Origin of the sequence: Corynebacterium sp. CNJ-954 (genome assembly GCF_001942345.1) — a bacterium.
GTDB lineage: Bacteria > Actinomycetota > Actinomycetes > Mycobacteriales > Mycobacteriaceae > Corynebacterium.
On sequence record NZ_MKKI01000044.1, the window covers coordinates 1 to 115,343 of the forward strand.

96 protein-coding genes and 8 pseudogenes (1 of these 104 running past the window's edge) are annotated in these 115,343 nt (G+C 67.4%); 81 read left to right on the top strand and 23 right to left on the bottom strand.

Going from position 1 to position 115,343, the window contains the following annotated elements:
* The 4 genes from BJF89_RS15130 to BJF89_RS15150 form a co-directional block, all read right to left on the bottom strand.
* A partial coding sequence (locus tag BJF89_RS15130) for a hypothetical protein (protein WP_075815926.1) occupies positions 1-1,099 on the bottom strand: 1,099 nt, incomplete at its 3' end.
* Positions 1,096-1,590: a hypothetical protein gene (locus BJF89_RS15135; RefSeq protein WP_139312117.1), complete on the bottom strand. Its 495-nt coding sequence runs from the start codon at positions 1,588-1,590 to the stop codon at positions 1,096-1,098. The genes BJF89_RS15135 and BJF89_RS15130, both read right to left, overlap by 4 nt.
* Before the next feature lie 135 nt (positions 1,591-1,725).
* Entirely contained in the window at positions 1,726-2,076 is a 351-nt protein-coding gene (locus BJF89_RS20075) for a helix-turn-helix domain-containing protein (RefSeq protein WP_369803745.1), read from the bottom strand.
* A gap of 623 nt (positions 2,077-2,699) precedes the next feature.
* Entirely contained in the window at positions 2,700-3,608 is a 909-nt protein-coding gene (locus BJF89_RS15150; RefSeq protein ID WP_158026088.1) for a site-specific integrase, read from the bottom strand.
* 709 nt (positions 3,609-4,317) lie between these two features.
* Between BJF89_RS15150 and BJF89_RS15155 the strand changes: the two genes are divergently transcribed.
* From BJF89_RS15155 to BJF89_RS15205, 11 genes are all read left to right on the top strand, one after another.
* Positions 4,318-4,983: a copper resistance CopC family protein gene (locus BJF89_RS15155; RefSeq protein ID WP_083650910.1), complete on the top strand. Its 666-nt coding sequence runs from the start codon at positions 4,318-4,320 to the stop codon at positions 4,981-4,983.
* Positions 4,984-5,100: 117 nt separating this feature from the next.
* A complete protein-coding gene (gene thrS / locus BJF89_RS15160; RefSeq protein WP_075815931.1) occupies positions 5,101-7,179 on the top strand; it encodes a threonine--tRNA ligase in 2,079 nt (692 codons plus the stop codon).
* On the top strand, positions 7,139-7,711 hold the full coding sequence (locus BJF89_RS15165; protein WP_075815932.1) for an HIT domain-containing protein: 573 nt from the start codon (positions 7,139-7,141) through the stop codon (positions 7,709-7,711). Before thrS ends, BJF89_RS15165 begins: the two co-directional genes overlap by 41 nt.
* A gap of 62 nt (positions 7,712-7,773) precedes the next feature.
* Entirely contained in the window at positions 7,774-8,496 is a 723-nt protein-coding gene (gene pgsA, locus BJF89_RS15170) for a phosphatidylinositol phosphate synthase (protein WP_075815933.1), read from the top strand.
* A complete protein-coding gene (locus BJF89_RS15175) occupies positions 8,489-9,445 on the top strand; it encodes a phosphatidylinositol mannoside acyltransferase (protein WP_075815934.1) in 957 nt (318 codons plus the stop codon). The genes pgsA and BJF89_RS15175 overlap by 8 nt, the downstream gene beginning before the upstream one ends.
* Positions 9,445-10,599 carry a glycosyltransferase family 4 protein gene (locus BJF89_RS15180; protein ID WP_075815935.1) on the top strand — a complete coding sequence of 385 codons (1,155 nt, stop codon included), beginning with the start codon at positions 9,445-9,447 and terminating at the stop codon, positions 10,597-10,599. Before BJF89_RS15175 ends, BJF89_RS15180 begins: the two co-directional genes overlap by 1 nt.
* The gene (locus tag BJF89_RS15185) at positions 10,596-11,072 is read left to right on the top strand and encodes a hypothetical protein (RefSeq protein WP_075815936.1); all 477 of its coding nucleotides are present in this window, start codon (positions 10,596-10,598) and stop codon (positions 11,070-11,072) included. The genes BJF89_RS15180 and BJF89_RS15185 overlap by 4 nt, the downstream gene beginning before the upstream one ends.
* 102 nt (positions 11,073-11,174) lie before the next feature.
* Positions 11,175-12,083: a pyridoxal 5'-phosphate synthase lyase subunit PdxS gene (gene pdxS / locus BJF89_RS15190; RefSeq protein ID WP_075816095.1), complete on the top strand. Its 909-nt coding sequence runs from the start codon at positions 11,175-11,177 to the stop codon at positions 12,081-12,083.
* Complete coding sequence (locus tag BJF89_RS15195; protein WP_083650913.1) at positions 12,084-12,986, top strand: acyl-CoA thioesterase II; 903 nt, start codon at positions 12,084-12,086, stop codon at positions 12,984-12,986.
* Entirely contained in the window at positions 12,987-13,643 is a 657-nt protein-coding gene (gene pdxT / locus BJF89_RS15200; protein WP_139312119.1) for a pyridoxal 5'-phosphate synthase glutaminase subunit PdxT, read from the top strand. It abuts the gene before it with no gap.
* An 82-nt stretch (positions 13,644-13,725) separates the two neighbouring features.
* Positions 13,726-14,478, top strand: a complete 753-nt coding sequence (locus BJF89_RS15205; protein WP_075815937.1) for a YebC/PmpR family DNA-binding transcriptional regulator — start codon at positions 13,726-13,728, stop codon at positions 14,476-14,478.
* Positions 14,479-14,499: 21 nt separating this feature from the next.
* Here BJF89_RS15205 and BJF89_RS15210 read toward each other — a convergent pair whose 3' ends face one another.
* The gene (locus tag BJF89_RS15210; protein WP_075815938.1) at positions 14,500-14,943 is read right to left on the bottom strand and encodes a DUF3817 domain-containing protein; all 444 of its coding nucleotides are present in this window, start codon (positions 14,941-14,943) and stop codon (positions 14,500-14,502) included.
* 197 nt (positions 14,944-15,140) lie between these two features.
* Between BJF89_RS15210 and ruvC the strand changes: the two genes are divergently transcribed.
* The 9 genes from ruvC (at position 15,141) to BJF89_RS15255 (ending at position 25,691) form a co-directional block, all read left to right on the top strand.
* Positions 15,141-15,641 (top strand): crossover junction endodeoxyribonuclease RuvC, encoded by a 501-nt coding sequence (ruvC, locus tag BJF89_RS15215; RefSeq protein ID WP_075816098.1) that lies wholly within the window; start codon positions 15,141-15,143, stop codon positions 15,639-15,641.
* Entirely contained in the window at positions 15,638-16,255 is a 618-nt protein-coding gene (ruvA, locus tag BJF89_RS15220; protein ID WP_075815939.1) for a Holliday junction branch migration protein RuvA, read from the top strand. Before ruvC ends, ruvA begins: the two co-directional genes overlap by 4 nt.
* A gap of 21 nt (positions 16,256-16,276) precedes the next feature.
* Positions 16,277-17,344 (top strand): Holliday junction branch migration DNA helicase RuvB, encoded by a 1,068-nt coding sequence (gene ruvB, locus BJF89_RS15225; protein WP_075815940.1) that lies wholly within the window; start codon positions 16,277-16,279, stop codon positions 17,342-17,344.
* Positions 17,345-17,372: 28 nt separating this feature from the next.
* On the top strand, positions 17,373-17,816 hold the full coding sequence (yajC, locus tag BJF89_RS15230; RefSeq protein ID WP_075815941.1) for a preprotein translocase subunit YajC: 444 nt from the start codon (positions 17,373-17,375) through the stop codon (positions 17,814-17,816).
* A 157-nt stretch (positions 17,817-17,973) separates the two neighbouring features.
* A complete protein-coding gene (gene secD, locus BJF89_RS15235; protein WP_075815942.1) occupies positions 17,974-19,803 on the top strand; it encodes a protein translocase subunit SecD in 1,830 nt (609 codons plus the stop codon).
* A 2-nt stretch (positions 19,804-19,805) separates the two neighbouring features.
* A complete protein-coding gene (gene secF / locus BJF89_RS15240) occupies positions 19,806-21,020 on the top strand; it encodes a protein translocase subunit SecF (protein ID WP_075815943.1) in 1,215 nt (404 codons plus the stop codon).
* A gap of 15 nt (positions 21,021-21,035) precedes the next feature.
* Complete coding sequence (locus tag BJF89_RS15245; RefSeq protein WP_075815944.1) at positions 21,036-22,838, top strand: hypothetical protein; 1,803 nt, start codon at positions 21,036-21,038, stop codon at positions 22,836-22,838.
* Positions 22,835-23,377 carry an adenine phosphoribosyltransferase gene (locus tag BJF89_RS15250; RefSeq protein ID WP_075815945.1) on the top strand — a complete coding sequence of 181 codons (543 nt, stop codon included), beginning with the start codon at positions 22,835-22,837 and terminating at the stop codon, positions 23,375-23,377. Before BJF89_RS15245 ends, BJF89_RS15250 begins: the two co-directional genes overlap by 4 nt.
* A gap of 43 nt (positions 23,378-23,420) precedes the next feature.
* On the top strand, positions 23,421-25,691 hold the full coding sequence (locus BJF89_RS15255) for a bifunctional (p)ppGpp synthetase/guanosine-3',5'-bis(diphosphate) 3'-pyrophosphohydrolase (RefSeq protein ID WP_075815946.1): 2,271 nt from the start codon (positions 23,421-23,423) through the stop codon (positions 25,689-25,691).
* A 90-nt stretch (positions 25,692-25,781) separates the two neighbouring features.
* Here BJF89_RS15255 and BJF89_RS15260 read toward each other — a convergent pair whose 3' ends face one another.
* Complete coding sequence (locus BJF89_RS15260; RefSeq protein ID WP_255372691.1) at positions 25,782-26,618, bottom strand: peptidylprolyl isomerase; 837 nt, start codon at positions 26,616-26,618, stop codon at positions 25,782-25,784.
* A gap of 146 nt (positions 26,619-26,764) precedes the next feature.
* Between BJF89_RS15260 and BJF89_RS15265 the strand changes: the two genes are divergently transcribed.
* From BJF89_RS15265 to BJF89_RS15285, 5 genes are all read left to right on the top strand, one after another.
* A complete protein-coding gene (locus BJF89_RS15265) occupies positions 26,765-27,427 on the top strand; it encodes an MBL fold metallo-hydrolase (protein WP_075815948.1) in 663 nt (220 codons plus the stop codon).
* Positions 27,428-27,458: 31 nt separating this feature from the next.
* Positions 27,459-28,760, top strand: coding sequence for a histidine--tRNA ligase (gene hisS / locus BJF89_RS15270; protein ID WP_075815949.1), 1,302 nt, complete (start codon positions 27,459-27,461; stop codon positions 28,758-28,760).
* A gap of 108 nt (positions 28,761-28,868) precedes the next feature.
* On the top strand, positions 28,869-31,013 hold the full coding sequence (betT, locus tag BJF89_RS15275) for a choline BCCT transporter BetT (protein ID WP_075815950.1): 2,145 nt from the start codon (positions 28,869-28,871) through the stop codon (positions 31,011-31,013).
* Complete coding sequence (locus BJF89_RS15280) at positions 31,010-32,491, top strand: aldehyde dehydrogenase family protein (protein ID WP_075815951.1); 1,482 nt, start codon at positions 31,010-31,012, stop codon at positions 32,489-32,491. The genes betT and BJF89_RS15280 overlap by 4 nt, the downstream gene beginning before the upstream one ends.
* Before the next feature lie 27 nt (positions 32,492-32,518).
* The gene (locus BJF89_RS15285) at positions 32,519-34,093 is read left to right on the top strand and encodes a GMC family oxidoreductase (protein WP_075815952.1); all 1,575 of its coding nucleotides are present in this window, start codon (positions 32,519-32,521) and stop codon (positions 34,091-34,093) included.
* A 16-nt stretch (positions 34,094-34,109) separates the two neighbouring features.
* On the opposite strand, the gene BJF89_RS15290 is transcribed toward BJF89_RS15285, so the two are convergent.
* Positions 34,110-35,060 carry a neutral zinc metallopeptidase gene (locus BJF89_RS15290; protein WP_075815953.1) on the bottom strand — a complete coding sequence of 317 codons (951 nt, stop codon included), beginning with the start codon at positions 35,058-35,060 and terminating at the stop codon, positions 34,110-34,112.
* 178 nt (positions 35,061-35,238) lie between these two features.
* Between BJF89_RS15290 and BJF89_RS19755 the strand changes: the two genes are divergently transcribed.
* Positions 35,239-35,370, top strand: a complete 132-nt coding sequence (locus BJF89_RS19755; protein ID WP_255372692.1) for a hypothetical protein — start codon at positions 35,239-35,241, stop codon at positions 35,368-35,370.
* Positions 35,371-35,404: 34 nt separating this feature from the next.
* On the opposite strand, the gene BJF89_RS15295 is transcribed toward BJF89_RS19755, so the two are convergent.
* Positions 35,405-35,746 (bottom strand): hypothetical protein, encoded by a 342-nt coding sequence (locus BJF89_RS15295; RefSeq protein WP_075815954.1) that lies wholly within the window; start codon positions 35,744-35,746, stop codon positions 35,405-35,407.
* Between the two features lie 167 nt (positions 35,747-35,913).
* Between BJF89_RS15295 and aspS the strand changes: the two genes are divergently transcribed.
* The 45 genes and pseudogenes from aspS to secG all read left to right on the top strand — a co-directional run bounded on the left by aspS (position 35,914) and on the right by secG (position 86,795).
* Positions 35,914-37,698, top strand: coding sequence for an aspartate--tRNA ligase (aspS, locus tag BJF89_RS15300; protein ID WP_075815955.1), 1,785 nt, complete (start codon positions 35,914-35,916; stop codon positions 37,696-37,698).
* 41 nt (positions 37,699-37,739) lie between these two features.
* Entirely contained in the window at positions 37,740-38,948 is a 1,209-nt protein-coding gene (locus BJF89_RS15305) for a phosphotransferase (protein WP_075816099.1), read from the top strand.
* A 14-nt stretch (positions 38,949-38,962) separates the two neighbouring features.
* Positions 38,963-40,333, top strand: coding sequence for a replication-associated recombination protein A (locus BJF89_RS15310; protein ID WP_075815956.1), 1,371 nt, complete (start codon positions 38,963-38,965; stop codon positions 40,331-40,333).
* Between the two features lie 58 nt (positions 40,334-40,391).
* A complete protein-coding gene (gene alaS / locus BJF89_RS15315; protein ID WP_075815957.1) occupies positions 40,392-43,079 on the top strand; it encodes an alanine--tRNA ligase in 2,688 nt (895 codons plus the stop codon).
* Positions 43,079-43,573 carry a Holliday junction resolvase RuvX gene (gene ruvX, locus BJF89_RS15320; RefSeq protein WP_075815958.1) on the top strand — a complete coding sequence of 165 codons (495 nt, stop codon included), beginning with the start codon at positions 43,079-43,081 and terminating at the stop codon, positions 43,571-43,573. Before alaS ends, ruvX begins: the two co-directional genes overlap by 1 nt.
* 91 nt (positions 43,574-43,664) lie before the next feature.
* Entirely contained in the window at positions 43,665-44,849 is a 1,185-nt protein-coding gene (gene mltG / locus BJF89_RS15325; protein ID WP_075815959.1) for an endolytic transglycosylase MltG, read from the top strand.
* A 20-nt stretch (positions 44,850-44,869) separates the two neighbouring features.
* Positions 44,870-45,865: a shikimate dehydrogenase gene (locus tag BJF89_RS15330; RefSeq protein ID WP_075815960.1), complete on the top strand. Its 996-nt coding sequence runs from the start codon at positions 44,870-44,872 to the stop codon at positions 45,863-45,865.
* Between the two features lie 6 nt (positions 45,866-45,871).
* The gene (locus BJF89_RS15335; RefSeq protein WP_255372693.1) at positions 45,872-46,306 is read left to right on the top strand and encodes a prepilin peptidase; all 435 of its coding nucleotides are present in this window, start codon (positions 45,872-45,874) and stop codon (positions 46,304-46,306) included.
* A gap of 33 nt (positions 46,307-46,339) precedes the next feature.
* Complete coding sequence (gene aroC, locus BJF89_RS15340; protein WP_075815961.1) at positions 46,340-47,566, top strand: chorismate synthase; 1,227 nt, start codon at positions 46,340-46,342, stop codon at positions 47,564-47,566.
* Positions 47,567-48,187, top strand: a complete 621-nt coding sequence (locus BJF89_RS15345; protein WP_075815962.1) for a shikimate kinase — start codon at positions 47,567-47,569, stop codon at positions 48,185-48,187.
* Positions 48,184-49,283 (top strand): annotated as a pseudogene (gene aroB, locus BJF89_RS15350) (3-dehydroquinate synthase). The gene BJF89_RS15345 and the pseudogene aroB overlap by 4 nt, the downstream one beginning before the upstream one ends.
* Before the next feature lie 15 nt (positions 49,284-49,298).
* Positions 49,299-49,744 (top strand): annotated as a pseudogene (aroQ, locus tag BJF89_RS15355) (type II 3-dehydroquinate dehydratase).
* Positions 49,745-49,753: 9 nt separating this feature from the next.
* Positions 49,754-50,836: a Xaa-Pro peptidase family protein gene (locus BJF89_RS15360; RefSeq protein ID WP_075815963.1), complete on the top strand. Its 1,083-nt coding sequence runs from the start codon at positions 49,754-49,756 to the stop codon at positions 50,834-50,836.
* 59 nt (positions 50,837-50,895) lie between these two features.
* A pseudogene (gene efp / locus BJF89_RS15365) lies at positions 50,896-51,458 on the top strand (elongation factor P).
* A gap of 5 nt (positions 51,459-51,463) precedes the next feature.
* Positions 51,464-52,078, top strand: a complete 615-nt coding sequence (gene nusB / locus BJF89_RS15370) for a transcription antitermination factor NusB (RefSeq protein WP_075815964.1) — start codon at positions 51,464-51,466, stop codon at positions 52,076-52,078.
* A gap of 103 nt (positions 52,079-52,181) precedes the next feature.
* A complete protein-coding gene (gene pyrR / locus BJF89_RS15375; protein WP_075815965.1) occupies positions 52,182-52,778 on the top strand; it encodes a bifunctional pyr operon transcriptional regulator/uracil phosphoribosyltransferase PyrR in 597 nt (198 codons plus the stop codon).
* The gene (locus BJF89_RS15380) at positions 52,775-53,785 is read left to right on the top strand and encodes an aspartate carbamoyltransferase catalytic subunit (RefSeq protein ID WP_075815966.1); all 1,011 of its coding nucleotides are present in this window, start codon (positions 52,775-52,777) and stop codon (positions 53,783-53,785) included. The genes pyrR and BJF89_RS15380 overlap by 4 nt, the downstream gene beginning before the upstream one ends.
* Positions 53,782-55,185: a dihydroorotase gene (locus BJF89_RS15385; RefSeq protein ID WP_075815967.1), complete on the top strand. Its 1,404-nt coding sequence runs from the start codon at positions 53,782-53,784 to the stop codon at positions 55,183-55,185. The genes BJF89_RS15380 and BJF89_RS15385 overlap by 4 nt, the downstream gene beginning before the upstream one ends.
* Positions 55,182-56,357, top strand: coding sequence for a glutamine-hydrolyzing carbamoyl-phosphate synthase small subunit (gene carA / locus BJF89_RS15390; protein ID WP_075815968.1), 1,176 nt, complete (start codon positions 55,182-55,184; stop codon positions 56,355-56,357). The genes BJF89_RS15385 and carA overlap by 4 nt, the downstream gene beginning before the upstream one ends.
* A complete protein-coding gene (carB, locus tag BJF89_RS15395; RefSeq protein WP_075815969.1) occupies positions 56,358-59,708 on the top strand; it encodes a carbamoyl-phosphate synthase large subunit in 3,351 nt (1,116 codons plus the stop codon).
* Positions 59,695-60,542: pseudogene (pyrF, locus tag BJF89_RS15400) on the top strand (orotidine-5'-phosphate decarboxylase). The gene carB and the pseudogene pyrF overlap by 14 nt, the downstream one beginning before the upstream one ends.
* Positions 60,543-60,853: 311 nt before the next feature.
* Positions 60,854-61,174, top strand: a complete 321-nt coding sequence (gene mihF / locus BJF89_RS15405; protein ID WP_038548495.1) for an integration host factor, actinobacterial type — start codon at positions 60,854-60,856, stop codon at positions 61,172-61,174.
* A gap of 44 nt (positions 61,175-61,218) precedes the next feature.
* A complete protein-coding gene (gmk, locus tag BJF89_RS15410) occupies positions 61,219-61,785 on the top strand; it encodes a guanylate kinase (protein WP_075816101.1) in 567 nt (188 codons plus the stop codon).
* A 26-nt stretch (positions 61,786-61,811) separates the two neighbouring features.
* Entirely contained in the window at positions 61,812-62,084 is a 273-nt protein-coding gene (gene rpoZ / locus BJF89_RS15415) for a DNA-directed RNA polymerase subunit omega (RefSeq protein ID WP_038548496.1), read from the top strand.
* A 134-nt stretch (positions 62,085-62,218) separates the two neighbouring features.
* A pseudogene (coaBC, locus tag BJF89_RS15420) lies at positions 62,219-63,474 on the top strand (bifunctional phosphopantothenoylcysteine decarboxylase/phosphopantothenate--cysteine ligase CoaBC).
* Between the two features lie 141 nt (positions 63,475-63,615).
* Entirely contained in the window at positions 63,616-64,875 is a 1,260-nt protein-coding gene (gene metK / locus BJF89_RS15425; RefSeq protein WP_075815970.1) for a methionine adenosyltransferase, read from the top strand.
* Positions 64,876-64,965: 90 nt separating this feature from the next.
* Positions 64,966-66,987 (top strand): primosomal protein N', encoded by a 2,022-nt coding sequence (locus BJF89_RS15430; RefSeq protein WP_075816102.1) that lies wholly within the window; start codon positions 64,966-64,968, stop codon positions 66,985-66,987.
* A 236-nt stretch (positions 66,988-67,223) separates the two neighbouring features.
* Entirely contained in the window at positions 67,224-67,727 is a 504-nt protein-coding gene (gene def / locus BJF89_RS15435) for a peptide deformylase (RefSeq protein ID WP_075815971.1), read from the top strand.
* The gene (fmt, locus tag BJF89_RS15440; protein WP_075815972.1) at positions 67,724-68,728 is read left to right on the top strand and encodes a methionyl-tRNA formyltransferase; all 1,005 of its coding nucleotides are present in this window, start codon (positions 67,724-67,726) and stop codon (positions 68,726-68,728) included. The genes def and fmt overlap by 4 nt, the downstream gene beginning before the upstream one ends.
* A complete protein-coding gene (locus tag BJF89_RS15445; RefSeq protein ID WP_075815973.1) occupies positions 68,728-70,224 on the top strand; it encodes an RsmB/NOP family class I SAM-dependent RNA methyltransferase in 1,497 nt (498 codons plus the stop codon). The genes fmt and BJF89_RS15445 overlap by 1 nt, the downstream gene beginning before the upstream one ends.
* Positions 70,225-70,260: 36 nt before the next feature.
* Positions 70,261-70,938: a ribulose-phosphate 3-epimerase gene (gene rpe / locus BJF89_RS15450; protein ID WP_075816103.1), complete on the top strand. Its 678-nt coding sequence runs from the start codon at positions 70,261-70,263 to the stop codon at positions 70,936-70,938.
* Complete coding sequence (gene ribD, locus BJF89_RS15455; RefSeq protein WP_075815974.1) at positions 70,935-72,002, top strand: bifunctional diaminohydroxyphosphoribosylaminopyrimidine deaminase/5-amino-6-(5-phosphoribosylamino)uracil reductase RibD; 1,068 nt, start codon at positions 70,935-70,937, stop codon at positions 72,000-72,002. Before rpe ends, ribD begins: the two co-directional genes overlap by 4 nt.
* A gap of 49 nt (positions 72,003-72,051) precedes the next feature.
* Positions 72,052-72,720, top strand: coding sequence for a riboflavin synthase (locus tag BJF89_RS15460; RefSeq protein ID WP_075815975.1), 669 nt, complete (start codon positions 72,052-72,054; stop codon positions 72,718-72,720).
* Entirely contained in the window at positions 72,717-74,000 is a 1,284-nt protein-coding gene (locus BJF89_RS15465) for a bifunctional 3,4-dihydroxy-2-butanone-4-phosphate synthase/GTP cyclohydrolase II (protein ID WP_075815976.1), read from the top strand. The genes BJF89_RS15460 and BJF89_RS15465 overlap by 4 nt, the downstream gene beginning before the upstream one ends.
* Before the next feature lie 39 nt (positions 74,001-74,039).
* Positions 74,040-74,522, top strand: a complete 483-nt coding sequence (gene ribH / locus BJF89_RS15470) for a 6,7-dimethyl-8-ribityllumazine synthase (protein WP_075815977.1) — start codon at positions 74,040-74,042, stop codon at positions 74,520-74,522.
* Positions 74,523-74,582: 60 nt separating this feature from the next.
* Positions 74,583-75,125 (top strand): PH domain-containing protein, encoded by a 543-nt coding sequence (locus BJF89_RS15475; protein ID WP_369803750.1) that lies wholly within the window; start codon positions 74,583-74,585, stop codon positions 75,123-75,125.
* Positions 75,126-75,144: 19 nt separating this feature from the next.
* Complete coding sequence (uvrC, locus tag BJF89_RS15480) at positions 75,145-77,226, top strand: excinuclease ABC subunit UvrC (protein WP_075815978.1); 2,082 nt, start codon at positions 75,145-75,147, stop codon at positions 77,224-77,226.
* Between the two features lie 9 nt (positions 77,227-77,235).
* Positions 77,236-78,180 (top strand): RNase adapter RapZ, encoded by a 945-nt coding sequence (gene rapZ, locus BJF89_RS15485; RefSeq protein WP_075815979.1) that lies wholly within the window; start codon positions 77,236-77,238, stop codon positions 78,178-78,180.
* Complete coding sequence (gene yvcK, locus BJF89_RS15490; protein WP_083650920.1) at positions 78,177-79,280, top strand: uridine diphosphate-N-acetylglucosamine-binding protein YvcK; 1,104 nt, start codon at positions 78,177-78,179, stop codon at positions 79,278-79,280. The genes rapZ and yvcK overlap by 4 nt, the downstream gene beginning before the upstream one ends.
* Positions 79,264-80,337 (top strand): DNA-binding protein WhiA, encoded by a 1,074-nt coding sequence (whiA, locus tag BJF89_RS15495; RefSeq protein WP_083650921.1) that lies wholly within the window; start codon positions 79,264-79,266, stop codon positions 80,335-80,337. Before yvcK ends, whiA begins: the two co-directional genes overlap by 17 nt.
* Positions 80,338-80,414: 77 nt before the next feature.
* The gene (gene gap, locus BJF89_RS15500; protein WP_075815980.1) at positions 80,415-81,422 is read left to right on the top strand and encodes a type I glyceraldehyde-3-phosphate dehydrogenase; all 1,008 of its coding nucleotides are present in this window, start codon (positions 80,415-80,417) and stop codon (positions 81,420-81,422) included.
* A 141-nt stretch (positions 81,423-81,563) separates the two neighbouring features.
* Positions 81,564-82,775: a phosphoglycerate kinase gene (gene pgk, locus BJF89_RS15505; protein ID WP_075815981.1), complete on the top strand. Its 1,212-nt coding sequence runs from the start codon at positions 81,564-81,566 to the stop codon at positions 82,773-82,775.
* 12 nt (positions 82,776-82,787) lie between these two features.
* Positions 82,788-83,570 carry a triose-phosphate isomerase gene (tpiA, locus tag BJF89_RS15510; RefSeq protein WP_075815982.1) on the top strand — a complete coding sequence of 261 codons (783 nt, stop codon included), beginning with the start codon at positions 82,788-82,790 and terminating at the stop codon, positions 83,568-83,570.
* Between the two features lie 99 nt (positions 83,571-83,669).
* Positions 83,670-86,474, top strand: a complete 2,805-nt coding sequence (gene ppc, locus BJF89_RS15515; protein WP_187344729.1) for a phosphoenolpyruvate carboxylase — start codon at positions 83,670-83,672, stop codon at positions 86,472-86,474.
* Between the two features lie 81 nt (positions 86,475-86,555).
* Positions 86,556-86,795, top strand: coding sequence for a preprotein translocase subunit SecG (gene secG / locus BJF89_RS15520; protein ID WP_075815984.1), 240 nt, complete (start codon positions 86,556-86,558; stop codon positions 86,793-86,795).
* Between the two features lie 73 nt (positions 86,796-86,868).
* On the opposite strand, the gene pgl is transcribed toward secG, so the two are convergent.
* The 5 genes from pgl to tkt all read right to left on the bottom strand — a co-directional run bounded on the left by pgl (position 86,869) and on the right by tkt (position 93,507).
* A complete protein-coding gene (gene pgl / locus BJF89_RS15525) occupies positions 86,869-87,672 on the bottom strand; it encodes a 6-phosphogluconolactonase (RefSeq protein WP_075815985.1) in 804 nt (267 codons plus the stop codon).
* A gap of 37 nt (positions 87,673-87,709) precedes the next feature.
* Positions 87,710-88,720, bottom strand: coding sequence for a glucose-6-phosphate dehydrogenase assembly protein OpcA (locus BJF89_RS15530; protein WP_075816106.1), 1,011 nt, complete (start codon positions 88,718-88,720; stop codon positions 87,710-87,712).
* A complete protein-coding gene (gene zwf, locus BJF89_RS15535; protein WP_038548553.1) occupies positions 88,720-90,255 on the bottom strand; it encodes a glucose-6-phosphate dehydrogenase in 1,536 nt (511 codons plus the stop codon). The genes BJF89_RS15530 and zwf overlap by 1 nt, the downstream gene beginning before the upstream one ends.
* Positions 90,252-91,346, bottom strand: coding sequence for a transaldolase (gene tal / locus BJF89_RS15540; protein ID WP_075815986.1), 1,095 nt, complete (start codon positions 91,344-91,346; stop codon positions 90,252-90,254). Before tal ends, zwf begins: the two co-directional genes overlap by 4 nt.
* A 79-nt stretch (positions 91,347-91,425) precedes the next feature.
* On the bottom strand, positions 91,426-93,507 hold the full coding sequence (gene tkt / locus BJF89_RS15545) for a transketolase (RefSeq protein ID WP_075815987.1): 2,082 nt from the start codon (positions 93,505-93,507) through the stop codon (positions 91,426-91,428).
* 278 nt (positions 93,508-93,785) lie between these two features.
* On the opposite strand from tkt, the pseudogene BJF89_RS15550 reads away from it, so the two are divergent.
* Positions 93,786-94,711 (top strand): annotated as a pseudogene (locus BJF89_RS15550) (heme o synthase).
* A 263-nt stretch (positions 94,712-94,974) separates the two neighbouring features.
* Here BJF89_RS15550 and BJF89_RS15555 read toward each other — a convergent pair.
* From BJF89_RS15555 to mptB, 4 genes are all read right to left on the bottom strand, one after another.
* The gene (locus BJF89_RS15555; protein WP_075816107.1) at positions 94,975-96,018 is read right to left on the bottom strand and encodes a heme A synthase; all 1,044 of its coding nucleotides are present in this window, start codon (positions 96,016-96,018) and stop codon (positions 94,975-94,977) included.
* 139 nt (positions 96,019-96,157) lie between these two features.
* Complete coding sequence (locus BJF89_RS15560) at positions 96,158-96,958, bottom strand: ABC transporter permease (protein ID WP_075815988.1); 801 nt, start codon at positions 96,956-96,958, stop codon at positions 96,158-96,160.
* A complete protein-coding gene (locus BJF89_RS15565) occupies positions 96,955-97,887 on the bottom strand; it encodes an ABC transporter ATP-binding protein (protein ID WP_075815989.1) in 933 nt (310 codons plus the stop codon). Before BJF89_RS15565 ends, BJF89_RS15560 begins: the two co-directional genes overlap by 4 nt.
* A 26-nt stretch (positions 97,888-97,913) precedes the next feature.
* Positions 97,914-99,581 carry a polyprenol phosphomannose-dependent alpha 1,6 mannosyltransferase MptB gene (mptB, locus tag BJF89_RS15570; RefSeq protein WP_369803752.1) on the bottom strand — a complete coding sequence of 556 codons (1,668 nt, stop codon included), beginning with the start codon at positions 99,579-99,581 and terminating at the stop codon, positions 97,914-97,916.
* A gap of 190 nt (positions 99,582-99,771) precedes the next feature.
* Between mptB and BJF89_RS15575 the strand changes: the two genes are divergently transcribed.
* The 7 genes and pseudogenes from BJF89_RS15575 (at position 99,772) to BJF89_RS15605 (ending at position 106,081) form a co-directional block, all read left to right on the top strand.
* A complete protein-coding gene (locus BJF89_RS15575) occupies positions 99,772-100,431 on the top strand; it encodes a metalloregulator ArsR/SmtB family transcription factor (protein ID WP_075815991.1) in 660 nt (219 codons plus the stop codon).
* Position 100,432: 1 nt separating this feature from the next.
* Complete coding sequence (gene sufB / locus BJF89_RS15580; protein ID WP_075815992.1) at positions 100,433-101,887, top strand: Fe-S cluster assembly protein SufB; 1,455 nt, start codon at positions 100,433-100,435, stop codon at positions 101,885-101,887.
* A 3-nt stretch (positions 101,888-101,890) separates the two neighbouring features.
* Positions 101,891-103,084, top strand: coding sequence for a Fe-S cluster assembly protein SufD (gene sufD / locus BJF89_RS15585; RefSeq protein ID WP_075815993.1), 1,194 nt, complete (start codon positions 101,891-101,893; stop codon positions 103,082-103,084).
* Between the two features lie 47 nt (positions 103,085-103,131).
* Positions 103,132-103,896, top strand: coding sequence for a Fe-S cluster assembly ATPase SufC (gene sufC / locus BJF89_RS15590; protein ID WP_038548577.1), 765 nt, complete (start codon positions 103,132-103,134; stop codon positions 103,894-103,896).
* 6 nt (positions 103,897-103,902) lie between these two features.
* Positions 103,903-105,179, top strand: a pseudogene (locus BJF89_RS15595) (cysteine desulfurase).
* Positions 105,176-105,622, top strand: a complete 447-nt coding sequence (gene sufU, locus BJF89_RS15600) for a Fe-S cluster assembly sulfur transfer protein SufU (protein ID WP_075815994.1) — start codon at positions 105,176-105,178, stop codon at positions 105,620-105,622. Before BJF89_RS15595 ends, sufU begins: the two are co-directional and overlap by 4 nt.
* Positions 105,623-105,631: 9 nt before the next feature.
* Positions 105,632-106,081 carry a metal-sulfur cluster assembly factor gene (locus BJF89_RS15605; RefSeq protein WP_075815995.1) on the top strand — a complete coding sequence of 150 codons (450 nt, stop codon included), beginning with the start codon at positions 105,632-105,634 and terminating at the stop codon, positions 106,079-106,081.
* Positions 106,082-106,180: 99 nt separating this feature from the next.
* Here BJF89_RS15605 and BJF89_RS15610 read toward each other — a convergent pair whose 3' ends face one another.
* On the bottom strand, positions 106,181-107,344 hold the full coding sequence (locus BJF89_RS15610) for a lycopene cyclase family protein (RefSeq protein ID WP_075815996.1): 1,164 nt from the start codon (positions 107,342-107,344) through the stop codon (positions 106,181-106,183).
* A 468-nt stretch (positions 107,345-107,812) separates the two neighbouring features.
* Here BJF89_RS15610 and BJF89_RS15615 point away from each other — a divergent pair, with 468 nt between their 5' ends.
* Together BJF89_RS15615 and BJF89_RS15620 are read left to right on the top strand one after the other, a co-directional pair.
* Positions 107,813-109,441 carry an ABC-F family ATP-binding cassette domain-containing protein gene (locus BJF89_RS15615; protein ID WP_075815997.1) on the top strand — a complete coding sequence of 543 codons (1,629 nt, stop codon included), beginning with the start codon at positions 107,813-107,815 and terminating at the stop codon, positions 109,439-109,441.
* A gap of 30 nt (positions 109,442-109,471) precedes the next feature.
* Positions 109,472-110,845 carry an alpha-hydroxy-acid oxidizing protein gene (locus tag BJF89_RS15620; protein ID WP_075815998.1) on the top strand — a complete coding sequence of 458 codons (1,374 nt, stop codon included), beginning with the start codon at positions 109,472-109,474 and terminating at the stop codon, positions 110,843-110,845.
* Here BJF89_RS15620 and BJF89_RS15625 read toward each other — a convergent pair.
* The 5 genes and pseudogenes from BJF89_RS15625 to BJF89_RS15645 all read right to left on the bottom strand — a co-directional run.
* Entirely contained in the window at positions 110,823-111,599 is a 777-nt protein-coding gene (locus tag BJF89_RS15625; protein ID WP_075815999.1) for a hypothetical protein, read from the bottom strand. The two genes, BJF89_RS15620 and BJF89_RS15625, sit on opposite strands and share 23 nt — an antisense overlap.
* Positions 111,600-111,612: 13 nt before the next feature.
* Positions 111,613-112,983 carry a PFL family protein gene (locus tag BJF89_RS15630; RefSeq protein WP_075816000.1) on the bottom strand — a complete coding sequence of 457 codons (1,371 nt, stop codon included), beginning with the start codon at positions 112,981-112,983 and terminating at the stop codon, positions 111,613-111,615.
* A 13-nt stretch (positions 112,984-112,996) separates the two neighbouring features.
* Positions 112,997-113,263: an ACT domain-containing protein gene (locus tag BJF89_RS15635; RefSeq protein WP_075816001.1), complete on the bottom strand. Its 267-nt coding sequence runs from the start codon at positions 113,261-113,263 to the stop codon at positions 112,997-112,999.
* Between the two features lie 100 nt (positions 113,264-113,363).
* Positions 113,364-113,939, bottom strand: coding sequence for a TetR/AcrR family transcriptional regulator (locus BJF89_RS15640; RefSeq protein ID WP_075816002.1), 576 nt, complete (start codon positions 113,937-113,939; stop codon positions 113,364-113,366).
* A 75-nt stretch (positions 113,940-114,014) separates the two neighbouring features.
* Positions 114,015-115,343 (bottom strand): annotated as a pseudogene (locus BJF89_RS15645) (aconitate hydratase) (it continues 1,471 nt past the right edge of the window).

Here is a 115,343-nt window from a genome sequence, read left to right on the forward strand (position 1 = left end):
CCGAGATAGCCGCTCTGGAGTCCATGAGCGCCAATGCTGCTGCGACCTTCTCACGGGTCAACAACAGGTGCCCGTCCAACCCCACGACAGCATCACCTCTCAGCCTCCGTAGCCGGTTGGACTGCACTTGCAGTGCAACCTCCGGGGGAAGGGTCATCACCAGCGGGGCAACCCCATTGTGTGCCCTGGCACCAAGGGGCAAGCGGATAGCGGTCTGTCCGGGGCCACCGGGTGGGGTGTCAGGCGCGCCGGGGTCACTCACCGGCAACCACAACACCCGCTGTGGGGTGCCTCCGTCTGCATCCCTGAGCAATCCACCGGCCCGCCGAGGCTGTATCCCCATCACGACACATAACCGGTAGGTGTGAGCCGCAACGTTACGTGTCGTCGCCGAGGTCGCGCCGGTATGGCCTAACGGCTCGCCCATGAACGCCTGTCTCAGCGTGGGCAGAATCGTGGCCTCTCGCCGTGACGCTGACGCGCTCAGCGAGTCAATCTCAGGCACCCGGAACAACACCCGGTCTGGAGTAAGGGATACCGGCTCTCCGTCGCCGGGGAAGTCGCGCCGGGTGAACAGTTCGGCGATACCTTCACCGGAACCGAGGGGAAGTTCGGGAACCTCCACGGGGTTGCCCCGGTCGTCCTCGACGGTGAACAGGCTGTCAGCAATTGCCTCCGCCGTGCCCTTGCCGCCACCGGGGTCACCCACCAGCCCCACCAGAAGATTCAACGACATGTGCCCACCGACCAGTGGGGGAAGTTGGACATGGGGACCTGTTGCCGCGACGGTGCGGGCGATAACGCAACCGAGGACGGCCCACGGTGAACCGAGTCTCGACCTCGCCGCCTGCCAGACCTTCCGGGTGGTTTGGGAGTGAGTGAACACGATCTTCTCCGGCCCGTTCGGTAGGTCGTCCGGGATGCTTGCCCGGCGCGCTGCCGCTACCGCTTCGGCAACCGGGGTGTCCGGCCCGTGGGATGCTCTGACGCTCTCACGGGTGCCACGGGGTGCCGGGGTATTGTTCAACGGCTCTGATGCGCGCCCAGGGCCGAGGGCTTCGGGGGTGCCCATGAACTCCAGTTGATCTAGGTTGTTCATGCCGTCCTCCGTTCATCGTCGCCGTCATCACCGATGCCTGTCGCCGCTGCCAACCTGGGGAGGTATTCCAACCGGCGTAGCGTCTCCGCGAACCGGGATGGGTCCCGCGTCTCCGCCGTGCCGATCAGGTCACGGCCTGCCGAGTCCAGCGCCCGGAACAGTCGGGCACGTTTCACCGCCTGCCACAAGTCAGGGATGGTCCATGTGTTCGCTCCGTAGGGTGTCGTCCGGCGAATCTCCGCTAGAGCCTCCAGCGTCTCCGGCCCGTCGTAGTCCATGACTTCCGCGTTCACCGAGTGGTGAACAACGGTAGCGTCTCCGTGCCCGTCCTCAACTTCTCGCCGTGCAACGGTCACCAGTGCTCGCAGTGCCACCCGACGTGGTTCTGCGTACAGCGCGCGGGGGTCCTGGTCCTCGCAAAAGTGGAGTACATCGGCGTACCTGCAGTGCATGAGGCACCACAGCAACGCTCTCTCATTGTGAGCGTCCATCTGTGACCACTGCTCAGCAGTGGGAACGTCCGTTGTGGGGGTGATATAGTCAGGTTCAGACGATCTCCCCGTCTGCCCTGTTAGCCCCCCACTCGCTGCCCTGCCGGTGGGGGTTTCGTCCTGTTCGGGGAACATTCACGCCACCCCCGACCACTTTGTCGTAGGAGTGAATAGCGCGTCTACTTCATCGGGGTCAAGGCGGATAGTCCGCTGTCCGACTCTGTAACCAGTCAACTTTCCTTCGGCGATGTAACGCCGGATACTGCGCACGGACAACTGCGTCCGCTCTGCAGCCTGAGTCATCGTCTCGTATCGACGGCGTTCAACCTGAGCCTTTAGCGCCTCTCTGCGCTTGCCCATTGTGTTTGCCATGGTGGTAGTCCATTCCCGGCACAAGATATGCCGAACAGCCTGCGGGCTACTGCAGGCGATTAGGCTACCGACGGGGAAAGGTCCTACACGGTGATCGGTCGAAGGTCCGATCATCTGGAGGCCAGTATAGGCCAGAACTCGCCCTACGTGTCTACTCTCGCCCCATATGCTGCACGGCACCTTGCACTAGCAGCACCGAAACTCGCTGATGCCCTGCAGACCTGAGACGGAACAACGCCGGTGCCAACAATGACCACCGAACCTTGAACTCGCCGTTCGCCCCAGGGAATCGCCACCGGTGATCGCCGTCGCCGGACGGCACAAACTCAACCCCAGGCCGTCGCCTGCCAGTCCGTAGAACCTCACCACCCCACCCGCCACCTGAAAACAACTCCGACGGTGGCGTTGACCCCTGGGTACGACCGTCGGCCCACCAGTCCGTTGATTCGTACATCGTCCGCTCAAACGGGATAGAAGGCTTGCCCTTCAATGGGTAGACCACCCCGGCACGAAAGGGCTTTCCACCTTTCCAGAACAACACGAACGTCCCCACCACCCGCTGCCGCTCCGGGTCCCGACACACTCGTATGAACTGCACGCTCGCACCACCGAGTTCCCCCCAATCCTCTGGACACTCGCCGTCACCATCGGGGAAGTGCTCACGCCAATATCGGGCACGCTCATTGTCCACCCCCATATCATCCAGAAAGGGAATCGACACTCTGCGTTTGTCGTCGTCATTCATCGTCGCCGTCCTGGTCGTCCTGGTCGTCCTGGTCCCCGGTCGCGCTGGGTGCAACCGAGTTCATCACCCGCGAAAGCACCTCCGCCGCGTCCTTCTCGTATCCCGATGCAGACCGCATGTACTCCATCACTTGATCTACAGTTTCGTGACCCATGAGCCGCCGCACATCCTCAACATTCACCCCATTGGACACCATCGTCGTGGCGTAGAACCGTCGGCAATCATGCGGGGTGACGTCTTCACGACCGGCTACCCGAGTCCCTCGCTTCAGCGCCGACCGGAAAGTAGTGTCCATTATCCGCTTGCCCTTCTCCGTCGTCACGATCAGCGACTCAGCACCCGGCGCGACGTGCTTACGGCAATGTTCTCGTAGGTTCGCCGCCACCGCCGACGGCACCACAACATCCCGGTTCGCCGCGTCCGTCTTAGGGGTGCCGAACGGGACCATCACCTGCTTGCCCGTCTCCATGTCCTTCATCCGCTGCACATTGCGACGGATACGCAACGTCAACGTCCCGTCCTCCGAAAGCCCACGAACATCCTTCCGCCGCAACTCCAGCAACTCGCCGATACGTAAACCGCACCACAGCAGGACCTCCACGGGTGCCTTGAACCGCTCATTGACCCCGTCCGCCATGGCACGGGCTTGCTGAAGGGTGATGAGGTCGTGGTCCCGCGTCTTAGGCCGTGGTGGTACCCCGGCACCTTTCACGTTGACTGGGTTCACGCCGATTATCTCCGCGTCTACCGCGAACTGGAAGCAGGTTCGCAACCGCTTGTAGGCGTAGGAGTTAGTGGGGGCGGTATCCGGCCACCGTTCCTGCACCTCTGCCCACCACTCAGTGATACGGGAGCGGGAAACCTGCACCACGGGTTCATCGGCAAGGGACGTGGACAGCACCCGCCAATCCATCATCCTGCCGTGACTCTGAGCCGTGGACTCCTTCAAGTGTCCATTGCTCAACCATCGGTCGGACAGGTCACGCACCGTCAACCCAGCGCGCTCCGTTGCCGCTTGGGCTTCCGCCTCCCGCTCAGCCGGGGGAGTCCAGTCACCCCGATCAATCAGCCTGCGCTCACTGGATAGCCACCCGTCTGCATCCAGTTCCGTGGGGAACGTCTCCGGTGCCGCGTGCAACGCAGAATCCGGGCCGATGTACGACGCTTGGAACCGCTTAACCTGTCCTCGCCCCGACTTACGAACTCGCCCCCATGCTCGCCGCGTCCTCTTGACTGGTCTGCCCATCTGGCCCCTGTTCTCTGTGCCCTGCTACCTGCTGACTGAGTGATGCAACAACGGTGCAATACTGATGTAATTAACTGTCCCATTGTGGCCTCTCTTGACACTACGGTAGCATGAGTATCAGCAGTACAAACAGGGTGTTAGCCGAGGTCAAGATGGGTAATCGGAACCGTCGAAAATTAGCCCCAGCTGGGACCACATTCAAGGCCCCTGTCAGGCAGTGTCACGCACTGTCGGTCGGGGGCTTTTGACGTGTCCGGGGTAGTGCGTCACACCAGGGGTCTTTCACGTGGAAGTGCAGTTAGGATGGGTGCTCTACACCTGTGGACATATCTTCCCCGGTGTCAGTCGAAGGAAAGGACCGTCAATGTTCCGTCTGCCGTCCCACCGTCCGTCCCGACAATCCTCACTACCGGGTACGCGCGGCGTCGGTCTGATTGCCGCACCAGCAGTCGCCCTTGCCCTGGCGGCCGCGCCGGTCGTTGTCGGGGCGGGACCTACTCCCGGCCTCCCGGAAGCCGCCGCCCACGACGCGATGGTCGGATCGACTCCCGAACAGGACACCACCGTCAGTGAGGCCCCCGGCTCCGTTGAACTCGAGTTCTCCGGTATTCCACGGGACGACTTCAACACCGTCGCCCTCTCACGTGACGGTGAGGTGCTGGTGACCGGCGAACCCACGATCGACGGGCGCACCCTCACATTGGACATCCCCGGAGACGTGGAGATGTCCGACGGTGAATACACCGTCGGCTACCAGATCACCTCGTCTGACGGTCACGCCACCCGTGGCAGCTACGTCTTCACTCTCGACTCAGACGGTGGCGCCTCCGGGTCCGGGTCATCTCAGGGGACAGCCGAAACCGACGATGACACCGGTATGCCGTCCTGGGCAGGGCCCGCACTCGGCATTGCCGGCGTGATCGTCGTCCTGGGAGCCCTCGTCGTGGCGATCGCCCGTTTCCGGTCGATGTCTTCGGGGTCGTCCGGCGAATCGGGCGAGCCGGGGGACGACGAGCCCCGGAACTCCTGAACCTGGTCCGGACCGGGTGGCCGCAAGACCTGTGGCGGCAGGTAAGGTAGTGCTCGACTTCTGACTGTCACCAGGTATGTGACCGTCATCATCTGCCGTGTAAGGAGCACACCACCCGTGAGTGAATCAGCACTGGACGCCGCACAGGAATCCGCCGTGAAGGCGTCTGTGACGTTCACCGTCCCCGCCGGAGAATCGGCGGGGGCCGCCATGCGTCCGTTGGAACTGCCGAACAAGGGGACCGACGCCATCGTCTGCGTCAAGGACACCGGCGGGGTCCTGAGGGACCTGGCTTTCGTTCCGGAGACCGATACCGAGGTCACTGCTGTCGCCGCAAACACCGCGGATGGTCGCGCCGTGATCCGGCACTCCTGTGCCCATGTCCTGGCACAGGCGGTCCAGAAGGAGTTCCCCGGGACGAAGCTCGGCATCGGCCCCGCGATCGAGAACGGGTTCTACTACGACTTCCAGGTCGATGAGCCGTTCACCCCGGAGGACCTCAAGACGCTCGAGAAGCGTATGAAGAAGATCATCAAGTCAGGGCAGCGTTTCGAGCGCCGTGTCTATGAATCGGCCGATGTCGCGGCTGAGGAGCTTGCCGCCGAGCCGTTCAAACTCGAGCTCATCCAGGACAAGGGCAACGTCGACCCGGATTCGGACGAAGCCACCGAGGTCGGGGCAGGTGAGCTCACCGCCTACGACAACGTCAACCCGCGTACCAGCGAGGTGGAGTGGTCTGACCTGTGCCGTGGCCCGCACATCCCGACGACGCGCTACATCCCCGCCTTCGCGCTCACGCGGTCGTCAGCGGCGTACTGGCGTGGCGACCAGTCCCGCGAGGACCTGCAACGGATCTACGGGACGGCCTGGGAGTCCAAGGAGGCCCTCGAGGAGTACCAGCACATGCTGGCGGAGGCAGAGAAGCGTGACCACCGCCGTCTCGGCCAGGAGCTCGACTTGTTCAGTTTCCCGGACGACCTCGGTTCGGGTCTCCCCGTCTTCCACCCGGACGGAGGCATCGTCCGTCTGGAGATGGAGGAGCATTCGCGCCGCAGGCACATCGAGGCCGGGTACTCGTTCGTCAACACTCCGCACATCACGAAGGGTGACCTGTACGAACGGTCGGGCCACCTGGGCTTCTACAAGGACGCGATGTTCCCGCCGATGCAGGCCGACGGTGAATGGGACGAGGACGGCAACTGCACCAAGCAGCCGCAGGACTACTACCTCAAACCCATGAACTGCCCGATGCACAACCTGGTCTTCGACTCACGCGGCAGGTCCTACCGCGAGCTGCCGCTGCGGTTGTTCGAGTTCGGCACCGTGTACCGCTACGAGAAGTCCGGGGTGATCCAGGGGCTGACGCGGGCCCGTGGTTTCACCCAGGATGACGCGCACATCTACTGCACGGAGGACCAGCTCGAGGAGGAGCTGACCACCGTGCTCGAGTTCGTGATCTCCCTGCTGCGGGACTACGGTCTGGACGACTTCTACCTCGAACTCTCGACCCGGGACCCGAAGAAGTCCGTGGGGTCGGACGAGATCTGGGAACGCTCCACCGAGACGCTGCGTCGGGTGGCCACCCAGTCCGGCCTCGAGCTGGTCCCGGATCCGGAAGGTGCAGCATTCTACGGTCCGAAGATCTCGGTGCAGGCGCGGGACGCCATCGGACGGACCTGGCAGATGTCCACCGTGCAGCTGGACTTCAACATGCCGGAACGGTTCAACCTCGAGTACACCGCCTCCGACGGCACCAAGAAGCAGCCGATCATGGTGCACCGCGCCCTCTTCGGCTCGATCGAGCGGTTCTTCGGTGTCCTGCTCGAGCACTATGCCGGTGCGTTCCCCGCCTGGTTGGCTCCGCACCAGGTCACCGGAATCCCTGTCGCCGACGAGTTCGTCAGCTATCTGGAGGACATCACGGCCGACCTGCGGAGCCAGGGTATCCGAGCTGCCGTGGACACCTCTGATGACCGTATGCAGAAGAAGATCCGGAACCACACCACCGGCAAGGTTCCCTTCATGCTGCTGGCCGGCGGACGTGATGTCGAGGCAGGTGCCGTCAGCTTCCGGTTCCTGGACGGTAGCCAGGTCAACGGCGTGCCGCGTGCGGAGGCGGTCCGTATCATCACCGACTGGGTCCGTGGTCGGCGCAATGAGCAGCCGAGTGGAGAGAACATTGGCGAGCTCAGCTGACGGCGCACCGGACGGTTTAGCCCGACTGTGGGCACCGTACCGGTCCGCGTATCTCGGGGAGCAGGGCGCAGGTGGTGACGACGGGGACCGTGAGTCCGCGGATCCTGACGACCCGTTCTCCTCGCTGCCCGGGAAGTCGGACGAGGACGCCCTGATCGTCGCCCGCGGGGACGAGGTGTTCTGCATACTGAACCTCTACCCCTACAACCCTGGGCACATGATGGTGCTGCCGTACCGCAAGGTGGCGTCGTACGAGGACCTCACGGACACGGAGACCCGGGAGCTGGCGGACTTCACGAAGAAGGCCATCCGTGTCCTGCGTACTGTCTCCGGGCCGGACGCCCTGAATGTCGGGATGAATCTCGGACGGGCGTCCGGAGGGTCGGTACCGGGCCACCTTCACCAGCACATCGTGCCCCGGTGGCAGGGCGACACCAGTTTCATGACGGTTCTGTCGGGCTCCAAGGTGCTCATTCAGCTCCTCGGGGAGACCCGCGAGCTCCTCGCCACGGCGTGGCAACAGCTCGACTGACACGGAACTGAGAGAATATCGGCGAAGATGAAGTCAGAAAGCACGGCAAGGAGACCTGTGACATGTTGAGCGTTCGTGGACGCCGGCCGGCGGCGGTCGTCATCGAGCCGATCGCCCGACGGTTGGTTAACTGGGGCGTCACCCCCAACGCTGTGACGGTCACCTCCACCGCGGTTGCTGTGGTTCTGGCCGTGACGCTGATTCCGACGGGACATCATTTCCTCGCCGGAATTCTGTTGGGCATCACTGTGGCGACCGACATGATCGACGGCACGATGGCGCGGATGCTCGGTGGTGGCACGAGGTTCGGCGCCACCCTCGACGCCACGTGTGACCGGATCACCGACGGTGTGCTTTTCGGGGCGATTGCCTGGTGGATGGCTTTCCAGCATTCCCATGAACCGTACAAGGGGCTTTTCGCGGCAGCGTTGGTGATCATGATCGCCAGCCAGGTCACCTCCTACGTCAAGGCACGCGCCGAGGCCTCGCAGATCAAGGTCGACGGTGGACTGATCGAACGTCCTGAGAGACTGATCATCGGTCTGGTCTCCCTCGGACTGTCCGGGCTCGGCGTGCCCTACATTCTGGGCGCCGGGCTCATCCTCCTCGCCGCAGGATCGGTCTACACCGTGTTCGAACGTCTCGTGATCGTCTCCCGCTCGGATGCCGCGTCAGAACGTATCGCTCCGCCCACGGGGGCCAAGAGCTTCGGCGACGATGACGACGATGACGACGACGACAGCACCGCTGACACCGACAGTGAGGAAAGCAGGACCCATGAATGATTCGAGCACTCTTGCCGAACGACTGAGTTCCTTCGGTTACCGGGCTGGGTGGGCGCTGACACGACGCCTTCCGACGCCGGTCGCGGACCGGCTGTTCACCTGGGTGGCGGACAAGGTCTCGGACGATGGCCGTGGTCTGGAGCAGCTGCGTGCGAACCTCGGTCGGGTCGTCGGTGACGCGAACGTCACCCGCGAGCTTGTCCGTGACTCGATGCGTTCGTACATGCGGTACTGGCGGGAAGCTTTTCAGTTGCCGAGTATCGCAGGACCGGAGCTGGCGGCACAGGTCCACTCCGGCTTCGGGGCCCCCGATGTCCGGCGCCTCGATGACGCCATCGGCCGCGGCAGGGGAGTCGTCCTGAGCCTGCCGCATTCGGGCAACTGGGACATGGCGGGTGTGTGGCTCGTCGACTACTTCGGTCAGTTCGCGACGGTGGCTGAACGGCTCAAACCAGAGAGCCTGTTCGAGGCGTTCGTCGAGTACCGTGAATCACTCGGATTCGAGGTGCTGGCACTGTCCGGCGGTGAGGCACCGCCCTTCGCACGTCTCCGGGAGGTACTCGACGACGGTGGGATCGTGTGCCTGCTCGGCGAGCGCGACCTGTCTGGTCGGGGGGTCGAGGTGTCGTTCTTCGGGGAGCGCACATCGATGCCCGCCGGGGCGGCACGCCTGGCACAGGAGACCGGGGCGGCCCTGATGGTCTACCACTCGTCGTACGTGGACGGCGGGTGGGTGTCGAGTATCAGTGAGGAGCTGGACACCAGCGTGCCGTTGGCGGACATCGTCCAGCAGCAGGCTGATGTCTTCGCACGCAACATCGCCGCTGCACCGGCCGACTGGCACATGCTCCAGCCCCTGTGGTTCTCCGACCTGTCGGCGTCACGGCGTCAACGTCTGGGACTGGACTCTCCAGGCGCTGACGATGTGCGGCCCGAGGCGGACGCCTGATGAAGATCGGTATGGTCTGCCCGTACTCGTTCGATGAGCCCGGGGGCGTGCAGATCCACGCACTCGACCTGTGCACGGAACTGATCCGTCGGGGACACGAGGTGAGCCTGATCGGGCCCGGGGGTGAGGATGCCGACGTCCCGGATTTCGTGGAACTGGGCGGTGGCGCGATTCCGATTCCCTACAACGGTTCTGTCGCGCGGCTCGCCTTCGGCCCGTCGACATGGCGTCATCTCGGCGACTGGATCGACCGCCATGATTTTGACGTGGTCCACATCCACGAGCCGAACTCCCCGAGTTACTCGATGATCACCCTGGCCAAGGCTGACGGACCCATCGTGGCGACCTACCACGCGTCAGCGAGTGAGTCGCTGATCCTGCGGATCTTCCTTCCGGTGCTCCGGCCCTTCCTGGAACGTATCCAGGGAGGGATCGCGGTGTCGGAGGAGGCACGGCGGTGGCAGGTCGAGATGCTGTCGGGGGACCCGGTGCTGATTCCCAACGGCGTCGACACGGCGACCTACCGTGAGGCGGACCCGATGCCGGCGCTTGACCCCACGCGGCCCCGGATCATGTTCCTCGGCAGGTTCACGGAGTCACGGAAGGGGTTCCCGCTGCTCATGCGAGCGCTGCCCGCGATTGTCCGGGACATCCCTGATGTCGAGGTGGTCGTCGTCGGTGGCGGCGACACCGGGGAACTCATCCAGTCTCTGCGGAAAGCCGGAGTGAGCTACGTGGAGGGCGTCGGGGAGTCGGACGCCACCGTCCGACTCCTGGGACGACTCAGCGAGGCCGACAAGGCTGCGGCCCTGGCCGCGTCGGACGTCTACGTCGCACCGAACACCGGCGGTGAGAGTTTCGGGATCGTGCTGGTGGAAGCAATGGCTGCGGGGACGGCTGTCGTCGCTAGCGACATCCCCGCCTTCGCGGCGGTGACAGATCACGGCTACGCGGGCCGCCTGTTCTCCAACGGCTCCCGGCGGGAACTGGCGCGGGCGGTGACCACCGTGCTCACGGACAGCGATGCCCGTGAGCTGCTCGTGAAGCGAGGCCACGAGCGCAGCCGCGACTTCGACTGGGACCGCGTGACCACTCAGGTGGAGCGTGTCTACGAGGCCGTGGCCACCGACGGACGAAAGGTACGGCGATCATGATTCCCCTGTGGGCGCTGCTTCTGGTCATTGTCGTGGCGGTCGCCGCGTTGCTGGGACTGTGGCTGTCGTTGACGGCGTCCCGTCTCAACCGGCTGCATATCCGCACCGATGCGGCGCGGCTCAGTCTGGAGGGGGCGCTTCAGGCCCGTTCTGCAGTCGTGTCCGCGATCCATCCGGACCTCGTCCGTGCGGCGGGGCGTACCACCGCCGTCGCGCTGAAGGCATCGGACATGGACGCCCGCTCCGACGCTGAGAACCTCCTCCTGCGTCAGCTGCGCGACGAGGACGTGACCAATCCGGCGTTCGTCGAGGCGTCGGTCAAGGTGGACATCGCGGCACGCTTCTACAACGATGCCGTGGGCGACACGCGCGACCTGCGAAAACGCCCGGTGGTCCGGGCGTTCCGCCTGGCCGGTTCCGCCCCGTTACCGGCCTTCTATGAGGCGATGTCGGTAGGCGACGGCACGGTCTGACCGGCAGCGCCGACCCTGTGGACCGCATGGTCTGTCATCACCGGTAGAATGCGCGTTGATCACCATTAGGCTACCGAGGTCACTCGAGAATCAGAGGTCATGATGACGCAGAACAGTGCCGACGCCGTCGGCGCCAGGGGAACCGGTCGCGTGAAGCGCGGTCTCGCGGACATGCTCAAGGGGGGAGTGATCATGGACGTGGTCACTCCTGAGCAGGCGAAGATCGCCGAGGACGCTGGCGCGACCGCCGTGATGGCTCTCGAACGTGTGCCTGCCGACATCCGTGCCGAAGGCGGCGTGTCCCGTATGTCCGACCCTGACATGATCGAGGGCATCATCGAGGCCGTGACCATTCCGGTCATGGCGAAGGCCCGCATCGGCCACTTCGTCGAGGCACAGGTGCTGGAGAGCCTCGGTGTCGACTTCATCGACGAGTCGGAGGTCCTCACTCCTGCGGACTACTCGAACCACATCGACAAGTTCGACTTCACCGTGCCTTTCGTCTGCGGCGCGACGAACCTGGGCGAGGCGCTCCGACGCATCAACGAGGGTGCTGCGATGATCAGGTCCAAGGGCGAGGCCGGCACCGGTGACGTCTCCAATGCGGTGACCCACATGCGCACGATCCGTGCCGAGATCAACCGCCTGACCTCCATGGCACCCGACGAACTCTACGTCGCGGCCAAGGAACTCCAGGCCCCCTACGAGCTGGTCCGTGAGGTTGCCGAGAACGGCAAGCTCCCGGTGGTTCTGTTCACCGCGGGCGGAATCGCCACGCCGGCTGATGCCGCGATGATGATGCAGCTGGGCGCGGAGGGCGTCTTCGTGGGCTCGGGGATCTTCAAGTCCGGCGACCCGGAGAAGCGTGCACGCGCCATCGTCCAGGCGACACTGAACTACGAGGACGCCGCCACGGTCGCTTCGGTGTCCCGGGGCCTCGGTGAGGCCATGGTGGGGCTCAACGTCGACGAGATCCCCGAGCCGCACCGTCTGGCAGAGCGGGGCTGGTAGATGTCCTCCGGTCTCGAGGGGCAGGCGACCCACGGTCGTCGACCCCGCATCACCGACGTTCTTGACCTGGAGCAGATTGAACCGGGGATCTTCCGTGGTCAGGTGATTCCGTCGGCGCTGTCCCGGACATTCGGCGGACAGGTCGCAGCCCAGTCCCTGGTCGCGGCGACCAGGACCGTGGGGACGGAGTACCGGGTGCATTCCCTGCACGGTTACTTCGTCGGCCCGGGGAACTCGGACCGCCCGACGGTGTACCTCGTTGACGAGGTCCGCAACGGGCGCTCGTTCCGCGTGCGGTCGGTGCGTGCCGTGCAGGACGGTCGGACGCTGTTCATCATGCAGGCGAGTTTCCACATCCGGGACGACGAAGGCCCGGAGCACTCCGACATGGTCCGTCGCGTCCCGGCGCCCGACGAGATCGATCCGGAAGGTGGCCGGGGCCGTCCGCTCGGACGCGCTTTCGCGAAGGACTGGGAGGACTGGGACATCCGGATCGTCCCGCCGGACATGTGGGAGCAGAGTCCCGGAGCGGCGTCACAGCAGGTGGTGTGGTTCAAGTCCAAGGTCCCGTTGCCTGATGACGAGAAGTTCCATATCTGCACGCTGGCCTACATGTCGGACATGACCCTCCTGGGTTCGGCGCTGGTCCCGCACAAGGACGAGCCGGTGCAGGAGGCGTCGCTCGACCACGCCATGTGGTTCATGCGTCCGTTCCGGGCAGATGAATGGCTGCTCTACGACCAGTCGTCACCGTCCGCCCACGGGGGCCGCGCGCTGACGACGGGCAGGATCTTCAACCAGAGTGGAGACCTGGTCGCATCGGTGACCCAGGAGGGGTTGACCAGGACGTTGGCGGAGGGGAAGCAGTCGGTCCCCATCAAGACGGATCTGCAGGGGCAGTAGGTGGACGCCGGCCCGTTGATCGGAGTCCTCGCCCTGCAGGGAGGCGTCGTCGAACACGTCAGGATGCTCGAGCGGTGTGGTGCGCAGACCCGGCTGGTGCGCAGACCGGAGCACCTGGAGGGACTGGACGGTCTCGTCTTCCCCGGCGGTGAGTCCACCACGATGTCCAAGCTCCTCGAACTCGGGGGCATGCTGGAGCCGCTCCGCACCCTCATCGACGCCGGTCTGCCGTGCTACGGAACCTGTGCCGGGCTGATTCTGCTTGCCACCACGGTCCTCGACACCAGGTCGGACGCACACAGTCTGGGAGCGCTCGACGTCACCGTGCGTCGCAACGCTTTCGGACGACAGGTCGACTCCTTCGAGGCCGACCTCAGTGTCGACGGTGTCACAGGCTCCCCGGACGAGGGGACACGGACCGGGGAGGACGCTCCTGTTCATGCGGTGTTCATCCGTGCCCCCTGGGTCGAAGAGGTCGGTCCGGGGGTACAGGTCCTGTCACGTGTCAGCGACGGTGGTCCGGCGCACGGCGCGGTGGTGGCCGTGAGACAGGGCGCGGTGATGGGGTTGTCCTTCCATCCGGAGCTCACCGGCGATGACCGGCTGCACCGTTACTTCCTCCGCATGGTCGCGGAACAGCGTGTAAATCCGGGCTGATGCGGTGCGGTGGCGCGGCGCATCGTCCCGGTGCACTATCATGGGTTCGTCAAGCACCCGACCAAGGGAGATCAGGTAGACGATGAGCGGCCACTCGAAATGGGCGACAACCAAGCACAAGAAAGCTGCGAATGACGCCAAGCGCGGCAAGGAATTCGCCAAGCTGATCAAGTACATTGAGGTGGCGGCCCGGACCGGTGGCGGGGATCCCTCCGCCAACCCGACCCTCGACGACATGATCAAGAAGGCCAAGAAGGCCTCGGTGCCCAACGACAACATCGAACGCGCCCGTAAGCGCGGTTCCGGTGAGGAGGCCGGTGGCGCCGACTGGGAGACCATCGTCTACGAGGGCTACGGGCCTAACGGTGTCGCGGTCCTCATCGAGTGTCTCACCGACAACCGTAACCGGGCGACGACGGATGTCCGCACCGCGATGAACAAGAACGGCGGCAACATGGCGGATGCGGGTTCGGTGTCCTACCTGTTCAACCGTAAGGGTGTGGTCATCCTGGACAAGGGTGGCAACACCGAGGATGACCTTCTCATGGCGGTACTGGACGCCGGAGCCGAGGAAGTCAACGACCTCGGGGAGAAGTTTGAGGTTGTCTGCGAGCTCTCTGACCTGACCAAGGTGCGCGAGGCGTTGGACGAGAACGGTATCGAGTACGATTCCGCCGACCCCGACTACCGTGCCGATGTCGAAGTTCCCCTGGACGCGGACGGCGCCAAGAAGATCTTCCGTCTCATCGACGCCCTCGAGGAATCGGACGATGTCCAGGACGTCTTCACCAACATGGATGTGTCAGACGAGGTGCTGGCGGAGCTCGACGCCTGACCGGATGCCCCCGGTGAAGGCTCAGCCGAACGGCGGGCCGACAATCAGGAGGGCGCCGAAGACAACGAGGACCACGACGGCGAGCGCCCCGGCTGACGCATAAGGACGGCCGACGAGTACCGCGAGGATCCGGTCGCTCACCGGTGCGTCGGTACCGGCGTCGGTGCGCCAGGCACCGTCCAGGCCACCGCGCCGTGCGACGGCCTGCTCGAAGGGGACGGTGGCGAAGGGGATCACCGCGGAGAACAGTCCGAGCAGTCCCTGTCCCACACTCCACCGGTTGTTCATCCACACCAGGATCGTCACGACGACGAAGGCCAGGAATGCGAGGCCGTGGACTGGGCCGGCGGCGGAGACGCCCGCCTCGGTGACCCCGGTGTACTTGAGAACCATTCCGAGGATGAGAAGTCCCCAGGTCACGGCTTCGATGATTGCGGTGGTCCGGTATATTTTCAGAGGTGTCATCGAGAGATGACGATACCCGAACCGGATACATAAGTGCTAAGTCCCGGAGATCCACGACCGGTGGGGCACGCCTCATCTTTCGCACATGTGTGCTATGTTCATGCTCTGCGGATATGCGTGCGACACACGCAGGGGACGACAGTGCGAGGAGGCACCGGAGAGTGACAGGACGATTTCAGGCCGACAACTCCCTGGTGATGGGCATCGATCCGGGCCTCACCCGGTGCGGCCTGTCTGTGGTGCGTTCCGGCCAGGGACGTTCGGTCGTTCCGGTGGCGGTGGGGGTCGTGCGGACTCCGGCCGAGGAGCCTCTTCCGTTGCGCCTGCGCCGCCTGTCGGATGCCGTGGAGACCTGGATGGACGACTACCGCCCGGATGTCGTCGCCATTGAACGGGTCTTCGAACGTGGCAATGTGTCCACCGTGATGAACACCGCACATGCGGTCGGGGTGCTGATGCTCAGTGCGGCGCGTCGCGACCTTCCCGTGCACCAGTACACCCCCAGTGAAGTGAAGAAGGCCGTGTCCGGGAACGGCCGGGCAGACAAGCGCCAGATGACGAACATGATCACCCGTATCCTCGGGTTGTCGGAACCGCCGAAACCGGCGGACGCGGCGGACGCGTTGGCCCTGGCGGTGTGTCACTGCTGGCGCTCCCCGTTTTCTACGCTGGTCTCAGAGAGGAAAGGTTCACTGTGATTGCTTCGTTGAGAGGCACCGTCATCGACAAGGGACTGGATTCTGTCGTGATCGAGTGCGCCGGTGTCGGCTACCTGTGCCAGGCGACCGCTCCGACCTTGGCCACACTCCCGCGCGGCGAGGAGGTGTTCGTGCTCACCACGATGGTGGTGCGCGAGGATTCCCAGACACTGTTCGCTTTCCCGGACGCCGCCTCACGCGAGGTGTTCGGACTGCTCCAGTCGGTGTCCGGCGTCGGTGCCCGGCTGGCGATGGGCGTGATGTCCGTGCTGAGCCCCGCGGACCTGTCCCGTGCTGTGGCGGACGGGGACGTCAAAGCCCTTCAGCGTGCGCCCGGCGTCGGTAAGAGGCTCGCCGAGAGAATGGCTGTCGACCTCAAGGGTAAGCTCGACGGATTCGCTGACGCCCTGGTGGGCGGGGGCACCACGCAGGAGGACGGACAGGCGACTCCTGCCCACAGCGAATCGACCCGGCAGGTCGTCGAAGCCCTGACGGGACTCGGCTTTCCTGAGCGTGACGCGGACAAGGTCCTGCTTGAGCTGGGGGATACCGCTGGTCTCGACACGGCCTCGGTGCTGCGCCAGGCGCTGGCGCGACTCGGTGGGCGACGGTAGCGGCGGGAAAGGCACGACACCATGAGTGATATCGAGCGCACTGAATTCGATACCGGTCCCACGCCGCCAGCGCCGTCGCAGGGCCTCCCCGGAGGTGACCTCTCGCCGTCGCCGCAGCCAGGGGAGGGCGACGCGGAGTTGTCGCTCCGGCCCCGGTCGCTCCGGGAGTTCATCGGCCAACCCAAGGTCCGCAGTCAGCTTGATCTCGTTCTCGGAGGTGCCAAGGCACGCGGCGTCGCACCGGACCACGTCCTGCTGGCAGGCCCCCCGGGGCTCGGCAAGACGACCATGGCCATGATCATCGCCCAGGAGCTCGGTTCTTCGGTCAGGATGACCTCGGGGCCTGCCCTGGAACGTGCCGGCGACCTGGCGGCGATGCTGTCCAACCTCATCGAGGGTGACGTCCTGTTCATCGACGAGATCCACCGGATGGCCCGCCCGGCCGAGGAGATGCTCTACATGGCGATGGAGGACTTCCGTATCGACGTCATTGTCGGTAAGGGTCCCGGAGCCACGTCGATCCCCATCGAACTGCCGCAGTTCACGCTTGTCGGCGCGACCACGAGGGCAGGGATGCTCACGGGGCCGCTGCGCGACCGGTTCGGGTTCACCGCACAGATGGAGTTCTACGACACTCCTGACCTCACCCGGGTTGTGACGCGTGCCGCCGGGATCCTCGGGGTGACGGTCACCGATGATGCAGCGGTTGAGATCGCGTCCCGTTCCCGGGGGACACCGCGTATCGCCAACCGGCTGCTCAGGCGCGTCCGGGACTACGCGGAGGTCGAGGGCGACGGCATCATCACGGTGGAGGTCGCGCGATCGGCGCTGGAGATCTTCGACGTGGACGAACTCGGTCTTGACCGCCTCGACCGTGCTGTCCTCGACGCCCTGGTCCGGGGTCACAACGGAGGTCCGGTGGGCGTCAACACTCTGGCAGTCGCGGTGGGGGAGGAACCTTCCACCGTCGAGGAAGTGTGCGAACCCTACCTCGTGAGGGCGGGAATGGTGTCCAGGACGCCACGTGGACGGACCGCGACACCTGCGGCCTGGCGGCATCTCGGCCTCGAGCAACCGGCTGATAGGTGACAAAACCCCAGTATGGCAGACTGGCGACATGGAAATTTTCCTTCTCATTCTCATCGTCGTGGTCTTCCTGGGTCTGCCGGTCATGTCGATGCGTAAGCAGTCCAAGCAGATCAACGAGATCAAGTCGTTCCAGTCGCAACTTGAGCCGGGGATGATCGTCCAGATGACCTCCGGTATCCACGCACGTATCGCCGAGGTGGGTACCACCACGGTCGATGTGGAGCTGGCGCCCGGTGTCACGACGACCTGGGACCGCAGCGCCGTCATGAAGCTCGTGGAAACCCCTGACGAGGCAGGGGACGACGGCCAGGCGAGCGGCGACACCGCAGATCAGGTCGACAGCTCCACTTTCGAGGACTTCGACACCGTCGCACCGTTCGAGGACAAGACAGGAGAGCCTCGTGACGAGCGGGACAGCGAAGACCGCGGAGAAACAGGCCGTCCTGACTCCGGGGACACGCCGAAGTCCTGACGCCGCGGCGTCCCCGTCCCCAGCATTTTCATCCCCACAGGGCACCGCCGGGACCCTCGTTGCCAGACAGAGGGTCTAGACTCATTCGTCGACACGGCGGTGGTTCTTTTCTCATGCCTACATCGCCGACATCCCCGAGACTTCAGGAGTAACTCGAGTGAGTTCACAGGGCTCAACGGCCGCGCGGGCCAGAACGTGGCCGAAGAAGGCGCTTCTGCTCTTCATCGCCGTCGTGGTCATCATCTACGGCCTCGTTTTCCTCACCGGAGACAAGAGTCCCACGCCGAAGCTGGGCATCGACCTCCAGGGAGGCACGCGCGTCACGCTGGTTCCCCAGGGAGAGCAACCCACCAGCGACCAGCTCAACCAGGCCCGCCGGATTCTGGAGAACCGCGTCAACGGTATGGGTGTCAGCGGTGCACAGGTCGTCTCCGACGGCGACACGCTTGTCATCAGCGTCCCCGGCGAGGATTCCTCAGAAGCCCGGACGCTGGGCCAGACCTCGCAGCTGCTGTTCCGCCCGGTCATGGAGGGCGGGATGCCGGAGGACGGTCTTGAGGACGTCCTGACGAAGATGGCCGACCGGTGGGTGAGCACAGGCATCCTCACCGCCGACGAGGCCAACGGGAAGCTGGAGGACGCCGCCGCCACGCTGGAACAGATGGGTATGGAGACCTCCGGCGACGGCCTCAGTGTCAGCGCGAAGGAACCCGCGGAGCCGGCCAACTCGATCGAGGAGGCCGACCGTCGCCAGGAGACCACCGACGTGCTCCGCGACGACCGGCAGTCCGAGGACACCAACACCCAGATCGCGGCGTCGTTCCTGATGACCTGTTCCGACGGTGTCGACCCGCTCGCAGGTGCGGATGATCCGGCCCGTCCCCTGGTCAGTTGCAGCGAAGGGCAGCCGATCCTTCTGGAACCGGCGCCGCTGCTGAACGGCCAGGAGGATGAGGAGAACGGTACGCGCCTGACCGGCGACATGATCGACACCGACTCCCAGATCTTCGGCGGCCTCGATTCCGAGTCCGGCCAGATCAAGATCACCTTCCGCTTCAAGACGGGGGAGGCGACTCCCGGCGGCGAGACCTGGCAGCGTATCGGCCAGGAGTACGCACAGAAGCAGGTGGCGATCACCCTGGACAGCCAGGTGCTCTCCGCTCCGGTGATGCAGTCGCCGACGCCTCCCGGACGCGATTCCGAGATCACCGGCGACTTCACCGAGAGTGAAGCCTCCGATCTCGCCAACAACCTGCGCTACGGTGCCCTGCCGTTGAGTTTCACCGGTGAAAACGGTGAACAGGGCGGTACGGCCGAAACCATCTCGCCGACGATGGGTAGCGCCTCGCTCCAGGCCGGGCTGATCGCCGGTCTCGTCGGTCTGATTCTCGTGGCGATCTGGTCACTGATCTACTACCGGGGCTTCGGCGTGGTCGCGGTGTTCTCACTGGTGGCTTCGGGGCTGCTGATCTACGGGGCGTTGATCCTGCTCGGCCGGTGGATCGACTACAGCCTGGATCTGGCCGGTATCGCCGGACTGATCATCGGCATCGGTACCACCGCGGACTCGTTCGTCGTCTACTTCGAACGAATAAAGGACGTCATCCAGCAGGGACACAGTTTCCGGTCCGCGGTTCCGCGCGCGTGGAAGCGGGCCCGTACGACGATCATCACCGGTAACGTCGTGTCGATCGTCGCTTCGCTGGTGCTGTACTTCGTGGCCGTGGGCGACGTCAAGGGCTTCGCCTTCACGCTGGGCCTGTCCACCGTCTTCGACGTGGTCATCGCCTTCCTGGTCACGGCGCCGTTGGTGATCCTGATGTCCCGTTCGGAGAAGTTCGCCTCCCCCAGACTCAACGGCCTGCGCTCGGCCTTCCGCTCCGCGGAGCGTCGTCGTGCCGACGAACATGCGACGGCAGGTTCTTTGCCGGAGAGCGACCCCCAGGGCGGCATCTCGTCCACCACTGACACCGGAAAGGACCAGTGAGCATGAACGCGACGACCGAATCCAAGCCCGCCGGCTTCTTCGAGAAGATGTACAACGGCGAAAGCAACTTCGCCTTCGTGGCCAAACGCCGCCGTTGGTACTGGATCTACGCGCTGTTGACCCTGCTGTGTTTCCTGGTCATCGCGCTGAAGGGATTCACCCTGGGAATCGACCTCGAGGGTGGCACCAAACTGACGATGCCTCCGGCGGAGGGAGCGACCGAGACATCGGTCACCCAGGTGATCGAGGACGCTACGGGGGTCACCCCGCAGTCGGTGCAGACGGTGGGAACCGGCAACAGCCAGAACATCGAGGTCGCCTCGGAGCGTTTGTCGGACGACCAGATCCGGGAAGCCCGTGTGGCCCTCTACGACGAATTCCAGCCGGCCGATCAGACGGGGAAACCCAGCCCCGACGCCATCAGTGACTCGACCGTCTCCGAGTCCTGGGGTCAGTCCGTCACCCAACGCATGGTGATCGGCATGCTGGTGTTCCTGGCGGTCGTGTTCGTGTACATCACGATCCGTATGGAGCGGGACATGGCGATCTCCGCGATCGTCACCCTGTTGTTGGACGGCATCTTCGTCGCCGGAATCTACTCACTGATCGGTTTCGAGGTGTCGCCGGCCACGATCATCGGTCTGTTGACGATCCTGGCGTACTCCCTGTACGACACGGTGATCGTGTTCGACAAGGTCCACGAGAACACCCAGGACGTGTTGAGTTCGACACGGTCGACCTACGGTGAACAGGTCAATCTCGCGATCAACCAGACCGTGATGAGATCCCTGAACACGTCACTGTTCTCGGTGGTCCCCATCGCGTCGCTGCTCGTCGTGGCTGTCTGGCTGATGGGTGTCGGCACCCTCAAGGACCTGGCGCTGGTGCAGTTCGTCGGCGTGATCGCCGGAACGTTCAGTTCGATCTACTTCTCCGCGCCACTGCTCGTCACCCTGAAGAGCCGACAGAAGAAGATGGTCGAGCACGACCGGAAGGTGGCCCGTGCCCGCGAACTCGCCACCGACAGAGGGCACGTGCCGGCGGCTGCCGAGGAGCAGGAGGCCCCGGCGGAGAACGGTGCGACGGAGTCCGGGAACGACACCGACGCTGCTCAGCGACGGACCGTGACACTGCCTCCGCGCACCCGGGGTTCTGACAATGAGAACAGCGGCGTAAACGGCGAGGACAGGGGCCGCACCTGGCGGCCCGGCATGTAGAGGAAGTCAGGAACGATGACGCTTCGATTCCGCCGTCCGGCGGTCTTGCTCACAGCGGCGGCACTCATTTTCGGGGTTGCCGCCTGCACTTCTGACGACGGCGTGGAGGACGCGGCCGACCCCCTGTTCGGGTACGCCCTCCCACGCCCGATCGTCACCCTGAACGCCGCGAGTACGCTCGGAGCGGCGACCGATGCGGCGAAGGTGTCCGCACGCCTCTACCCGGGCGCCTACCTGACCGGTCCCGACGGCCGGCTGCTGCCGAACACCGACCTGGTCACCGCGACGCCGTCGCCGGACAACGGTGACATCGTCGACTACCGCATCAGCGAGTCGGCCACGTACTCGGACGGTGCCCCGGTGGTGTGTGACGATTTTCTGTTGACCTGGGTCGCCGCCAAGTACCCCGATCTGTTCTCGTCGGACCTCGGTCTGACCGAACGGGTGAAGGACATCAACTGTGACGCCGGTGACCGTGACTTCAGTATCGAGTTCGACCGGGGGATGGGGAGCCGCTACCGGGAGCTCTTCAGCGTGGGTGAAGTTCTTCCCTCACACACGGTCGGCCAACGTGCCGGGGTGGACAATGTCGTGGAGGCGATCGACTCGGGTAACTCCGAGCAGCTGGCCGCTCTCGGGCAGGCATGGTCGTCCACGTTCACCGTGGCTGAGACAGACCCCGCGGAGGTACCCACCTACGGACCGTTCCGGGTGTCCTCGCGTGGGGAGGACGGATCGCTGGTCCTGACCGTCAACCCGGAGTGGGCGGGCGTGCGTCCCGGTCTGGACGAGGTCGTGATGTGGTCGGGTCCGGGCGCCGGGATCGACGGACCGGACTTCGAACAACTCGCCGCCGACTACCAGTTGTACGTCGCCGACGTGCCGCCGGAGACCGATCCGGTCTCAGCCGGACTCGCCGTCCCGTCCGACACCTCTGCAGCGGGCGACACCTCGAGCTCATCGGGAACCCCGTCGGACACCGGGACGACGGAGCCGTCCGACAGCCCGTCCGACGGAGACGACGAGGGGATCCGGGCGGGAGCCGATGAAACTGCCCCCGACCTGTCTGACGCCGACGATGTCTCGGGACGTTTCGCCGTCACCCGGGACTCCGGGACGCGCGTGGACAGCCTGACCCTCGCTGACTCCGGGATCTTCGAGACACGTGAGAACCGGCAGGCCTTCGCGAGGTGCGTCGACCGCCGTGCGATGGCGCAGGCCGTCGAGTCGGAGTCAGGTATCGCCGTCGACGAGGCCCCGTTCCGCACGATCGCCCCCGGGGCACAGGCAGGCGAGAACCTCGGGGACGTGGCGGCACGCAACAACAACACCGACACCGCACCGACCTCGGACAGGCTCGGCGGATCGACGATCCGTGTCGGATACTTCGCCGACGTTGCCCGGTACGCCGCGATGGTGGACACGCTGGTCGACTCATGCGCCGCCGCCGACGTGACCGTGGAGCCGGTGCCGTTGAGCGTCGACGACTTCGGAGAACTCGGCTCCGACTACGACGTCCGCCTGGAGACCCGGTCCGGTTTCGGGCAGAACCCCGAGGTGTCGTTCCCCGCGTCGTCCGGAGCGTCCGGGACAGCGACGGTCAGGCAGCTCCGTGACGCGGAGAACGCCCTGGCAGACGCCACCTCCACCGTGCCGCTGACTGCTGAGCCGCGGTCCGTCGCCGTGGACCGCGGGCTGTCCAACGTCGTCGACAACCCGGGGGAGACCGGCATGAGCTGGAACATGGACCGGTGGGTCTCCCCGGACTTCCCGACATCCACCGCACCGTCCGCGACTACTGCAGAGGACACACCATGAGCACGTACCCCGACGCCAGGTCGGCGCTGGCGGCAAGAACCCGGTTCGTGCCGGATTTCCCGAGTGACGGCATCATGTTCCAGGACCTCACACCGGTGCTGGCGGACGGTGAGGCGTTCCGGACGATCGTGACCGAGATGGCGGAGGTCTGTCGCGCCCTCGACGTCGACGTCGTCGCAGGTCTGGACGCCCGGGGGTTTCTCCTGGGATCCGCTGTGGCACTGGAGCTCGGGGTCGGTGTCCTGGCGCTCCGCAAGGCGGGGAAGTTGCCGCCGCCGGTGATCCGGCAGGAGTACGACCTGGAGTACGGCACCGCCGCTCTGGAGATCCCCTCCGAGGGGCTTGATCTCCATGAGCGTCGGGTCCTGCTCGTCGACGACGTGCTGGCCACCGGCGGTACCCTGGTGGCCGCACGGGCTCTCCTGGAGACTGCGGGAGCGCATGTCGTCGGTGTCGCCGTCGCCCTGGAAGTGCAGGAACTTGAGGGAGCGAAACGTTTGGGGGACCTTCCGTTGTACGTGGTTTCCCGCGGACAGTAGGCTTGTCGTTCACACGCTGCACACAGTAGGGAAACGGTGAGGCATGACGAACGAGAAGAACTCGCTGTGGATGGCCGCGCGTATTGCGCGCAGCCTCACCGGCAAGAGCAAGATCAATCCGGTCCTCGGCCCATTGATCGCCGTGCACCGGCGTTACCACCCGAAGGCGGACGTCGAGATCCTGAATCAGGCGTACACGACGGCTGAGCGGCTGCATGCCGGCGTCCAACGCAAGTCCGGGGAACCGTACATCACCCACCCGTTGGCGGTCGCGACCATCGCGGCGGAGATCGGCATGGACACCACCACACTGGTGGCGGCACTCCTGCACGACACGGTGGAGGACACCGACTACTCACTGGATGACCTCACCCGGGACTTCGGCGCCGAGGTCACTCTGCTGGTCGACGGGGTCACCAAACTGGACAAGGTCGCCCTCGGTTCGGCGGCCGAGGCGGAGACCATCCGCAAGATGATCGTCGCCATGGCCCATGACCCCCGTGTCCTGGTGATCAAGGTCGCCGACCGTCTGCACAACATGCGCACGATGCGTTTCCTGCCGCCCGAGAAGCAGGCGAAGAAGGCCCGGCAGACCCTGGAGGTCATCGCCCCGCTCGCTCACCGTCTGGGTATGGCGACGATCAAGTGGGAGCTCGAGGACCTGTCCTTCGCGATCCTGTACCCGAAGAAGTACGAGGAGATCGTCCGTCTCGTCGCCGACCGTGCCCCGAAGCGCGACCAGTACCTTGCCAAGGTCATCAACGAGATCCAGTCCACGCTGCGTGAATCGCACATCACCGCCGAGGTCGTGGGGCGTCCGAAGCACTACTGGTCGATCTACCAGAAGATGATCGTCCGCGGCCGCGACTTCGACGAGATCTTCGACCTGGTGGGTATCCGGATCCTCGTCGACGAGATCCGGGACTGCTATGCGGCGGTCGGTGCCGTGCATTCCCAGTACCAGCCGATGCCCGGCCGATTCAAGGACTACATCTCCCAGCCCCGTTTCGACGTCTACCGGTCGCTGCACACCACGGTGATCGGTCCGGACGCGAAGGTACTCGAGGTGCAGATCCGCACCCATGAGATGCACTACCAGGCCGAGTACGGCATCGCGGCGCACTGGCGCTACAAGGAGACCAAGGGCTCCCACAAGGGCGATGCCGCCGAGGTCGACCAGATGGCCTGGATGCGGCAGCTGCTGGACTGGCAGAAGGAGGCCGCCGACCCCAACGAGTTCCTGGATTCCCTGCGCTACGACCTGTCGACCAACCAGATCTTCGTCTTCACCCCCCGTGGCGACGCGGTGACGCTCCCCACCGACGCCACGCCGGTGGACTTCGCCTATGCGGTGCACACGGAGGTCGGGCACCGCTGCATCGGTGCGAAAGTCAACGGCAAGCTGGTCGCACTGGAGTCCCCGTTGAAGACGGGGGACAAGGTCGAGATCTTCACCTCGAAGGACGCGACCGCCGGTCCCTCGAAGGACTGGGAGAAGTTCGTGGTGTCGCCCCGGGCACGCAACAGGATCCGCACGTGGTTCAACAAGGAGCGTCGCGAGGAGACCCTGGAGAAAGGGAAGGACGCGCTGGCCGCGGAGGCGCAACGAACCGGCATCCCGTTGCAGCGGCTCGTGACGGCATCGGCCCTGCGGACGGTGGCGACGCAGTTGTCACGCGATTCGGTGGACGACCTCTACGACGCGATCGGCAAGGGGGGCGTCACCGCCGGGCATGTCGTACACATGCTGCAGGACATCTACCAGGGGGACGCGGACGAGGACGATTCGCCGGTCGCCCCCGCGCCCACGGTGCGCCGCACCACCCCCCAGCAGTCGGTGCAGTCCGGGCGGGGCGACGGATCGGGCGTGCTGGTGCAGGGCAACTCGGATTTCTCGGCGAAACTGGCCAAGTGCTGTACACCGGTGCCCGGCGACGAGATCTTCGGCTTCATCACCAAGGGGGGCGGGGTGTCGGTGCACCGCACCGACTGCACCAACGCCGAGAAGCTGCATTCAGAGCCCGACAGACTCATCGACGTGTCCTGGGCCTCGGACGTACGCGACGCGGTGTTCGTGGTCACCCTGCAGATCGAGGGTCTGGACCGCACCGGCCTGCTCAGCGAGGTCACCCGGGTGGTCAGCGAGCAGAAGGTACCGATCATCGCGACGAGTACCCACGTCGCCGAGGACCGGGTGGCGATGTGCCGGTTCACTTTCGAGGTCTCCGACACCAAGCAGCTGGGCTACCTGATGAACCAGCTGCGCAATGTGGAGGGCGTCTACGACGTCTACCGCGTCACGACGGGCGGCTGAGACCCCAACTCCAGGTCGGTCCGGACTCCCGGCGACCGACACAGACCGGGGGTCTCACGGAGTCCCGGGGCCCCGGGCAGATGTGACGGGTCAGGCGTCGACCGTGGCGGTCTCAATCCGGACCTCGTCGACCGGTGCGCCGTCGCCGTTGTTGTCCTGGTTCTCGCCCTCGTTCTCCTCGATGATGGAGTCCAGGGTGGACAGACCGTCCTCGGAGATCGTTCCGAAGATCGTGTAGTCGTTGGGCAGCTGGGTCTCGTCGTCGACGAGGAAGAACTGCGACCCGTTGGTGTTCTCGCCGCCGTTGGCCATGGCCAGCACGCCGCGCTTGTAGAGGCCCTCGTCCTCGACCTTCTCACCGTCCTCGTTCCAGACGGGGTACTCGTCGGGGAAGGTGTAGCCTGGTCCGCCGGCACCGTCGCCGGAAGGGTCACCGCACTGCAGGATCTTCATGCCGTCATTGACGACCACGCGGTGGCAGACGGTGTCGTTGAAGTAGTCCTGTGAGGCGAGGTTCTCGAAGTTGTTGGCGGCACACGGAGCCTGGGCGTAGTCCACCGTGACGCCGATGTCGCCCTTGTTCGTCGCCAGGGTGACGTCCGAGGTGCCGTCCTCACGGAGGTTGTCGGCGTCGGGGGCCGAGGCCTGTTTGGCGGCCTCACCGGACTCGGTGTAGGCGCAGTCCTGGGGGCCCTGGGGCTCCTCGGCAGCCGTGGTCTCCCCGTTGGGAGCGTCGTCCGCGAGATTCTCGGAGTCGTCGCTGCCACGGGTGGCTGCGAACCAGATTCCACCGACCAGGCCGACGAGGACGACCAGGGTGGCCAGTGTGACGCCGAGGGGCCGCATCTTCTCGCGGCGGGACCGCGACTTCAGTTCCTTGTCGAGATTCTTGAGTGCCGCATCGCGGCGGGAGGAGTTGTCGGACAAAGCTCCGTGGCCTTTCCCTCGGGGGTGGTCGTAGATCAACGGCCCCATTGTTCCACCCCGGCCCCTCCGACTCCACTACCGAGGCCTCCTGGTTGCTGTGTGTTCCCCGTGGGAACGCCGACCGGTTTCTCGGTAGGGTGGCTGCCATGGCGAACCTGACTGTGGAAGTACTGCCCACCGGCCCCTTCGAGATGAACTGCCTGCTGCTGCATGACGGGACGGACGCGACCGTCGTCGACCCCGGAATGGGGGCCGAGGGGCTCATTGCCCAGGCAGTGGAGCAGAAGGGACTGCGGATCACCGGGATCGTGCTCACCCACGGTCACATCGACCATGTCCGCGACCTGCCTGCGGTCCAGGCCACCTACGGTGTCAGCGCCCACATGCACCCGGCCGACAACGTCTTCCTGCAGCGTGAGGTGCTCGACGGGATGGGGCCGTCGGGGGAGGCCCATGACGTCTCCACGATGGACACCCCCGAGGTGCCCACCCCGGTGGCGGACGGGGACGTCCTGACGGTCTGCGGGGTCGAGTTCGTCGCCCACCACATGCCGGGCCACTCTCCGGGGTCCGTCATGTTCCGGGGTGTCGTGGACGGTCAGGGGTTGATTCTCGGAGGAGACGTCCTGTTCCGCGGCGGTGTCGGACGGACCGACCTGCCGTTCTCGGAACCCGCCGCGATGGTGGAGAGCCTGCGGCGCCTGGTGACGACCTTCGAGGACGACGACACCGTGGTCCCCGGTCACGGGCCCGCGACGACCATCGGTGCTGAGAAGGAGCAGAACGGGTTCCTGCAGGGGGTGGTGTGAGGCCGTCGGCAGGTCGCTATAGTTGGTCCCCGTGAGTGACACCAGCAGCACCGGTTCCACCGGACAGGTCCAGACGTTCGCCGGCCCCAAGGGGGTGCCGGACTACGTACCACCGGCATCTGCGGCGTTCCATGCTGTGCGCAGCACCTTCGAGGACGTCATCCACAAGTCCGGGTACGGTCACATCGAGCTGCCGGTGTTCGAGGACACCGCCTTGTTCGCCCGGGGGGTCGGGGAGTCCACCGACGTGGTCTCCAAGGAGATGTACACCTTCGAGGACCGGGGCGGCCGCTCGGTCACACTGCGTCCGGAGGGCACCGCCGGAGTGATGCGTTCCGTCATCGAGCACAACCTTGACCGCGGGCAGTTGCCGGTGAAGCTGACCTACTCCGGACCGTTCTTCCGGTACGAGCGCCCCCAGGCCGGGCGGTACCGTCAGCTGCAGCAGGTCGGCGTCGAGGCGATCGGTGTGGACGACCCCACCCTGGACGCCGAGGTCGTCGCGATGGCTGACCGCTGCTACCGGGCGTTGGGCCTGTCGGGGTTCCGGCTCGAGCTCTCCACCCTCGGTGACGAGACCTGTCGACCGCAGTACCGGGCGAAGCTCCAGGAGTTCCTGTTCGCGTTGCCCCTGGACGATGAGACGCGTCGCCGGGCGGAGATCAACCCGCTGCGCGTGCTCGACGACAAGCGCCCGGACGTCCGGGAGATGATGGCTGACGCCCCGCTGATGCCGGACAACCTCTCCACCTCGGCACGTGAGCATTTCGAGACGGTCACCGGCACCCTGGATGACATGGGCGTGGACTACACCCTCAACCCGCGGCTGGTCCGAGGACTCGACTACTACACCAAGACCTGTTTCGAGTTCGTCCACGACGGCCTCGGGGCGCAGTCGGGGATCGGTGGCGGCGGACGCTACGACGGGTTGATGGCCCAGCTCGGCGGTCAGGACCTCTCCGGCATCGGCTTCGGCCTCGGTGTCGACCGGACCGTACTCGCGTTGGAGGCCGAGGGGGTGTCTCCCACGACAGGTCGGCGCGTCGACGTCTACGGCGTCCCGATGGGTGTCGACGCGAAGCGTCGCATGGCGGTGATCGTGGACCGTCTGCGTCGGGCCGGGGTCAGCGTGGACATGTCCTACGGCGACCGGGGCCTCAAGGGGGCGATGAAGGGTGCCGACCGTGCCGGAGCCCTCTTCGCCCTGGTCCTCGGCGAGAGTGAGCTGGACAACGGTACCGTCGTGGTCCGCGACCTGTCGACCCGTCAGCAGGAGGAGGTCACCGTCGAAGACGTGGAGCTCGTGGTGAAGAAGGCCCTGGGCGAGGGCTGACCCCGCCCCGGGGAGAGTTTTCTGCTCCTGTGCGCTAGCCTGGTTTTCTGAATCCTGAAAGTTCTATTCATGACAGAGATCTGAAACTGAGCTCATAGGAGTAATTTTATGGATGAATCTTATTCTTCCGAGAATGAGGAGTCTTCACACACAGGGAAGAGTTCCGCCGTCAACTGGCCCGTGTTCGCGGTGTCCGCCGGGCTGATGACGGCGTTCGTCATCTGGGCGTGGCTGGCACCCGACCAGGCGGACACCGTGATCAACTCGGTGAAGGACTGGGTGTCCACCAACCTCGGCTGGTACTACATACTCACCGCCGGTGTCGTCGTGGTGTTCGTCCTGATCATCGCCTTCCGACGGGTCGGGAACACCAAAATCGGCCCCGACCACTCCCAACCCCGTTTCCGGTTGTTCACCTGGGGCGCCATGCTCTTCGCCGCGGGCATCGGGGTCGACCTGATGTTCTTCGGGGTGTCCGGTCCGGCGACGAACTTCCTCACCCCGCCGGAGACGGCCGAACTCTCCGATGAGGCGGCACGCATGGCGCCGTTGTGGACCATGTTCCACTACGGAGTTCCGGGGTGGGCCATGTACGCCCTGATGGGGATGGCCTTCGGCCTCTTCGCCTACCGCTACCACATGCCCTTGAGCATCCGTTCCGCCCTCGCACCGGTGTTCGGCAGGCGGATCCACGGCGCTGTCGGGCACAGCGTCGACATTGCCGCGGCCATCGGAACCGCCTTCGGCATCGCCGTGTCCCTGGGTATCGGGGTGGTGTTCCTCAACTACGGACTGGCCGAGATCTTCGGGATCCCGACGAACACCGGTGTACAGATCGCACTGATCGGACTGTCCGTCCTGATCACCGTGATTTCCACGGTGTCGGGTGTCGACAAGGGGATCCGTCGGCTCTCCGAGCTCAACGTCTGGCTCGCCCTGGTCCTGATGGCGTGGATCGTGGTGATGGGGAAGACCGCCGACCTGCTCAACGCACTGGTCCAGAACATCGGTGACTTCGTCTCCAGGTTCCCCTCGATGATCCTGAACACCTTCGCCTACAGCGACGGTGCCGCCGACTATCCGGCCGACCAGTGGCAGTCGGACTGGACGCTGTTCTTCTGGGCGTGGTGGATCGCCTGGGCGCCGTTCGTCGGTCTGTTCCTGGCCAGGATCTCCCGCGGCCGCACGCTGCGTCAGTTCATCCTGGGTGTGCTGGTCATCCCGTTCACGTTCATCGCGGTCTGGATCTCGATCTTCGGCAACGCGGCGCTCGGATTCTTCCGGGACGGCGACGAGGAGTTCCTCGAGACTGCGGTGAACACACCCGAATCCGGGTTCTTCCTCCTGCTGCAGCAGTATCCCGGGGCAACCTTCGCCGTCGCACTCGCCGTGGTCACCGGCCTGCTCTTCTACGTCACCTCCGCGGACTCCGGGTCGTTGGTGATGGCCAACATCACCTCGAAGCCGAATGTGGAGGACTCCGACGGCCCGCCGTGGCTCCGCATCGTGTGGGCCGTGTTGACCGGCGCACTCACCCTGGTCATGCTGCTCATCGGCGGCGTGTACACCCTGCAGGCTGCGACGGTGCTCATCGGACTGCCCTTCTCGGTGATCATGTATCTGCTGATGTTCAGTATCTGGCGTGTGCTGGGGGCCGAGGCACACTGGCTGCAGTCCCGCTCGTTGTCGTTGCCCGGGGCCCTGTCGGACCGGACAGGAACCCCACAGCCACGGTTGGCCTGGAGAAACCGGCTCAAACGCAGGATGAGTTTCCCGTCGGCAGCCGAGACCCAGGCCTATGTCGAGAACACCGCGGCCCCCGCGATCGGTGAGGTCGCCGATGAACTTCGCGAGCTCGGCCTGGATGTCACCCTCACCCGGGAATCACATCCCGAGTACCCGATCGACTTCGTCGACCTCCTGGTGAAGTTCCCGGGGCAGGACGACTTCAAGTACCAGGCGTACCCGGTGCCCGGGCAGGTCCCGAACTTCGCGGTAAACCTCAACGTGGACCACGACGTGTACTTCACGCTGGAGATCTTCTCTGCCACGGGCTCCCGGGGCCACAACATCCTCGGGTACTCCAAGGAGCAGGTGATCGCCGACGTCCTGGACGCCTACGATATGCATGTGGAGTACATGTCCCTGACCGGCGACAGAGGTACTCCGACCGCCGATGTCCACGGCACGGCACCGGCACTCTGGACAGACGACGACAACGACTCTGAAAAGACAGGAAGCGAGCACACATGACTGACACACCACAGACGCTCTACATCGACGGACAGTGGGTGGGCGCGACCGACGGCGGCACACGCACGGTCACCTGCCCGGCCGACGGCACGGTCGTCGCCGAGGTATCCGAGGCGACCGCAGCTGACACGGAGAAGGCCATCGCGGCCGCCCGACGGGCCTTCGACGCGGGGGAGTGGTCGGCCACCTCGGCGGCCTACCGCGGAGATCTGCTCCTGAAGGTCGCCGACGCCATGGCGGAGCGCAAAGACGAATTCGCCCGCGCCGAGGCCCTCGACACCGGCAAGCGTCTGGTTGAGGCGGAGGGCGACATGGACGACATCATGAACTGCTTCCGGTTCTTCGGCAAGATCGCCGACCAGCATCCGGGCCGCCTCGTCGATGCGGGCGACTCCTCGGTGCTCTCGCGGGTGGTCTACGAGCCGGTCGGTGTCTGCGGCATGATCACCCCGTGGAACTTCCCGCTGCTGCAGGCCAGCTGGAAGATCGCCCCGGCGATCGCCGCCGGCAACACCTTCGTCCTCAAGCCTGCTGAACTGACACCGCACACCGCGATCCTGATCATCGACGTGCTCGACAAGCTCGGTGTGCCGGCCGGTGTCGCCAACCTGGTGCTGGGCGCCGGAGCCGAGGCGGGCGCGCCACTGTCGTCACACCCGGACGTGGACATGGTCTCGTTCACCGGCGGACTGGTCACCGGTCGCCGGATTGCGGCGGCAGCGGCGCCGACGGTCAAGAAGGTCGCGCTCGAGCTCGGCGGAAAGAACCCGAACGTGGTCTTCGCCGACGCCGACTTCGACGCGGCGGTGGACAACGCTCTCAACGCCGGATTCCTCGACTCCGGCCTGGTGTGCTCGGCAGGGACCCGTCTCATCGTCGAGGAGAGCATCAAGGAGAGGTTCGTCGACGAGTTGGTCCGCCGTGCCGAGGGGATCGTCATGGGAGGTCCCTTCGACGAGAAGGCCGAGACCGGCCCGCTGATCTCCGCGGAGCACCGCGACAAGGTCACCGACTACGTCCAGCGCGGTATCGAGGCTGGAGCGACACTGCGCTGTGGCGGCCACTGGGGTGGCCCCGAGCATGAGAACGGCTGCTTCTACGCGCCGACGGTGCTGGACAACTGCACGTCGGACAACCCTGCGGTCGTCGAGGAAGGGTTCGGCCCGGTCATCACCGTGGAGACCTTCACGACGGAGGCGGAGGCGATCACCACCGCCAACGACACCGAGTACGGTCTGGCCGGTGCGGTGTGGACCTCTGACCGCGGAGTGGCCAACCGGGTGTCGCGGGCACTGCGCCACGGCACCGTGTGGATCAACGACTACCACCCCTACGTCCCCCAGGCCGAGTGGGGCGGATTCAAGGCCTCGGGTACCGGACGTGAGCTCGGACTGGCCGGCCTGGAGGAGTACCGCGAGGCCAAGCACATCTACGAGAACACCGAACCCGCCGCGAGTGGCTGGTTCCCCCAGAAGTAGCACCCGGACACACGAGAAGGAGAAGATATGCGAGACAACTACGACTACATCGTCGTCGGAGCCGGTTCCTCCGGAGCCGTGGTCGCGTCCCGTCTGAGCGAAGACCCGGCCGTGACCGTCGCGTTGATCGAGGCGGGCCCCACCGACGTGGACAAGCCGGAGATCCTCAACCTCGCGGAATGGCCCGGTCTGCTGGAGTCCGGGTACGACTGGGACTACCCCATCGAGCCCCAGGAGAACGGGAACTCCCACATGCGACACGCCCGGGCGAAGGTCCTCGGCGGCTGCTCGTCGCACAACTCCTGCATCGCCTTCCATACCCCGGCGCAGGATCTCGACCACTGGGTCTCCCTGGGCGCCTCCGGTTGGGACTCGGAGACCGTGCTCCCGCTGATCAAACGCCTGGAGAACAATGACCGTGAGGGCGGGCACCACGGGCATGACGGTCCCGTCAGGTTGCGCTCGGTCCCGCACAAGGATCCTGTGGGTGCGGCGATCATCGAGGCCTGCGAACAGCAGGGACTCCCCAACACTCCGTTCAACGAGGGTGCCACAGTGAACCACGGTGCCGACTGGTTCCAGATCAACGCCACGGACGAGAATGTCCGGTCGTCCTCCTCGGTGTCCTACCTGCACCCTGTCCTCGACCGGGAGAACCTCGACATCCTCACCGACCGCCAGGTCTCACGGGTGATCTTCTCCGAGGGGAATGACGGCACCCCGCGGGCGGCCGGCATCGAGTACCTGGACAATCCTTTCGGCCGGCTCAAGACGGTGACCGCTGCGCGCGAGGTCATCATCTCCGCCGGCGCAATCGACAGCCCGAAGCTCCTGATGCTGTCCGGCATCGGTCCCGCCGCGCATCTCGCCGAGGTCGGCGTGGAGACTATCGTGGACGCACCCGGCGTCGGTGAGCACCTCCAGGACCACCCTGAAGCGGTGATCTCCTGGGAGTCGAAGGTGCCGATGACCCGCGACGCCACCCAGTGGTGGGAGATCGGCATCTTCGACATGGTGGACGACGGTGGTGCCGACGGTCTGGACCTGCCCGACCTGATGATGCACTACGGGTCGATGCCTTTCGACATGCATACCCGGCGGCAGGGGTACCCCACCGCCGACGAGTCGTTCTGCCTGACCCCGAACATCACCCACGCCAAGGGGCGGGGCACGGTCCGGCTACGTTCCTGCGACTTCCGGGACAAGCCGAAGGTCGATCCGCGCTACTTCACCGACGAGGACGGTTACGACATGCGGATCGCGGTGGAAGGCATCAAGCTCGCCCGGAAGATCGTCGCGCAGCCCGCCATGGCGGAGTACGCGGGACGGGAACTGTTCCCCGGGACCGACGTCCAGTCCGACGAGGACATCGCCGACTACGTGTCCAGGACGCACAACACCGTCTACCACCCGGCCGGCACAGTGCGTATGGGTGCCACCGATGATGCGATGGCCCCCTTGGACCCGGAGCTGCGCGTCAAGGGTGTGACGGGCCTGCGGGTCGTCGATGCCTCGGTGATGCCGCAGCTGGTGGCGGTCAACCCGAACATCACCTGCATGCTGATCGGTGAGCGCGCGGCCGACCTGATCCGCGACGCCTAGGTGTACTTCCCCGGCGTCAACGGAAGTCCTGTCGGCAGGATGCCATGGTTCCGTTGTCGTACCCGGTGGTGAACCAGTACTGGCGTTGCTCGGAGGAACCGTGGGTCCAGGCGTCGGGGTTGACCTGCCCGCCGCCGGCACTCTGGATCGCGTCGTCACCGATGGCCTGGGCTGAGGTGATGGCCTGGTTGACCTGCTCGGGGGTCACCGGATCCAGGACGGCGTCCTCGCCCTTGTCGGCGTGGGACGCCCAGACGCCGGCATAGCAGTCGGCCTGCAGTTCCATTTTCACGGCGTTGGAGTCTTCGCCCGGGTCGTCGTAGTCGGACAGCCCCAGGTTGCCCTCGAGATTCTGGATGTGGTGACCGAACTCGTGCGCGACGACGTACATCTGTGCGAAGGGACCGTCCGATCCGCCCATGGACGACAGCTGCGAGAAGAAGTCGTCGCCGATGTAGACGGTCTCGTCGCCCGGGCAGTAGAACGGTCCGGTCTGAGCCGTCGACGCGGTGCCGCATCCGGTGTTGACCTGGCCGTCACCGATGACCAGGCCAGGCTCCGAGTAGTTGATCCCGGACTGTTCGGGCAGCAGGGACGACCACACGGTGTCCAGCGAGATGGCGGTGCCTTCGATCCTGCAGTCGTCGTAGGTGTTGGCGTCCTCGACGGTGGCGCAGTGCTCCAGGTTCCCGCCTGCCCCGTCCGCACCCTGTTCGCTGACGCGTGAGCTGTCCGTGCCGAACATGCCCAGCCCCCCGTTGGCGACGAAGATCACGGCGGCCACGACAAGGATCCCGGGGATACCGAAGCGTCGGCCGATCCTGCTCATCAGGAGCATCCCCAGGATCCCACCGCCGCGGTTACCGCCCGGGCGCCCACCGCCACCGATGCCGAGACCGCCGCCGCCTGAGCTCCCACCGGAGCGGGCCCGTCCACCCATGCCGGACAGGTTGTTGTTGAAGGACATGGTGGCAGTGTAGCGGGCAGGCGGGGGCCGTAGGGGCTCATGGGACGTATGGGACGCATGTGGCACGACACAACTGCAGTTTGTGACGCGGAAGACTATACTTCAATTCACATCTGCCGTGATTCACGGCAACGATGACTAATAGAGACCCTCAACGACCCGCAGGAGTACCGGAACAATGGACATCATCGCCCTCGCACAGCAGGCCCTCGACGCAGGGGACTGGGCGGCCTACAGCAACTGGGACATCGCCCAGCAGATCTACGACGCCACCCTGGGCCGGATCAACTGGGACGGCATCGGTGCCTGACACGCGGTCCCGGTGACCGCCGACCTGACGGCGGTCAGATGACCCCTGCCGATTTCAGGTCGCTCCCCAACCTCGCCAGCAGGAGGCCGATCACCGACAGCATGCTGATCCCGAGGCAGGCCATCCCGCTGATCCACGAGCTCTCCGTCCCGGTCGCGATGCCGTAGATCAGAGCGACGGCGGCGACCAGCGTGGAGACGAACAGGACGATCTGGCTGGTCAGCCAGAACAGTCGGTACGGGTCCCGCGAATCCAGCGGGGTGACCACCGTGTCCTCGACGGTGACCTGGTCGGCGATACCGTCGGAGTCGGGGTGGCGTTGCCGCCCCTGGGCCTGTGCGCCGTCGTCCGGTGTCGGGGAAGCATTCTCTGCCATGATGACCGTCCTTTCATCTCGGTCGACTTTCGACCTCACCCTCCAGCATGCCACCGTTGTTCCCCGTGCGGCGACGGGGTAGTACACTGGGCCGCTGATATCGAGCCACGGGCGGCATCACCGTGCCAGCCGGGGTTATTCCGAACTATCCGAAAGGACAACGCGACGTGCTGCGGACCCATCTTTGTGGTGACCTTCGCTCCGACCACATCGGCGAGGAGGTAACCCTCACCGGATGGGTCTCCCGTCGACGGGACCACGGTGGAGTGATCTTCATCGACCTGCGTGACCGCTCCGGACTCGCCCAGGTGGTGTTCCGCGAGAACGAGGTCGCCGAACGGGCGCATGCACTGCGCAGCGAGTACTGCCTGCGTGTCACCGGAATTGTGGAGGCCCGCCCGGAGGGTTCCGAGAACCCGAACCTGGCGTCGGGTGACATCGAGCTCAACGTCTCCGGCCTCGAGATTCTCAACGAGTCCGCGGCGCTGCCGTTCCAGATCGACGATTCCGCCAGCGGGGGAGAGGTCGGCGAGGAGACCCGTCTGAAGTACCGTTACCTGGACCTGCGCCGGGACAGCCAGGCGCGCGCACTGCGCCTGCGCTCCAAGGTGAATGCCGCGGCCCGCAGCGTCCTGATCGACCAGGACTTCACCGAGATCGAGACGCCGACCCTCACCCGCTCCACCCCCGAGGGTGCCCGCGACTTCCTGGTGCCGGCCCGTCTGCGCCCGGGTAGCTTCTACGCCCTGCCGCAGTCGCCCCAGCTGTTCAAGCAGTTGCTCATGGTCTCGGGTATGGAGCGTTACTTCCAGATCGCGCGCTGCTACCGCGACGAGGACTTCCGTGCCGACCGTCAGCCGGAGTTCACCCAGCTGGACGTGGAGATGAGCTTCGTCGACCAGGAGGACGTCATCGCGCTGGCAGAGGAGATCCTGGCCGCTGTGTGGAAGCAGATCGGCTACGAGATCTCCGCCCCCATCCCGCGAATCACCTACGCCGACGCGATGCGTCGTTACGGTTCCGACAAGCCTGACCTGCGTTTCGACATCGAGATCACCGAGTGCACCGAGTTCTTCGAGAACACGTCCTTCCGCGTCTTCAAGTCCGACTACGTCGGTGCCGTGGTCATGGACGGCGGTGCGTCGCAGCCCCGTCGTACCCTCGACGCCTGGCAGGACTGGGCCAAGCAGCGGGGAGCCAAGGGACTGGCCTACATCCTCGTCGGCGAGGACGGTACGTTGTCAGGCCCAGTGGCCAAGAACATCACCGAGGCCGAGCGTGAGGGCATTGCCGCACATGTCGGCGCAAAGCCGGGCGACTGCATCTTCTTCGCCGCAGGCGACGTGAAGTCCTCCCGCGCCCTGCTGGGTGCCGCCCGCGGCGAGATCGCCGAGCGGCTCGGACTGATCAAGGATGGCGACTGGGCGTTCACCTGGGTCGTGGACGCACCGCTGTTCGAGCCCGCGGCCGACGCCACCGCCTCCGGCGACGTCGCACTCGGGAACTCGGCGTGGACCGCTGTCCACCACGCCTTCACCTCTCCGAAGCCTGAGTGGATCGACACCTTCGACGAGAACCCCGGCGAGGCCACCGCCTACGCCTACGACATCGTCTGCAACGGCAACGAGATCGGCGGCGGGTCGATTCGTATCCACCGCCGCGACATCCAGGAGCGGGTCTTCGCGGTCATGGGCATCTCCGAGGAGGAGGCCCGCGAGAAGTTCGGCTTCCTGCTCGACGCCTTCGCCTTCGGTGCCCCGCCCCACGGCGGCATCGCCTTCGGCTGGGACCGCATCGTCTCTCTCCTCGGCGGTTACGACTCCATCCGTGACGTCATCGCGTTCCCGAAGTCCGGTGGCGGCGTCGACCCGTTGACCGACGCCCCCGGCGAGATCACCGCGCAGCAGCGCAAGGAGTCCGGGATCGACGCAAAACCCAAGAAGAACGCCTGAGTCCTTCGACCATGGAGGGACGTCCGAGAGAGGACAACGACGTGCTGAGCATCGACGACGCACTGGCCAGTGCCACACACCTGCTGGGGAGCCGTTTCGGCGGCACCCCAGAGCTGACGCACCCGGAGAATCTCGGGGGCAGCGGGGATTCACTGGTCATCCGGGTGAAGGTCTCGCCGAACCCGTTCCTCCAGGAGCGCACGGTCGTCATCAAACAGCTGCCGCCGGTGACGGCGGGGGAGAACGGCCGACCCGGCGACGCGGATGCCGAGGCCATCTCGGCGATGATCCGTGAGGTGGTGGCCTACCAGTACACCAACACCCTCGCCGAGGAGCACCGTCCCGGGCCGCAGCTGCTCGCCCATGACATCGACGAGCGCATCATGGTGCTGTCGGATTCGGGTGACGGACGCAACTACTCCGACATCCTCACCATGGACGATGAGATGGACCGGGCCGCTGCGCTGCGCAAGCTGGGGCGCGCCCTGGGACGCATGCATGTGGCGACCGCCGACGGCCAGGAGGCCTTCGACACGCTCAACCGCCGCCAGCACTCGAGGCACAACCTCCCCGCCTCCCGGGTGACCGACCGGGACGTCGACGTCGCTGCACTGGTCGAGCAGGGTCTTGACCTTCTCCGTCGCAGCGGTGTCACGGTCGACCCCACGGTGGAGGAGTTCGCCCATGAGGCCGGTCAGCGCCAGTCCCGCACCCGGGTGCAGGCGTTCACCCCGTTCGACCTGACTCCCGACAACATCATGCTCGCCGACACCGTGGTCTTCCTCGACTACGAGTGGGCGGGGTTCCGTGACATCGTCTCGGACGTCGCCTGCGTGATCGCCGGCTTCCCCCACGACATCACCACTCCGCTGCTGGACTCCGAGGAACTCCGCGAGTTCATCGAGTCGTGGTCGACCGAGGTGTCTGTGGTCTGGCCCGCGGTGCGTGAGGAGGGCCGGCTGGAGAAAGCGTTGATGGCGTCTCTCGTGGGCTGGGCACTGATGAGCCTGTCCCTGCTCTACCACGGCACTCTCGCGGTCATCGAGACCTCCGGTTCCACTGCCGAGGGGGTGCGACGCCTCGACCACATGCCGAGTGAGCACCTCTCCGACCTCGCCACGACGGTGGAGGCCGTACGTCGGTTCGCCGACCGTAACCAGGTGGACGAGCGCTTCACCGCCGTCCGCGACTTCGCCGCCGAGCTGCTGACCACCTTGGCCAAGCTCGGGGCCCAACCACAGGTCCGCTAGAGCCGGTCGGTGCGATGAACGGAGACGACAGCCTCTTCGACGTCCCCGCCGCGGGTGGCGACGGTGAGCCCGCGCCGACCCGGTCGGCGGACTCCTACTTCCACCCGGGGGCACACGCGCCGCTGGCGGTCCGGATGCGTCCACGTTCACTGGACGAGGTCGTCGGACAGTCCCACGTCCTCGGGGACAACTCTCCGCTGCGTCGTCTCATCGACGGCCGTGGGGACTCCTCCGTCATCCTCTACGGCCCTCCCGGGACGGGCAAGACCACGGTGGCTTCCCTGGTGGCCGGTGCGTCGGGCCGCCGGTTCGAGGCGCTCTCCGCCCTGAATGCCGGTGTCAAGGAGGTGCGTTCGGTCATCGACAATGCCCGGCGGCTCCTGAGCCGCGGGGAGTCGACGGTGCTGTTCATCGACGAGGTCCACCGTTTCTCCAAGACCCAGCAGGACGCCCTGCTGGGGGCGGTGGAGAACAGGACCGTGCTGCTGGTCGCCGCCACCACGGAGAACCCGAGTTTCTCGGTGGTGTCGCCGTTGCTGTCCCGCTCCCTTCTCGTCCAGCTCAGGCCGTTGCAGGACGCCGACATCGCGACCCTGCTCTCCAGGGCCGCGGGCGACCCCCGCGGATACGACGGCGCGGTAACCCTCGAGGACGATGCCCGTGACCTGCTCGCGGCTCTCGCCGCCGGCGACGCCCGACGGGGACTGACCTACCTGGAGGCGGCGGTCGAAGGGATCGAGGACCGAACGGCACTGACCGTCGAGGATGTCCGGGCCTCCACCGACCGCGCCGTGGCACGGTACGACCGGGACGGCGACCAGCACTACGACATCACCAGCGCCTTCGTGAAGTCGTTGCGCGGCTCGGACCCGGATGCCGCCCTGCACTACCTGGCACGCATGATCGACGCGGGGGAGGACCCCCGGTTCATCGCCCGCCGACTGGTGGTCCACGCCTCCGAGGACGTCGGGATGGCCGATCCGTCGGCACTGCAGGTCGCCGTGGCCGCCCACCAGGCGGTCAGTTTCATCGGCATGCCGGAGGGACGGATCCCCCTGGCGCAGGCCACGGTGCACATCGCCACTGCCGCCAAGTCGAACTCGGTGATCCGGGGCATCGACGCCGCGCTGGCCGATGTGCGGGACGGGCGTGGTCCGGTGGTGCCACCACACCTGCGGGACGGCCACTACTCCGGGGCGGAATCACTGGGCAATGCCGTCGGCTACCGCTACCCGCACGACGATCCCCGTGGTGTCCTCCGGCAGGACTATCTGCCGGAGGATCTCACCGCGGCACGGTACTACGAGCCGACCGACCACGGTCGCGAGCACACCCTCCGTCCCCGGCTGGAGACCCTTCGCGGCATCGTCCGGGGTAACGGGTAGACTGTTTCCGGTTAAGACACCGTGTCGACGATTCAGCTATCAAGAAGGTTCCGTAACTGTGCAGACTCATGAGATCCGCGAGCGATTCCTCAATCATTTCGTGAAGGCAGGTCACACCGAGGTTCCCAGCGCCTCGTTGATCCTGGACGACCCGAACCTGCTGTTCGTCAACGCCGGTATGGTCCCGTTCAAGCCGTATTTCCTCGGTGAGCAGACACCGTCGTCGTCGCGGGCCACCTCGATCCAGAAGTGTGTGCGCACCCTGGACATCGAGGAGGTCGGCATCACCACCCGGCACAACACCTTCTTCCAGATGGCGGGGAACTTCTCCTTCGGCGACTACTTCAAGCGCGAAGTCATCCGGTTCGCCTGGGATCTGCTGACCAACCCGGTCGCCGAAGGCGGGTTCGGTATGGACCCGGACCGGCTGTGGCCCACCGTCTACCGCACCGACGACGAAGCCGCCGCCATCTGGCACGAGGAGATCGGCGTTCCGGAGGAACGGATCCAGCGCCGCGGTGGCGAGGACAACTACTGGGACATGGGCGTACCGGGACCCGGCGGCCCGTGCTCGGAGATCTTCTACGACCGTGGGCCGGAGTACGGCGTCGACGGCGGCCCGGCCGCGGACGAGAACCGGTTCATCGAGATCTGGAACCTGGTGTTCATGCAGGACATCCGCGGTGAGAAGAGCCCGAAGGAGGGCTTCGAGCCGGTCGGCGAGCTGCCGCAGAAGAACATCGACACCGGCATGGGCATCGAGCGTGTCGCCTGCATCCTGCAGGGCGTCGAGAACGTCTACGAGACGGATCTCCTGGCACCGGTCATCCAGGTCGCCGAGCAGCTCACCGGTTCCGTCTACGGACGGGTCGAGAACTCTGTCGAGGACGTGCGTTTCCGCGTCATCGCCGACCACAGCCGCACCGCACTCATGCTGATCCTCGACGGCGTGACTCCGGGCAATGAGGGCCGCGGCTACATTCTCCGTCGCCTGCTGCGCCGTATCATCCGGTCTGCCCGGCTCCTCGGCGCCACGGGTGCCACCATGGAGAAGTTCATGGACACCGTGCGCAGCACCATGACCCCGTCCTACCCCGAGATCACCGAGAACTGGGAGCGCATCCGGGCGGTCGCTGTGGGGGAGGAGACGGCGTTCCTCAAGACGCTGGAGTCCGGCACCCGGTTGTTCGAGGACGCCGCCGCCAAGGTCAAGGCTGCCGGCGGGACTGAACTGGGTGGCGACGCCGCTTTCATGCTGCACGACACCCACGGGTTCCCGATCGACCTGACCATCGAGATGGCGTCCGAGTCCGGTCTCACGGTGGACAAGGACGGTTTCGACACCCGCATGGCCGAACAGCGGGCGCGGGCCAAGGCCGACAGCCGTGCGAAGAAGCAGGTCCACGCCGACGTGTCCGTGTACCGTTCCTTCGTCGACAACCACCCGACGGTCTTCCTGGGCTACGAGACCACTGATGCGGAGGCCCATGTCCTGGGCCTGGTCTCCGGGGGTCAGATCGTGGACCGGGCACCGGAGGGCAGTGAGGTCGAGGTCATCCTGGACCGCACCCCCTTCTACGCCGAGTCCGGTGGTCAGATGGCCGACCGTGGCACCCTCACCGGCCCCGGAGGTCTGGCCCAGGTCCAGGACGTGCAGAAGACCGGCCGCAAGGTCTCCCTGCACCGCGTCACCGTCACCGGCGGTGAACTGGCCGTGGGCGACACCGTCGCCGCCCATGTCGACCACGCCTGGCGTCACGCCGCGCGCCAGGCACACTCGGGCACCCACCTGATCCATGCAGCGCTCCGGGACGTCCTGGGGCCGACCGCGGTGCAGGCGGGGTCCATGAACAAGCCGGGGTACCTGCGCTTCGACTTCAAGTACGGTACCCAGCTCAGCGATGACCAGCTGCGTCGGATCCAGGAGATCTCCAATGAGGCCGTGGACACCGACTACACGGTGAACACGATCGAGACCAGCCTCGACGAGGCGAAGGCCATGGGGGCGATGGCCCTGTTCGGTGAGAACTACGGGTCCCGGGTCCGCGTGGTCGAGATCGGTGGCCCGTTCTCCATGGAACTGTGCGGCGGTATCCACGTCGACCACTCCTCGCAGGTGGGCCCGGTCACGATCCTGGGTGAGTCGTCGGTGGGGTCGGGGACACGGCGTATCGAGGCCTACACCGGCATGGATTCGATGCGTTACCTGGCCGGCCAGAATGCCGTGGCAGGTTCCCTGGCCTCCCGTCTGAAGGTCACCTCCGAGGACCTTCCGGAGCGTTTCACCCAGATCAGCGAGCGGCTGCAGGCCGCGGAGAAGCGGATCAACCAGTTCCGTACCGCCGAGCTGACCGCCAAGGTGGGCGACTACGTCATGCAGGCTGTCACGGTGGACGGTGTCCGCGTCGTCGCCGCCCGCGTCGCCGACGGCATCGCCGGCGGAGACCTGCGGACGATCGCCAATGACGCCAAGGCACGGTTCGGGTCGGACGAGGCCGTGGTGGTCTTCGCCTCCGCCGACCCCGAGTCCGGCAAGGTCCCGTTCATCGCCGCGGTCACCGACGCCGCCGTCGCCCGCGGCCTGTCCGCCGGCGAGATCGTCAAGGCGATCGGCCCGCTGATGGGCGGTCGCGGTGGTGGCAAGGCGTCGATGGCGCAGGGCTCCGGCAGCGACGTGTCAGGCATCGACGCGGCGGTGGCGGCTGTCCGACCGCACGTCGAATCGGCCCTGTCCGGCGCCAACTGATGGCCGTCCCGGAGCGTCCCGGTGACGACGACCCCGGTCGGGGCCGTCGTCTCGGACTCGACGTAGGCACCGTGCGTATCGGGGTCGCGCTGTCTGACCCCGACGGCATCCTCGCCACGCCGCTGGAGACCGTCGCCGCAGAGAAGGGCAGTGGCAGGCGCCCGGGTTCCGAGTTCGGCCGGGTCCTGGAACTTGTCGAGGAGAATTTCGTGGTGGAGGTCGTCGTCGGGCTACCGGTGACACTGCGGTCACGGAAGACGGAGAGCACCGTACGGGCAGAGAACTACGCGGCTGCGCTACGGGAGGCACTGGACGGGATCCCGGTCCGGCTCGTCGATGAACGGATGTCCACGGTCGCGGCGACCGGAGCGATGCGGGCCTCCGGGGTCAGTGAGCGCAAGGGCCGTTCACGTATCGACCAGGCGGCGGCGGTGCATATCCTGCAGGGTTGGCTTGACGCCCGAACTGCCCGTAAACGGGTGTCCGATCAATGAACTTCGGCCACCTCGTGCGAGAATGACGCGCAACAGTGTTTTCATGACGTTTTGACACCTTGTACACACAGTAGAGACGTGGGAGTGAACCTTGCCTCGAAAGATCAGGACCGAACCCAGGTACCGCCGTCGGAGACAGTGGTCGATAGCCATCAGCCTCGCACTGGTCCTCCTGCTCATCTTCGTCGTGGCCTACGTCTACTACGAGCGCGAGGTGGTGGGCACCCGCGACTACGAGGGGGAGGGCGACGGTAACGTGGTCCTCATCCGGGTGGACGAGGGTGACACGGTCTCCGGGCTGATCCCGCAGCTGCTCGAGGATGACGTCGTCGGTTCCCGCTCGGCGATGCTCACTGCCGCCGACGAGGCCGAACAGCGCGGCGAGAACCGTGGTCTGGAGGCCGGCTACTACGCGCTCCAGCAGAAGATGTCCGCGGACGCCGCCATGGGTGCGCTCACCGACGATGAACGGCGTCTCGGCGTCATCGACATTCCGACCGGGCTCACCCTCGAGGACGTCACGGTGGTGGGAGGGGAGACCCGCGACGGCATCTTCACCTCCATCGCGAACAACTCCTGCCGGGAAGGTCTCACGGACGGCCTGGAGGACTGCGTCAGCGTCGACGACCTGCGCGAGACCATCGCCACGACCCCGGCCGCCGAGCTGGGTGTCCCGGAATGGGCCGTCGACAACGTCGAGTCCCGCGGGGACGACCCGCGACGGATCGAGGGTCTCATTTCCCCGGGTGTGCACCTCTTCGACCCGACCGCCGGCCCGCAGGAGATCCTCACCTCCCTGCTGGAGGACTCCACGGAGGTCTACGAGGGCACCGGACTGCTCGAGGCATCGGAGGGCGTGGGGCTCAGCCCGTACGAGATGGTCACGGCGGCCTCGCTGATCGAGCGTGAGGCTCCTGAGGGCGACTTCGACAAGGTGGCCCGGGTGATCCTCAACCGGTTGGACGAGGACCAGCAGCTCGAATTCGACTCCACGGTCAACTACGACGTCGCCGCCCAGGAGGTCGCCACGACCGACGAGGACCGCGGACGCGACACCCCGTGGAACACCTACGCGAAGAAGGGGCTGCCGGACACCCCGATCGCCTCGCCCGGCATCACCGCCCTGCAGGCGGTGGAGCACCCGGCCGAGGGTGACTGGCTGTACTTCGTGACCGTGGACACGGACGGGCGCACGGTGTTCAACCGGTCGTTCTCCGACCATGAGGCCGCGATCGAGGAATCGCGTCGCAACGGCGTGCTGGACAGCGCACGGTAGACAGAGAGGTGGATGGGACCATGGTGAGCGAAACCGGGAATGACGCGGCCGAGGTGTACAGCGTGGAGGAGTTCCTCGCCCTGGCGGCCGGACTCCAGGACGAGACCGATGCACCGGACGGACCTGCCGTCCAGCTGTGCGCCGTGCTCGGACGGCCGGTGGGGCACTCGCTCTCGCCGGTGATCCACCTGGGCAGTGCCGCGATGCTGGGCAACGAGTCGCTGGTGTACGTCCGCGTCGACGCCGGGGAGCCTTCCGAGGTCCGCCGACTGATGCAGCAGTCGCCCGCCTGTGTGTGCGGGTTCTCGGTGACCATGCCCGGCAAGTCCGCCGCCCATGACCTCGCCGACACCGTCACCGACCGTGCCGCCCTCATCGGCAGCGCGAACACGCTCGTCCCGGTACGGGACGCCGAAGGGCAGCCGAGCGGAACGTGGCTGGCCGACAACACCGACGTCGACGGCCTCTCGGCCTGCCTGCGCGCCGTGCTCGGCGAGGACCGTGCCACGGGGGCGGGACGGGGCGTGGTCGTGGGGAACGGTGGCACGGCACGTCCGGCCGTCGCCGCATTGGCCGCGGAGGGCTTCACCTCGGTGACCGTGCTCGCCCGGTCCGAGCGGGCGTTGAACCTGCAGAGCCTGGTGGAGTCCTACGGGATGACCTTCGACTGGCTGCGGCTGGACGATGACCGCCTGGGCGAGGTCTGTGCCGCCGCAGACGCACTGATCTCCACGATCCCGGCAGCCGGGGCCGCCACCGTGGCCGAGCACCTGGGGGCTGCGGCGGCGGTGGTCGACGTGATCTACGACCCGTACCCGACACCGTTGATGCTCGCGGCGCGGGGTGCCGGACGCCCGGTGTCCGACGGGCTGCTGATGCTCGCCGGCCAGGGTGTGGAGCAGTTCCGCCAGTTCACCGGGGAGACGCCGTCGACCGAGGGGATGTACCGGTTGCTGCGGGCGCACCGACGCACCCTGGAGTCGCAGTCGGGGGACACGGCGGACACGGGGAGTTAACTGAAGGTGGGGGCCATCGGGGGGCTGATTGTTCTGGCGTGGGCGGGCGCGCTGACCGTGTACGACATCCGGTACCGGCGGTTGCCGGACTGGTTGACCCTGCCGGCGGTGCCGGTGGCGTGGGTGGGGGTCGTTCTCCTCGGCCACGGCTGGGCTGTCGTCGGCGGCGCGACATGGTTCCTGTTGTGCGTCCTTCCGGGGATGCTGTCGGCCCGGCTCCGGGCCGGCGGGGGCGATGCGAAACTCGCCCTGAGTCTCGGAGCAGTCGCCACGGCTGCCGGGGGAGCGGTGGGACTGGCGGCCACGATCGCTGCAGCGTCGGTGGTGACGCTGCTGTTCGCGCTGTTCCCGACGGTCAGATCCGCCGCCCTGCCGCACGGACCGGGGATGCTCGTGGCCACGGCTGCGGTGACCGGGGTCATAAACAGTGGGGTGTGGTGACGTCAGCCCGGTGATCATGCGACAATGTAGGGCATGCTTCGATGGACGACTGCCGGGGAATCGCACGGCCAGGCCCTTGTTTCCGTTGTCGAGGACATTCCGGCAGGGGTGCCAGTCACCCGCGCCGAGGTGTCCCGGCAACTCGCCCGACGGCGCCTCGGCTACGGCCGTGGCGCCCGCATGAAGTTCGAGGCGGATGAGGTGACGTTCCTCGGGGGCGTGCGGCACGGCCTGACCATCGGCTCACCGGTCGCGGTGATGATCGGCAACACCGAGTGGCCGAAGTGGACCACGATCATGTCCGCCGACCCGGTCGACATCTCGGACGAGGCCGTGGCCAAGGAGATGGATTCGGGCCGCGGTGCCCGGCTGACCCGGCCGCGTCCCGGCCACGCCGACTTCTCCGGCATGGTGAAGTACGGGCACGACGAGGCCCGTCCGGTCCTGGAGCGCTCCAGCGCCCGCGAGACTGCGGCCCGGGTGGCCGCCGGGACCTTCGCCCGCGCCCTGCTACGTGAGGTCACCGGCGCTGAGGTCGTCAGCCACGTCCTGTCGATCGGCCCGTCCGAGACCTACACCGGACCACCACCGGCCCCGGCGGACCTCGACGCGGTGGACGGCTCACCGGTCCGGGCATTCACCGTGCACGGCGACAGCCACGAGAAGTCGATGATCGCCGAGATCGAGGCTGCCCGGAAGTCCGGCGACACCCTCGGCGGTGTCGTCGAGGTGGTCGTCTCGGGTCTGCCCATCGGGCTCGGCTCCCACGTCAGTTGGGACGCACGCCTGGACGGCCAGCTGGCCCAGGCGCTGATGAGCATCCAGGCCATCAAGGGTGTGGAGGTCGGCGACGGGTTCGAGGAAGCCCGTCGTCGGGGCTCGGAGGCGCACGACGAGATCGACCGGGTCGACAACAGCTCCGGTGTCTCACGACGGACCAACCGGGCCGGCGGTCTCGAGGGCGGCATGACCAACGGTGAACAGCTGCGCGTCCGTGCCGCGATGAAGCCGATCTCCACGGTGCCGCGCGCGCTGGCGACGGTCGACATGGATGACGGGCGCCCCGCGACCGGCATCCACCAGCGATCGGACGTCTGCGCGGTGCCGGCGGCCGGCGTCGTCGCCGAGTCCATGGTGGCCCTCGTGCTGGCCCGTGCCGTGCTCGACAAGTTCGGCGGCGACAGTGTCGCTGAGACACGCCGCAACTACCTGTCCTACCTGGACGACGTGGACCAGCGGCTGACCTGGGGAGAAGCGTAGATGAGTGCCAGTACTGAACATCCGACGGCAGCCCCACGGGTCGTCCTCGTCGGCCCACCCGGTGCGGGGAAGAGCACGGTCGGACACGCCCTCGGCGAGGTTCTGCGCTGCGGGGTGGTCGATTCAGACACACTGCTCGAACGCGACAACAGCATGTCCTGCGGCGAACTGTTCACCCTGCTCGGGGAACCGGAGTTCCGGCGGCGCGAGGAGGTCTACGTCGCCCAGGCCCTGACGTCCGACGGTGTCGTGTCCCTCGGTGGCGGTGCCGTCCTGTCTGCCGCGACACGTCGGCTGCTCGCCGAGCATACCGTGGTCTACCTGCGGGTCTCCGCAGAGGAGGGGACACGGCGCACCGCGCACCTGGCGACCCGCCCGGTACTTGCCGCCGCCGACGGGGTGGACCCGTCCGAACGGTACCGCGAGATCCTCACCCAGCGTGAGGAGCTCTACCAGGAGGTCGCCACCCACATCGTCGACGCCGACGGACGCACGCCGCGCCACACCGTGGCCGAGGTGCTCGCCCTCATCGGGGTGCACGGCGACCATGATCCCCAGCTCACCGGTGACGTCAGTGGCACTGGTGACGCACACGACCCCGGGCAGGAGGCACGGCTGTGACCGGACCGAGCACACGTACCGTGCACGTCGCCACGGACCACCCCTACGACGTGGTGATCGGCCGCGACCTGACGGCCACGGTGGCTGACAGCGTCCCCGGCGCCCGTCGTGCCGTGATCCTCCACCAGCCTCCGCTGGCCGGTCTCGCGGCCCGCGTCGCCGACGGGCTGCGTGCCGCCGGTGTCGAACCCGTCCTGTACGAGACCCCGGACGCCGAAGCAGCCAAGACCGTCGCGGGTGCCGCGGCCTGCTGGGACGTCTGCGCCGAGGCGGGGCTCTCCCGTCAGGACGTCATCGTCGGTGTCGGGGGCGGGGCGACCACCGATCTGGCCGGTTTCATCGCGGCGACCTGGATGCGCGGGATCCGCGTCGTCCAGTACCCGACGACGCTGCTGGCCATGGTCGATGCGGCGGTCGGCGGGAAGACCGGCATCAACACCGCCGCGGGCAAGAACCTCGTCGGCGCCTTCCACGAGCCTCGGCCGTCCTCGTCGATCTCGACGTCCTCGAGACACTCCCGCGTCCCGAGATCGTCGCCGGCAGCGCGGAGATCATCAAGGCCGGTTTCATCCGCGACGGTCATATCCTCGATCTCTACGAGTCAGACCCGGTCGCCGCATGCGACCCCCACGGCACGCTGCCGGAGCTCATCGAGGCCGCGATCACCGTGAAGGCGGACGTGGTGGGACAGGACCTCCGGGAGTCCTCCCTGCGTGAGATCCTCAACTACGGCCACACCTACGGTCACGCCGTCGAGCAGCATGAGAACTACCGCTGGCGGCACGGCCACGCGGTCGCAGTGGGCATGGTCTTCGAGGCCGAGCTCGCCCACGCCGCCGGCCTGCTCAGCGCGGAGGCCGTCAACCAGCACCGGCGCATCCTGCAGAGCGTGGGCCTGCCCACCAGCTACGGCAACGCCTCCCTGGAGGAACTGACCGAGGTCATGGCCCGGGACAAGAAGAACAAGGACGGCAGCCTGCGGATCGTCGTCGTCAGCGACGACACCGGCTCGTACGCCCCCCGGACGCTGGTGGACCCGTCGCAGGACGACCTCACCACCGCCTACCGCAACACCACCCCTGACAACCACCAGTAGAACAGGAACACCACCATGCGCATCGTCGTCCTCAACGGACCCAACCTCAACCGCCTGGGCCGACGCCAACCGGAGATCTACGGGTCGACGACCCTCGCCGACATCGAGGCCGGCCTGCGCTCCGACGCCACCCGTCTCGGCGTGGACATCGACTTCCTGCAGTCCAACCATGAGGGCGCCTTGATCGACCGGGTGCACCGGGCCGCCGACGACGGCGACGCGGTGATCATCAACCCGGGCGGGTTGACCCACACCTCCGTCGCGCTGAGTGACGCGCTGGCAGAGGTGGCCGATGGTCCGGGTTTCGTGGAGGTCCACCTCTCCAACATCCACGCCCGCGAGCCTTCCGGCACCACAGTTACCTCTCTCCGATCGCCCGTGGGGTGATCGCCGGTCTCGGTGCGCAGGGCTACACCATGGCAGTGGAGTACCTTGCACGGCAGGAGAACACCGGGGCGTAGCCTGGGGGCATGACAGACTTCCTCAGCCGCCGTCAGGCCGTCGCCGACACCCTCTCCGCCGCAGGTCACCGGTTTCTTCTGGTCACCGACCTGAAGAACGTCCGCTATCTCACCGGGTTCAGCGGCTCCAACGCCGCCCTGCTCCTCGACTCCGAGGGCTCCGAAGGTTCTGAAGCGGCCGTCACCCTGGCCACTGACGGCCGCTACGACACGCAGGTGCGACAGGAGACGTCCGGGACACCCGGGGTGGACATCCGGATCACCCGCGACCTGCTCGGGGAACTGCGGTCGGTCGCGGGGGACAGCGGTGTCGCCGTTGAGCCGGGCATGACCGTCGCCGATGCACGCGGCCTGGGTGACCCGCCGATCCTGGAGGGGGCGGTGGAGGCCGCGCGTCTGGTCAAGGACGCCGCAGAGCTCGACGCACTGCGTGAGGCGGGGCGCCTGGCGGACTCCGTGTTCTCCGACTTCATCGCCGCAGGGGGGATCCGCGAGGGGATCACCGAGATCGAGGCCGCCGCTGACCTGGAGCACAGGCTACGCTCGGCCGGTGCGGACGGGCTGAGCTTCGACACGATCCTGGCCTCCGGCGTCAACGCCGCCAAACCCCATGCCGGGGTGTCCCGTGACGTCATCGTCCCGGGCCTGGTCACCGTGGACTTCGGCGTATGGCTGGACGGTTACGCCTCAGACCAGACCCGGACGGTGTGTGTCGGGGAGCCGGACACGCTGTCCGCGGAACTCTACGACCTGGTCCACCGCTCCTTCAGCGCGGGTGTGGAGGCGGTGCGTCCCGGTGCGGCGCTCTTCGACGTCGACAAAGTCTGCCGGGACATCCTCGACGAGGCCGGGTACGGCGAGTACTTCGTCCATTCCACCGGACACGGAGTGGGCCTTGACGTGCACGAGGCCCCCTACGCCGCGTCGCGCACACCCCGGGACAAGACCCTCGCGGAGTCGATGACCCTGACGATCGAGCCCGGTGTCTACCTCCCGGGGCGCACGGGGCTGCGCATCGAGAACACCTACATCGTCACGGCAGAGGGCGCGGAGTCGGTCAATCCCTCGTCCACCGCGTTACAGGTGGTCTGACGGCGGGCTGCTAGACTGTTCGGCTGACCACCCAACCAAGATATCCAGGGAGCATACACGTGGCGACAACCGCGGATTTCAAGAACGGTCTCGTGCTGAAGATCGACAACAAGCTGCAGCAGATCATTGAGTTCCAGCACGTCAAGCCGGGCAAGGGCCCTGCTTTCGTCCGGACGAAACTCAAGGACGTCTCTCCGGCAAGACCCTCGACAAGACATTCAACGCCGGCGTCAAGGTCGAGACCGCCACCGTGGACCGCCGCGACATGACCTACCTGTACCACGACGGCGAGAACTTCGTGGTCATGGACGACAAGGACTTCGAGCAGTTCGAGGTGCCCTCCGCCAAGTTCGGCGACGCGGGCCGTTTCCTGCTGGAGAACATGCGCGTCCAGCTGTCCTTCCACGACGGCGAGATCCTCTTCGGCGAGCTGCCGGTGTCCGTCGACCTGGCCATCGAGCACACCGACCCGGGCCTGCAGGGCGACCGCTCCACCGGCGGCAGCAAGCCGGCCACCCTGGAGACCGGTGCCGAGATCCAGGTGCCGTTGTTCCTGGAGACCGGCAACGTCGTCAAGGTCGACACCCGCACCGGCGAGTACCTCTCCCGCGTCAACAACTAGACCCCATGGCAGACACAGAATCCGGCGAGTCCTATCGCCGCCACGGGGCCCGTTACAAGGCCCGACAGCGCGCCGTCGACATCCTCTTCGAGGCGGAGTTCCGCGACATCGACCCCGTCGAGATCGTGGAGGACCGTGTCGAACTGGCCAGGGACGACTCGAACCAGGTCAAGCCGGTCCCGGAGTACGCCGCCCGGATCGTGCCCGGGGTGGCCTCGGCTCTCGACGAGATCGACGAGGCCATCGCCGCACACCTGAGCAGTACCTGGCGTCTGGACCGGCTTCCCGCGGTGGACCGTGCCGTGCTGCGTGTCTCGGCCTGGGAGCTGCTCTACAACGAGGAGGTCCCGGCGAGGGTGGCTCTCAAGGAGGGCATCGAGCTCGCCTCGGAGTACTCGCATGACAAGGCCCCCGGATACGTCAACGCCGTCCTCGACGGCATCGCCCGGGACAAGCGTCTCGCCGATGAGGCGGCCGCCGCGGCCGAGGCCGAGCAGGACGCCGCCGAGGCAAAGCGGGTGCAGGACGCCGAGCGTGCCCAGGCGGACTCCCTGATCGACGGCATCGTCGACGAGACGTCTGACACCCCTGATCCGTCGGGGGAGACCGGGGAGAAGTAGCACCCCGGCCGTGCTAGACTTCAGCACGGAACATGGATCCGGCTCCCGGCCGGCTCCGACCACCTTTAACGATCCGTCCAGTGAGGCGGGGAAGGAGGTCACGATGAGCACACAGCATTCCGACGGAACCACCGTCGCCCTCATGGGCGCGGACGACGTCGGACGTACTGTCGCACGCATCGCGCACCAGATCATCGAGAAGACGGCGTTGGATGCGCCCGGTTCGGACCGGGTGGTGCTCCTGGGGATCCCGTCGGGGGGCGTGCCGTTGGCGGCGCGACTGGCGGCCCGGATCGAGGAGTTCAGCGGGGTCAGCGTCTTCCACGGCTCCGTGGACGCGACACTCTACCGGGACGACCTGACGTCGACCCCGCACCGCGCCCTGAAACCGACCAGCGTCCCGCGCGAGGGTATCGACGGAGCGACCGTCATCCTGGTCGACGACGTCCTGTTTTCGGGTCGGACGATCCGTGCTGCCCTGGACGCCCTTCAGGACGTGGGCCGGGCCCACATCGTCCAACTCGCCGTCCTCGTCGACCGCGGCCACCGGGAACTGCCGATCCGGGCTGACTACGTGGGCAAGAACATCCCCACCTCCACCAGTGAAGATGTCCGTGTCTCTCTCGCCGAGATCGACGGCGCCGACAGCGTGGAGCTCCTGCGCCCGGCGGACACGGCGCCCGAAGGAGACCACGCATGAAGCACCTGCTGAGTATTGCCGACCTCGACGCCTCCGAGATCACCCTGCTGCTGGACGAGGCGGACCGTTTCGCCGACTCCCTGCGCGACCGTGAGGTCAAGAAACTGCCGACACTGCGCGGCCGCACGGTGTTCACCCTGTTCTACGAGAACTCGACCCGCACCCGCTCGAGCTTCGAGACCGCCGGCAAGTGGATGAGTGCCGACGTCATCAATATCTCGGCGTCGTCGTCCTCGGTGAAGAAGGGCGAGTCGCTCAAGGACACGGCCCTGACGCTGCGCGCCGTCGGCGCAGACGCGATCATCATGCGCCACCCGTCCTCCGGTGCGGCGCGCCAGGTCGCCAACTGGGTCGGGACCGGCCGTGAGGGCATCAGTGTGCTCAACGCCGGTGACGGCTCCCACGAGCACCCCACCCAGGCTCTGCTCGACGCGGTGACCCTGCGCAACAAACTCGGCACCCTCGAGGGAAGCCACGTGGTGATCGTCGGCGACATCCTGCATTCGCGCGTGGCACGGTCGAATGCCCTGCTGCTCACCGCACTGGGTGTGGACGTGACCTTCGTGGCACCCCGCACCCTGCTGGCCCCCGGGATCGAACACTGGGTGAACCCGCACGGCGGCGCCCCCAGCACCGGCACCGTCCGGATCAGCCATGACATGGACGAGGCGATCGCCGGCGCCGATGCGGTGATGATGCTGCGTGTCCAGGCCGAACGTATGGACGGCGGCTTCTTCCCCTCGCACCGCGAGTACGCCACCCGCTACGGGCTGTCGACGGCGCGCCTGGATGCGCTGAAGGATGACGTGGTCGTCCTGCACCCCGGTCCGATGCTGCGCGGCATGGAGATCAACGACGCCGTGGCCGACGCGCCGCAGACCGTGGTCCTCGACCAGGTCACCGCCGGCGTGCACGTGCGTATGGCCGCCCTGTTCACGCTGCTGGTCGGCACGGACGGTACCGACAACTCGACCAGCGCCGCGAGTGCATCGGGGGACCCCCGATGACGACCACACCCACCCCGGAGGAGAAGAACGTGAACGACTACCCGGCCACCGGTGCCCTGCACCCGGCCGCCGAGGGCGAGGTGCTGCTGCGCGGCGTCCTGCCTTACGGCGAAGGTGACCCGCAGGACGTCCTGGTCCGCGACGGCGTGATCGTCGAGATCGCGCCCGCAGGCACCGTCGACCCCGGCGACAGCGCCGGGGCCGTCGAGATCCTGGACCTCGAGGGCCAGGTCCTGTTGCCCGGCCTGGTCGACATGCACGTGCACATGCGCGAGCCCGGCCGTGAAGACACCGAGACCATCGCCACCGGCTCCGCCGCCGCGGCCCGTGGCGGGTTCACCGCCGTGTTCACCATGGCCAACACCGACCCGGTCACCGACACCCCAGCCATCGCCGAGATGGTCTGGCTCAAGGGCCAGCAGAAGAACCTCTGCGACGTCCACCCGGTCGGCTCGATCAGCCGTGGACTCAAGGGCCGGGAGCTCACCGAGTTCGGCATGATGGCCGACTCGGACGCCAAGGTCCGCATGTTCTCCGACGACGGCAAGTGCGTCGACGACCCCCGTCTGATGCGCCGCGCCGTCGAGTACGCCGGCGGGCTGGACGTCCTGCTCGCCCAGCACTGCGAGGAGCCCCGCCTCACCGAGGGCGCCGTCGCCCACGAGGGCGAGACCGCCGCACGCCTGGGCCTGCGGGGCTGGCCGCGCGTGGCGGAGGAGTCCATCGTGATCCGCGACGCCCTGCTGGCCCGCGACTACGGCGGACGCCTGCACATCTGCCACGCCTCCACCGAGGGCACCGTCGGGCTGCTCGGCTGGGCCCGCGACCACGGCATCCCCCTGTCCGCGGAGGTCACCCCGCACCACCTCATCCTCACCGACGAGAAGCTGGAGACCTACGACGGGCACTACCGGGTCAACCCGCCGCTGCGTGAGACCCGCGACACCCTCGCCCTGCGACAGGCACTGATCGACGGGACCGTGGACTGCGTGGCCACCGACCACGCCCCCCACGGTTCGGAGGAGAAGTGCTGCGAGTTCGACAAGGCACGCCCCGGGATGCTGGGCCTGGAGACCTCCCTGGCCATCATCGCCCAGCTGTTCGTCACCGATCCGCCGGAGGACCAGGAACGCCAGGACTGGCGGTTCGTGGCCCGGGTGATGTCGGAGCGTCCCGCCGAGATCCTCAGGCTGCCGGGACACGGCCGTCCGGTGGCGGTCGGCGAGCCGGCGAACCTGTGCGTGGTCGACCCGGAGCACGGGTGGACCGCCCACGGCGGGGACATGGCCTCGAAATCCTCCAACACCCCCTACGAGGGGATGGACCTGCCCGTGAAGGTCACCACCACGCTGCTGCGTGGCCGGGTGACCTGCCGTGACGGCCAGGTGAGCGACAAATGACCGACAATACGACAGAGAAGAGTACTGCTGTGACTTCCTCCCGCACCCCCGCGCTGCTGGTGCTCGGCGACGGACGGGTGTTCCGTGGCCGGGCCTTCGGTGCCACCGGCACCACCCTCGGTGAAGCCGTGTTCACCACCGGCATGACCGGCTACCAGGAGACGATGACCGACCCGTCCTACCACCGGCAGATCGTGGTGGCCACCGCGCCGCAGATCGGAAACACCGGGTGGAACGACGAGGACGGAGAGTCCCACGGCGACCGGATCTGGGTCGCCGGTCTGGTCATCCGTGACCTGTCGCGCACCGTCTCCAACTGGCGTGCCGACCGCAGCCTGTCCGAGGAGATGGAGAAGCAGGGTGTCATCGGCATCCAGGGGGTCGACACCCGCGCGATCGTGCGTCACCTGCGCGACAAGGGTTCCGTCGCCGCCGGCGTCTTCAGCGGCGAGGCCGCCGGACGTCCCGTCGAGGACCTCGTCGCCGAGGTCAACGCCCAGCAGTCGATGGCCGGGGCCGACCTTGCCACAGAGGTCTCCACCGACGAGACCTACGTCCTGGAGGCCGAGGGTGGGGAAGATGCCCGCTTCACCGTCCTGGCCTACGACATGGGGATCAAGACCAACACCCCGCGCAACTTCGTCTCCCGTGGCATCCGTACCGTCGTCGTCCCCGCCAACAGCCCGGTGGAGCCGCTCATCGAGCAGTACTCGCCGGACGGTGTGTTCATCTCCAACGGCCCCGGCGACCCCGCCACCGCCGACGTCATGGTCGAGCAGGTCCGTACCGTGCTGGCGAAGAAGATCCCGCTCTTCGGCATCTGCTTCGGCAACCAGATCCTCGGCCGTGCACTGGGCATGGACACCTACAAGCTGAAGTTCGGCCACCGCGGCATCAACGTGCCGGTGCTCAACCACCTCACCGGGAAGATCGACATCACCTCGCAGAACCACGGGTTCGCGCTGAAGGGCCGCGCCGGTGAACCCTTCGACACCGACTTCGGCACCGCCCAGGTCACCCACACCTGCCTCAACGACGACTGTGTCGAGGGCGTCGCCCTCGACAACGGCCTCGCCTTCTCCGTCCAGTACCACCCCGAGGCCGCCGCCGGTCCTCACGACGCCAATCCGCTGTTCGACCAGTTCATCGAACTGATGGAAGGGAACAACTAAATGCCGAAGCGCACCGACATCAACCACGTCCTCGTCATCGGCTCCGGCCCGATCGTCATCGGCCAGGCCTGCGAGTTCGACTACTCCGGAACCCAGGCCTGCCGCGCACTGAAGGCCGAGGGCCTGCGCGTCTCGCTGATCAACTCCAACCCGGCCACCATCATGACCGACCCGGAGTTCGCCGACCACACCTACATCGAGCCGATCCAGCCCGAGTACATCGAGAAGATCTTCGCCGCGGAGAAGGAGGCCGGACACCCGGTCGACGCCGTACTGGCCACCCTGGGTGGACAGACCGCACTGAACGCCGCGATCCAGCTCGACCGGGCCGGCATCCTCGACAAGTACGACGTCGAACTCATCGGCGCCGACATCGACGCCATCGAGCGCGGTGAGGACCGGCAGAAGTTCAAGGACATCGTCGCCTCCATCGGCGGCGACTCGGCGCGTTCCGCCGTCTGCCACAACATGGACGAGGTCCACGACGCCGTCGCCGACCTCGGGCTGCCTGTCGTGGTCCGGCCGTCGTTCACCATGGGTGGGCTGGGCTCCGGCCTGGCCTTCACCTACGAGGACCTCGACCGCATCGCCGGTGGTGGACTCGCCGCCTCCCCGGAGGCCAACGTGCTCATCGAGGAGTCCATCCTCGGCTGGAAGGAGTACGAGCTGGAGCTCATGCGCGACGGCGACGACAACGCCGTGGTCATCTGCTCCATCGAGAACGTCGACGCCCTCGGCGTGCACACCGGTGACTCGATGACCGTCGCACCGTCGATGACGCTGACCGACCGCGAGTACCAGATCATGCGCGACCAGGGCATCGCCATCCTGCGCGCCGTCGGCGTGGACACCGGTGGCTGCAACATCCAGTTCGCCGTCAACCCCGAGGACGGCCGCCTGATCACCATCGAGATGAACCCGCGCGTCTCGCGGTCCTCGGCCCTGGCATCCAAGGCCACCGGCTTCCCGATCGCCAAGATCGCCGCCCTGCTGGCCATCGGCTACACCCTCGACGAACTGCGCAACGACATCACCCAGGTCACCCCGGCCGCGTTCGAGCCGACGCTGGACTACGTGATCGTCAAGGCCCCGCGTTTCGCCTTCGAGAAGTTCCCCGGCGCCGACGACACCCTGACCACCACCATGAAGGCCGTGGGCGAGGCCATGTCGGTGGGCCGCAACTACATCGCCGCACTGAACAAGGTGCTGCGCTCGCTGGAGACCAAACCCGCCGGGTTCTGGACCACCAGCGACGAGTACTTCGCCGGTGAGCGTGCCACCGACCTGGCCGCCGTCCTGGACGACCTGGGCCGGCCCACCGAGGGCCGGATGTACGACATGGAGCTCGCACTGCGCCTCGGCGCCACCGTGGACCAGGTCCACCGTGCCTCGGTCGGGGTGGACCCCTGGTTCCTGCATGAGCTCAAGGCGCTGGTGGACTTCCGCGCCGAGCTCGAGGACGCCCCGGTGCTCTCCGAGGAGCTGCTGCGCGAGGCGAAGTACCTGGGCCTGTCCGACGCCCAGATCGCCGCGCTGCGCCCCGAGCTGGCCGGCGAGGACGGCGTGCGCTCGCTGCGCTGGTCGCTGGGGATCCGTCCGGTCTTCAAGACGGTGGACACCTGTGCCGCGGAGTTCGAGGCGCAGACCCCGTACCACTACTCGGCCTACGAGATGGACCCGGAGGCGGAGTCCGAGGTCGCCGAGCAGCGTGACCGCGACAAGATCATCATCCTCGGCTCCGGGCCGAACCGTATCGGCCAGGGCATCGAGTTCGACTACTCCTGCGTGCACGCCGCGCTGGAGCTGTCCCGGGTGGGCTACGAGACCGTGATGGTCAACTGCAACCCCGAGACCGTCTCCACCGACTACGACACCGCCGACCGTCTCTACTTCGAGCCGCTGACCTTCGAGGACGTCATGGAGGTCTACCACGCCGAGACGCAGTCCGGCACCGTGGCCGGCGTGATCGTCCAGCTCGGCGGGCAGACCCCGCTGGGCCTGGCGCAGCGCCTCACCGACGCCGGTGTCCCGGTGATCGGCACGACCTCCGAGGCCATCAACCTGGCCGAGGACCGCGGCGAGTTCGGCACCGTGCTGGAGAAGGCGGAGCTGCCCGCCCCTGCCTTCGGCACCGCCACCACCTTCGCCGAGGCCCGCGACGTCGCCTCCCGCATCGGCTACCCGGTGCTGGTCCGCCCGTCCTACGTGCTGGGCGGCCGGGGCATGGAGATCGTCTACGACGAGACCTCCCTGGAGGACTACATCGACCGCGCGACCGAGATCACCTCGGACCACCCGGTGCTGGTCGACCGGTTCCTGGACAACGCCATCGAGATCGACGTCGACGCCCTGTGCGACGGCGAGGAGGTTTACCTCGCCGGCGTGATGGAGCACATCGAGGAGGCCGGCATCCACTCCGGTGACTCCGCCTGTGCGCTGCCGCCGATGACACTGGGGGAGGGCGACATCGAGAACGTCCGTCGCTCCACCGCCGCCCTGGCCCACGGCATCGGTGTCAAGGGCCTGATGAACATCCAGTTCGCCCTGAAGGACGACATCCTCTACGTCATCGAGGCCAACCCGCGGGCATCGCGCACCGTGCCGTTCGTCTCGAAGGCCACCGGCGTGCCGTTGGCCAAGGCCGCCTCGCGGATCATGACCGGCACCCCGATCCGGGAACTGATCGCCGAGGGCCTGATCCCCGGTGACCGGGACGGCGGCTCGCTGCCGCTGGGCCACCCCATCGCGGTCAAGGAGGCGGTCATGCCCTTCAACCGCTTCCGCAGCCCGGAGGGCGAGATGCTCGACAGCCTGCTCAGCCCGGAGATGAAGTCCACCGGTGAGGTCATGGGGCTGGACTCCGACTTCGGCACGGCCTTCGCCAAGTCCCAGGAGGCCGCCACGGGCTCCCTGCCGACCAGCGGACGGGTGTTCGTCTCGGTCGCCAACCGCGACAAGCGGACCATGATCCTGCCGATCCAGCGTCTGGCCTCCCTCGGTTTCGACCTGGTCGCCACCGAGGGCACCGCGGCGATGCTGCGGCGCAACGGGCTGGAGTGTGAGGTCGTGGCCAAGCAGACCGACATCGAGTCCGGCGCCGCCACGTCCGGGGCACGCTCTGTGGTCGACCTCATCGACGAGGGGTCGATCGACTTCATCCTCAACACCCCGGCCAGCACCGCCGCGGCCCGCGGGGACGGCTACGACATCCGTGCCGCAGCCGTGCGCCAGGGCGTCTCCTGTGTCACGACCGTGCAGGGTGCCGTCGCCGCCGTGCAGGGCATCGAGGCGCTGAAGGGCTCCACCACCGTGGTGCGGGCCATCCAGGACGTCAACCATGACAACTACTGACCACCCGGTGTCCTCCGGCACCTTCGGTGAGCGTTACCTGGAGCGTTCCCGGAATCTGGGACGGCTGTGTGTGGGCATGGACCCCCATGCGGGGATCCTGGAGTCCTGGGGCCTGGGGGTCGACGTGGCCGGGCTGGAGACTTTCTCACGTCTCTGCGTGGAGGCCTTCGCCGACACCGCCTGTGTGGTCAAACCGCAGGTCGCGTTCTACGAGGCCTTCGGGTCAGCCGGGCTCGCCGTCCTTGAGCAGTCGCTGGCGGAGCTGCGCCGGGCGGGCGCCCTGGTGATCGCCGACGCCAAACGCGGCGACATCGGCTCCACCATGGCCGGGTACGCCCGGGCGTGGTTGTCCGACGACTCACCGCTGTGCGCCGACGCCGTCACCGTCTCGCCCTATCTCGGCCTCGACTCCCTGACCCCGGCACTGGAGGCCGGTGACGCCACCGGCAGGGGGGTGATCGTGCTCTCGGCGACCTCGAACCCGGAGGTCCGCAGTTCCAGACCCTGGCCACCGACGGTGGGCGCAGCGTGGCCCAGACCGTCGTCGACTGGGCCGCGGAGCACAATGCCGCCCACCCCGGTGGCGGGAATGTCGGCGTCGTCGTCGGCGCGACCGTCGCCGACCCGCCGGACCTCACCGACGTCGGCGGCATCGTGCTGATGCCCGGCGTCGGCGCCCAGGGCGGGGCGGCCGACGACATCCGCCGGATCGCCGGAGCCGCGGAGAAATGGGCCAGCCCCAACATCTCGCGTTCGGTGCTCTCAGCAGGCCCGGATGTTGGGGACCTGCGACAGGCCGTCACAGACGCCTCAGCAGCGTTCCCGCACCTCTGAACGTCCGGACTGTCGACGCGCCGAGGAGCGCGAACTGGGGGTTTGTTCAACATCCCCGGGTCGTAGTGCTACACTTGGCGCGTTGTTTCATGGTCGCGACCTGCGACGCTTCTCCCGTGTGAACGTGGGGGCGGTGCAGGACGTCCAACAGACACCAGGCGCGTACTTTCCGTGCGGGGCTGTTGCTATTCGGCACAGCCCATCGCTAGGATTCGTCGAGGTTGACGGTCGGGCACAGGTCCGGCCGACTGAAACACCTGAAGTACCCCCAAGCAAGTCACATCGAACCACAGAACAAGACGGAGGAACCCGTGGCCCTTCCCCAGTTGACCCCGGAGCAGCGTGCAGAAGCCCTGAAGAAGGCCGCCGAGGCCCGCAAGGCCCGTGCCGAGCTCAAGGAGAAGCTCAAGCGTGGAGGCACCGACCTCAAGCAGGTCCTTGCTGACGCCGACGAAGACCCGATCATCGGCAAGATGAAGGTGTCCGCCCTTCTCGAGGCCATGCCCAAGGTCGGCAAGGTCAAGGCGCAGGAGATCATGACCGAGCTGGAGATCGCCCCCACCCGTCGCCTCCGCGGCCTCGGCGACCGTCAGCGTCGCGCCCTGCTGGAGCGCTTCGGTTTCGAGGTCTAGGAGCCTTGACCCCGCAAGTGCAGGCCGAAGCGCAGGGCACGGACGTGTCCGGTCCGCACCTGGTCGTCCTGGCGGGACCGTCGGCGGTCGGGAAGTCAACGGTCGTCGCACAGTTGAAGGCGTCGGTCCCGGACCTGTTCTTCAGCGTGTCGTGGACCACCCGGGACCCTCGTCCCGGTGAGGTCGACGGGCAGGACTACCACTACGTCACCCGGGAACGCTTCCGGGCCGAGGTGGACAGTGGCCTCATGCTCGAGTGGGCGGAGATCCACGGGGGGCTGCAGTTGTCGGGTACCCCCCGGCAGCCGGTCACCGAGGCGCTCCAGGCAGGCCGCCCGGTCCTGGTCGAGGTCGACCTGGCCGGGGCCCGCAACATCAAGCGGATGATGCCCGAGGCACTCACGGTGTTCCTGGCCCCTCCCACCTGGGAGGACCTGGTGGAGCGGCTGACCGGCCGCGGCACCGAGAGTGAGGACGTCATCCGGCGTCGCCTGGAGACCGCCCGTGAAGAGCTCGCCTCCAAGGACGAGTTCGACCGGGTCGTCGTGAACCGGGACGTCACCGAGGCCGTCGCCGAGATCAGCGCACTGCTGACCGGGCACGCACAGTAAGACTATTCGAGAAACAAAGGTGTGGAGTGGAAACCAACGACAACTCAACCGTCTTCGACCCGGCGGTCGGCATCACGAACCCGCCGATCGACGATCTGCTGACCAAGGTGTCCTCGAAGTACGCCCTGGTGATCTTCGCGGCCAAGCGTGCGCGTCAGATCAACAACTACTTCCAGACCGTCGGTGACGGCGTGTTCGAGTTCGTCGGCCCGCTGGTCACCCCGGAAGCCCACGAGAAGCCGCTGTCGGTGGCTCTTCGTGAGATCGAGGGCGATCTGCTGGAGCACACCGAAGGCTGATCGACCCCGCCGCGTCAGGCCCGTCACGCGACGTCCGTGGCCACAGAACTTTCACTGTGGCCGGACGTCGGGTGACGGGCCTGAGCCGTTCCCGGTCCACGGCGGTCTGACGCTGTGGGCTAGGCTGGTTCTCCGTGAGTGAAAACAATCTGAACGTGCTCGTCGGCGTGGGTGGCGGTATCGCCGCCTACAAGTCCGGCGCACTGGTGCGCTACTTCACCGAGGCCGGGCACGACGTCCACGTCATCCCGACGGAGTCGGCCCTGCGGTTCGTCGGTGCCGCCACGTTCGAGGCCCTGTCCGGTAACCCGGTGTCCACCACCGTGTTCGACGGCGTCGACGAGGTCCGCCACGTCCGGCTGGGCCAGGACGCCGACCTGATCGTCATCGCCCCGGCGACGGCGGACCTGCTCGCCCGTCTGGCCCACGGCCGGGCGGACGACCTGCTGACCGCCAGCGTGCTGGTGGCCACCTGCCCGGTGGTCCTGGCGCCGGCGATGCACACGGAGATGTGGCAGAATCCCGCCACCCGGGAGAATGTGGCCACACTGCGCCGTCGCGGCGTCACGGTGCTCGAGCCCGCCCACGGCCGGTTGACCGGTACCGACTCCGGTGCCGGGCGGTTTCCCGAACCGGGGCACATCGGTGCACTGGCCACAGCGGCACAGGACAGGTTCGGCATCTTCCGGCAGTCGCTGGCGGGACGCCGGATTTTGGTCACCGCCGGTGGTACGCATGAGGCGCTCGACCCGGTGCGCTACCTGGGCAACGCATCCTCGGGCCGCCAGGGGTTCGCGTTGGCCGACGTCGCCGTGCAGCGTGGTGCCCAGGTGGAGCTGATCGCCGGGGTCACCGAGGATCTCCCGGTCCCGTCGGGGGCCCGCCTCACCCGGATCAGAAGCGCCCGGGACCTGGAGGCCGCCGTCGGTGAACTGGCCGGCGGGGTGGATGCGGTGGTCATGGCCGCCGCGGTGGCGGACTTCCGTCCGGCCAGCGAGGCGGGCGCCAAGCTGAAGAAGGGTGGGGAGGACGACCTGTCCACCCTGGCGCTGGCGGAGAACCCGGACATCCTGCAGGGCCTGGTGGAGCGGCGTCGCGCCGGCGGGCTGCCGGAGGATCTGGTGATCGCCGGATTCGCCGCGGAGACCGGCGACGAGCACCACAGCCCCCGGACCACGCCCGGGCGAAACTGGAGCGTAAGGGCTGCGACCTGTTGATGTGCAACGCCGTCGGCGACGGGGTGGTGTTCGGTCAGGACGACAGCCAGGGCTGGATCCTCACCCCCGGCGACCGTCCGGGCGCCGAGGAGGTCACCGAGGTTCCGGCGTCCTCGAAACTCGTGGTCGCCTCGTACATCGTCGACGCGGTCGAGGAGCTGTTGCCCGGCTGACCCAGGATTCGTCACGCGACGGGGCCGGGCCCGCCGTCACCGCCTTCCAGACTGCTTGGTCTAGGATGGTGACGTTCGGGCGCGCACCACGCTCAGGAAGCACAAGTTACATCACGACAGGAAGTCAGGAAGTTCAGGACAGTGACCACTTCGTCCAATGCAAGCCCCCGCCTCTTCACCAGTGAGTCCGTGACCGAAGGCCACCCCGACAAGATCTGTGACGCCATCTCCGACACCATTCTCGACGCGCTGCTGCAGAAGGACCCGCGCTCGCATGTCGCCGTGGAGACCATGGTCACCACCGGCCAGGTCCACGTGGCCGGCGAGGTCCGCACCGACGCCTACGTCGAGATCCCCAAGCTGGTCCGCGAGACGCTGCTGAGCATCGGTTTCACCTCCTCCTCGGTGGGCTTCGACGGCCGCACCTGCGGGGTGAACATCGCCATCGGCGAGCAGTCGCAGGAGATCGGCGACGGTGTCGACACCTCCCACGAGATCCGCAGCGGCGCCGCCGACGACAAGTACGAGGACGTCGACCAGGCCGGCGCGGGCGATCAGGGCCTGATGTTCGGGTACGCCACCGACGAGACCCCGGAGCTGATGCCGCTGCCGATCGCCACGGCCCACCGTCTGTCGCGTCGGCTGACCCAGGTGCGTAAGGAAGGCATCGTCAACCACCTCCGTCCGGACGGCAAGACGCAGGTCACCTTCGCCTACGACGCCGACGGCCGCCCCTCCCACCTGGACACCGTGGTCATCTCCACCCAGCACGACGAGGAGATCAGCCAGGCGGAGCTCACCGAGCAGCTGAGGACCCACGTGGTGGACTGGGTCGTCGAGGACGCCGGGCTGCAGGACTTCGTCACCGGTGAGCTGACGCTGCTGATCAACCCGTCGGGGTCCTTCATCCTCGGCGGGCCCATGGGCGACGCGGGCCTGACCGGCCGCAAGATCATCGTGGACACCTACGGTGGCATGGCCCGGCACGGTGGCGGCGCCTTCTCCGGCAAGGACCCGAGCAAGGTCGACCGGTCCGCCGCGTACGCGATGCGGTGGGTCGCCAAGAACATCGTCGCCGCCGGACTGGCCCACCGCGCCGAGGTGCAGGTGGCCTACGCCATCGGCCGGGCCCGCCCGGTCGGCCTGTACGTGGAGACCTTCGGCACCGCCCAGCACGGGCTGACCGACGAGCAGATCCAGCAGGCGGTCAGTGAGGTCTTCGACCTGCGGCCCGGGGCGATCATCCGGGACCTGGACCTGCTGCGTCCGATCTACGCGCAGACCGCCGCCTACGGCCACTTCGGCCGCACGGACATCGACCTGCCGTGGGAGAACACCGACCGCGCCGAGGCACTGACCGCGGCGGTCGAGGAGATCGTCGCGGCGAACGTCGCGCAGTAGGTTCCGCCGGTGGCCGACGTTCCCGACGCCGCGGCAGCTGCCGTCCCTGAGGTCGACGATCCGGTCGCCCGGGTGCTGCCGTTGCTGGGCATGCCGCACCTGGACCGGCTCTTCGACTACGCCGTCCCGGCGAAACTCGCCGAGGAGGCCCGCCCGGGTGTGAAGGTCCGGGTGCGCTTCGCCGGTCGGCTGGTGGACGCCCTGCTGGTGGAACGGCGTCGGACCACCGACCATGTGGGCACGCTCGCCCCGCTGAACCGGGTGATCAGCCCGCTGCAGCTCGTCCCACCGCACCTGTGGTCGCTGGTGAACCATCTCGCTGACCGGTATGCGGGCACCCGCTCAGACGTGATCCGGGCACTGGTGCCCGCGCGCCACGCCTCGGCGGAGAAGGACGGCCTGTTCGGTGGGGGTGCCGACTGGGAGGAGCTCTACGGCTCCCTGGTGTCCCGGGAGGACCTGGTGGAGGCGCCGCGTCAGGCTGCCGCCGCCGGATGGGCAGGGTACCGCCATGCCGACAGTTTTCTGCGTGCGGTGCACGACGGACGCCCGGCGAGGGCGTCGTGGCTGTGGACCCCGGGGGAGGACTGGTCGGCGCGGGTCGCCGAGGCTGCGGCCTCGGTGGCCTGGGACGGTGGCGGGGTGCTCGTGGTGGCGCCGGACCAGCGTGACGTGGACCGTCTCGTCGGCGCGCTACGGGAGTTCCTCTCCGCGGCGCAGATCACCGAACTGACCGCGAAGGTGGGTCCGGCGGCTCGCTACCGGCGGTACCTGTCGGTGCTGGCGGGCCAGGGGCGGGTGGTGGTCGGCACCCGGTCGGCGGCCAGCGCCCCGGTGAAGGACCTGCGCCTGATCGTGCTGGTGGGCGAGGCCGACGACAACCTCGTCGATCCGCGCTCTCCCTATCTGCATTCCCGTGAGGTGCTGCGCCTGCGTTCGGAGTTGGAAGGTACGGCCCTGCTGGTCGGCGGGGCGCACCGGTCGGCGGAGGTCCAGCAGTGGGTGGAGGAGGGTTTCACCCCGTCCCTGCGTCCGGGGCCTGAGCTGCTCCGGGAGCGGATGCCGTGGATCCACGCGCTCGACGACATCCATGACGCCCATGCCGGTCACGCCCGCCTGCCGTCCGCCGCAGTGAAGGCGATGCGACGCAGTCTGGATGCGGGGATGCCGTGCCTGGTGCAGGTCCCGCGGCGTGGGTACGCCCCGGCGGTGGCGTGTTCGAGCTGTCGGACGCCGGCCCGGTGCCGTCGTTGCAACGGCCCCCTGGAGTTGCCGGCGGGCCCGTCCGACGGTGCGGCGGCAGCACCCCGGTGCCGCTGGTGCGGCGCGTTGGAGGGCCATTTCACCTGCGGGACCTGCGGTGGTCATGCATTGCGGATGTCGGTGGTCGGCCAGGAGCGTACCGCCGAGGAGCTGGGACGGGCGTTCACCGGGGTGCCGGTGGTGGTCTCCGGCGGTGGCCAGATGCGCACCCACGTCCCTGACCGGCCCGGTCTGGTGGTGGCCACACCGGGGTCGGAGCCGGTGGTCGAGGACGGTGGCGGTTACGGTGCGGTCGTCGTCCTCGACACCTGGCTGACGCTGGGCCGCGAGGACCTGCGGGCCGGGGAGAACGCCCTCCGGCAGTGGATGGAGGCCGCGTGCCTGGCGGTCCCCCGCGACAGTGGTGGCGAGATGGTGGTCGCCGTGGCGCCGGACGACCCGACGGTGCAGGCACTGATCCGGTGGGATCCGGAGGGCGCCGCCGCCCGTGAGCTGGCGGGACGCCACAACGCCGGATTCCCGCCCGCGGTGACGCTGGTCGCGGTGGACGGGACGTCGACCTCCCTCGAGCAGTTCGAGGACGCCTGGACCACACCGGACCAGCTCGGTGGCGTGGAGCGTCTGGGACCGGTGGAACTTCCCCCGGGGGTGCGTCTCCCGGCCGGACTGGGGGAGCCGGAGGCCGATCAGGCCCGACGGCTGATCATCCGGGTGCCGGTGCCCCCGGGGGCACCGGGGGAGACGGTCGAGGCCCTGGGTGCGTCGCTACGGGCGGCCCAGTCGTTACGTGCCACGCGTCGTCAGTCCGACCCGCTGCGTATCGTCGTCGACCCGGTGAGGGTGGGGTAGCGGTCCTGCCGCGGGAGCCGGCGTCCGGCGCCCGGTGGTAATGCCTGAGCAGGGCTGGAGGGTGGGGTCGTCACCGGCTCCGGGGAAGTGTTACCACGTCAGGCTCCGCCACAGCGACAAAACCCCAGGTCGTGAAAAGTATTACCATGTTGAAGTGGTAACACCTCCGGGGCTGCCGCCGGGGCCGCCCACACGTCTCGTCGGCACCGGTAACCCCATGAGTAGACTGTGACGTCATGACCGTTCTCGATATCCGTCTCTTCGGTGACCCCGTGCTGCGCACGGTCGCCGACCCGGTGGCCGACCCCACCGGTGACGATGCCCTGCCCACCCTCATCGACGACATGCTGGAGACCATGGATTCCGCCGGGGGAGTCGGCCTGGCGGCCAACCAGGTCGGCGTGACCCGCCGGATCTTCGTCTACGACTGTGACGGCGACAGGGGCCACATCATCAACCCGGTGTGGGAGGCACTCGGCGAGGAGGTCCAGACCGGACGGGAGGGCTGCCTGTCGGTCCCGGAGACGGGTGGCCAGGTGACCAGGTACACCCATGTACGCGTCACCGGTGTCACCGTAGACGGCGAGCCGGTGGACCGTGAGGTCAGCTACCTGATGGCGCGGTGCGTGCAGCATGAGACCGATCACCTGGACGGGGTGATGTTCTTCCAGCGCATGGAGCCGGCCGACCGGCGCGCGGTGATGGGCGACATCCGGGGAAGCGAGTGGTTCAACCGATGAAGATCCTGTTCGCCGGCACCCCGGAACCTGCCGCGGTCACCCTGGAGTACCTGCTCACCGGGTCGGAGCACGAGGTGGTGGCCGTGCTGACCCAGCCGGACGCCCGCCGTGGCCGTGGCCGGAGCCTGCATCCGTCGAGGGTGGCGGAGGTCGCCGACGCCCACGGGGTGCCGGTGCACAAGTTCGCCTCGTTGAAGCCGGACTGTGAGGACGCCGGACAGGTCCGCGACATCCTGCGCGGCTACGCCGAGGGCGGTGTCGAGGCGGTAGCCGTGGTGGCCTACGGTCAGATCCTGCCGGGGGATGTGCTGGGGATCTTCACCCACGGGTGGATCAACCTGCACTTCTCCCTGTTGCCCCGGTGGCGTGGTGCGGCTCCGGTGCAGGCGGCGATTGCCGCGGGGGACGACACGACCGGGGCGACGACGTTCCGTATCGTCCCGGAGCTCGACGCGGGTCCGGTCACCGGCGAGGTCACCGAGACCATCGGGCTCGAGGACACCGCTGATGACCTGTTGACCCGTCTGACCTACGCCGGTCGGGTGCTGCTTGCAGACACCCTGACCGGTCTGGAGTCCGGTGCGGTGGTGCCCGCGGAGCAGGCGGACGAGGAGTCGACCTACGCGGCGAAGATCAGCAGTGCCGACGCCCGGGTCGACTGGCGCGGGCCGGCGGCGGTGGTCCAGCGCACCGCGCGTGCCCACACCCCGGCTCCGGGGCCGTGGACGGTGATGGACGGGGAGCGCTACAAACTGGGCCTCATGCTGCCGGTCGGTGGCGGTGACGCGGTGGGTCCGGACAGCGGTCTCCGGCCTGGTCAGCTCCACGCGACGAAGGAGGCACTGTTCGTCGGCACGGGGGACGGGGTCCTGGAGATCACCCGGATCCAGCCGCCGGGCAAGAAGATGATGGCCGCCGCCGACTGGGCCCGTGGCCGGTCCGACCTGTTCGCGGACGGTCGTACGGTGGTATTCGAGAGCACAGCAGAGGGAGAGTCCTGATGGCAGGTTTCCGCGCACGGTCAACCTCGGGGGAGCCCCCGAAGGGCCGCCCCGGGCAGAAGAGCAACTCCGGCTACCGTCGCCGCAGTGAGTCGCACCGGCAGGAGTACGCCGAGAAGCGTCACGCTGCCGGTTCCGGCGACCGGGTGCGTGATGCTGTCTTCGGCGTACTGCGCCAGGTCAGTGCGCAGGACGCGTACGCCAACCTGGTGTTGCCGGGTGCGCTGACTTCCGCCGGGTTGACCGGCCGCGACGCCGCCTTCGCCACCGAGCTGACCTACGGCACGCTGCGTGCCCGGGGGCTGCTGGACGCGGTGATCGCCGAGGCGGCGGGCCGTCCGGTGGGCAAGATCGACGAGACGGTGCTGGATGCGCTGCGTCTGGGCGCCTACCAGATCCTGCGGACCCGGGTCGACGACCATGCCGCGGTGAACACCACCGTGGAGCTGGTGAAGGCCAACGGTGAGGAGAAGGCCGCCGGGTTCACCAACGGTGTACTGCGACGGATCACCCGGTCGACCCCGGAGCAGTGGTTGGAGACGGTCACCGACGGCGTCGAGGATCCGGTCGGTGCCCTGGCGTTGCGGCATGCGCATCCGGCGTGGATCGCCGAGGTGTTCAACCGTGCGCTCGGCGGGGCCCCGGATGCGCCCGCCGCGGAGCTGGAGGAGGCGTTGTCGGCGGACGACCGGCGTCCGGTGGTGCACCTGGCGGCACGACCGGGGCAGATCTCCGCCGAGGAACTGGCGTTGGTCACCGGTGGGGAGGAGGGCCGGTGGTCTCCCTACGCGGTGTACCTGTCGGAGGGGGACCCGGGCAAGTTGCAGCCGGTGCAGGAGGGGCTGGCGTCGGTGCAGGACGAGGGCAGTCAGCTCATTGCTCTGGCGATGCTGCGTGCCGAGGTCGCTGGCGACCGGGGCCGGTGGCTGGACCTGTGTTCGGGTCCGGGCGGCAAGACGGCGTTCCTGGCGTCGTGGGCGATGGGTGACGGCGCCCGGGTGGATGCGGTGGAGTCGGCCGGGCACCGGGCGGAGCTGGTCCGTAAGGCCACCCGGGGCCTGCCGGTGAGTGTCCATGTCGGCGACGGCCGCGACCTGGCGGGCATCAACGGGTTGCAGACTCCCGACGACGGCTACGACCGGGTCCTGGTGGATGCACCGTGTACCGGTCTGGGTGCGCTGCGTCGGCGTCCGGAGGCCCGGTGGCGCAAGTCCCCGGACGACGTCGCACCGTTGGTGTCCCTGCAGCGTGATCTGCTGCGCTCGGCGGTGGGGGCGACCAGACCCGGCGGAGTGACCGTGTACTCGACGTGTTCCCCGCATCCGGCGGAGACCACGGAGGTGGTGCGTGCCGTCGCCGAGGAGACGGGGGCGGCCATCGAGGACGCTGCGGCACTGTTCCCCGGCCTGACCCACAATGACGGCCCGTTCGTGCAGCTGTGGCCGCACCGCCACGGCACGGACGCGATGTTCTTCGCAGTGCTGCGACGGTCCTGAGCCGAGTCCACACCGACCCGCGATACGATGGACGGCATGAGAAGACAACCTCAGATCGCCCCGTCCATCCTTGCCGCTGATTTCGCGGACATCAGGGGCAGTATCGCCCTGGTGCCGGGGGCGGACTGGTTGCACATCGACGTGATGGACGGGCACTTCGTGCCTAACCTCAGCTTCGGTCTGCCGGTGGCCGAGGCGGTGCGCCGTTCCACGGACACTTTCCTGGACGTGCACCTGATGATCGAGGATCCGGCACGGTGGGCCCCGGATTACGCCGCCTTCGGCAATGTGACGTTCCACCTGGAGGCCGTGGAGGACGTCGACGCCGCGGTCGCTCTGGCGACCACGCTGCGTGAGGCGGGTACCAAGGCCGGGGTGAGCATCAAGCCGGGCACGGCGGTGGAGCCGTTGCTGGATCACCTGGGGTCCTTCGACACGATCCTGGTGATGAGCGTCGAGCCGGGCTTCGGCGGCCAGTCGTTCATGCCCGAGGTCCTGGACAAGGTCCGTGCCCTGCGCGCCCGGATCGACGCCGACGGCCTGGACACCCTCATCGAGATCGACGGTGGTATCGGGCCGGACACCGTGGGGGTCAGCGCGGAGGCCGGGGTGGATGTCTTCGTGGCCGGTTCGAGTGTCTTCGGTGCGGAGAATCCTGAGGCGTTGGTCACCGGGCTGCGGCACGCGGCGGTACAGGCGGTCGCCGGGGCATGATCCCGCTCGACAGGGTTCTCGAGGACGCGGTGCGCCGGGCCGATGCTGCCGGCCATACGGTCCGGGGGACAACGTCGCCGAACCCGCCGGTGGGGGCGGTCGTACTTAATATTGACGGCGCGGTGGTCGGTGTCGGCGCCACTAGTCCGCCCGGTGGTGCCCATGCGGAGGTCAATGCTTTGGCCGACGCGGGGGAGCGGGCGCGGGGTGGGACGGCGGTGGTCACGTTGGAGCCGTGCAACCACACCGGACGTACCGGCCCGTGCAGCCGTGCCCTGGTGGAGGCGGGGATCGCCCGAGTCATCTTCGTCTTCGCTGATCCGGGAAAGGTCGAGGGTGGTGGGGCCGAGTTCTTGAGGGGCCACGGAGTCGAGGTCACCGGACCGCTGTATGATCCCACGGACATGCCTGCCGGGGTTCCGGTGTTCAGCGTGGAGCCGTGGTTGGCCGCGCAGCACCTGGGCCGCCCGTATGTGACTGTGAAGTACGCGGCAACGATGGACGGTTTCGCCGCCGCGACGGACGGGACGTCGCAGTGGATCACGGGAGAGCAGGCCCGTGAGCGCGTGCATCTGGACCGGTCGCGGCGGGATGCGATCCTGGTGGGTTCCGGGACGGTGGCGGCGGACAATCCGCGCCTCACGGCCCGACGACCCGACGAATCGCTCTACGATCACCAGCCCTTGCGGGTGGTCGTCGGTGCGACGGGGCTTCGCGAGGACGCGGCAGTCAGACCGGCGCTGCACATGCCGACCCGTGATCTGCAGGAGGTTCTGCGTGAGTTGGCGGACAGGGGAGTAGTGGATGTTCTCGTGGAGGGCGGCCCGCATCTGGCGGCTGCGTTCATCGCCGCGGGGCTCGTGGATGCGGTGGAGGCGTACACCGCCCCGGCACTGCTGGGGGCAGGGCTACCTGCCGTGGCGGCAGGAGTGGACGTGCAAACGACCATCAGCGGAATACAACAGTTCACGCTGCGGGAAGTCGCGACTCTCGGGAGAGACGTACTGACTGTGATGACGCGTCGGTGCCTACCGTCCAGAGGAGCCCGTATTGAAGGAAACTGACCGGCCCCGCTGCACACCACACCACCGTCCTGTCCTACACTGAACAGTTATGTTCACCGGAATCGTCGAGGAGACGGGCACGGTCGCCGAGGTCGACAGCACCTCAGACGCCCAGCGCATACGCATCTCCTGCCGCCAGGTCCTGCAGGACGCCACCCACGGCGCCTCCATCTCGGTCAACGGGGTCTGCCTCACCGTCACAGAGTTCGACAGCACCGGCTTCTGGGCCGACTGCATGAAGGTCACGCTCGACTACACAGCCCTCGGGTCCGCCCGGCCCGGTGACCGGGTCAACCTGGAGCGCGCCACCCCGACCGGAGGACGGCTCGGCGGCCACATCGTCCAGGGCCACGTCGACGGCACCGCCACCCTTGTCTCCCGCACGGCGGGCAGCGAGTGGGAGGTCTTCCGCTTCGCACTCGCCGACGGTGACAGCACCAACAACACCGACAGCACCAGCCTCGCCCGCTACATCGCCAAGAAGGGCAGCATCGCTGTCAACGGTGTCTCGCTCACCGTCGCCGAAGTCGGTGACGTCACCGACCCGTGGTTCGAGGTCTCCCTGATCCCCACGACCCTGGCCGACACCATGCTCGGCGACCTCGCCACCGGCGACACCGTCAACATCGAGTGCGACGTCCTGGCCAAGTACCTCGAACGGCTCGCAGAGGCAGCAGGACCAGCACGATCAGAAGGATCAGAGGGAGACGTCCAGTGAGCGATCAGAACGACACCTCCAACCCTGGGGCATCCGGCGACCGCACCAGCCTGCTCGACCCCGTCGAGGACGCCATCACCGACATCGCCGCCGGTAAACCGGTCGTCGTTGTCGACGACGAGGACCGGGAGAACGAAGGCGACATCATCTTTGCCGCCGAGAAGGCCACCCCGGAAACGGTCGCCTTCACCGTCCGGCACTCCTCGGGCTACATCTGCGCCGCGGTGCCCGACGAGGAGGCCGACCGTCTCGGCCTGCCGCCGATGGTCGCCCGCAACGAGGATGTCCGTGGCACCGCCTACACCGTCACGGTCGACGCCGCCGCGGGCATCACCACGGGCATCAGCGCCACCGACCGTGCCCACACCCTGCGCCTGCTCGCCGACCCCGACGCCACCCGCGAATCCTTCAACCGCCCCGGCCACGTCGTACCGCTCCGTGCCAAGAAGGGTGGCGTGCTCCAGCGCGGCGGCCACACCGAGGCGTCCGTGGACCTGGCCCGCGCCGCGGGTCTGCGTCCGGCGGGTGTGCTCTGCGAGGTCGTCTCAGAGGACGACCCGACCGGCATGGCCCGCCTGCCGGAGCTGCGTCGGTTCTGCGATGAACACGGTCTGTCGCTGATCTCCATCGAGCAACTCGCCGAATGGCGCCGGGTGCACACCCCTGTCGTCGCCCGCAGTGTGGAGGCACGGCTGCCCACCCGTTTCGGCAACTTCCACGCCGTGGCCTACAACGGTCTCGTTGACGGGGTCGAACACGTCGCCCTCGTCGCGGGAGACCTGCGTGCCGACAACGGTGAGGACGTGCTGGTGCGCGTGCACTCCGAATGCCTCACCGGGGACATCTTCGGTTCGCTGCGCTGCGACTGTGGTGAGCAACTCGCCGCCTCCCTCGACCTGATCACCGAAGCCGGCAGGGGAGTGCTGGTGTACCTGCGTGGCCAGGAGGGCCGCGGCATCGGGCTGGTGCCCAAACTCAAGGCCTACAACCTGCAGGACACCGGCCTCGACACCGTCGACGCCAACACAGCCCAGGGACTGCCCGTCGATTCGCGTGAGTACAGTGCGGCGGCCCAGATCCTCCGGGACCTGGGCGTCACCTCGGTGGCCCTGCTGTCCAACAACCCGGGCAAACGCCTGGACCTGGAACGCCACGGCATCCCGGTGACCCGCCGGGTCCCCGTCGAGCTGCCCGCCAATCCGGAGAACGAGGCCTACCTCCGTACCAAGCGCGACCGGATGGGCCACCAGATCGACTCGCTGACCCCTGCCGCGCCCTGAGACAGCACTCTGAGACAAGCACCCTGAGAAGGAGACATCATGCCCTCGGACGGACTCGCCGACATCACCCTCACCCGTGACTCCGGTGCCGGATACCGCATCGCCGTGATCACCGCGTCCTGGAACGCCGAGATCACCGACCGGTTGCACGACCACGCCGTCAGCGCACTGCGCGACACCGGTGCCTTCGTCGGACAGTGGCGGGTGGCCGGTGCCGTGGAACTGCCCGTCGTCGCGGCCGAGGCCGCGAAGAACTTCGACGCCGTCGTCGCCAACGGGTGCGTGATCCGCGGGGAGACCGCCCACTTCGACCACGTCTGCAACGCCGTGACCTACGGTCTGACCCGGGTGTCGCTGGACTCCGGCAAGCCGGTCGGTAACGGCGTGCTCACCGTGGAGAACCAGGAACAGGCCGTCGCCCGGGCCGGGGGCGCCGGTGCGGTGGAGGACAAGGGCGCCGACGCCGCCCGTGCCGCCCTGCACTCCCTGCTCGTGCTACGTGACATCCGGTCGGCACGGTAAGCGCCGACCGGGGGCGTTCAGTTTCGTCGTCATCGAACCGCAGGGGTAGGCTGGTGAGCCGTGAGCAGCTCTGAATCAGTGTCCAAGACCGCCGAGTCCGTTCCCGGACAGGACGCCGCTGCGGCGTCCGGTAGCGCACACCAGGGCCGGAAGAACCAGCAGGGGGAGTGGCTGCTGACCGTCACGTCGACCAGCCTGCGCTGGTGGGCGGTCATCGGCGCGGTGGTGGTCATGGCGGTGCACGTCTTCATGGCGGTCGTCTCCGGTGTGGGGGACACCGGAGCCACCGTCAGTGCCGTTGACCAGTGGGCGTTCATCGGCATCGGTGTGATCATCTCCGGGATCGTCCTCATGCTGTTGCGCCCCCGGGTGCGCGTCAACGAGGAGGGTGTCGAGGTGCGCAATATCTTCGGTGCCCAGTTCTACCGCTGGTCGATCATCCACGGCCTGTCCTTCCCCCGTAACGCCCGCTGGGCACGGCTGGAGCTCCCGGACTTCGAGTTCGTCCCCATGATGGCCTTCCAGGTCGCCGACAAGTCCACGATCGCCACGAAGGTGGAGGACTTCCGGGTCCTGGAGGACCGTTACATGCCCGACGAGTAGGAGGGTAGGCTCCAAGTTCATGGCCGACCCCGCCTCCTACCGTCCCGCCCCCGGAACGATCCCCACCAGCCCGGGGGTCTACACCTTCCGTGACTCCGATGACCGGGTCATCTACGTCGGCAAGGCGAAGAACCTGCGTAGCAGGCTGTCCAACTACTTCCAGGACCCCGGCCACCTCGAACCGCGGATCCGCACCATGGTGCACACCGCCGACCACGTCCAGTGGACCGTCGTCGGCAGCGAGATCGAGGCACTGAACCTCGAGTACACCTGGATCAAGAAGTTCGCCCCCCGGTTCAACGTGATGTACCGGGACGACAAGACCTACCCCATGCTCGCCGTGAGCGTGAAGGAGACGTTCCCCCGGGCGTTCCTCTACCGCGGGCCCCGTAAGAAGGGCGTGCGGTACTTCGGTCCGTACCCCAAGGCGTGGGCGATCCGGGACACCCTGGAGTCGCTGACCCGTGTCTTCCCCGTTCGCACCTGCACCGCCGGGGTGTACCGGCGCCATGAACAGCTGGGGCGGCCGTGCCTGCTCGGCTACATCGACCGCTGTTCGGCCCCGTGCGTCGGCCGGGTCTCGCCGTCGGAGCACCGTGAACTGGTCGACGGGTTCTGTTCCTTCCTCGCCGGCGGCAACACCGACAGGGTGATCCGTGAGGTCCGGGGCGAGATGTCCGATGCCGCCGAGAACCTCGACTTCGAACGTGCCGCGTCCCTGCGTGACCAGCTCGGCGCGATGGAGAAGACCGTGGAGAAGCAGTCCGTGGTGTTCTCCGACGACACCGACGCCGACCTGGTCGCCGTCGCCAGCGACGAGCTCGAGGCCGCCGTGCAGGTCTTCCACGTCCGCGGGGGACGTATCCGCGGCCAGCGCGGCTGGGTCGTCGAGAAGAAGGCGTCCACCGCCGACACCACCGAGGGTCTCGGCGGGGCCGACAGTACGGACAGTGCCGACAGCGCCGGTGACGCCACCTGGCCCACCCTGCTGGAGGACTTCCTCACCCAGTTCTACGGCGAGAACGCCGAACTGGCCAACGCCACCGAATCCGCGGTGGGCGGAAATTCCCGCGTCAGCGAACCCGACGGCGTCTCACTGGAGCCGGTGCCCCGCGAGATCCTCGTGCCGGTCCTGCCCACCAACCGTGACCGGCTCACCGACTGGCTCACCGTGCTGCGCGGCGCACGGGTGACCCTGCGCGTCCCGCAGCGCGGCGACAAGCGCTCGCTCATGGAGACCGCCACCACCAACGCCACCCAGGCACTGCGCCAGCACAAGATCGCCCGCGCCGGTGACCTCACCACCCGCTCGGCGGCCCTGCAGGAGCTGCAGGAGGCCCTGTGGATGGACGATTCCCCGCTGCGCATCGAGTGCACCGACATCTCCCACATCCAGGGCACCGACGTGGTCGCCAGCCTCGTGGTCTTCGAGGACGGGTTGCCGCGGAAGTCCGACTACCGCCGCTACCGCATCCGGGAGGCCGCCGGCGACGGGCACTCCGATGACGTCGCCTCGATCGCCGAGGTCGTCCGACGCCGGTTCAAACGTCACCACAAGGACCGCACCGCCGTGCCCGAAGGTGACGACGGCGGCGACCTGCTCGACGGCGAGGTCACCGTGGAACAGGCCGAGGCCGGATCGAGGAAGTTCGCCTACCCGCCGCAGCTTTTCGTGGTCGACGGCGGAAAACCACAGGTCAACGCGGCACAGGAGGTCCTCGACGAACTCGGGGTCACCGACGTCACCCTGGTCGGGGTGGCCAAGCGTCTCGAGGAACTGTGGGTGCCCGGTGACGAGTACCCGGTGATCCTGCCCCGCAACTCACAGGCGCTCTACCTCATCCAGCAGTTGCGCGATGAGGCCCACCGTTTCGCCATCACCTTCCACCGCGCCAGCCGCGGCAAGAGGATGACCCGGTCAGCCCTCGACGAGGTCAAGGGGCTGGGCCCGAAGCGTCGTGCCGAGCTGGTGAAGACCTTCGGCTCGGTGGCCAAGGTCCGCGACGCCGGGGTGGAGGGGATATCCCAGGTACCGGGCTTCGGACCGGCACTGGCCGAGGCCGTCATCGACGCCCTGACGGAGCCGGAGGGTTCGGTCTAGAATCGTGGCATGAACGATGCCACCCGAGACACGGGAACGCGACCTGACCAGCAGGAGGCGTCGCTGGTCCTCATCACCGGGATGTCGGGGGCCGGCCGTAAGGAGGCCGCCACCGTCCTGGAGGAGCTGGGCTGGTACGTCGCCGACAACCTCCCGCCGGAACTGATCATGCGCATGGTCGAGCTCAGCTTCGAGTCCGACTCCCCGGTGGAACGCCTGGCCGTGGTCACCGACGTGCGCTCCCGCGACTTCGTCGGCTCACTGACCGAGGTGCTCACCAGCCTGCACGACTCCGGCCGGCGCCCCGTGGTGCTCTACCTCGACGCCGACGACAGGACCCTCATCCGCCGCTACGGGCGCGTCCGCCGCACCCACCCGCTGCAGGGCGACGAGACGCTGCAGGCCGGCATCGACCGGGAACGCGAGATGATGGAGGGCATCCGCCAGCGTGCCGACCTGGTCGTCGACACCTCCGGAACAAGCGTGCACGACCTGCGTCGTAACCTCGAAGGGTACTTCGAGGCCCTGTCCGACCGGCGCGAGCACATCACGGTGCAGTCCTTCGGCTTCAAGAACGGCGCCCCGCGCGACGTCGACATCATGCTGGACGCCCGCTTCCTGCCGAACCCGCACTGGGAGGAGGACCTGCGGGACTACAGCGGACTCGACACCCCCGTCGCCGAATTCGTCCTGTCCCGACCCGAGGCGGTGGAGTACCTCGACGTCATCGAACGCCTGGTGAACACCGCCCTGCCCGGCTACCGCCGCGAAGGCAAGCGGTTCATCACCCTGGCCATCGGCTGCACCGGGGGCCAGCACCGCAGCCCGGCGGTGGCCGAGGCCATCGCCGCACGCCTCACGGCGAATCCGGACCTGGACGTCCGCACCATCCACCGTGACCTCGAACCCGGGCGCCCCGGACGGACCAGTGCCGGGACGGGAGCCACCGCATGAGCGAGACAACCACAGCATCCACCGGATCCACCGGATCCACCGACATCCCCCTCGGCCGGATCACCGCACTGGGCGGTGGCCACGGCCTGTTCGCCACGCTGCGCTCGGCACGCGCGGCCGCCGACTACGTCACCGCCGTCGTCACCGTCGCCGACGACGGCGGCTCCTCAGGCCGGATGCGCCGCGAACTCGGCTCCCTGCCCCCGGGTGACCTGCGCATGGCCCTGGCCGCGCTGGTCCGCGACACCCCCCGCGGCCACCTGTGGGAGCGTACCCTCCAGCACCGCTTCTCCGGCCACGGCGCACTGGCCGGCCACGCGGTGGGGAACCTGGTGCTCACCGGGCTCTCCGAGGTCCTGGGCTCCAGTATCGAGGCCCTCGACGAACTCAGTGACCTGCTCGGCATCCGCGGGCGCGTCCTTCCCATGTCCCCGGAACCGCTCGATCTGGAGGCCGAGGTCCAGGGCATCGGCGACGACCCACGGGAGGTCAACTCAGTACGCGGCCAGGTCGCCGTCGCCTCCACGCTGGGGCAGGTCCGCCGGGTCCGGCTGATCCCGCAGAACCCCGAGGCCTCACCCGAGGCCGTCCAGGCGATCCTCGACGCCGACCTGGTCACCCTCGGACCCGGCTCCTGGTTCTCCTCGGTGATCCCGCACCTGCTGATGCCCGGCATCGTCGAAGCCCTCGCCGAAACCACCGCCACCCGTGCGGTGATCATGAATCTCGTCGCTGAACCGGGGGAGACCAGCGGGTTCTCCATGGAACGGCACATCCACATGCTGCTGCAGCACTGTCCCACCCTCACCGTCGACGTCGTCGTCGTCGACACCTCCGTCCTGCTGCCCGGCAACGAACGCCGCCACATGGAACGCGCCGCCGCACGGCTGGGCGCCACGGTGCTCTACCGCGACGTGCGTGAGGACGACGACCGCGGCCGGTGGACCGACCGGCACTCCTCGGAGAAGCTCGCCGGTGTGCTGCGTGAGCTCGCCGACTGGGAACGTCCCACCACCGCCACGGTAGGATCACCCGGTACACACGACGAGCCGGGGCACCCGGAGGAAAGGGGCGACAGCCACAGTGGCACTGACGTCTGAGGTGAAGGATGAGCTGGCAAGGGTCACCGAGACCCGGCCGGAAGTCATGACTGCCGAGGTCTCCGGCCTGCTGCGCTACTGCGCGGGGCTGCACCTGGTGGCCGGGCAGATCGTCGTGGAGGCGGAGGTCGACAGCGGCGCCACCGCACGACGGGTCTCCCGCTTCGTCGAGGAGCTCTTCGACCTCACCGCCGAACTGCAGGTCGTCGGGGGAGGGAACCTGCGCAACTCCTCACGCTACGTCCTGCGCTGGGCCCACGGAGGCACCGAACTGGCCCGCCGCACCGGTCTGATCGACCGGGCGGGACGTCCGGTACGCGGGCTGCCCCCGTACATCATCGGCGGGACCGCCGACCAGTGCACCGCCGCGTGGCGGGGCGCGTTCCTGGCCCGGGGGTCGTTGACCGAGCCGGGTCGCTCGTCCTCGCTGGAGGTCACCACCCCCGGCAACGAGGCCGCGCTCGCCCTGGTGGGGGCGGCACGCCGGATCGGCGTCACCGCGAAGACGAAGGAGACCCGCGGGGTCATCCGCGTGCTCATCCGGGACGGGGAGACCATCGGCGACCTGCTCACCCGGATGGGTGCCCAGCGCACCCGCCTGGACTGGGAGGAGCAGCGCATGCGTCGCGAGGTGCGGGCCACCGCCAACCGCCTGGCCAACTTCGACGACGCCAACCTGCGCCGATCCGCCCGCGCGGCGGTCGTCGCCGCAGCCCGGGTGGACCGGGCGCTGACCATCCTCGGCGACGACGTGCCCGACCATCTGGTGCAGGCGGGGACGCTGCGGGTCCAGCACCGTCAGGCGTCCCTGGAGGAGCTCGGCCAGCTCGCTGACCCGCAGATGACCAAGGACGCCGTGGCCGGCCGGATCCGCCGCCTGCTCACCATGGCCGACCAGCGTGCCGCGGAGCTCGGCATCCCCGACACACACGCCGCCGTGACCGACGACATCTTCGACCTCGACGATAGTGATGACGCTGACGCCCCTGATGACGCTGACGCCAGGGCCGATGACAGCGATAAGCGGATCACCTCGGACGACTCCGACGGGGAATAGGTCCCCGGCACCCTGCCCGATTCCGCGGTAGTCTGGACAGCGGCAACTCACCACTCATCGAGAACAGGAGCTTCATCGTGACGGTACGGGTAGGAATCAACGGGTTCGGCAGGATCGGCCGCAACTTCTTCCGCGCTCTCCGCGAAAGCGGCGCTGACCTCGAGGTCGTCGCCTTCAACGACCTCACCGACAACAAGACCCTGGCCAACCTGCTGAAGTACGACTCCATCCTGGGTCGTCTGGATGCCGAGGTCAGCTACGACGACGAGTCCATCACCGTGGACGGCAAGCGCATCGTGGTCACCGCCGAGCGCGACCCCCAGAACCTCACGTGGGGCCAGTTGGACGTCGACATCGTCATCGAGTCGACCGGCTTCTTCACCGACGCGACCGCCGCCAAGGCGCACATCGACGCCGGCGCGAAGAAGGTCATCATCTCCGCACCGGCGAAGAACGAGGACGCGACCTTCGTCGTCGGTGTGAACCACACCGACTACGACCCGGCGAAGCACACCATCATCTCCAACGCCTCGTGCACCACCAACTGCCTGGCGCCGATGGCGAAGGTGCTCGACGAGGAGTTCGGCATCGTCAAGGGTCTGATGACCACCATCCACGCCTACACCGGCGACCAGCGTCTGCACGACGCGCCCCACAAGGACCTGCGTCGTGCCCGTGCCGCGGCCCTGAACATCGTGCCGACCTCCACCGGTGCGGCCAAGGCCGTGTCCCTGGTGCTCCCGCAGCTCAAGGGCAAGCTCGACGGCTACGCCCTGCGCGTGCCGGTGCCCACCGGCTCGGTCACCGACCTGACCTTCGAGGCGTCCTCCGAGGTCACCGTCGAGCAGGTCAACGCCGCGATCAAGAAGCACGCCGAGGGTGAGCTCAAGGGCGTGCTGGCGTACTCCGACGATGAGCCGCTGGTGTCCACCGACATCGTGGGCGACTCCCACTCGTCGATCTTCGACTCCGGGCTGACCAAGGTCATCGGCAACCAGGTCAAGGTCGTCTCCTGGTACGACAACGAGTGGGGCTACTCCCGCCGCCTGGTCGATCTCGCCGCCTATGTCGGTGAGCGGCTCTAGGTCGTCCAGTAGTCTGGTAGCAGTACCGGCCGGTTCCACCGGTCCCACGGCGGGTCGGCACATGCCGACCCGCCGTCACCCTGTCCGCACGTCCTGCCCTCCCGTCCTGCCCGTCAACCACTTACCCCAGGAGACTGACCCATGACCGTGAAGACCATCGACGACCTCATCGCCGACGGCGTCGAGGGACGACACGTCCTCGTCCGCGCCGACCTGAACGTCCCCCTCAAGGACGGCGACATCACCGACCCCGGCCGCATCGACGCCTCCGTCCCGACGTTGCGCCGCCTGATCGACGCCGGGGCCCGCGTCATCGTCACCGCCCACCTCGGCCGTCCGAAGGGTGAGGCCAACCCCGAGTTCTCCCTGGCGCCGGTCGCCGAGGCACTGGCCGAGCGTCTCGACCAGTGGGTGCCCCTGGCCCAGGACGTCACCGGTGAAGACGCCCACGAGCGTGCCAACGGCCTCAACGACGGCGACATCCTGCTGCTGGAGAACGTACGTTTCGATGCCCGCGAGACCTCCAAGGACGAGGCCGAGCGCCAGGCTTTCGCCAGTGAACTCGCCGCGCTGACCGGTGACAACGGCGCATTCGTCTCCGACGGTTTCGGTGTGGTGCACCGTCGGCAGGCCTCGGTCTACGATGTCGCGGCGCTGCTGCCGCACTACGCCGGTGGTCTGGTCCAGTCCGAGCTCGAGGTGCTGAGGAAGGTCTCCGAGAACCCGGCACAGCCCTACGCCGTGGTGCTCGGCGGTTCGAAGGTCTCCGACAAGCTCGGGGTCATCGAGGCGCTCGCGCCCAAGGTCGACACCCTGATCATCGGGGGCGGCATGTGCTTCACCTTCCTCGCCGCGCAGGGCCACTCCGTGGGCACCTCGCTGCTGCAGGAGGACATGATCGACACCTGCCGCGACCTGCTGTCACGCTTCGGTGACGTCATCTCCCTGCCCACCGACGTCGTCGTCGCACCCGAGTTCGCGGCGGACGCACCCGCCACCACCGTCGCCGCCGACGCCATCCCCGACAGCCAGATGGGCCTCGACATCGGACCGGACTCCGTCGCCGCCTTCGCCGGGACCCTCGGTGCGGCCAGGACCGTCTTCTGGAACGGCCCGATGGGCGTCTTCGAGTTCCCCGCCTTCGCCGACGGCACCAGGGGAGTGGCCGAAGCCATCATCTCCGCGACCGGTGCGGGGGCCTTCTCCGTCGTCGGTGGTGGCGACTCCGCCGCCGCCGTGCGCACCCTCGGTCTCGACGAGGACGGCTTCAGCCACATCTCCACCGGTGGCGGCGCCTCCCTCGAGTTCCTCGAGGGCAAGGAACTGCCCGGTATCACCGTTCTCGAGAACTGAGGAGCACCCACCATGTCACGCACCCCCCTGATCGCCGGCAACTGGAAGATGAACCTCAACCACCTGGAGGCCATCCAGGTGGTCCAGAAGTTCGCCTTCGCCCTGCCCAAGGACTACTACGAGCACGTCGACGTCGCCGTGATCCCACCGTTCACGGACATCCGCAGCGTGCAGACCGTCGTCGACGGCGAGAAGATCCCGCTGACCTACGGGGCCCAGGACGTGTCGGTGCACGAGTCCGGCGCCTACACCGGCGAGGTCTCCGCCGCCATGCTCGCCAAGCTCGGCTGCAGCTGGGCCGTGGTCGGCCACTCCGAGCGACGTCAGTACCACGGCGAGGACGACGCCACCGTCGCCGCGAAGGCCAAGGCCGCCCTCGGCTCCGGTCTCGCCCCGATCGTGTGCGTCGGTGAGCCCCTGGAGGTCCGCGAATCCGGTGAGCACGTCAGCTACGTCGTCGACCAGACCCGCGCCTCGGTGGAGGGCCTGTCCGCCGCGGACCTCGGTACCGTCGTCATCGCCTATGAGCCGGTGTGGGCCATCGGCACCGGCAAGGTCGCCTCCGCCGCCGACGCCCAGGAGGTCTGCGCTGCGATCCGCGGGCTCGTCGCCGAGCTGGCCGACCAGGCGACCGCCGACGGTATGCGCATCCTCTACGGCGGATCGGTGAAGACCGACTCCGTCGCCGAGATCGTCGGCCAGCCCGACGTGGACGGCGGGCTCGTCGGAGGCGCCAGCCTCGACGGCGAGGATTTCGCACGCCTGTGCGCTGCCGCTGCGAAGGCCGGCAGCTAGAGGCACAATGGGGGAATGACTTCCCCCTTCGATGATTCTGACACGACGGTCCCCGGCACCGCGATCCCTGTTGTCCCGCCGTCCCGGGACGAGCCGGAGATCGTCCCCGGGCTGCGGCAGGACCTGCGCTATCTCGGCGCCATCCTCGGCGACGTCATCCGTGAGCAGGAGGGGGAGGACGTACTCGCCCTCGTCGAGGAGACACGTAAGGCCGCGTTCGGCGTCCGCCACGGCGAGGGCAACCTCTCCGACCTCGCCGACCGGCTCCAGGATCTTCCGGCGGACCGGTCCCTCCCGCTCATCCGGGCGTTCTCCCACTTCGCGCTGCTGGCCAACCTCGCCGAGGACCTCCACGAGGAACGCCTGCGGGAGCGTCTCGCCGACGAAGGCGAGGCCCCGCACCGGGCCACACTGCAGGCCGCCTGGCAGTCCCTCGACGACGGCGGGGTGACCGCCGCCGAGGTCTCCGCGGTGATGGAGTCCGCCTACGTCGCCCCGGTGCTCACCGCCCACCCCACCGAGACCCGTCGCCGCACCGTCTTCGACGTGCAGTGGGACATCACACGCCTGATGCGCAACCGTGGACGCATCCTCAACGCCGGACGGACCGCACGCAGCGATGAACGTCTCGCCGGTATCGACCGCAACATCCGGCGTCGGGTCACGATCCTGTGGCAGACCGCGCTGATCCGGTCGGTACGCCCCCGCATCGAGGACGAGATCAACGTCGGGCTGCGGTACTTCACCATCAGCCTGCTGCAGGAGATCCCGCAGATCAACCGTCGCGTCACCACCGAACTGCGTGAACGCTACGGTGCCGACGTCCCCTCGACCCCGGTGGTGCGTCCCGGCAGCTGGATCGGCGGTGACCACGACGGCAACCCCTTCGTCACCGGTGACACCGTCGACTACGCCACCTCGCGGGCCGCGCAGACCGTCTTCGACTGGTATCTCGGACAGCTCCACGACCTCGAACACGAACTCAGTCTCTCCAGTCGGCTCACCAGCGTCACCCCGGAGCTCGACGAACTCGCCGAGCAGGGGCACAACGACGTACCCTCGCGCGTCGACGAACCCTACCGGCGTGCCGTCCACGGGATCCGTGGCCGCATCGCCGCGACAGCCACCGCCCGGCTCAGCGACATCGTCCATCCGGAGACCGACACCCTGGGCCCCCATGAGCCCTACGCGAACGCCGCCGACTTCCTCGCCGACCTGCACACCGTGGACGCGTCCCTGCGTGCCAGCGCCGACGATCTGATCGCCGACCACCGGCTGGCGACCGTCATCGCGGCCGCCCGCTCCTTCGGCTTCCACCTCAGCAGCCTCGACCTGCGGCAGAACTCGGAGAGCTTCGAGAGCATCCTCACCGAGATGTTCACCCGCGCCGGCGTCACCGGCCACGACGCCGACTACGGCACCCTCGACGAGAGGGAACGCGTCGACCTTCTCACCCGGGAGCTGCATTCACCGCGCCCGCTCACCGACCCGCGGGCGCGCTGGAGCGAGGCGACAGACCGCGAACTCGGGATCTTCCGCGCCGCCGCGGACGCCGTCGACCGGCTCGGCCCCGAGGCCGTCCCGCACTGCATCATCTCCATGGCGTCCAGCGTCTCCGACATCCTCGAGCCGATGATCCTGCTCAAGGAGGTCGGTCTCATCGACGTCACCGACGGGGTGGTCACCGGCGGGGTCGACGTGATCCCCCTCTTCGAGACCATCGACGACCTCGCCCACGGTGCCGCGGTCATGGAGGAACTGTGGGGACACCGGTTCTACCGTGACTACGTGACCCAGCGCGGAGGGATCCAGGAGATCATGCTGGGCTACTCCGACTCCAACAAGGACGGCGGGTATTTCGCGGCGAACTGGGGCCTCTACGACGCCGAACTGTCCCTCGTCGACGCCGCCCGCGAGGCCGGGGTCGGACTCCGGTTGTTCCACGGGCGCGGCGGCACGGTCGGACGTGGCGGCGGCCCTAGCCACGAGGCGATCCTCGCCCAGCCGGAAGGCGCGGTGCAGGGCAGCGTGCGGATCACCGAGCAGGGGGAGATCATCTCCGCCAAGTACGGTGTGCCGTCCGTCGCCCGTCGCAACCTCGAGGCACTGGTGTCGGCGACCCTGGAGGCCAGCCTGCTGCCCGTCGACCGCATCGACGACCCCGACAGCGCCTACACGGCCATGCGGGAGATCGCCGAACTCTCACGGTCCGCCTACTCCTCACTGATGCACGAGGACGAGGGGTTCATCGACTACTTCACCACCTCGACGCCGCTGGCGGAGATCGGCAACCTCAACATCGGCTCGCGGCCCAGTTCACGCAAGCAGACCAGCAGCATCGCCGACCTCCGTGCCATCCCGTGGGTGCTGTCCTGGTCGCAGTCACGCATCATGCTGCCGGGTTGGTTCGGGGTGGGCTCGGCCCTACGGGACTGGATCGCCGCCGGAGGGGACGGAGAGCACGGCGGGGATGGTGGGAATGGTGACGGCTCCGGGGACCGGTTGGAGTACCTGCGGGAGCTTCACCGCACCTGGCCCTTCTTCCGCTCGGTGCTGTCGAATATGGCGCAGGTGATGGCCAAGGCCGATCTGTCGGTGGCGAAGCTGTACTCCCGGCTGGTGCCGGACGCCGACGACGCCGAGCGCATCTACGACACCATCGTCGACGAGTTCCACCTGACGCTGCAGATGTGCCTGGAGATCACCGGCCAGGACAGCCTGCTCGCCGACAACCCGGCGCTGGCACTGTCGGTGCGTAACCGCTTCCCGTACCTGCTCCCGCTCAATCTGCTGCAGCTGGAGCTGCTGCGCCGTTACCGTGCAGGTGACCGCAGCGAGGACGTCCTCGACGGTATCCGGTTGACGATGAACGGCCTGGCGACCGGGCTGCGGAACTCCGGGTAGTGTCGCAGGTGTCCCGTACACCTGAGTTGGGCTATGATGGTGTGGTTATCGCATGGCCCCGACCGACGTAAGGCAGTTCGCATGGTATTCACCCTCCAGATCGTTCTGGTGGTCACCAGCCTCATCCTGGGGCTGTCCGTTCTTCTCCACAAGGGGAAGGGCGGCGGTCTGTCCAGCCTCTTCGGTGGCGGTATGCAGTCCAGTCTCTCCGGGTCCACGGTCGTGGAGAAGAACCTCGACCGGCTGACGGTCACCACCGCCGTGGTCTGGATCGCCGCCATCGTCGGGCTGAACCTGGTCGTCCACTACAACGTGGGCTGACCCGACCGACCTGTACGCGACGAAGGCCGCTCCCCGGGAAAAGGGGAGCGGCCTTCCGTCATGTCAGACCGTCTCAGCGGGGATCTGCCGCCGCGTCGACGTGCAGGACGGTGCGGCGGGCGCCGGACACCCCGGCGGCGGGCCACTGGGCAGGATCCGCACCGCTGACAACCTCACCGGCGGCCTCACGCTTGGCATCACCGGTGACCAGCAGCCAGACCTCCGTCGCCGTGTGTATCGCCTCGCGGGTCAGCGACACCCGCTCCGCCGGGGGCTTGGGGCAGTCACGCACGGCGACCACCAGCGTCCCGGGCTCCGGGGAGAGCTCAGCGGTATGCGGGAAGAGGGAGTTGACGTGCCCCTCCGGTCCCATACCCAGCAGATGCAGGTCGAAACCGTCAGGGGCGAACGCCGCCACGGCCTCGGCGTAGTCGACGGCGGCGGCATCGAGACGGGACCCGTCGGCGGGCTCGTCGTCACCGGGCACGGTCACGCGGTGGACGTTGGTCTCGGGAATGTCCACGTGGCTGAGCAGCTCGGCGTCGGCCAGCTCGTCGTTGCGGGCGGTGGCGCCGGTCGTGCCGAGGGGGACGAAACGTTCATCACCGAAGAAGACGTGCACTTTCGTCCAGTCGACGGCGGTGACGGGGAAAGAGTCCGCGGCGACGCGCGCCGCGTGGTCCAGAGCGGCGAGTTCCCGGAGTACCGCTCCACCGGCGCCACCACCGGTGAGCACGATCCGGGCGTAGCCGTCGTCGCTGACTCCACCGTCGCGCTGGACCTCGGCCAGCAGCTCGACGATCTGCCGGGCGACGCCCTGGGCAAGATCGTCGCCGGAGTCCCATCGTCTGACGTCGAGGCGGCGGGTGTCGCTCATCGGGCGCTCTCCTGTGCGGAGAAAGGGATCGAGGCACTCATGCCGTCCCGCGGGTCCGGACCCGTGGCAGGCCGTGCAGCGCCTGGCCGAAGGCACGGTCGGGTTCCAGATGCCGCAGCTCCTCGGCGAGACAGTCACCGACGTGGCGCCGGGAGAGGTTCACGGTCGTGTCCGTCCCCACACCGGTGCTCACCCGCACGGAGCGGTGGTTGACCACGGTGAGTTCCACCGTGCCCTCCGAGCAGTAGATGACGGTGCGCTGGATCGGCGACATCGGTTTCCCCTCGTCGTCGACCGGCACGGCGGGCGAACCGTCGGCACAGCGGGTGACCGGGACATTGAGACGGTCCGCGAGCCAACCGGCGGCGATGTCGACGGCCGGGTCATCGGCGGGCCCGGAGACCTCCGCGGACTGGATGGTGTCCCCGGCACGCTGGTCGAGCGCGCTGGACAGCAGCCCACGCCACGGGGTGATCCGGCTCCACACCAGGTCCGAGTCGCCCAGAGCGTAGCCGATACGGCGACGGAAGATCGCCTCGGTGCCCCGTCCCGCCGCAGCGTCGGCGAAGCTGTCGGTGATACGACGGGTCGCCAGGGCGCCCAGCGAATCGGCGGCCGGGTTCCGCGGGGAGGTGAACGGCCACCACACGACCACCGGGGTGTCCGGGAGCAGCAGGGGGGTGACCGCATTGTCCGCATGGTCGGCGAGCTCGCCGTGCAGCCGCATGAGGATCATCTCGGAGGCGCCGGCGGTGCCACCCAGGTGGATCGCGGCGTCCATGCTGACCTCGGTGGTCGACCGGTCGTGGACGACGAAGATGACGCGCGCGGGATGCTCCCGGGACGCCTCGACCGTGGCGTTGACGACGGTGTCGAGGTCCTCCTCGGACCGCACTGAGACGATGAGCGTCAGGACACGGCCGGTGGCGATCTCGCCGCGCTCTTCACGCAGCCGGTGCAGCTGGTCGGTCAGTTCGTGGGTGGTGGTGGTGCCCAGGTCGACGACCGCGGCGTGGTCGCCGGCGTCGGTGAATGTGGTCGATGGCATCAGGGACGCCTCCATTTCCTGCCGTGTCGGGACAGCATCCGGTCGGCGCCGGAGGGCCCCCAGGTACCGGACTCGTAGTCTTCGGGACGTCCTGCGGTGGCCCAGTAGTTCAGCACCGGGTCCAGGATCCGCCAGGACTCCTCGACCTCCTCGTTGGTGGGGAAGAGGCTGGCCTCGTCCAACAGTGCGTCGAGGATGAGACGCTCATAGGCTTCCGGCGACTGCTCGGTGAAAGCCTCGGAGTAGGAGAAGTCCATGTTGACGTCGCGGACGTCCATCGCCGAGCCGGGCACCTTCGAGCCGAAGCGCAGCAGCACACCTTCATCAGGCTGGACCCGGATGACCAGGACATTCGACTTCTGCGCCTCGGTCTGCTCCGGGCTGAAGGACTGGTGCGGGGCGTCCTTGAAGACCAGGGCGATCTCGGTGACCCGGCGCCCCAGCCGCTTGCCGGTGCGCAGGTGGAACGGCACGCCCGCCCACCGTCGTGAATTGATCTCGAAGGTGGCGGCGGCGTAGGTCTCCGTGGTGGAGGCGGGGTCGAAACCCTCCTCCTCACGGAGTCCGGGCACGTACTCCGAGCCCTGCCACCCGGCCGTGTACTGGCCCCGTGCGGTGGTCTGTGCGAACGGGCCGACCGGGCGCGTCGCCTTGAGGACCTTCAGTTTCTCCGCCTTGAGTTCATCGGGGGAGAAGGTCACCGGCTCGTCCATCGCCACCAGCGCGAGCAGCTGAAGCAGGTGGTTCTGCATCACGTCGCGGGCTGCGCCGATGCCGTCGTAGTAACCGGCCCGTCCGCCCAGGCCGATGTCCTCGGCCATGGTGATCTGCACGTGGTCGATGTAGCCGGAACTGAACAGCGGCTCGAACATCTGGTTGGCGAAACGCAGCACCAGGATGTTCTGGACGGTCTCCTTGCCCAGGTAGTGGTCGATCCGGAAGACCGAGGACTCCGGGAAGACGGAGTTGACGATGCGGTTGAGCTCGGTGGCCGAGTCCTCATCATGCCCGAAGGGCTTCTCGATGACCACGCGCTTCCAGCCGTCGGTGGAGTCCGCCAGCCCTGAACGCTCGAGCTGGTTGCAGACCTCCGAGAAGTACTGGGGCGGCACGGAGAGGTAGTAGGCCCAGTTGCCGCCGGTGCCCCGTTCCTCGTCCATCCGGCGGGTCATGGCCGCCAGGTCGTCGAAGGCGGAGTCGGTGACGAAATCTCCCTTGACGAACTGGATACCGGCGGCGAGCTGCTCCCAGACCGCCTGCCGCCAGGGGGTGCGCACCCGGTCACGCACCGCGTCGAGCACCTCGGCCTCGAACTCCTCCTTGGTCCAGTCGCGGCGTCCGTAACCGATGAGACTGAAGCCGGCGGGCAGCAGGCCTCGGTTGGCCAGGTCGTAGACCGCCGGCAGCAGCTTGCGGCGCGCAAGGTCACCGGTCACGCCGAAGATCACCAGGCCGCTGGGCCCGGCGATCCGCGGGACACGTCGGTCCGCGGAATCGCGGAGAGGGTTCTCCCACAGGGGGGACTCGGAACTCACAGACGCTCCCCGATGGTGTCGAGCAGCTCCTGCCAGGAGCTGACGAACTTGTCGACGCCCTCGTGCTCGAGCACGACGAAGACGTCGTTGAGGTCGACACCCAGGTCCTCCAGTGCGGCGAAGACCTCGCGGGCGTCGTCCCCGGTGCCGCTGAGGGTGTCACCGGAGACCGTGGCGTGGTCGATGGTGGCGTTGAGGGTGTCCTCCGGCATCGTGTTCACCGTCTGCGGGCCGACGAGACCGGTGACGTACAGGGTGTCGGGGTAGTCGGGGTTCTTGACGCCGGTGGACGCCCACAGGGGACGCTGCGGGTGGGCGCCCGCGGCCTCCAGCTCCTGCCAGCGTGAATCCTGCAGCAGGTCAACGGTGAACGCCTCATAGGCCAACCGGGCGTTGGCCAACCCCGCCTTGCCGCGCACCGCCAGGGCGGCCGCGGTGCCGATCTCGTCGAGCCGGCGGTCGATCTCGGTGTCGACGCGGGAGACGAAGAAGCTGGCGACGGAGTGGATCGTCGTGATGTCGTGTCCGTTGGCCTGTGCCTGGGTGATCCCCTCGATGAAGGCGTTGATGACCTGGCGGTAGCGGTCGACACTGAAGATCAGGGTGACGTTCACGCTGATCCCGGCGGCCAGCACCTCGGTGATCGCCGGCAGGCACGCCTCGGTGGCCGGGATCTTGATCATCACGTTGTCGCGTCCGACGTCCGCGTGCAGTTTCTTGGCCTGGGCCACCGTGGCCTCGCGGTCGTCGGCGAGCCGGGGGTCGACCTCGATCGAGACCCGTCCGTCGACGCCGTCGGAGGCCGAGTGGACCGCGGCGAAGGCGTCGCAGGCGTTGCGGACGTCCTCGACGGCCATGGCGAACACGGCGTCGGTGACGTCGGCGCCGGCGGCCTTGAGCTCGCCGACCTGGGCGTCGTAGGCGGTGCCGGCGGACATGGCCTTGCCGAAGATCGCCGGGTTGGTGGTGACCCCGACGATGCCGGAGTCGCTGATCAGCTCGGCGAGGTTACCGGTGGTGAGGCGGTCGCGGGACAGGTCGTCCAACCACACGGAGGTACCGGCGGCGGCGAGTTCGGTTACGTGGTTCACGGGTGTTCAACCAGCTTTCTGTACGTGGGGGTTTCTGAGGGTGTCAGAGACGTGGTGATGGTGGTGTGGGTGGTGTGGGTCAGAGGATCTCGCGTGCGGCGGCGGCGACGGCCTCGGCGGTGATGCCGAACTCGCGGTACAGCGTCTTGTAGTCGGCGGACGCGCCGAAGTGCTCCAGGGACACGTTTCGTCCCGCAGTACCGGTGTAGCCCTTCCACGGCATGGCGATACCGGCCTCGACGGACACCCGGGCGGTGACCGAGGAGGGGAGGACGGACTCGCGGTAGTCGGCGTCCTGCTGGTCGAACCATTCCATGCAGGGTACGGAGACCACGCGGGTCCCGATGCCCTCAGCCTCGAGCGCCGCAGCGGCCTCGACGGCGAGCTGAACCTCGGAACCCGACCCCATCAGGATGACCTGCGGGGTGTCGGTGGAGGACTCTGCCAGGACGTAGGCGCCGCGTGCGACGCCCTCAGCGGCCTTCTCCCGCGTGCCGTCGAGCACCGGCACACCCTGGCGGGTGAGCACGAGAGCCTTCGGCGCGGCCGGAGCCTTGAGCGCGGCGGTCCAGGCCTGCGCCGTCTCGTTGGCGTCCGCCGGACGGATCACCGAGAAGTTCGGGATCGCCCGCAGCGCCGCGAGATGCTCGACCGGCTGGTGGGTCGGGCCGTCCTCGCCCAACCCGATCGAGTCATGGGTCCAGACGTGGTACACGTCGCTGCTCATCAGGGCGCCCAGGCGCACCGCACCACGGGCGTAGTCCGAGAACTGCAGGAACGTCGCACCGTAGGGGCGGGTCGCGCCGTGCAGGGCGATACCGTTGAGGATCGCGGCCATACCGTGCTCACGGATACCGAAGTGCAGGTTACGCCCGTACGGGTGGGCGGACCAGGCGTCGGTGGAGATGGACTCCGGCCCGACGCTCTTGTCGCCCTTGATGATCGTGTTCGTGGAGCCGGCGAGGTCCGCGGACCCGCCCCACAGCTCGGGGAGGGTCGCACCCAGTGCCTGGAGTGCAGCCTCCGAGGCCTTCCGGGTCGCGAGATTGTCACCGGCGTCCCAGGACGGCAGGTCAGCGTCGAAGCCCTCCGGAAGCTCGCGGGCGGCGATACGGTCGTGCAGCGCACGGGCCTCGGGATTCTCCTCCGCCCAGGCGTCGAACTCGCTCTGCCACGCACTGTGTGCCTCACGGCCGCGGGCGACCAGTTCACGAGCGTGGTCGAAGACCTCCTTCTCGACGGGGAAGTCCTCGTCAGTGGGGAAGCCCAGTGCCTCCTTGACGGCGGCGACCTCATCGCCGCCGAGTGCGGCACCGTGCGCAGCGCCGGTGTTCATCTTCGTCGGGGCCGGGTAGCCGATCACCGAACGGACCCGGATGAAGCTCGGCCGGCCCGTGTCCGCCTTCGCCTGCTCGACGGCGTCGAGGATCGCCGTGACGTCCTCGGCGTTGACCTCGAGGGTCTGCCAGCCGTAGGCCTCGTAGCGGGCGACGACGTCCTCGCCGAAGGCGATGTCGGTGTTGTCCTCGATGGAGATGCTGTTGTCGTCCCAGAAGACGATGAGGTTGCCCAGCTGCTGGGTACCGGCGAAGGACGACGCCTCGGAGGTGACGCCCTCCTGCAGGTCGCCGTCGGAGGCGATGACGTAGATGTGGTGGTCGAAAGGCGACTCGCCCTCGGCGGCCTCCGGATCGAACAGGCCACGCTCACGACGGGACGCGACGGCCATCCCCACCGCCGACGCGAGACCCTGCCCCAGGGGACCGGTGGTGATCTCCACACCGTCGGTGTGACCGACCTCGGGGTGACCCGGGGTCTTCGACCCCCAGGTACGCAGGGCCTTGATGTCGTCCAATTCGAGCCCGAACCCACCGAGGTACAGCTGGATGTACTGCGTCAACGAACTGTGACCGGCGGACAGCACGAACCGGTCGCGGCCCGGCCAGTTGTGGTCCGACGGATCATGACGCATCACGCGCTGGTAGAGCGTGTAGGCCAGCGGGGCGAGGGACATCGCGGTACCGGGGTGCCCCGAACCGCACTTCTCCACAGCGTCGGCCGCGAGGACGCGGACAGTGTCCACTGCACGGGTGTCCAGCTCAGTCCAGTCATCCGGGTACTTCCGGACCGTGCGGGCTTCGAGGTCCTTGGGGAGTGTCACGCTGGGTAGCCTTCCTGTCGTCTGGGGACATAAGAGGACACGGGCGCAGTGACCACAGCTGGTCGCAGGACGCGGCCCGTGTAACCCGGACCAGTGTAGTGTCCCGAGGTCGACCGTGTCACTGGTGGATCGGGTGGCTCGCCGGTCGCCGGGACGGGGAACAACGGTTTTCGGTCCCACCACCGGCTCAGGTAACCTGTCCGTTTGGCAGATCCGTGGGGTTTCTGGCGTTCCAGTACCCACGGTGACCTATGGCGTTTATGGAGGCGGACTGACCGGTGGACAAGATCAAGGCGTATATCGCGCTGACGAAACCCCGAGTCATCGAGCTGCTGCTCGTCGCCGCCATCCCGTCGATGCTCCAGGCACAGCGGGGGGAGATCAACCTCGGGCTGATCCTGCTGACACTGGTCGGCGGGTGGATGGGCGCCGCGGCGGCCAACACCTTCAACATGGTCGCCGACTACGACATCGACCAGAAGATGCGCCGTACGCACCGTCGCCCCCTCGCCAAGCACACCGTCAACAAGACGGAGGCCAGGATCTTCGCCTGGTCGCTGACGATCGCCAGCGTGCTGTGGCTCGGATTCCTGTGCAGCTCGTGGCTGGCGGCCGGGTTCATCCTGCTGACCATCTGGTTCTACATCTTCGTCTACACCAAGTGGCTCAAGCGTCGGACCTGGCAGAACGTGATCTGGGGCGGAGCCGCAGGCTGCATGCCGGTGATGGTCGGCTGGGCCACCGTGACCGAGGCCAACGGAGGGTCCTTCAACGCGGGATGGGCGTCGTGGGGCCAGGCGCTGCTGCTGTTCCTCATCATCTTCTTCTGGACCCCGCCACACACCTGGGCCCTGGGCATGCGGTACCGCGAGGACTACGAGCCGCCGGCGTGCCGATGATGCCCGTCGTCAAACCACCGCTGGAGGTCACCCGCCAGATCCTCTGGTACACCTGGGCGACCGTGATCACCTCACTGCTGCTGGTTCCCGCCACCGGCTGGGTCTACGCCGTGGTGGCACTCCTCAGCGGCGCCTGGTTCATCCTGCGCGCCCATGGACTGCACAACGGGGTGAAGAAGGGGGTCAAGGTCAAGCCGATGAACCTCTTCTTCCTGTCCAACAACTACCTCTCCGTACTGTTCGTCGGTCTGTCCGTCGACGCCGTGCTCGGGCTGGAGACGGTCTCCGGAATGCTCGGCCTCTGAGGCTGAGCCGTCACCGTCCGTCCGCCCTGCAGCAGCGGATCCCAGCGAAACCCAGCGAAACCCCAGGGTGCCGCACACGTCTGAAATCACCCTGGGATTGCTACGTCAGCGGGTCTGCGCACAATGACATCCGCCCCGGCGCCCCGGATCGACGTTCCAGGGTGGCTCCACCCCCGTGCGACCACCCTGCAGTTACCGTCCCAGGATTCCCCAGCCCCAGTCCAGTTCCCGCTCCAGCCCCCCCCGAGAGAGTGGCGCCGTGATCAGCTGGCCGCTGCAGCGTTCTCGCTGACGGCGTCCTCGACGTCGTAGTCGCGGTCGGCTGCAGACTCCCCGCGCCGGAAGCGCATCGCCCAGAGAAGACCGGTCGCCGCCGTGACGATGGCCGAGCCGACCACGTGCAGTGGCACGGTCCAGCGGGGGACACCCAGGTTGTACTGGACGACCCCGACGATGCCCTGCACGATGATCCCGGCGATCAGCACCAGGGCCGCCGTCTTGATCCGACGGTCCACGTGCACGGCCAGCAGGCCCGCCAGCAGGCCGATCGTGATGCCCATGTAGAGGTACATCGCGTGGGCATGCATGTTCGCGATCTCGAAGAGGGCGATCTGCAGGCGGTCGCCCTCCTTGATGGCCTCGTCCCCGGCATGCGGGCCGGAACTGGTGGTCATGGTGCCGGTCACCAGGGTCACGGCCAGCCCCAGCGCCGAGCCCCACGTCGCCCACCGCAGCGGCTTCGGCATGGTCGCCCGGCGGGGGGCGTCGTCGTCCTCACCGATCTTGACCACCATCACCGCGGCGAAGAACACGAGCACCATGGACGGCAGGAAGTGCGCCATCACGATCCACCACGCCAGGTCCAGGTGCACCGTGATACCGCCGATGACCGCCTGCGCGATGATGCCGATCCCCTGGAGGAAGGCGATGTGCAGGATGGTGTTTCGCCGAGCGGCCCGCAGGACGGCGAGGAAGGCCACCAGCGCGGCGATGATGAGCACGAAGGTGAGCATGCGGTTGCCGAACTCGATGGCCTGGTGGATGCCCGGTGTCGTCCCGGACTCCGGGACCAGGGACCCTGGGTGGCACTGGGGCCAGGTCGGGCACCCCAGCCCGGAACCGGTGACGCGGACGAGGGCACCGGTGAAGGTGATCCCGCCCTGGCACACCATCAGGATGACGGCGTACAGCCGCTGACGACGCACGGTGGGCACGGGGGTCCGGGCGCACAGCACCAGGATCGCGGTGTAGAGCCGGAGGAAGAACCGGTTGACCGGGTGGGTGGTGGTGAACACCCGCTCGCGCATCCGGATCAGGGTGGTGTCTCTCACCCTGGGTGCGGGGGCCGGGTTTTCACTGGCCGTCGGGCTGTCGTCCTGGGTTTTCTGCGAGACCATCACGGTCGTCCAGTCTATCGCTCCCGGGCACGCCGCCCGTAATCAGCGATCAGTCGTCGTCCATGGTGAAGGAGAAGAACCGCACCGCCAGCGCACCTCCGACCGCGCCCCAGGCGGCCAGGATCACAAGCGCCGTGAGGTTCAGCGTCCCGGAGGCGGCGTCGACCAGGCCGTCGGTCAGTGCCACGGACGGCAGCGCCCGCAGGACAGCATGCACCGGGCCGGGGATGTCGGTGTCCAGGGCAGTCAGGACGGCGGCACCCATCAGGACGAACCAGATGGTGTTGCCCAGTGCCAGGACCAGTTCGGAGCTCAGCGTCCCGCCGAGCAGCAGGCCGAGCGAGGTGAAGGTGGCGATGCCGACCAGGATGAACACCAGTGCCGGCAGGGCACCTGCCGCGCTCGGCGTCCATCCGAGCACCAGGGCCACGAGCGTCAGGACGACGAGCTGGACGAGAACGGCGGCCCCGACGGCCATGACCTTTCCGCTGATCAGGATCCGACGGGGGACGCCACAGGCGCCGATACGCTTCAGGGCGCCGTAGCGACGGTCGAAGGCCACGGCGATCGCCTGGCCGGTGAACCCCGCACTCATCAACGCGATCCCCACCGTCATCGGGTAGACCTGCTGCACCGGGTCGTCCAACGGAACCATCGGGATCAGACTCAGTGCGATCAGCAACCCCAGCGGGATCACCAGCGACAGCAGCTGCTGCTCACCGTGGCGCAGGAACAGGAGGGTCTCGATCCTGGCCTGGGCCAGGAGCATGCGTCCGGTGGGCGCCTGGCGGGGGCGGGGGGTGAACTGCCCGGGGGTGAAACGCCCCGTGGTCTGTCGGGACCGGTTCATGCCCGGATCTCCCTTCCGGTGATGTCGAGGAAAACACTCTCGAGACTGCGCTGATCGACCTCCAGTGAGGTGACGAGCACCTCCTGGCGGGCCGCTTCTGCGATGATCTCGCTGATCAGCGCCGGAGTGACGGTCGCGGAGACCGAGACCAGGGTCGGACGGGTGACCGACACCGTGGCACCCAGCGGGGCCAGTCGGGCGGCCATCGCGTCGAGATCGACCTCCCGGTCGGTGGTCACCGCCACCCGGGGGTCGGCACTGCTGGTGAGTTCGCTGATCGTCCCCTGCGCCACCGCCTGGCCGTGGTCGATGATCACGACCTGGTCGGCCAGCGCCTCCGCCTCGTCCATCAGGTGGGTGGTGAGGACCACCGACACCCCGTCATTCCGCAGCGCTGAGATCAGGTCCCACACCGCCAGGCGTGACTGCGCGTCCAGCCCGGCGGTGGGTTCATCGAGGAAGACGAGTTCGGGACGCCCCACCAGGGCCAGTGCCAGGGAGAGACGCTGCTGCTGCCCGCCGGACAGACGGCGGTAGTTGGCCTTCTCATGGCCGCTGAGCCCGACCGTCTCCAACAGCCACGCCGGGTCCAGCGGGTCTGCCGAGTAGGACGCGGCGAGTTCGAGCATCTCGCCGACGCGGATCCCCGGGTAGGCCCCGCCGCCCTGGAGCATCACCCCGATACGTCCCCGCAGCCGGTCGGTGTCCTGGCTGGGATCGGTGCCGAGCACCTCGACGGTGCCTTCGTCGGGCACGAGGAATCCCTCGCACATCTCGACGGTCGTCGTCTTCCCGGCTCCGTTGGGGCCGAGGAGCGCGAGCACCTCGGCCTGTCCGACCGTCAGGTCGAGACCGTTGACCGCGGTGACGTCCCCGTACCGTTTGACGACGCCCCGCAAGCGGAGTGCAGATCGACTGCCCGCGTCCATCCCTGCGCTAACCACGGTCCCAGAGTCTAGCCGGTGGTCTTCCGGCGTTGGTAAAGCAGCCAGCCGATGATGATGAACACCACCGAGAACAACGCCGACATCAGGTACATCACCGACACGGTCGACGGGGGGAGGTTCAGGCCCCTGGGCAGGATGAAGTAGCTGAGGATCACCGAGTACGCCACGACCGCCACCCGGAAGGTGCTGCGGTTGGCCCACGCCGCCAGCGGCATGACCGCCCAGAGCACGTACCACGGGTGGACCACCGGAAAGAACACCACGAGGAAGAAGGTGGCCACGCCCAGTCCACCGACGGGGTGGACCCGACCGCGGAACGAGGCCCACAGCATACGCACCACCCAGAAGCCGCCGATCAGCAGACCGATCATCCGGGCGGTCGACAGCGCCGCGTCCGTGTGGTCGCCCAGTCCCAGCCACGATCCGCTGTTCGCGGTGAGCAGCCCGATGTCGGTGGTCACCGACATCCAGCTGATCACCTCGGTCGCACCGCCCTGGACCAGGATCCATCCGAAGCCCAGGCCGGTCCCCAGGGAGACGGCAACGACCACCGCGGCCGTCCCGACGGCGTACACCAGCGCCGCGGCGACCAGGTCGCGGAACCGTCCGCCGAGATACCGGGCGAGGGCGACACCCACGAAGCCGAGCGCCAGGAATGCGGTGACCTTCACCATCCCTGCCGCGCTGATCAGGACGACGCCGGCCGCTCCCCACAGCCAGCGTCGGGACACGGAGTCGCGGCCCGGGTCCACGGCACGCAGTCCGCACTCCACCCCGGCGAGGAGCAGTCCCATCATGATCGCCTCGTTGTGGACGCCCGCCACCAGGTGCAGGTACACCAGCGGGTTCAGGATCCCGAGCCACAGGGCCGCCTGCGGCTGCACACCGCAGCGTCGTGCCAGCCGGACGACCGCCCAGGCGGCGACGAATACCCCGGCCACCGAGATCAACCGGTGGATGATCACCCCGGCGGCGATGACGTCCCCGGTCAGTTTCGAGATGACCGCCGCCATGCCGACGGCCACCGGACCGTAGGGGGCGGGGGAGTGCGACCACTCGAACGGGACGGACCGGGCGAGGTCATTGTCCACCCCGAGCAGGTCGACCGGTCCGGCGGAGTAGGGGTCCATCCCCTGGGCGGCTATCGAGCCCTGGGCGAGATAGGAGTAGATGTCCTGGGTGAACATCGGGGCCGTCACCAGCAGTGGAAGCACCCAGAGCACACCGACGCGGACCAGTGAGGCCATGGGCAGCAGGGGAGAGGACGCGTCCCTGGAGGGCACACAGTACCGCCAGAGCAGCAGCCAGCCCACGATCAGCAGACTGATGCCGACGAACACCGCGACGGTGGTGGTGTGCAGCATGCGGGAGAGGAAACCACTCACCGGCAGCGACCACAGTGAGTTGCCGACGACCGGGAGCGCCCCTGCACCGACCCCGCCCACACCGATCAGGACCGATCCCACGATCCCGGTGAAGATCCCGAGCCGCAGCCGCAGCAGTTCCGCACCCGTGAAAGGCCGTGCGGTCCCGACGGGACTGTCGGTGTGCAGCAGGGCACTGCGCGAGCCGGCGGTGCCGATGTTGGGCAGGAGACCGAACATGCCCCCGAAGCCGCGGGTCCGTCGACCTCCGTCGGCGGCGACGGTGCTGTCTGAGGGGGGTGGCTGGGTCACACCGGCATTCTACGGGCCGGGGTGTCCGCGGCGGGCAGGACACCCGTCTGTTGCGAAAATGCTGGGTTCGGTAGAGCAGAGAAACAACAGGTCAGCCTGCCCTTATTAGACAACGGGAATGATTTACGCGACACTCGTGTTGTCTAATCATGACCCGCTGTCACAACTGTCGTCGAGGAGGGAACAGCTCATGAGCGAACGGGACACCCGCCGTGAAGTTCTGGCGCAGATCCTCCGGAACGGTCCGGTCAGTGCCACCGACATCAGTGAGGCGCTCGGCCTGAGCGCCGCCGGTGTCCGTCGGCACCTCGACAACATCGTCTCCGACGGACTCGCCGAGACCGTCGAGGCGCCCCGGTCCGTCGGAGGGCGCACCCGCGGTCGCCCGGCCAGGCTGTACCGGTTGACCGACGCCGGACGAGGACGTTTCGGCCATGATTACGACACACTCGCGCTCCTGGCCCTCCGAGCCCTCCGGGAGACGGGCGGTGATGACGCGGTCGCCGAATTCGCCGACCAGCGGATGCAGGACCTGTTCGGGTCAGTCGACGACTCCGTCCCGGAGACCGTCGTGGACCGGGCGGAACGCATCGCCGAGGCGTTGACCGACCGCGGCTACGCCGCCACGGTCGACGAGGCGGCGACCGGCGTCCAGATCTGCCGTCACCATTGCCCGATCCAGGATGTCGCCCACGAGTTCCCCGAACTCTGCGCGGCGGAGCACCGGGTGGTCACCGAACTCCTCGGCCACCACACCCAGCCGCTGGCGACGATCGCCGACGGTAACGGCATCTGCACGACACATATCCCGCTGACCACAATCCACCCTTCATCCACGAAGGAGAGCTGACATGACTCAAGCTGCACAATTACCCGACAACAAGGCCCAGAACGCGCCGAAGACCGATGACGAGATCATCGACTCCATCGGCGCATACGGCTACGGCTGGCACGACTCCGACGCCGCCGGCGCCGCTGCCGAGCGAGGCTTGTCAGAGGCCGTCGTCCGGGACATCTCGGCCAAGAAGAACGAGCCCGAGTGGATGCTCGAGCGCCGTCTCAAGGCCCTGAGCACCTTCGACCGCAAGCCGATGCCGACCTGGGGCGCCGACCTCGACGGCATCGACTTCGACAACATCAAGTACTTCGTCCGGTCGACCGAGAAGCAGGCCCAGACGTGGGAGGACCTGCCCGACGACATCAAGGAGACCTACGACAAGCTCGGCATCCCCGAGGCGGAGAAGCAGCGACTGGTCGCCGGTGTCGCCGCCCAGTACGAGTCTGAGGTCGTCTACCACCAGATCCGTGAGGACCTGGAGAGCCAGGGAGTGATCTTCCTGGACACCGACACCGCGCTCAAGGAGTACCCCGAGCTGTTCAAGGAGCACTTCGGCACGGTCATCCCGGCGGGCGACAACAAGTTCTCCGCCCTGAACACCGCCGTGTGGTCCGGTGGCTCGTTCATCTACGTGCCCAAGGGTGTGCACGTGGACATCCCGCTGCAGGCCTACTTCCGGATCAACACCGAGAACATGGGCCAGTTCGAGCGCACGCTCATCATCGTCGACGAGGACGCCTACGTCCACTACGTCGAGGGCTGCACCGCCCCGATCTACAAGTCGGACTCCCTGCACTCCGCCGTGGTGGAGATCGTCGTGAAGAAGGGTGGCCGGTGCCGCTACACGACCATCCAGAACTGGTCGAACAACGTCTACAACCTCGTCACCAAGCGCACGCGCGCCGAAGAGGGCGCCACCATGGAGTGGGTCGACGGCAACATCGGCTCCAAGGTCACCATGAAGTACCCGGCTGTCTGGATGACCGGACCGCACGCCAAGGGTGAGGTCCTCTCCGTCGCCTTCGCCGGCGAGAACCAGGTGCAGGACACCGGCGCGAAGATGGTGCACATGGCGCCGTACACCTCCAGCAACATCGTCTCGAAGTCGGTGGCCCGCTCCGGTGGTCGTGCCGCCTACCGCGGCCTGGTCCAGATCAACAAGGAGGCCCACCACTCCAAGGCGAACGTGGAGTGTGACGCCCTCCTGGTCGACTCGATCTCGCGGTCGGACACGTACCCGTACAACGACATCCGCAACGACCACGTCACCCTCGGTCACGAGGCCACCGTCTCCCAGGTGTCCGAGGACCAGCTGTTCTACCTCATGAGCCGGGGGCTCGAGGAGGACGAGGCGATGGCGATGATCGTCCGCGGCTTCGTCGAGCCCATCGCCAAGGAGCTCCCGATGGAGTACGCCCTGGAGCTCAACCGCCTGATCGAACTGCAGATGGAAGGATCGGTGGGTTAACCGATGACCACTCCCGTAACAACCCCGGCGACCACCCCCGCCAACAGCATGCCCACCAAGGGCGACCGGTTCCAGTCCGCCGACCCGGCGGCATTCCCGGTCCCGCACGGCAAGGACGAGGACTGGCGTTTCACCCCGCTGCGCCGTCTGCGCGGCCTCGAGGACACCTCGGCAGGGAAGGCGGCCCCGGCTGCCCGCCCGACCGTCACCGTGGACACCGGTGACCAGGCCGGTGTGAGCTACACCGAGCTCGCCATGGACGACGAGCGCACCGGCCGCGCCGGACTTCCCGTCGACCGCCCCGCCGCCGAGGCGTGGGTCAACAGCACCGTGGCCGACCACGTGCTCGTGGCGAAAGACACTGTCCTCGATGCACCGGTCATCGTCACGCTCACCGGCTCCGGTGACGACGTGACCACCTACGGCACGACCGTCATCGAGCTCGAGGCGCATGCGGAGGCCATCGTCGTCCTGCGCTACCAGGGCGAGGGGGTCCACTCCGACAACCTCGAGTTCGTCGTCGGCGACGGTGCCCGCCTGACCACCGTGGTGTGGGAGGACTGGGGCCGTACCGCGGTACACCTGTCCAACTCGCACATCCTCGTCGGCAGGGACGCGACGGTGCGACACACCGTGGCGACCTTCGGCGGCGACGTCGTGCGCTCCGTCCCGCACGTCCGGTTCACCGGCCCCGGCGGGGACGCGGAACTGCTTGGCGTCTCCTTCGCCGACGCCGGGCAGTACTTCGAGCAGCGCCTGCTGGTCGACCACAGCGAGCCGAACTGCCGTTCCAACGTGCTGTACAAGTCCGCGCTGCAGGGCGAGACCGGACGCCACGGCTCCGAAGCCCGCACCGTGTGGATCGGCGACGTGCTGATCCGTCCCGAGGCGACCGGCACGGACACCTACGAGACGAACAAGAATCTCGTACTCACCGAGGGCGCACGCGCCGACGCCGTGCCGAACCTGGAGATCCAGACCGGTGAGATCGTCGGTGCCGGTCACGCCGCCACCGTCGGACGCTTCGACGACGAGCACATGTTCTACCTGAAGTCCCGCGGCATCTCCGACGAAGAGGCCCGCCGACTGATCATCCGAGGCTTCTTCACCGACGTCATCCGCCGCGTCCCGGTCGTGAGCATCCGCGAGAACCTCGAGGACGTCGTCGAACAGGAACTCGCGAACACCGTCCTCTGATCCAGCTGAACAGTCTCCACCCCACCGTAAGGAACAACGAACACACAATGAGCACTCTCGAGATCAAGAACCTCCACGCACAGGTGGTCCCCCAGGACGAGAACGAGGATCCCAAGCCGATCCTCCACGGCGTCAACCTCACCGTGAACTCCGGTGAGACCCACGCCATCATGGGCCCGAACGGCTCCGGCAAGTCCACCCTGTCCTACGCGATCGCCGGGCACCCCCGGTACGAGATCACCGAGGGCGAGGTCCTCCTCGACGGCGAGAACCTGCTGGACATGGACGTCTCCGAGCGCGCCCGCGCCGGACTCTTCCTCGCCATGCAGTACCCGGTGGAGGTCCCCGGGGTCTCCATGGCCAACTTCCTGCGCTCCGCGGCCACCGCCGTGCGCGGCGAGGCCCCGAAGCTGCGCCAGTGGGTCAAGGAAGCACGCACCGCCATGGACGAGCTGGAGATCGACCCGGCCTTCTCCGAGCGGTCCGTCAACGAGGGGTTCTCCGGCGGCGAGAAGAAGCGCCACGAGATCCTGCAGCTGTCCCTGCTGAAGCCGAAGTTCGCCATCCTCGACGAGACCGACTCCGGTCTGGACGTCGACGCCCTGCGCACCGTCTCGGAGGGCATCAACCGCTACAAGGAACGCGAGGACGGTGGCCTGATCATGATCACCCACTACCAGCGCATCCTGAACTACGTGAAGCCCGACTTCGTCCATGTCTTCGCCAAGGGACGTGTCGTCGAGTCCGGCGGCCCCGAGCTCGCCCAGGAACTCGAGGAGCACGGCTACGAGCGATTCACCGCAAAGGCCTGATAACGAATGACCCCACTGGACACCGCCGCCATCAGGGCGGACTTCCCGATCCTGTCACGCACGGTACGGGACGGTCGTCCACTCGTGTACCTGGATTCCGGTGCGACCGCGCAACGGCCGCTCCAGGTCCTCGACGCCGAGCGGACTTTCCTCACGGAGCACAACGCCCCGGTCCACCGTGGTGCCTACGAGATCGCCGAGGAGGCGACCGACTCCTACGAGACTGCACGCGACGCCGTCGCACGGTTCGTCGGTGCTGCCGACGAGGAGATCGCGTTCACCAAGAACGCGACGGAGGCACTCAACGAGGTCGCCTTCATGCTGGGCGACCCGCGTGCGGGTGACCTGGCGGTCGGCCCGGGCGACGAGATCGTCATCTCGGAGATCGAGCACCACGCCAACCTCGTGCCGTGGCAGGAACTCGCGCAACGCACGGGCGCCACGCTGCGGTGGTACTCGGCCACCCCCGACGGGCGCATCGACCTCGACAGCTCGAACTCTCCGGGCGCACCAAGGTCGTCGCACTGAGCCACCAGTCCAACGTGACCGGTGCCCAGCTCGACGTCGTGGAGGCCGTACGCCGTGCCCGGGCTGTCGGTGCCCTCTTCGTCCTGGACGCGTGCCAGTCCGTGCCGCACATGCCGGTGGATTTCCACGCCCTGGACGTCGACTTCGCCGCATTCTCCGGGCACAAGATGCTCGGTCCCAACGGCGTCGGCGTGCTCTACGGCAAGTCACACCTGTTGGAGAGCCTGCCGCCGTTCCTCACCGGTGGGTCGATGATCGAGATCGTCACCATGGAGAAGACGACCTACGCGGCCCCTCCGCAGCGTTTCGAGGCCGGGACCCAGATGACCTCACAGGTCGTCGGTCTGGGTGCCGCCGTCGAGTACCTGCAGAAGATCGGCATGGACAACGTTGCCGCGCATGAGCACGACCTCACCGGCTACGCCCTCGAGCGGCTGTCCACGGTGGAGGGTCTGCGGATCATCGGACCGACCGACAACGTGGACCGTGGTTCCGCAGTCAGCTTCGTCGTCGACGGAATCCACCCGCACGACCTCGGACAGGTTCTCGACGACAACGGCGTGTGCATCCGGGTGGGTCACCACTGTGCCTGGCCGGCGCACCGCGCCCTCGGCGTCCAGGCGACGGCCCGCGCCAGCTTCTACCTGTACAACACCACCGACGAGGTCGACGCGCTGGTCGACGCCGTCCGTGCCGCCCAGCGGTTCTTCGGTACCGTCGCCGAGGAGGACCAGAACGTGAGGCAGCCCCAGTGAAACTTGAGCAGATGTACCAGGAGGTCATCCTGGACCACTACAAGCATCCGCAGCACGCGGGACTCCGGACGCCGTTCAACGCCGAGGTCCACCACGTGAACACCTCCTGCGGCGACGAGGTCACCCTGCGTGTCACGTTGTCGGACGACCTGGGCACGGTCACCGACATCTCCTACGACGCCACGGGATGCTCGATCAGCCAGGCCGCCACGTCGGTGATGGCTGAGGAGCTCACCGGCCTGAGTGTGCCCGAGGCCATGGCGAAACTGGCGGAGTTCGAGAAGATGGTGACCTCCCGCGGCACCGTCGAGGGTGACGAGGACGTCATCGGCGACGGCGTGGCCTTCGCCGGCGTATCCAAGTACCCCGCCCGCGTGAAGTGCGCACTGCTGGGGTGGAAGGCCTTCGAGGCCGCCACGAGCGAGTCAACCAACAAGAAGTAAGGATCCACGATGAGTGACGACACCACCACCGACACGGCCACCGGCACCGCCGCCGAGCCGTCGTCCCCGCAGATGGACCCCAATCCACTGGACGCCGTCCCGGAGCCTCCGAAGGAGATCTCGCAGGAGGACGTGATGCTCTCCGACCAGATCGAGGAGGCGATGCTCGACGTCATCGACCCCGAGCTGGGAATCAACGTCGTGGACCTCGGCCTGGTGTACCAGGTCTGGGTGGAGCGCACCGACAAGGGCACCGAGGCGGTCATCAACATGACGTTGACCTCACCGGCGTGTCCGCTGACCGACATGCTCGAGGACCAGGCCACCACCGCCGTGGTGGACGGTATCGAAGAGGTCTCGGCGCTCCGGATCAACTGGGTCTGGTCCCCGCCGTGGGGCCCGCACATGATCAACGCCGACGGTCGGGAGCAGCTGCGGTACCTCGGCTTCAGCGTGTGACGGGGCACCGGCACCGGCCGCCCCGGCAATAGCCACCATGTGGGGGACGCGTACAGGCCTGTACGCGTCCCCCACATGGTGGCTTTTCTGGTTCCCGCGTCAGGACGAGCGCCGGGTGAGAAGCATGTCCCTCAGCATCCCGGGCAGCGGACGCAGGAACGGCAGCACCCGCCGCGGATACCGAGCCAGTGACAGCATCGTCACGGCGACCCGTCCGCCGTGCTGCCCGGCCAGGTAGGAAGACTGCAGTCGCGGCGGCAGGTCGAAGAAGGCGTCGAAGAAACGCTGTAGCGTACGCCCGTCGGAAACAGTGACCAGTTCAGCACCGAGCAGCCGGAGCCGGTGGGCCAGCGCCGCCGAGAGCCGCTCCCCCCGGGGGAGTCTGCCGTGGTCAAGGAGGTGCAGCATCCGGTCGACGGTGGCCGCTGATTCGGCGACGGAGTATCCGGTGGCCGGATGTGTCATCCCGCCCGCAGCCCCGAACACCGCGAGGCCGGCACGGACGCCCGTGTACCAGCCACGCACCCGGCGGTCGACAGGGAAGTGGACCGTCTCGGTGGCGATGACGGGCGACAGTTCCGCCGCTGCGCCGACAGCGGGCACACGGGCAGCGAGCCGTCGCTTCAGGAGGTCGATCATCGGCCGGGTCTGTTGTCTGGTCACCAGGATCGTCTCCTCGTACAACGTCCCGCCCTCGACGGGTTGCACGTACAGGAAACTGGGCGGTCCCGGCGGCTCCGCGGTGTCCTCGTCCGGGACGGCGGGACGCCAGTCCATGAAGACCGCGGGGACGTCGTGTTCACCAGACGATCCCAGGACAACGCCGTACGCGATCTGACGGATGTCCCCGGGACGGTCGACGACCCCCCGGCAGTCGACGACGACATCGACCTCCAACAGCCCCGGATCCGGGTCGTCGACCTTTCGGCGGTGCAGGTTCAGTCGCTTCCCGGCGGCGGACAACCGCTGCCGTGTGGCGTCCCGGTCAATCATGCCGTACGCCCGACCGGTCAATGTACGTCGACGGGGGGTGTGTACCTCGAGAGCCGGGGAGACGGCCGAGAACGCGAGTACGGTACGCGCCCACGGGGGAAGGTCGTCCAGGAAGACGCCGTAGGTGTTGGTCCACCGGGGGAGCAGGAGGTCGCCGGTGGAGGTCGCCTCGCACCGCGGGTCGTAGGCGTCCACCGTCCAACCGGTCGTCGCGGCCCGGTGGGCGAGCAGTGCTCCGGCCGGGCCGAGGCCGATGACGGCGATGTGCATGCTGGCGGGCTCCTGAATCGATCGTTCGGCAGTGGTCGACGGGGTACCAGGGTCGACGGAGCTGAAGCAGCGGCACCCCCACACCCGTGACTTTACTGTAGGCTTCCTTATTATCAGCAAAAGGTGGGCTCATAAGCATGGCTACGGGAGATCCTCGCCGTGTCTCGTCGCGTCCACGTGCATGACTTTACCCCCGAGTCTGATGTGCAGAGTAAGTATCGTTCACGAAACACTATCCAAATGAGCGTAAAAAGTTTATATTGATATCTGTCCAACAGGCCCCGGCCGGAAGGACCAGATGTCCGGAGGCTCGGGGGGCCCTGCTGTTCCGGAACTCAGCGGAAGTGGTGGGTGGGTCGCCCGCGAACCTCGACCAGAGGATCGACGCGGCTCTCTCCCTAGGGGGGAGAAGGAGAGCGCGGCGCCCACCTCCACGACTGCAGGGCCTCGGTGATACGATGGACCGTTGTGATTGTTACTCAGGACCTCGAGGTGCGGGTGGGGGCTCGCACCCTCCTCAACGCGCCCGGCCAGCAGCTCCGCGTCCAACCGGGGGACCGCATCGGCCTCGTCGGCCGTAACGGTGCCGGGAAGACGACCTCCATGCGCATCCTCGCCGGTGAGGGCGAGCCCTACGGCGGTACCGTGACCCGTGCCGGTGAGATCGGCTACCTCCCGCAGGACTCCAAGGAGGGCGATATCGAACAGACCGCCCGCGACCGCGTGCTCTCGGCCCGCGGACTGGACCAGCTGCGGTCCTCGATGGACCGCCAGCAGGAGCTCATGGAGTCCGGCACCGACTCCCAGCGCGACGCCGCCATCATCAAGTACAGCCGTCTCGAGGAGCGGTACGCCTCTCTCGGCGGTTATGAGGCCGACTCTGAGGCGGCCCGTATCTGTGACGGTCTCGGCCTGCCGCAGCGCATCCTCGACCAGCAGCTCAAGACGCTCTCAGGTGGTCAGCGTCGCCGCGTGGAGCTCGCCCAGATTCTCTTCGCCGCGACGTCCGGGTCAGGACGGTCGGCGACGACACTGCTGCTCGACGAGCCCACCAACCACCTCGACGCGGATTCGATCTCCTGGCTCCGTGACTTCCTGCAGCGCCACGAGGGTGGCCTGGTCATGATCTCCCACGACGTCGAGCTCCTCGAGGCCGTCGTCAACAAGGTCTGGTTCCTCGACGCCGTGCGCGGCGAGGCCGACGTCTACAACATGACCTGGAAGAAGTACCTGGACGCCCGCGCCACCGACGAGGCCCGTCGGCGTCGCGAAAAGGCCAATGCGGAGAAGAAGGCAGGGGCCCTGCGTCAGCAGGCGGCGAAACTCGGCGCGAAGGCCACGAAGGCGGCCGCTGCCAAGCAGATGATCGCCCGCGCGGACCGCATGATCGACGACCTCGACGAAGTCCGCCAGGACGACAAGTACGCCAACATCTCCTTCCCCGAACCTGCTCCGTGCGGGAAGACACCGATGAATGCCACGGGCCTGACGAAGATGTACGGCTCCCTGGAGGTCTTCGCCGGCGTCGACCTCGCCGTCGACCGTGGTTCGCGTGTGGTCGTCCTGGGCTTCAACGGAGCCGGCAAGACGACCCTGCTGAAACTCCTCGCCGGTGTGGAGCGGACGGACGGAGAAGGTGGCATCGTCAGCGGGTACGGACTCAAGGTGGGTTACTTCGCCCAGGAGCATGACACGATCGATCCGGACGCCAGCGTCTGGGACAATGCGATCCAGGCCTGCCCTGAGGCCGGCGAGCAGGACCTCCGTGGCCTCCTCGGTGCGTTCATGTTCTCCGGCGAGCAGCTCAACCAGCCGGCCGGGACGCTCTCGGGCGGTGAGAAGACGCGGCTCGCCCTGGCGACGCTGGTGAGTTCGCGGGCGAACGTCCTGCTCCTGGACGAGCCGACCAACAACCTCGACCCGCAGTCGCGCGAACAGGTCCTCAATGCTCTGCGCACCTACACCGGCGCCGTCATCCTGGTCACCCACGACCCGGGTGCGGTCAGGGCGCTGGAGCCCGAACGCGTGATCGTCCTGCCGGACGGCGACGAGGACCTGTGGTCGGACGCGTACATGGATATCGTGGAACTGGCCTGACCGGAGTTTTCCGGAGGATACTGTCGGGGGATGGAAACGAACCACACTCCCGATCCCACCCAGCCCAGCGCCGGCCGTGCCCGGCAGGACACCATCTACCGCTCCGGGGTGTCCGGCATCCGTCCGGCCGTCCCCACCGACGCCGTCGGCCTGGAACGTGCGGCCCGTCGGACGATGTCCCGGAAAGCGTGGGCCTACATCAACGGCAGCGCCGGGGAGGGGCGGACACACGACAGCAACCGGGCAGCCTTCGACAGTTACCGGATCGTTCCCCGTATGGCACACGGTGTCAAGGAAAGAAGCTTGTCGACGACGGTGTTAGGGCAGGAGCTGTCATCGCCGCTGCTGCTCGCCCCGGTCGGAGCCGGCGCACTCGTCCATCCGGACAGTGACCTCATGATCGCCCGCGCCGCGGGGCGCACTGACGTTCCGTACGTGGTGAGCAACCAGGGCAGCTCGGCACTGGAGGACATTGCCGCAGCATGCCAGGGCGCACGGACACCGGGAAAGTCAAGTGAAAATACTGGACACTGGTTCCAGCTGTACTGGTCGACGGATGAGCAGTTGGTCGACAACCTCATCGCCCGCGCAGAAGACAGCGGTGCAGGAGCGCTGGTAGTCACGCTCGACACCACCGTGCTGGGCTGGCGCCCGCAGGACCTCAACCTGGGGTCCCTGCCGTTCTCCCGGGGACAGGGCATCGCCCAGTACACCTCCGACAACCGGTTCCTGCGGATCGTCCGGCAGCGTCTCCGGGACAAGGTCTCCGGCGGCACCGGCGGGGTGCGCGTCACCCCGGCGGCGGTCGCGTCCCTGCTCTCCATCGCCCGCCACCATCCTGGCCCCACGTTCCGCAACCTCCTGTCCCCGGAGCCCCGGGCGTCCGTGGAGACGTTCCTGGACATCTACTCGAACCCGGGCCTGGACTGGGACCTGCTGGCGACGTTGAAGCAGCGTACATCGCTACCGGTCGTGTTCAAGGGGATCCTGCACCCCGATGACGCGGAGCGCGCCTTCGACGTCGGGGCGGACGCGATCATCGTGTCCAACCACGGGGGACGTCAGGTGGACGGTGCGGTGGCGTCGCTCGACGCCCTGGTCGAGGTCAGGGAACGCATCGGCGACGGACCGACCGTCCTGCTGGACTCCGGTGTCCGGACCGGGCGGGACGTCGCTGTCGCGCTGGCTCTCGGTGCGGACGCCGTCCTGCTGGGGAGGCCCCACATGTACGGACTCGCCGTGGCCGGCGAGCAGGGCGTCCGCGAGGTCGTGGAGAACGTCCTGGCCGACCTGGATCTGACCATGGCACTGGTCGGGGCGCCGGACATCGCCGGGCTCCGGGAGATGGAACTGCGCCGCTCAGTGCCGGCCCCGTCCCGGGTCACCGCACGCCGGCAGCTCTGAGGGCGGCACCGATCTGCGTCGACGACAGGTTCGTGGTGACGGTCGCGGAGGCTGCCATGGTCTCCGTCGGACCCGCCACATACCGCGCGACAGTCCACCCGTTGGTGTACTCCGGCTCGAACGCATCCACCGGATTCGGGGCGCTGACCAGGTCATGCGGCACGCCGTCACGGTTGGCCAGCGCCTGGAAGGGATCCGTGACCACGGTGAACGTCGGGCTTCCGTCGGTGGGGTGCACCTCCACCACGGCCCGGAACCAGTACCGGTTGTCCTGGTTGGCTCCCTGGCTGTTGGCCCGGCCGTGTGTCACGCGACGGTCGACCCAGACCGCACCGACCCGGGCAGGCGCGAAGCGGAGCCAACCGTTCTGCCATGCCGTCGCCAGCGCCACGAGTCTCCTCCTGCGACTCCGCGCGGACAGCACCGTGAACGCCAGTATCCCGGCCCCCAGCACGAGCAGGACGCTGCCCACACCCACGCCGGACACCGAGCCCGCACCGAGCAGGAGCAGGCCGACGAGAGCGACGGCGCAGGCGGACACGACCAGCACGAGTTGTGCGGTCGCCAGCCCGAAGAGCCGGGCACCGGCGACGGGCATCGTCCCGTTGCCGCGCAGCGCCTCCGTCACCGCGGCATCGTCCGGGGGCAGGGGACAGTGAGTACTGAATCGCCCCTCCTCGTATGCCGTCGAAATCAGGTCATTCGGGTCGGCGATGACGGTGGCGCTGCGGGCGTGGGTGAATATCCTGGGCACGTCCGTCGGCCCCTCAGTTACGGAATCCGTGGACCGGGGCGGGGATGTAGCCGCCGCGTGCGATGAACTCCGCGCTGCTGACGGTGCTGACCGGCATGACCGGCGCGTGGCCGAGCAGGCCGCCGAAGTCGACGTCGTCGCCGGGGACGGTGCCGACCGCGGGGACCACCCGCACGGCGGTGGTCTTGTGGTTCATCACGCCGATGGCCGCCTCGTCGGCGATCATGCCCGCGATGGAGGACGCCGGGGTGTCACCGGGGATCGCGATCATGTCCAGGCCGACCGAGCAGATCGCGGTCATCGCCTCGAGCTTCTCGATGGTCAGGTTCCCGGCCCGGACCGCCTCGATCATCCCGGCGTCCTCCGATACCGGGATGAAGGAGCCGGAGAGACCTCCGACGCGTGAGCAGGCCATCATGCCGCCCTTCTTCACCGCATCGTTGAGCAGGGCCAGGGCGGCGGTGGTGCCGTGTCCACCGACCTGTCCGAGCCCCATGTGCTCCAGAATGTGGGCGACCGAGTCGCCGATGTCGGCGGTCGGGGCGAGGGACAGGTCCACGATCCCGAACGGGACGCCGAGCCGGTCGGCGGCCATCGTGCCGACGAGCTGCCCGGTGCGTGTCACCTTGAACGCCGCCTTCTTGATCTCCTCGGCAATCTCGTTGAGGGAGGCCTCCGGTCCCAGTGCCGCGACGGCGCGGTCGACGACCCCGGGCCCCGAGACGCCGACACTGATCACGCAGTCGGGTTCCTCGATCCCGTGGAACGCCCCGGCCATGAACGGATTGTCCCCGACGGAGTTGGCGAAGACCACCAGTTTCGCGCAGGCGATGGAGCTGCGGTCCGAGGTCGCCTCGGCGCAGTCCTTGACGACCTGGCCCATCTCGCGCACGGCGTTCATGTTGATGCCCGCGCGGGAGGACGCGATGTTCACCGAGGAACAGACCACGTCGGTCTCACTGAGCGCCTCCGGAATCGACCGGATCAGACGCTTGTCCCCGGCGGAACCGCCCTTCTCGACGAGCGCGGAGTATCCGCCGATGAAGTTCACGCCGACCGCCACAGCCGCGCGGTCGAGGGCGCGGGCGATATCGACCGGGTCGCAACCCGGGACCGCCGAGGACACCAGCGCCACCGGGGTGACGGAGATGCGCTTGTTGACGATCGGGACTCCGAGTTCCTCCTCGATGCCGCTGCAGACGGGCACGAGGCGCTCGGCGCGGGAGGTCACCAGGTCGTAGACGGCCTCGCAGGTGGCTTCCGGGGTGGCACGGACCGCGGGCAGGAGGTTGATCCCCATGGTCACCGTGCGGATGTCCAGGCGGTAACGCTGGATCATCTCGATGGTCTCGAGGATCGAGGACGAAGGCAGGAATGCAGTCATTGGTCGGCGTACCTCAGATCTCGTGCATCGCGTCGAAGATCGCCTGCGACTGGACCGTGATGACCAGCTTCTCCCTCTGCTCCACCTCAGACATCCGTCCGTTGACGTCGGTGACCGACAGCGTGTCTGGAAGCTCGACGTGCAGGATCATCGTGAACCAGTCGTCCATGATGGTCTGGGAGACGTTACGGATGTTGATCTCCAGCTCAGCACATGCGGTCGACACGGCTGCGATGATTCCGGTGTGGTCCCGTCCGGTGACGGTCATGATCGCGATCATGGGACACCATGCTACTTGTCTGGTAAAGGACGGCACCCACCGGGCCGGTAGGGCTCTGATCGGTGGGTGCCGTGTGCCGAGCGGTGCGTGGGCGTGGTGGTCAGTCCCGGTTCTCCGAAGAACGCAGGGACTGTTCGACGATGTCGAGCGCCTCGGGGAGCAGGCCGCTCTCGCGGTCCGACACCAGGTGCGCCATGACCCCCTCCAGCACCAGTTCCAGCAACTGGAGCGTGGTGGCGGTGGAGATGTCGGTACGGAGCCTGCCGGACTCGCGTTGCTCCTCGAGTCGCTCGGTGACCGCCGTGCGCAGGGCATTCTGGTCCTGTTCCCAGGCATCCCGCAACTGGTCGTCAAGGCGGATCCTGCGGGTGATCTCCACCCTCAGGCCCCACCATTCGGCGAGTTCGGGATCCTCGAGGAGGTACCGGATCAGGCCGATCATGCCCCGGTTCCCGGCGAGGTCGGTCATGCGGACCATGTCGCGGTGGGCCACTTCCCGGAACAGGGTCTCCTTGTTCCGGAAGTGGTGGAAGATCGCCCCTCTCGACTTGCCGGTCTCCTTCTCCAGACGCGAGACCGTGGCACCGTCGTACCCGTAGGTGACGAAGCAGGTCCTGGCCGCGCGCAGGATGTCGGTGCGCCGCTCGGAAAGGTCGGTCTCACTGACCTTAGGCATGGACAGTGCCCCTTTCCGGTACACGTCCGCCCGCCTCACGGAAGCCGCGGGGCGGGCGGGTGATGAACACGGGTCTTACTTGTTGTTCATCATGTTGCGCAGGACGTACTGCAGGATGCCGCCGTTGCGGTAGTAGTCGGCCTCACCGGGGGTGTCGATGCGGGTGACCGCGTCGAACTCGATGACGGTGCCGTCTCCCTTGGTCGCGGTGACGTGGACGGTGTCCGGGGTGGATCCCTCGTTCAGCGCCTCGATACCGGCCAGGTCGAAGGTCTCCGTGCCATCCAGGCCCAGGGACTTCCAGGACTCACCCTCGGGGAACTGCAGCGGGATGACGCCCATGCCGACGAGGTTCGAACGGTGGATGCGCTCGAAGCTCTCGGCGATGACGGCCTTGACGCCGAGCAGCAGCGTGCCCTTGGCGGCCCAGTCGCGGGAGGAACCGGTGCCGTACTCCTTACCACCGAGCACGACCAGGGGAGTGCCCTGCTCGCGGTAGTTGACGGAGGCGTCGTAGATGAAGGACTGCGGTCCACCCTCCTGGGTGAAGTCGCGGGTGTAGCCGCCGGTCACGCCGTCGAGAAGCTGGTTCTGCAGGCGGATGTTGGCGAAGGTACCGCGGACCATGACCTCGTGGTTACCACGACGGCGCCCAGGGAGTTGTAGTCCTTGCGCTCGACGCCCTTGGAGTCGAGGTACTGGGCGGCGGGAGTGCCCGGCTTGATCGACGATGCGGGGGAGATGTGGTCGGTGGTGACCGAGTCTCCCAGCAGTGCCAGGACGCGGGCACCCTCGACGTCGGACACCGGGCCCGGGGTGGGCTCCATGCCGTCGAAGTAGGGGGCCTTGCGGATGTAGGACGAGTTGTCGTCCCAGGCGAAGGTCTTGCCTTCCGGCACGGGCAGGGACTGCCAGCGCTCGTCGCCCTTGAAGACGTCGGCGTAGTCCTCGGAGTAGAGCTCCTTGGTGATGGAGGACTTGATGACCGACTCGATCTCCTCGGTGGACGGCCAGATGTCCTTGAGGAAGACGTCGTTGCCGTCCTTGTCCTGGCCGAGCGGCTGGGTCTCGAAGTCGAAGTCCATGGTGCCGGCGATGGCGTAGGCGATCACGAGGATCGGGGACGCCAGGTAGTTCATCTTGATGTCGGGGGAGATGCGTCCCTCGAAGTTACGGTTACCGGACAGCACGGCGGTAGCGGCCAGGTCGGCCTCGTTGATGCCCTCGGAGATCGGCTCGGGGAGCGGGCCGGAGTTACCGATGCAGGTGGTGCAGCCGTAGCCGACGAGGTAGAACCCCATGGCCTCGAGGTCCTTCCACAGGTCGGCCTTCTCGAAGTAACCGGTGACGACCTGGGAGCCGGGCGCGATGGAGGTCTTGACCCACGGTGCGGACTGCAGGCCG

What these genes read in the sequence shown, in the direction of transcription:
- BJF89_RS15195 (WP_083650913.1), top strand. Translation starts at nt 12,084, where the DNA reads ATGTCCTCCGGTCTCGAGGGGCAGGCGACCCACGGTCGTCGACCCCGC.
- BJF89_RS15330 (WP_075815960.1), top strand. Translation starts at nt 44,870, where the DNA reads ATGGTGAGCGAAACCGGGAATGACGCGGCCGAGGTGTACAGCGTGGAG.
- uvrC (WP_075815978.1), top strand. Translation starts at nt 75,145, where the DNA reads ATGGCCGACCCCGCCTCCTACCGTCCCGCCCCCGGAACGATCCCCACC.
- pgk (WP_075815981.1), top strand. Translation starts at nt 81,564, where the DNA reads ATGACCGTGAAGACCATCGACGACCTCATCGCCGACGGCGTCGAGGGA.
- BJF89_RS15635 (WP_075816001.1), bottom strand. Translation starts at nt 113,263, where the DNA reads ATGATCGCGATCATGACCGTCACCGGACGGGACCACACCGGAATCATC.
- BJF89_RS15460 (WP_075815975.1), top strand. Translation starts at nt 72,052, where the DNA reads ATGTTCACCGGAATCGTCGAGGAGACGGGCACGGTCGCCGAGGTCGAC.
- carA (WP_075815968.1), top strand. Translation starts at nt 55,182, where the DNA reads ATGACCGACAATACGACAGAGAAGAGTACTGCTGTGACTTCCTCCCGC.
- tpiA (WP_075815982.1), top strand. Translation starts at nt 82,788, where the DNA reads ATGTCACGCACCCCCCTGATCGCCGGCAACTGGAAGATGAACCTCAAC.
- yvcK (WP_083650920.1), top strand. Translation starts at nt 78,177, where the DNA reads ATGAGCGAGACAACCACAGCATCCACCGGATCCACCGGATCCACCGAC.
- BJF89_RS15610 (WP_075815996.1), bottom strand. Translation starts at nt 107,344, where the DNA reads ATGCACATCGCCGTCATCGGCCTCGGCCCGGCCGGAGCACTGCTCGCC.
- BJF89_RS15280 (WP_075815951.1), top strand. Translation starts at nt 31,010, where the DNA reads ATGACTGACACACCACAGACGCTCTACATCGACGGACAGTGGGTGGGC.
- BJF89_RS15205 (WP_075815937.1), top strand. Translation starts at nt 13,726, where the DNA reads ATGAGCGGCCACTCGAAATGGGCGACAACCAAGCACAAGAAAGCTGCG.
- BJF89_RS15285 (WP_075815952.1), top strand. Translation starts at nt 32,519, where the DNA reads ATGCGAGACAACTACGACTACATCGTCGTCGGAGCCGGTTCCTCCGGA.
- BJF89_RS15430 (WP_075816102.1), top strand. Translation starts at nt 64,966, where the DNA reads ATGCCGCACCTGGACCGGCTCTTCGACTACGCCGTCCCGGCGAAACTC.
- secF (WP_075815943.1), top strand. Translation starts at nt 19,806, where the DNA reads ATGAACGCGACGACCGAATCCAAGCCCGCCGGCTTCTTCGAGAAGATG.
- BJF89_RS15175 (WP_075815934.1), top strand. Translation starts at nt 8,489, where the DNA reads ATGAATGATTCGAGCACTCTTGCCGAACGACTGAGTTCCTTCGGTTAC.
- aroC (WP_075815961.1), top strand. Translation starts at nt 46,340, where the DNA reads ATGCTTCGATGGACGACTGCCGGGGAATCGCACGGCCAGGCCCTTGTT.
- BJF89_RS15360 (WP_075815963.1), top strand. Translation starts at nt 49,754, where the DNA reads ATGACAGACTTCCTCAGCCGCCGTCAGGCCGTCGCCGACACCCTCTCC.
- BJF89_RS15445 (WP_075815973.1), top strand. Translation starts at nt 68,728, where the DNA reads ATGGCAGGTTTCCGCGCACGGTCAACCTCGGGGGAGCCCCCGAAGGGC.
- BJF89_RS15135 (WP_139312117.1), bottom strand. Translation starts at nt 1,590, where the DNA reads ATGGACGCTCACAATGAGAGAGCGTTGCTGTGGTGCCTCATGCACTGC.
- ribD (WP_075815974.1), top strand. Translation starts at nt 70,935, where the DNA reads ATGATCCCGCTCGACAGGGTTCTCGAGGACGCGGTGCGCCGGGCCGAT.
- BJF89_RS15620 (WP_075815998.1), top strand. Translation starts at nt 109,472, where the DNA reads ATGGAAACGAACCACACTCCCGATCCCACCCAGCCCAGCGCCGGCCGT.
- secG (WP_075815984.1), top strand. Translation starts at nt 86,556, where the DNA reads ATGGTATTCACCCTCCAGATCGTTCTGGTGGTCACCAGCCTCATCCTG.
- BJF89_RS15630 (WP_075816000.1), bottom strand. Translation starts at nt 112,983, where the DNA reads ATGACTGCATTCCTGCCTTCGTCCTCGATCCTCGAGACCATCGAGATG.
- BJF89_RS15345 (WP_075815962.1), top strand. Translation starts at nt 47,567, where the DNA reads ATGAGTGCCAGTACTGAACATCCGACGGCAGCCCCACGGGTCGTCCTC.
- BJF89_RS15640 (WP_075816002.1), bottom strand. Translation starts at nt 113,939, where the DNA reads ATGCCTAAGGTCAGTGAGACCGACCTTTCCGAGCGGCGCACCGACATC.
- betT (WP_075815950.1), top strand. Translation starts at nt 28,869, where the DNA reads ATGGATGAATCTTATTCTTCCGAGAATGAGGAGTCTTCACACACAGGG.
- pgl (WP_075815985.1), bottom strand. Translation starts at nt 87,672, where the DNA reads ATGAGCGACACCCGCCGCCTCGACGTCAGACGATGGGACTCCGGCGAC.
- BJF89_RS15250 (WP_075815945.1), top strand. Translation starts at nt 22,835, where the DNA reads ATGAGCACGTACCCCGACGCCAGGTCGGCGCTGGCGGCAAGAACCCGG.
- sufC (WP_038548577.1), top strand. Translation starts at nt 103,132, where the DNA reads ATGAGCACTCTCGAGATCAAGAACCTCCACGCACAGGTGGTCCCCCAG.
- BJF89_RS15185 (WP_075815936.1), top strand. Translation starts at nt 10,596, where the DNA reads ATGATTCCCCTGTGGGCGCTGCTTCTGGTCATTGTCGTGGCGGTCGCC.
- BJF89_RS15555 (WP_075816107.1), bottom strand. Translation starts at nt 96,018, where the DNA reads ATGCGCGAGCGGGTGTTCACCACCACCCACCCGGTCAACCGGTTCTTC.
- BJF89_RS20075 (WP_369803745.1), bottom strand. Translation starts at nt 2,076, where the DNA reads ATGATCGGACCTTCGACCGATCACCGTGTAGGACCTTTCCCCGTCGGT.
- BJF89_RS15290 (WP_075815953.1), bottom strand. Translation starts at nt 35,060, where the DNA reads ATGTCCTTCAACAACAACCTGTCCGGCATGGGTGGACGGGCCCGCTCC.
- BJF89_RS15210 (WP_075815938.1), bottom strand. Translation starts at nt 14,943, where the DNA reads ATGACACCTCTGAAAATATACCGGACCACCGCAATCATCGAAGCCGTG.
- BJF89_RS15310 (WP_075815956.1), top strand. Translation starts at nt 38,963, where the DNA reads ATGAACGGAGACGACAGCCTCTTCGACGTCCCCGCCGCGGGTGGCGAC.
- BJF89_RS15295 (WP_075815954.1), bottom strand. Translation starts at nt 35,746, where the DNA reads ATGGCAGAGAATGCTTCCCCGACACCGGACGACGGCGCACAGGCCCAG.
- def (WP_075815971.1), top strand. Translation starts at nt 67,224, where the DNA reads ATGACCGTTCTCGATATCCGTCTCTTCGGTGACCCCGTGCTGCGCACG.
- BJF89_RS15530 (WP_075816106.1), bottom strand. Translation starts at nt 88,720, where the DNA reads ATGCCATCGACCACATTCACCGACGCCGGCGACCACGCCGCGGTCGTC.
- BJF89_RS15565 (WP_075815989.1), bottom strand. Translation starts at nt 97,887, where the DNA reads ATGGACGCGGGCAGTCGATCTGCACTCCGCTTGCGGGGCGTCGTCAAA.
- BJF89_RS15605 (WP_075815995.1), top strand. Translation starts at nt 105,632, where the DNA reads ATGAGTGACGACACCACCACCGACACGGCCACCGGCACCGCCGCCGAG.
- ruvC (WP_075816098.1), top strand. Translation starts at nt 15,141, where the DNA reads ATGGGCATCGATCCGGGCCTCACCCGGTGCGGCCTGTCTGTGGTGCGT.
- BJF89_RS19755 (WP_255372692.1), top strand. Translation starts at nt 35,239, where the DNA reads ATGGACATCATCGCCCTCGCACAGCAGGCCCTCGACGCAGGGGACTGG.
- fmt (WP_075815972.1), top strand. Translation starts at nt 67,724, where the DNA reads ATGAAGATCCTGTTCGCCGGCACCCCGGAACCTGCCGCGGTCACCCTG.
- rapZ (WP_075815979.1), top strand. Translation starts at nt 77,236, where the DNA reads ATGAACGATGCCACCCGAGACACGGGAACGCGACCTGACCAGCAGGAG.
- BJF89_RS15265 (WP_075815948.1), top strand. Translation starts at nt 26,765, where the DNA reads ATGGCGAACCTGACTGTGGAAGTACTGCCCACCGGCCCCTTCGAGATG.
- BJF89_RS15155 (WP_083650910.1), top strand. Translation starts at nt 4,318, where the DNA reads ATGTTCCGTCTGCCGTCCCACCGTCCGTCCCGACAATCCTCACTACCG.
- pgsA (WP_075815933.1), top strand. Translation starts at nt 7,774, where the DNA reads ATGTTGAGCGTTCGTGGACGCCGGCCGGCGGCGGTCGTCATCGAGCCG.
- ribH (WP_075815977.1), top strand. Translation starts at nt 74,040, where the DNA reads ATGCCCTCGGACGGACTCGCCGACATCACCCTCACCCGTGACTCCGGT.
- BJF89_RS15560 (WP_075815988.1), bottom strand. Translation starts at nt 96,958, where the DNA reads ATGAACCGGTCCCGACAGACCACGGGGCGTTTCACCCCCGGGCAGTTC.
- sufB (WP_075815992.1), top strand. Translation starts at nt 100,433, where the DNA reads ATGACTCAAGCTGCACAATTACCCGACAACAAGGCCCAGAACGCGCCG.
- BJF89_RS15245 (WP_075815944.1), top strand. Translation starts at nt 21,036, where the DNA reads ATGACGCTTCGATTCCGCCGTCCGGCGGTCTTGCTCACAGCGGCGGCA.
- ruvB (WP_075815940.1), top strand. Translation starts at nt 16,277, where the DNA reads ATGAGTGATATCGAGCGCACTGAATTCGATACCGGTCCCACGCCGCCA.
- BJF89_RS15380 (WP_075815966.1), top strand. Translation starts at nt 52,775, where the DNA reads ATGAAGCACCTGCTGAGTATTGCCGACCTCGACGCCTCCGAGATCACC.
- pdxS (WP_075816095.1), top strand. Translation starts at nt 11,175, where the DNA reads ATGACGCAGAACAGTGCCGACGCCGTCGGCGCCAGGGGAACCGGTCGC.
- BJF89_RS15165 (WP_075815932.1), top strand. Translation starts at nt 7,139, where the DNA reads ATGAGCAGCCGAGTGGAGAGAACATTGGCGAGCTCAGCTGACGGCGCA.
- BJF89_RS15385 (WP_075815967.1), top strand. Translation starts at nt 53,782, where the DNA reads ATGACGACCACACCCACCCCGGAGGAGAAGAACGTGAACGACTACCCG.
- BJF89_RS15575 (WP_075815991.1), top strand. Translation starts at nt 99,772, where the DNA reads ATGAGCGAACGGGACACCCGCCGTGAAGTTCTGGCGCAGATCCTCCGG.
- sufD (WP_075815993.1), top strand. Translation starts at nt 101,891, where the DNA reads ATGACCACTCCCGTAACAACCCCGGCGACCACCCCCGCCAACAGCATG.
- BJF89_RS15255 (WP_075815946.1), top strand. Translation starts at nt 23,421, where the DNA reads ATGACGAACGAGAAGAACTCGCTGTGGATGGCCGCGCGTATTGCGCGC.
- rpe (WP_075816103.1), top strand. Translation starts at nt 70,261, where the DNA reads ATGAGAAGACAACCTCAGATCGCCCCGTCCATCCTTGCCGCTGATTTC.
- ruvX (WP_075815958.1), top strand. Translation starts at nt 43,079, where the DNA reads ATGGCCGTCCCGGAGCGTCCCGGTGACGACGACCCCGGTCGGGGCCGT.
- BJF89_RS15180 (WP_075815935.1), top strand. Translation starts at nt 9,445, where the DNA reads ATGAAGATCGGTATGGTCTGCCCGTACTCGTTCGATGAGCCCGGGGGC.
- nusB (WP_075815964.1), top strand. Translation starts at nt 51,464, where the DNA reads ATGGCAGACACAGAATCCGGCGAGTCCTATCGCCGCCACGGGGCCCGT.
- pyrR (WP_075815965.1), top strand. Translation starts at nt 52,182, where the DNA reads ATGAGCACACAGCATTCCGACGGAACCACCGTCGCCCTCATGGGCGCG.
- carB (WP_075815969.1), top strand. Translation starts at nt 56,358, where the DNA reads ATGCCGAAGCGCACCGACATCAACCACGTCCTCGTCATCGGCTCCGGC.
- yajC (WP_075815941.1), top strand. Translation starts at nt 17,373, where the DNA reads ATGGAAATTTTCCTTCTCATTCTCATCGTCGTGGTCTTCCTGGGTCTG.